Origin of the sequence: Arenibacter algicola, from assembly GCF_000733925.1 — a bacterium.
GTDB lineage: Bacteria > Bacteroidota > Bacteroidia > Flavobacteriales > Flavobacteriaceae > Arenibacter > Arenibacter algicola.
Genome location: NZ_JPOO01000003.1, coordinates 1,614,798 through 1,730,140 on the forward strand (window position 1 = coordinate 1,614,798; position 115,343 = coordinate 1,730,140).

Annotated in this window: 106 protein-coding genes, 2 pseudogenes and 2 riboswitches (2 of these 110 cut by a window edge); of the genes and pseudogenes, 17 read left to right on the forward strand and 91 right to left on the reverse strand. The window is 39.9% G+C overall.

Annotated features, from left to right (window positions below; translation table 11 throughout):
• The 3 genes from U735_RS0117455 to U735_RS0117470 all read right to left on the reverse strand — a co-directional run.
• Window positions 1–1,385 carry the 5' portion of a RagB/SusD family nutrient uptake outer membrane protein gene (locus U735_RS0117455; protein ID WP_232233282.1) on the reverse strand. 331 nt of this gene lie to the left of the window's left edge, so the window shows 1,385 of its 1,716 coding nt (coding positions 1–1,385); its start codon is at window positions 1,383–1,385; its stop codon lies off the left edge, out of view.
• A 14-nt stretch (window positions 1,386–1,399) separates the two neighbouring features.
• Window positions 1,400–4,615 (reverse strand): SusC/RagA family TonB-linked outer membrane protein, encoded by a 3,216-nt coding sequence (locus U735_RS0117460; RefSeq protein ID WP_031445060.1) that lies wholly within the window; start codon window positions 4,613–4,615, stop codon window positions 1,400–1,402.
• A 694-nt stretch (window positions 4,616–5,309) separates the two neighbouring features.
• The gene (locus tag U735_RS0117470; protein ID WP_051892229.1) at window positions 5,310–9,491 is read right to left on the reverse strand and encodes a hybrid sensor histidine kinase/response regulator transcription factor; all 4,182 of its coding nucleotides are present in this window, start codon (window positions 9,489–9,491) and stop codon (window positions 5,310–5,312) included.
• A gap of 241 nt (window positions 9,492–9,732) precedes the next feature.
• Between U735_RS0117470 and U735_RS0117475 the strand changes: the two genes are divergently transcribed.
• From U735_RS0117475 to U735_RS0117490, 4 genes are all read left to right on the forward strand, one after another.
• Window positions 9,733–11,250: a helicase HerA-like domain-containing protein gene (locus U735_RS0117475; RefSeq protein WP_031445062.1), complete on the forward strand. Its 1,518-nt coding sequence runs from the start codon at window positions 9,733–9,735 to the stop codon at window positions 11,248–11,250.
• Window positions 11,251–11,314: 64 nt separating this feature from the next.
• Window positions 11,315–11,863 (forward strand): hypothetical protein, encoded by a 549-nt coding sequence (locus U735_RS0117480; RefSeq protein WP_031445063.1) that lies wholly within the window; start codon window positions 11,315–11,317, stop codon window positions 11,861–11,863.
• A 13-nt stretch (window positions 11,864–11,876) separates the two neighbouring features.
• A complete protein-coding gene (locus U735_RS0117485) occupies window positions 11,877–12,716 on the forward strand; it encodes an alpha/beta fold hydrolase (protein ID WP_031445064.1) in 840 nt (279 codons plus the stop codon).
• A 101-nt stretch (window positions 12,717–12,817) separates the two neighbouring features.
• Entirely contained in the window at window positions 12,818–13,243 is a 426-nt protein-coding gene (locus tag U735_RS0117490) for a VOC family protein (RefSeq protein ID WP_031445065.1), read from the forward strand.
• A gap of 51 nt (window positions 13,244–13,294) precedes the next feature.
• Here the strand turns inward: U735_RS0117490 and U735_RS0117495 are convergent, their stop codons facing one another.
• The 5 genes from U735_RS0117495 to U735_RS0117515 all read right to left on the reverse strand — a co-directional run bounded on the left by U735_RS0117495 (window position 13,295) and on the right by U735_RS0117515 (window position 18,605).
• On the reverse strand, window positions 13,295–14,131 hold the full coding sequence (locus U735_RS0117495; RefSeq protein ID WP_031445066.1) for a sugar phosphate isomerase/epimerase family protein: 837 nt from the start codon (window positions 14,129–14,131) through the stop codon (window positions 13,295–13,297).
• Window positions 14,132–14,146: 15 nt separating this feature from the next.
• Window positions 14,147–15,118, reverse strand: a complete 972-nt coding sequence (locus tag U735_RS0117500; RefSeq protein ID WP_031445067.1) for an aldo/keto reductase — start codon at window positions 15,116–15,118, stop codon at window positions 14,147–14,149.
• Between the two features lie 52 nt (window positions 15,119–15,170).
• Complete coding sequence (locus tag U735_RS0117505; RefSeq protein WP_031445068.1) at window positions 15,171–16,031, reverse strand: alpha/beta hydrolase; 861 nt, start codon at window positions 16,029–16,031, stop codon at window positions 15,171–15,173.
• Window positions 16,032–16,091: 60 nt separating this feature from the next.
• Entirely contained in the window at window positions 16,092–17,279 is a 1,188-nt protein-coding gene (gene fabV, locus U735_RS0117510; protein ID WP_031445069.1) for an enoyl-ACP reductase FabV, read from the reverse strand.
• A gap of 162 nt (window positions 17,280–17,441) precedes the next feature.
• A complete protein-coding gene (locus U735_RS0117515) occupies window positions 17,442–18,605 on the reverse strand; it encodes a dipeptidase (RefSeq protein WP_031445070.1) in 1,164 nt (387 codons plus the stop codon).
• A 207-nt stretch (window positions 18,606–18,812) separates the two neighbouring features.
• Between U735_RS0117515 and U735_RS25605 the strand changes: the two genes are divergently transcribed.
• Window positions 18,813–18,962: a hypothetical protein gene (locus U735_RS25605; protein ID WP_157365030.1), complete on the forward strand. Its 150-nt coding sequence runs from the start codon at window positions 18,813–18,815 to the stop codon at window positions 18,960–18,962.
• 108 nt (window positions 18,963–19,070) lie between these two features.
• On the opposite strand, the gene U735_RS0117525 is transcribed toward U735_RS25605, so the two are convergent.
• From U735_RS0117525 to U735_RS0117545, 5 genes are all read right to left on the reverse strand, one after another.
• Window positions 19,071–20,141 (reverse strand): sensor histidine kinase, encoded by a 1,071-nt coding sequence (locus U735_RS0117525; protein ID WP_031445071.1) that lies wholly within the window; start codon window positions 20,139–20,141, stop codon window positions 19,071–19,073.
• Between the two features lie 187 nt (window positions 20,142–20,328).
• Window positions 20,329–21,213 carry a bifunctional 5,10-methylenetetrahydrofolate dehydrogenase/5,10-methenyltetrahydrofolate cyclohydrolase gene (locus U735_RS0117530; protein WP_031445072.1) on the reverse strand — a complete coding sequence of 295 codons (885 nt, stop codon included), beginning with the start codon at window positions 21,211–21,213 and terminating at the stop codon, window positions 20,329–20,331.
• Window positions 21,214–21,231: 18 nt separating this feature from the next.
• Complete coding sequence (locus U735_RS0117535; RefSeq protein ID WP_031445073.1) at window positions 21,232–21,633, reverse strand: four helix bundle protein; 402 nt, start codon at window positions 21,631–21,633, stop codon at window positions 21,232–21,234.
• A gap of 65 nt (window positions 21,634–21,698) precedes the next feature.
• Window positions 21,699–23,036 (reverse strand): signal recognition particle protein, encoded by a 1,338-nt coding sequence (gene ffh, locus U735_RS0117540; RefSeq protein ID WP_031445074.1) that lies wholly within the window; start codon window positions 23,034–23,036, stop codon window positions 21,699–21,701.
• Window positions 23,037–23,175: 139 nt separating this feature from the next.
• The gene (locus U735_RS0117545; RefSeq protein ID WP_031445075.1) at window positions 23,176–24,933 is read right to left on the reverse strand and encodes a hypothetical protein; all 1,758 of its coding nucleotides are present in this window, start codon (window positions 24,931–24,933) and stop codon (window positions 23,176–23,178) included.
• Window positions 24,934–25,048: 115 nt separating this feature from the next.
• Here U735_RS0117545 and U735_RS0117550 point away from each other — a divergent pair, with 115 nt between their 5' ends.
• The 3 genes from U735_RS0117550 (at window position 25,049) to U735_RS0117560 (ending at window position 29,269) form a co-directional block, all read left to right on the forward strand.
• Window positions 25,049–25,561, forward strand: coding sequence for an RNA polymerase sigma factor (locus tag U735_RS0117550; protein WP_031445076.1), 513 nt, complete (start codon window positions 25,049–25,051; stop codon window positions 25,559–25,561).
• Window positions 25,562–25,812: 251 nt separating this feature from the next.
• On the forward strand, window positions 25,813–26,721 hold the full coding sequence (locus U735_RS0117555; RefSeq protein ID WP_031445077.1) for a FecR family protein: 909 nt from the start codon (window positions 25,813–25,815) through the stop codon (window positions 26,719–26,721).
• Window positions 26,705–29,269, forward strand: coding sequence for a TonB-dependent receptor (locus U735_RS0117560; RefSeq protein ID WP_031445078.1), 2,565 nt, complete (start codon window positions 26,705–26,707; stop codon window positions 29,267–29,269). The genes U735_RS0117555 and U735_RS0117560 overlap by 17 nt, the downstream gene beginning before the upstream one ends.
• 140 nt (window positions 29,270–29,409) lie before the next feature.
• Here U735_RS0117560 and U735_RS0117570 read toward each other — a convergent pair whose 3' ends face one another.
• The 4 genes from U735_RS0117570 to argS form a co-directional block, all read right to left on the reverse strand.
• Window positions 29,410–32,811, reverse strand: a complete 3,402-nt coding sequence (locus U735_RS0117570) for a DUF1080 domain-containing protein (protein WP_031445079.1) — start codon at window positions 32,809–32,811, stop codon at window positions 29,410–29,412.
• 20 nt (window positions 32,812–32,831) lie between these two features.
• Entirely contained in the window at window positions 32,832–34,100 is a 1,269-nt protein-coding gene (locus tag U735_RS0117575; RefSeq protein WP_031445080.1) for a Gfo/Idh/MocA family oxidoreductase, read from the reverse strand.
• Between the two features lie 144 nt (window positions 34,101–34,244).
• Entirely contained in the window at window positions 34,245–36,530 is a 2,286-nt protein-coding gene (locus tag U735_RS0117580) for a LamG domain-containing protein (protein WP_069857886.1), read from the reverse strand.
• Window positions 36,531–36,725: 195 nt separating this feature from the next.
• Window positions 36,726–38,510 carry an arginine--tRNA ligase gene (gene argS / locus U735_RS0117585; protein WP_031445082.1) on the reverse strand — a complete coding sequence of 595 codons (1,785 nt, stop codon included), beginning with the start codon at window positions 38,508–38,510 and terminating at the stop codon, window positions 36,726–36,728.
• A gap of 163 nt (window positions 38,511–38,673) precedes the next feature.
• On the opposite strand from argS, the gene U735_RS0117590 reads away from it, so the two are divergent.
• Window positions 38,674–39,099 carry a hypothetical protein gene (locus U735_RS0117590; RefSeq protein WP_031445083.1) on the forward strand — a complete coding sequence of 142 codons (426 nt, stop codon included), beginning with the start codon at window positions 38,674–38,676 and terminating at the stop codon, window positions 39,097–39,099.
• Between the two features lie 340 nt (window positions 39,100–39,439).
• Window positions 39,440–40,888 carry a BCCT family transporter gene (locus tag U735_RS0117595; RefSeq protein WP_262482714.1) on the forward strand — a complete coding sequence of 483 codons (1,449 nt, stop codon included), beginning with the start codon at window positions 39,440–39,442 and terminating at the stop codon, window positions 40,886–40,888.
• Between the two features lie 231 nt (window positions 40,889–41,119).
• Here U735_RS0117595 and ctlX read toward each other — a convergent pair whose 3' ends face one another.
• The 38 genes from ctlX to rpsL all read right to left on the reverse strand — a co-directional run bounded on the left by ctlX (window position 41,120) and on the right by rpsL (window position 66,203).
• On the reverse strand, window positions 41,120–42,052 hold the full coding sequence (gene ctlX, locus U735_RS0117600) for a citrulline utilization hydrolase CtlX (protein ID WP_031445085.1): 933 nt from the start codon (window positions 42,050–42,052) through the stop codon (window positions 41,120–41,122).
• A 111-nt stretch (window positions 42,053–42,163) separates the two neighbouring features.
• On the reverse strand, window positions 42,164–43,078 hold the full coding sequence (locus U735_RS0117605; protein WP_031445086.1) for a dimethylarginine dimethylaminohydrolase family protein: 915 nt from the start codon (window positions 43,076–43,078) through the stop codon (window positions 42,164–42,166).
• A 103-nt stretch (window positions 43,079–43,181) separates the two neighbouring features.
• Window positions 43,182–44,465 (reverse strand): citrate synthase, encoded by a 1,284-nt coding sequence (locus U735_RS0117610; RefSeq protein ID WP_031445087.1) that lies wholly within the window; start codon window positions 44,463–44,465, stop codon window positions 43,182–43,184.
• Between the two features lie 126 nt (window positions 44,466–44,591).
• The gene (locus U735_RS0117615; protein ID WP_031445088.1) at window positions 44,592–46,133 is read right to left on the reverse strand and encodes a glycogen synthase; all 1,542 of its coding nucleotides are present in this window, start codon (window positions 46,131–46,133) and stop codon (window positions 44,592–44,594) included.
• Window positions 46,134–46,283: 150 nt separating this feature from the next.
• Window positions 46,284–47,576 (reverse strand): phosphopyruvate hydratase, encoded by a 1,293-nt coding sequence (gene eno / locus U735_RS0117620; RefSeq protein ID WP_031445089.1) that lies wholly within the window; start codon window positions 47,574–47,576, stop codon window positions 46,284–46,286.
• A gap of 120 nt (window positions 47,577–47,696) precedes the next feature.
• Window positions 47,697–48,809: a glutamine-hydrolyzing carbamoyl-phosphate synthase small subunit gene (gene carA / locus U735_RS0117625; protein WP_031445090.1), complete on the reverse strand. Its 1,113-nt coding sequence runs from the start codon at window positions 48,807–48,809 to the stop codon at window positions 47,697–47,699.
• A 97-nt stretch (window positions 48,810–48,906) separates the two neighbouring features.
• Window positions 48,907–49,464, reverse strand: a complete 558-nt coding sequence (gene rplQ / locus U735_RS0117630; RefSeq protein WP_031445091.1) for a 50S ribosomal protein L17 — start codon at window positions 49,462–49,464, stop codon at window positions 48,907–48,909.
• Between the two features lie 57 nt (window positions 49,465–49,521).
• Entirely contained in the window at window positions 49,522–50,514 is a 993-nt protein-coding gene (locus tag U735_RS0117635) for a DNA-directed RNA polymerase subunit alpha (RefSeq protein ID WP_031445092.1), read from the reverse strand.
• A gap of 19 nt (window positions 50,515–50,533) precedes the next feature.
• Entirely contained in the window at window positions 50,534–51,139 is a 606-nt protein-coding gene (rpsD, locus tag U735_RS0117640) for a 30S ribosomal protein S4 (protein WP_031445093.1), read from the reverse strand.
• Window positions 51,140–51,242: 103 nt separating this feature from the next.
• Entirely contained in the window at window positions 51,243–51,635 is a 393-nt protein-coding gene (gene rpsK, locus U735_RS0117645; RefSeq protein ID WP_031445094.1) for a 30S ribosomal protein S11, read from the reverse strand.
• A gap of 13 nt (window positions 51,636–51,648) precedes the next feature.
• Window positions 51,649–52,023, reverse strand: a complete 375-nt coding sequence (gene rpsM, locus U735_RS0117650; protein WP_031445095.1) for a 30S ribosomal protein S13 — start codon at window positions 52,021–52,023, stop codon at window positions 51,649–51,651.
• 2 nt (window positions 52,024–52,025) lie between these two features.
• Complete coding sequence (ykgO, locus tag U735_RS25360) at window positions 52,026–52,142, reverse strand: type B 50S ribosomal protein L36 (RefSeq protein ID WP_013621733.1); 117 nt, start codon at window positions 52,140–52,142, stop codon at window positions 52,026–52,028.
• Between the two features lie 9 nt (window positions 52,143–52,151).
• On the reverse strand, window positions 52,152–52,367 hold the full coding sequence (gene infA / locus U735_RS0117655; protein ID WP_013549436.1) for a translation initiation factor IF-1: 216 nt from the start codon (window positions 52,365–52,367) through the stop codon (window positions 52,152–52,154).
• A gap of 3 nt (window positions 52,368–52,370) precedes the next feature.
• The gene (secY, locus tag U735_RS0117660; RefSeq protein WP_031445096.1) at window positions 52,371–53,714 is read right to left on the reverse strand and encodes a preprotein translocase subunit SecY; all 1,344 of its coding nucleotides are present in this window, start codon (window positions 53,712–53,714) and stop codon (window positions 52,371–52,373) included.
• Between the two features lie 12 nt (window positions 53,715–53,726).
• Window positions 53,727–54,179, reverse strand: coding sequence for a 50S ribosomal protein L15 (rplO, locus tag U735_RS0117665; protein ID WP_031445097.1), 453 nt, complete (start codon window positions 54,177–54,179; stop codon window positions 53,727–53,729).
• A 15-nt stretch (window positions 54,180–54,194) separates the two neighbouring features.
• A complete protein-coding gene (rpmD, locus tag U735_RS0117670) occupies window positions 54,195–54,374 on the reverse strand; it encodes a 50S ribosomal protein L30 (protein WP_031445098.1) in 180 nt (59 codons plus the stop codon).
• 13 nt (window positions 54,375–54,387) lie between these two features.
• Entirely contained in the window at window positions 54,388–54,912 is a 525-nt protein-coding gene (rpsE, locus tag U735_RS0117675) for a 30S ribosomal protein S5 (RefSeq protein ID WP_031445099.1), read from the reverse strand.
• A 7-nt stretch (window positions 54,913–54,919) separates the two neighbouring features.
• Window positions 54,920–55,276 (reverse strand): 50S ribosomal protein L18, encoded by a 357-nt coding sequence (rplR, locus tag U735_RS0117680; RefSeq protein ID WP_031445100.1) that lies wholly within the window; start codon window positions 55,274–55,276, stop codon window positions 54,920–54,922.
• An 11-nt stretch (window positions 55,277–55,287) separates the two neighbouring features.
• Window positions 55,288–55,830 (reverse strand): 50S ribosomal protein L6, encoded by a 543-nt coding sequence (gene rplF, locus U735_RS0117685; protein ID WP_031445101.1) that lies wholly within the window; start codon window positions 55,828–55,830, stop codon window positions 55,288–55,290.
• 20 nt (window positions 55,831–55,850) lie between these two features.
• Window positions 55,851–56,249 carry a 30S ribosomal protein S8 gene (rpsH, locus tag U735_RS0117690; RefSeq protein ID WP_031445102.1) on the reverse strand — a complete coding sequence of 133 codons (399 nt, stop codon included), beginning with the start codon at window positions 56,247–56,249 and terminating at the stop codon, window positions 55,851–55,853.
• Between the two features lie 67 nt (window positions 56,250–56,316).
• Complete coding sequence (rpsN, locus tag U735_RS0117695) at window positions 56,317–56,586, reverse strand: 30S ribosomal protein S14 (protein ID WP_031445103.1); 270 nt, start codon at window positions 56,584–56,586, stop codon at window positions 56,317–56,319.
• Window position 56,587: 1 nt separating this feature from the next.
• Window positions 56,588–57,139 (reverse strand): 50S ribosomal protein L5, encoded by a 552-nt coding sequence (gene rplE, locus U735_RS0117700; protein ID WP_031445104.1) that lies wholly within the window; start codon window positions 57,137–57,139, stop codon window positions 56,588–56,590.
• 2 nt (window positions 57,140–57,141) lie between these two features.
• Window positions 57,142–57,456: a 50S ribosomal protein L24 gene (rplX, locus tag U735_RS0117705; protein WP_031445105.1), complete on the reverse strand. Its 315-nt coding sequence runs from the start codon at window positions 57,454–57,456 to the stop codon at window positions 57,142–57,144.
• 13 nt (window positions 57,457–57,469) lie between these two features.
• On the reverse strand, window positions 57,470–57,838 hold the full coding sequence (rplN, locus tag U735_RS0117710) for a 50S ribosomal protein L14 (RefSeq protein ID WP_031445106.1): 369 nt from the start codon (window positions 57,836–57,838) through the stop codon (window positions 57,470–57,472).
• Between the two features lie 2 nt (window positions 57,839–57,840).
• A complete protein-coding gene (rpsQ, locus tag U735_RS0117715; protein WP_031445107.1) occupies window positions 57,841–58,098 on the reverse strand; it encodes a 30S ribosomal protein S17 in 258 nt (85 codons plus the stop codon).
• 13 nt (window positions 58,099–58,111) lie between these two features.
• On the reverse strand, window positions 58,112–58,303 hold the full coding sequence (rpmC, locus tag U735_RS0117720) for a 50S ribosomal protein L29 (RefSeq protein ID WP_031445108.1): 192 nt from the start codon (window positions 58,301–58,303) through the stop codon (window positions 58,112–58,114).
• A gap of 17 nt (window positions 58,304–58,320) precedes the next feature.
• Window positions 58,321–58,740: a 50S ribosomal protein L16 gene (gene rplP, locus U735_RS0117725; RefSeq protein WP_031445109.1), complete on the reverse strand. Its 420-nt coding sequence runs from the start codon at window positions 58,738–58,740 to the stop codon at window positions 58,321–58,323.
• Window positions 58,741–58,760: 20 nt separating this feature from the next.
• A complete protein-coding gene (rpsC, locus tag U735_RS0117730; RefSeq protein ID WP_031445110.1) occupies window positions 58,761–59,483 on the reverse strand; it encodes a 30S ribosomal protein S3 in 723 nt (240 codons plus the stop codon).
• 10 nt (window positions 59,484–59,493) lie between these two features.
• Window positions 59,494–59,901, reverse strand: coding sequence for a 50S ribosomal protein L22 (rplV, locus tag U735_RS0117735; protein ID WP_031445111.1), 408 nt, complete (start codon window positions 59,899–59,901; stop codon window positions 59,494–59,496).
• 3 nt (window positions 59,902–59,904) lie between these two features.
• Window positions 59,905–60,183, reverse strand: coding sequence for a 30S ribosomal protein S19 (gene rpsS / locus U735_RS0117740; protein ID WP_026810026.1), 279 nt, complete (start codon window positions 60,181–60,183; stop codon window positions 59,905–59,907).
• Between the two features lie 13 nt (window positions 60,184–60,196).
• Window positions 60,197–61,021: a 50S ribosomal protein L2 gene (gene rplB / locus U735_RS0117745; RefSeq protein ID WP_031445112.1), complete on the reverse strand. Its 825-nt coding sequence runs from the start codon at window positions 61,019–61,021 to the stop codon at window positions 60,197–60,199.
• Between the two features lie 9 nt (window positions 61,022–61,030).
• The gene (rplW, locus tag U735_RS0117750) at window positions 61,031–61,321 is read right to left on the reverse strand and encodes a 50S ribosomal protein L23 (protein WP_031445113.1); all 291 of its coding nucleotides are present in this window, start codon (window positions 61,319–61,321) and stop codon (window positions 61,031–61,033) included.
• A 7-nt stretch (window positions 61,322–61,328) separates the two neighbouring features.
• On the reverse strand, window positions 61,329–61,958 hold the full coding sequence (rplD, locus tag U735_RS0117755; protein ID WP_031445114.1) for a 50S ribosomal protein L4: 630 nt from the start codon (window positions 61,956–61,958) through the stop codon (window positions 61,329–61,331).
• Window positions 61,958–62,578 (reverse strand): 50S ribosomal protein L3, encoded by a 621-nt coding sequence (gene rplC / locus U735_RS0117760; RefSeq protein WP_031445115.1) that lies wholly within the window; start codon window positions 62,576–62,578, stop codon window positions 61,958–61,960. Before rplC ends, rplD begins: the two co-directional genes overlap by 1 nt.
• 237 nt (window positions 62,579–62,815) lie before the next feature.
• Entirely contained in the window at window positions 62,816–63,121 is a 306-nt protein-coding gene (gene rpsJ, locus U735_RS0117765; protein ID WP_010230113.1) for a 30S ribosomal protein S10, read from the reverse strand.
• Window positions 63,122–63,132: 11 nt separating this feature from the next.
• Window positions 63,133–65,265, reverse strand: coding sequence for an elongation factor G (gene fusA, locus U735_RS0117770; RefSeq protein WP_031445116.1), 2,133 nt, complete (start codon window positions 65,263–65,265; stop codon window positions 63,133–63,135).
• 9 nt (window positions 65,266–65,274) lie between these two features.
• Window positions 65,275–65,751 carry a 30S ribosomal protein S7 gene (gene rpsG / locus U735_RS0117775; protein ID WP_031445117.1) on the reverse strand — a complete coding sequence of 159 codons (477 nt, stop codon included), beginning with the start codon at window positions 65,749–65,751 and terminating at the stop codon, window positions 65,275–65,277.
• A 77-nt stretch (window positions 65,752–65,828) separates the two neighbouring features.
• Window positions 65,829–66,203, reverse strand: a complete 375-nt coding sequence (gene rpsL, locus U735_RS0117780) for a 30S ribosomal protein S12 (protein ID WP_031445118.1) — start codon at window positions 66,201–66,203, stop codon at window positions 65,829–65,831.
• 613 nt (window positions 66,204–66,816) lie between these two features.
• On the opposite strand from rpsL, the gene U735_RS0117785 reads away from it, so the two are divergent.
• From U735_RS0117785 to rlmB, 6 genes and pseudogenes are all read left to right on the forward strand, one after another.
• Window positions 66,817–67,239 carry a carboxypeptidase-like regulatory domain-containing protein gene (locus tag U735_RS0117785; protein WP_198036663.1) on the forward strand — a complete coding sequence of 141 codons (423 nt, stop codon included), beginning with the start codon at window positions 66,817–66,819 and terminating at the stop codon, window positions 67,237–67,239.
• Window positions 67,240–67,251: 12 nt separating this feature from the next.
• A pseudogene (locus tag U735_RS0117790) lies at window positions 67,252–69,999 on the forward strand (SusC/RagA family TonB-linked outer membrane protein); the annotation flags it as partial.
• A gap of 15 nt (window positions 70,000–70,014) precedes the next feature.
• Window positions 70,015–71,475, forward strand: coding sequence for a SusD/RagB family nutrient-binding outer membrane lipoprotein (locus U735_RS0117795; protein ID WP_031445121.1), 1,461 nt, complete (start codon window positions 70,015–70,017; stop codon window positions 71,473–71,475).
• Window positions 71,476–71,535: 60 nt separating this feature from the next.
• The gene (locus U735_RS0117800) at window positions 71,536–72,246 is read left to right on the forward strand and encodes a hypothetical protein (protein WP_146032782.1); all 711 of its coding nucleotides are present in this window, start codon (window positions 71,536–71,538) and stop codon (window positions 72,244–72,246) included.
• Between the two features lie 13 nt (window positions 72,247–72,259).
• A complete protein-coding gene (locus U735_RS0117805) occupies window positions 72,260–72,760 on the forward strand; it encodes a lipid-binding protein (protein ID WP_031445123.1) in 501 nt (166 codons plus the stop codon).
• 67 nt (window positions 72,761–72,827) lie between these two features.
• The gene (rlmB, locus tag U735_RS0117810) at window positions 72,828–73,568 is read left to right on the forward strand and encodes a 23S rRNA (guanosine(2251)-2'-O)-methyltransferase RlmB (protein WP_031445124.1); all 741 of its coding nucleotides are present in this window, start codon (window positions 72,828–72,830) and stop codon (window positions 73,566–73,568) included.
• A gap of 104 nt (window positions 73,569–73,672) precedes the next feature.
• Here rlmB and U735_RS0117815 read toward each other — a convergent pair whose 3' ends face one another.
• The 4 genes and pseudogenes from U735_RS0117815 to U735_RS24695 form a co-directional block, all read right to left on the reverse strand.
• A complete protein-coding gene (locus U735_RS0117815; protein WP_031445125.1) occupies window positions 73,673–74,416 on the reverse strand; it encodes a rhomboid family intramembrane serine protease in 744 nt (247 codons plus the stop codon).
• Window positions 74,417–74,646: 230 nt separating this feature from the next.
• Window positions 74,647–75,054: an endonuclease domain-containing protein gene (locus U735_RS0117820; protein ID WP_031445126.1), complete on the reverse strand. Its 408-nt coding sequence runs from the start codon at window positions 75,052–75,054 to the stop codon at window positions 74,647–74,649.
• A gap of 356 nt (window positions 75,055–75,410) precedes the next feature.
• The gene (locus U735_RS0117825; protein WP_031445127.1) at window positions 75,411–75,818 is read right to left on the reverse strand and encodes an endonuclease domain-containing protein; all 408 of its coding nucleotides are present in this window, start codon (window positions 75,816–75,818) and stop codon (window positions 75,411–75,413) included.
• 356 nt (window positions 75,819–76,174) lie between these two features.
• Window positions 76,175–76,582: pseudogene (locus U735_RS24695) on the reverse strand (endonuclease domain-containing protein).
• Window positions 76,583–76,921: 339 nt separating this feature from the next.
• Between U735_RS24695 and U735_RS0117835 the strand changes: the two are divergent.
• A complete protein-coding gene (locus tag U735_RS0117835) occupies window positions 76,922–78,199 on the forward strand; it encodes a replication-associated recombination protein A (protein WP_031445128.1) in 1,278 nt (425 codons plus the stop codon).
• 365 nt (window positions 78,200–78,564) lie between these two features.
• Here U735_RS0117835 and U735_RS0117840 read toward each other — a convergent pair whose 3' ends face one another.
• The 32 genes from U735_RS0117840 to metK form a co-directional block, all read right to left on the reverse strand.
• Complete coding sequence (locus U735_RS0117840) at window positions 78,565–79,494, reverse strand: hypothetical protein (protein ID WP_146032783.1); 930 nt, start codon at window positions 79,492–79,494, stop codon at window positions 78,565–78,567.
• A 185-nt stretch (window positions 79,495–79,679) separates the two neighbouring features.
• On the reverse strand, window positions 79,680–81,116 hold the full coding sequence (locus U735_RS0117850) for a DUF5723 family protein (protein WP_031445130.1): 1,437 nt from the start codon (window positions 81,114–81,116) through the stop codon (window positions 79,680–79,682).
• Window positions 81,113–81,655: a hypothetical protein gene (locus tag U735_RS0117855; RefSeq protein ID WP_031445131.1), complete on the reverse strand. Its 543-nt coding sequence runs from the start codon at window positions 81,653–81,655 to the stop codon at window positions 81,113–81,115. Before U735_RS0117855 ends, U735_RS0117850 begins: the two co-directional genes overlap by 4 nt.
• 64 nt (window positions 81,656–81,719) lie before the next feature.
• Window positions 81,720–82,409, reverse strand: a complete 690-nt coding sequence (locus U735_RS0117860) for a YjjG family noncanonical pyrimidine nucleotidase (protein ID WP_031445132.1) — start codon at window positions 82,407–82,409, stop codon at window positions 81,720–81,722.
• Window positions 82,402–83,697 (reverse strand): polysaccharide deacetylase family protein, encoded by a 1,296-nt coding sequence (locus U735_RS0117865; protein ID WP_031445133.1) that lies wholly within the window; start codon window positions 83,695–83,697, stop codon window positions 82,402–82,404. Before U735_RS0117865 ends, U735_RS0117860 begins: the two co-directional genes overlap by 8 nt.
• 84 nt (window positions 83,698–83,781) lie before the next feature.
• Window positions 83,782–84,480, reverse strand: a complete 699-nt coding sequence (gene radC, locus U735_RS0117875; RefSeq protein WP_031445134.1) for a RadC family protein — start codon at window positions 84,478–84,480, stop codon at window positions 83,782–83,784.
• A 153-nt stretch (window positions 84,481–84,633) separates the two neighbouring features.
• On the reverse strand, window positions 84,634–85,971 hold the full coding sequence (locus U735_RS0117880) for a Gfo/Idh/MocA family protein (protein WP_031445135.1): 1,338 nt from the start codon (window positions 85,969–85,971) through the stop codon (window positions 84,634–84,636).
• Between the two features lie 56 nt (window positions 85,972–86,027).
• Window positions 86,028–86,828: a 3-keto-disaccharide hydrolase gene (locus U735_RS0117885; RefSeq protein WP_031445136.1), complete on the reverse strand. Its 801-nt coding sequence runs from the start codon at window positions 86,826–86,828 to the stop codon at window positions 86,028–86,030.
• A gap of 80 nt (window positions 86,829–86,908) precedes the next feature.
• A complete protein-coding gene (locus U735_RS0117890) occupies window positions 86,909–87,406 on the reverse strand; it encodes a VOC family protein (RefSeq protein ID WP_031445137.1) in 498 nt (165 codons plus the stop codon).
• Window positions 87,407–87,484: 78 nt separating this feature from the next.
• Window positions 87,485–87,835: a hypothetical protein gene (locus U735_RS0117895; RefSeq protein ID WP_146032784.1), complete on the reverse strand. Its 351-nt coding sequence runs from the start codon at window positions 87,833–87,835 to the stop codon at window positions 87,485–87,487.
• 39 nt (window positions 87,836–87,874) lie between these two features.
• Window positions 87,875–88,339, reverse strand: coding sequence for a hypothetical protein (locus U735_RS0117900; RefSeq protein WP_031445139.1), 465 nt, complete (start codon window positions 88,337–88,339; stop codon window positions 87,875–87,877).
• A gap of 121 nt (window positions 88,340–88,460) precedes the next feature.
• Window positions 88,461–89,549, reverse strand: a complete 1,089-nt coding sequence (locus tag U735_RS0117905) for a serine hydrolase domain-containing protein (protein ID WP_031445140.1) — start codon at window positions 89,547–89,549, stop codon at window positions 88,461–88,463.
• Window positions 89,550–89,678: 129 nt separating this feature from the next.
• Complete coding sequence (locus tag U735_RS0117910; protein WP_232233284.1) at window positions 89,679–90,491, reverse strand: head GIN domain-containing protein; 813 nt, start codon at window positions 90,489–90,491, stop codon at window positions 89,679–89,681.
• 41 nt (window positions 90,492–90,532) lie between these two features.
• Window positions 90,533–91,630, reverse strand: a complete 1,098-nt coding sequence (locus U735_RS0117915; RefSeq protein ID WP_031445142.1) for an acyloxyacyl hydrolase — start codon at window positions 91,628–91,630, stop codon at window positions 90,533–90,535.
• Window positions 91,631–91,744: 114 nt separating this feature from the next.
• Window positions 91,745–92,698, reverse strand: coding sequence for a methylenetetrahydrofolate reductase [NAD(P)H] (gene metF / locus U735_RS0117925; protein WP_031445143.1), 954 nt, complete (start codon window positions 92,696–92,698; stop codon window positions 91,745–91,747).
• 481 nt (window positions 92,699–93,179) lie between these two features.
• Window positions 93,180–95,894 (reverse strand): methionine synthase, encoded by a 2,715-nt coding sequence (metH, locus tag U735_RS0117935; RefSeq protein ID WP_083260516.1) that lies wholly within the window; start codon window positions 95,892–95,894, stop codon window positions 93,180–93,182.
• Window positions 95,895–95,938: 44 nt separating this feature from the next.
• On the reverse strand, window positions 95,939–96,880 hold the full coding sequence (locus tag U735_RS0117940; RefSeq protein WP_031445146.1) for a pyridoxal-phosphate dependent enzyme: 942 nt from the start codon (window positions 96,878–96,880) through the stop codon (window positions 95,939–95,941).
• Window positions 96,877–97,890, reverse strand: coding sequence for a homocysteine S-methyltransferase family protein (locus U735_RS0117945; RefSeq protein ID WP_031445147.1), 1,014 nt, complete (start codon window positions 97,888–97,890; stop codon window positions 96,877–96,879). Before U735_RS0117945 ends, U735_RS0117940 begins: the two co-directional genes overlap by 4 nt.
• A 187-nt stretch (window positions 97,891–98,077) precedes the next feature.
• Window positions 98,078–98,231, reverse strand: a riboswitch (SAM riboswitch).
• Window positions 98,232–98,399: 168 nt separating this feature from the next.
• Complete coding sequence (locus tag U735_RS0117950; protein WP_031445148.1) at window positions 98,400–99,464, reverse strand: NAD(P)/FAD-dependent oxidoreductase; 1,065 nt, start codon at window positions 99,462–99,464, stop codon at window positions 98,400–98,402.
• Between the two features lie 78 nt (window positions 99,465–99,542).
• Window positions 99,543–100,307 carry a uroporphyrinogen-III C-methyltransferase gene (gene cobA / locus U735_RS0117955; RefSeq protein ID WP_031445149.1) on the reverse strand — a complete coding sequence of 255 codons (765 nt, stop codon included), beginning with the start codon at window positions 100,305–100,307 and terminating at the stop codon, window positions 99,543–99,545.
• 71 nt (window positions 100,308–100,378) lie between these two features.
• Window positions 100,379–102,469 (reverse strand): HEPN domain-containing protein, encoded by a 2,091-nt coding sequence (locus U735_RS0117960; RefSeq protein WP_031445150.1) that lies wholly within the window; start codon window positions 102,467–102,469, stop codon window positions 100,379–100,381.
• Between the two features lie 113 nt (window positions 102,470–102,582).
• Window positions 102,583–103,830 carry a sulfate adenylyltransferase subunit 1 gene (locus U735_RS0117965; RefSeq protein WP_031445151.1) on the reverse strand — a complete coding sequence of 416 codons (1,248 nt, stop codon included), beginning with the start codon at window positions 103,828–103,830 and terminating at the stop codon, window positions 102,583–102,585.
• Window positions 103,831–103,905: 75 nt separating this feature from the next.
• Window positions 103,906–104,805, reverse strand: coding sequence for a sulfate adenylyltransferase subunit CysD (gene cysD / locus U735_RS0117970; RefSeq protein WP_031445152.1), 900 nt, complete (start codon window positions 104,803–104,805; stop codon window positions 103,906–103,908).
• A 121-nt stretch (window positions 104,806–104,926) separates the two neighbouring features.
• Entirely contained in the window at window positions 104,927–105,550 is a 624-nt protein-coding gene (locus U735_RS0117975) for a phosphoadenosine phosphosulfate reductase domain-containing protein (RefSeq protein WP_031445153.1), read from the reverse strand.
• A gap of 37 nt (window positions 105,551–105,587) precedes the next feature.
• Entirely contained in the window at window positions 105,588–105,857 is a 270-nt protein-coding gene (locus U735_RS0117980) for a DUF2061 domain-containing protein (RefSeq protein ID WP_031445154.1), read from the reverse strand.
• A 218-nt stretch (window positions 105,858–106,075) separates the two neighbouring features.
• Entirely contained in the window at window positions 106,076–106,486 is a 411-nt protein-coding gene (locus tag U735_RS0117985; RefSeq protein WP_031445155.1) for an RrF2 family transcriptional regulator, read from the reverse strand.
• 95 nt (window positions 106,487–106,581) lie between these two features.
• Window positions 106,582–107,751, reverse strand: coding sequence for a trans-sulfuration enzyme family protein (locus U735_RS0117990; RefSeq protein WP_031445156.1), 1,170 nt, complete (start codon window positions 107,749–107,751; stop codon window positions 106,582–106,584).
• A 238-nt stretch (window positions 107,752–107,989) separates the two neighbouring features.
• Window positions 107,990–108,313, reverse strand: coding sequence for a GIY-YIG nuclease family protein (locus U735_RS0117995; protein WP_031445157.1), 324 nt, complete (start codon window positions 108,311–108,313; stop codon window positions 107,990–107,992).
• Window positions 108,314–108,451: 138 nt separating this feature from the next.
• A complete protein-coding gene (locus U735_RS0118000; protein ID WP_031442240.1) occupies window positions 108,452–109,447 on the reverse strand; it encodes an IS110 family RNA-guided transposase in 996 nt (331 codons plus the stop codon).
• Between the two features lie 369 nt (window positions 109,448–109,816).
• Entirely contained in the window at window positions 109,817–113,203 is a 3,387-nt protein-coding gene (gene thrA / locus U735_RS0118005; RefSeq protein ID WP_031445158.1) for a bifunctional aspartate kinase/homoserine dehydrogenase I, read from the reverse strand.
• 142 nt (window positions 113,204–113,345) lie between these two features.
• Complete coding sequence (locus tag U735_RS0118010; RefSeq protein ID WP_031445159.1) at window positions 113,346–114,638, reverse strand: O-acetylhomoserine aminocarboxypropyltransferase/cysteine synthase family protein; 1,293 nt, start codon at window positions 114,636–114,638, stop codon at window positions 113,346–113,348.
• 156 nt (window positions 114,639–114,794) lie between these two features.
• A riboswitch (SAM riboswitch) is annotated at window positions 114,795–114,903 on the reverse strand.
• Window positions 114,904–114,978: 75 nt separating this feature from the next.
• Window positions 114,979–115,343, reverse strand: partial view of a methionine adenosyltransferase gene (gene metK, locus U735_RS0118015; RefSeq protein WP_031445160.1) — the final stretch only. It continues 892 nt past the right edge of the window; the window shows 365 of its 1,257 coding nt (coding positions 893–1,257); its start codon lies beyond the right edge, outside the window; the stop codon is at window positions 114,979–114,981.

Here is a 115,343-nt window from a genome sequence, read left to right on the forward strand (position 1 = left end):
TCTGCAAAGCGCATCAATATATAATCTTGTGCCGCCCATAACTGCATGGGGTCACCATTATTCATGTCGTACAAGAAGTAGAACATACCTTTCACTCCATCCACTCCGTCTGGATCGGGATGCTGTACCGTAGTGTATTTTTTGTTGAAGAAGCCGGTCTCATGATCACCTTTGTCCGCTTCGTAACCAGCGGTTCCCTGATCGGCATTGCCCAATTCAATAATGGACCCCACCTTTCTTTTATCGGAATCGTCCCACTGGTTCCAAAGTTTGGGGTTTACGGTTCCCCAGCCCCAGCCTTGTCCAAATGGGACCATGGAGTTATCACGGATCCCCATAAACAACGGCATTCTATTATTGTATTTCTGGCCTTCGCCCCAGCTTGTTGTAGAATATCTGAGGGCAAACATGGTTTCTTTGTTGCCCGTACCAAATGTTGGCGAATGTCCGTCCTGTCCTACCCAGGCCAAGCCCTCTGTTTCTGCCCATGGCAATACAGTGGTACCCGCACTTTGGTTTACATAGGAATAAGGCCATAAATTCCTAAAATCCGTGGCCAAATCATAACCACTGTTATTGATACAATCATCCAGATAGGCTAGAACATTGCTCTTGGATAAAGATCCTCCATCTGCCAATGGCAAATCTGAAGTAGACTGGCCTTCCATATTGGTCATGTACCCCGTATAGAACAGATATGCTTTGGCCAGATAAGCTTCGGCAACCCATTTATTGGCATGACCATAACTGGAAGTTGGGATATCATTGAAATTGATGGAAGGCATCGTTTCAATTGCCAATTTAAAGTCGGACGCAATTTGTGCAAAAGTCTCGCTAAAGGAGGCCCTTGGCGCATCTCGTGGATCATCTATTGCCAAGATCAAAGGCATGCCGCCAAAGAATTTTGCTGCTCTAAAGTAGTAATAGCCCCTCATAAAATAGGCTTCCCCTACCGTTTGGTTCTTAAATGCAACGGACTCCTCCGGAGTATCGAAGAAGGAAGAAAAATCTACTTCTTCCACCTTTTCCAAAATGGCATTTGCCCGGGTTACCCCATTGTAGGTTTCTACCCAAAGATCACGATAGGTATCCTCTTCGGGATCTTCAAATTTATCCACATTTTTAGCCGATTTATCATCTGGGCCACCACCCCCCAACATCATATCTGATAGTAAATTGGCTGCAATACCTTCATCACTATGAACACCTCCCGTGTACATGGCGTTATAAACACCGGACATGGCCTCTTCTATATCTTGTGGACTGCTGTAAAAATTATCCAAACTTTTCTCGTATAGATTTTCGGTGTCCAAAAATTTCTCGCTACAACTTGTGGCAAGCACCAAAGTTGCAATGCCTATGTTATATATTAGTTTTTTCATCATCTACTTTTTTAAAATTAAAAATCAACACTAAATCCAAACATTACAGTTCTAGGTAAGGGATATAGACCAAGGTCTATACCTGAGGCCCAACTGGCATCGTGGCCAAAGGACACTTCTGGATCCATACCCGTGTAATTGGTAAAAGTGTATAGGTTGTTGATAGCGGCGTATACCTTGATATCGGAGAATAACTTAATATCGGAAATATAGTCGCCCAATTTAACCCCAACAGTCAAATTATTGATTCTTAGGTAATCTGCATCTTGCATATAAATATCAGAAATCCAGTTGGTGTTCCTGTTGGATACCGAGCTTAAGCGAGGCCATGTATTGGACGTTCCCGCACCGTGCCAGCGTCCAAATATCTCGGTAGTATAGTTTTGGTCAAAACGGTCGGCAAAGGATCTATAGGATTGCATAACCTGCATTCCATATTTCCCGGACAGGGTAATGTTGGCATAGAAACCTTTGTATTCTGCATTGAGTTGAATACCCAGTTCAAAATCGGGATTAGGATTCCCTAACATTTTTTTATCGCTCTCATCTATAACCCCATCCTGATTTTGATCTACGAACCTAACATCGCCAGGACGTTGATCACTAAAGTATGGAGTACCATCCGTTGGCTTCACATATGCATCAACCTCATCCTGAGTTTGTAGAATGCCATCTGTTTCATACCCGTAAAAGAACCCGATAGGTTTACCCACTTCTGCTCTGGAAACCGAAGCTGTACCTTGTGACAATACAGAGCTTGGTCCCTGTATAATACCGTCCGAGTTTGCTATTTTAGTAATTTCATTCTTGTTGAAGGCTCCACTTATGGTGGCCCCATATTTAAAATCGCCAATGTTATCGTTCCATGACAACATAAGTTCATAACCCGTATTCTCTATGTCACCACCATTAATGTACGGTGCTCCCGCACCCGATGTTCCTTGAATAGGGGCAACCACCAACCAGTCTTTTGTTGTTTTCTTGTACCAATCAAAGGTAAAATCCAGTCTGGAATTAAAGAACCTTGCATCCAATCCAAAATTTAATTGCTCTGAGGTTTCCCAGGTAACATCCGGATTGGTTACCCTGGCAGGGACAGCAGTTGCTCCGGATATAGGTTTGGTATCTCCAAAATAATATCCTGGATTTAGATATGCGATATTAGAACTATAGATAAAATTATCTATCGATTGATTTCCATTCTGCCCCCAGCTTCCCCTAAATTTAGCAAAGTCCAAAACACCACTGTTATTGGATAGAAAATCCTCATTGGTAAGAATCCATCCTGCGGATACTGAAGGGAAATAACCCCATCTGTTGCCTTTGGCAAAGTTGGAGGAGCCGTCTGCCCTCATGGTTGCCGATAACAAATATTTTTCTTTATAATCGTATTGTGCCCTTGCTATGTAAGATAACAATCCTCCACCTCCTGCCGCGTAGTCTGCGCCAAAAGTATTAATGGAATTTACATCGGTCTTGTCTACATTGTTCAAATAAGCGTATTCCGGCAATCCAAATCTTGTGTTGGCCATACTGCCACCAACGGAATTATTGATCTGATTTTTATATACCTCATTACCTATCAATGCATTTATATTGTGATCCCCAAAAGTACGTTCATAGGTTAGCGTGTTGGTCCATGTTAAATTGGCCCCTAAATATTGGTATTGTGACGCCCCATCGTTGGCATTGCTGAAAAGCACTCCCAAGGCATAGGTTGGTGTCCATGAGCGACCGTGGCCAAACCATGAATCCAAACCGTAGGACGATCTAAATTTCAAATCTTCTATAGGCTCCAATTCCATATAAACGTTACCGACCAAAGTATTGTCCTTGTTCCCCAAGTTACTGTAGTTACTTCTGTAAAACATGACCGCCAGTGGATTCGCCTGGTCATTGGCAAGTCCATCCAAAGTTGGGGTAAACCCATTTGCATCAGGAGATTTGTCCCAGTACGCAGGCATTAAAGGGTTTTGAACCAAGGCATTGTGAAGATCGTTCCAGTAAATGTTTCCTGTGGCCACTCCCCTATATTCTGAATTGGTATACGTAAGGTTCTCCCCTATGGTAAGTATACTATGATCATCATTTTTGAAAAGCACAAATTCAGTATTCATACGGGCAGTTAGCCTTTTGTAGCCCGCATCAATAATATTGCCTCCAATAATCCCGGTTTGGTCCAAATACGAAACACCGAACGCATAGGTACTGTCTTCACCTCCACCTGTAATATTTACGGAGTGACTGGTGACAGGGGCACTTTTGGTAGACATTTCATCTATCCAATTGGTTCCTTCCCAACCATTTTGGAGCATGCCCCATATTTCAGAACCTAATTCGGTCCCCAAATTATTGGGATAATTATTATTTAGCCAGTTATTATTCTGTAAAATAGCTTCCCAATCATTCGGCTCCAAACCATCATTTACCCTTCCTTCGTCCATGATGTACATGTATTCCTGGGCATTTAATGGCGATAGATTCTTGTATATTTTCTGAATTCCGTAATAGGAATCGTACTGTATCTGCGCCTTGCTACCTTGCCTTCCTTTGTGGGTCGTTACCAATACTACTCCGTTGGCTGCCCTAGATCCATAGATGGCGGCAGATGCAGCATCCTTTAAAACGTCTATGGACTGAATATCCGAAGAGTTTAAATAATCAATATTGCCTACTGCTACCCCATCCACAATATAGAGTGGACTGGAATTACCAATTGTCCCCAGACCACGAATGGTAACCTTGGTACCTGCCCCCGGCTCCCCATTGTTCCTTGTAACACTTACACCAGGTGCAACACCTTGAAGGGCCTCCATAGCGGTTGATGTATTCAACTCGGCAATATCTTCACCTTTTACGTTAAGATTGGCCCCTGTGGTCAAAGCCTTTTTTTGAACCCCATACCCTACTACAACAACCTCTTCCAAAGACTCATAAGATTCCAGTAAAGTTACATTGATGGTAGTTTGTTGTCCTACGTTTAAAGTTTGGCTAACCATACCTATATAGGTATAAACCAAGCGGTCCTCGGGTCCTACATTCCCAATGGAATAATTTCCATCGAAATCCGTAGTGGTTCCATTAACGGTTCCTTGTACAACTACCGTTACTCCTGGCAATGGCAAGCCCGCTTCATCGGACACCAGCCCTGTAATGGTCTTGGTCTGCCCAAGAACGTTTTGGGCGCAAACCATTACCAAAGTGATAATCAAAAATTTGAACTTTAGCATCATATAAAATAGTTTAGGTTAATTAATCGAGTTTTTGTTAGAGTAAAATTTTATGTTTTTTGTTAGAACCAAAAGACCCATAAGCGTATTATTAAAGAATAAAAAGGATTACAAAAACCAGCAATGCCACGATGGCCATTATTAGCAGTATCTCCATCAACTGCTTCCATTTGAATTTTGAATCCTTGTTTTTCATTCCTTCAAATGTTAAATAAATATTAAATCTTGTGTAGCATTTATTCTGCATCAAGTAGAAATTTTGCTGCAACTTTCTTTTATATTTTGGATATGCAACATCATTTGCATACCGTGCATCATTTGTTATAGGGTTTATTCAATACTGGGAAGAAAAATGACCCAAATAGGAATTCCTTAGATTGGAAACTTAACCTTATGTTAAAATTAACTAGGCCTTTAGAAGTTAGATAGAAAACCTCTTACGTAAAATAATAGGTTGTGCGACAGGAACTGCAGATAAAAAAGTTCCTGTTTTGGAATGAAGAATTATTATATTGAAAATATATGGCAAACGCATATACTTATCGCGTATAATTAATAAGCCTACTTTACCATTTTGTGGAAGCAGTAATACACGCCATACCGTCCCGTTTGAAACATTATACCAAAGGACAGACCAATGTTCTACCTCAACATAATAACAGCATTAATTCATAAGCTTATATTCAAGGGTATGGAATTAAGGTTTTAGTGGAGAAACCTCAGTGGGCAGAATCCCGAAATGTTCCTTAAAGCACTTTGTAAAATACGAAGGCGTGGAGAAACCTACCTTGTAACAGACCTCACTAATATTGGTGTTGCCATTTTCAATAATCTGTTTGGCCCTTTCTATTCTAATATTTCTTAAGAACTCATTGGCCGTCTGATTGGTAAGTGCTTTTATTTTTCTATAAAACTGACTTCTGCTCAAATTTAATTTCGAAGCCAGTACCTCCACACTTAGGTCAGGGTCATCTATATTATTGTTGATGTAATTCAGGACCTTTTCAATAAAATCCTTGTCCAGGGAAGTGGTATTCTTGTTCACCGGTACATCGCTGATAACACTGAAGTACTTATTAAAAATTAGTTGCCTACTAGTTATAAGTTGTGACAACCTCAATCTGAGTAGCCGTAAATCAAAAGGTTTTACCATATAGGCATCTGCGCCCGTTTCAATCCCTTCCATTCTATCATCTATACGTGCTTTGGCCGTAAGCATCAATAAAGGGATATGGCTGGTCCTCATATCGCCCTTAATTCTTTTACAAAATTCGAACCCATCCATTTCGGGCATAATAACATCTGTGATTATGATATCGGGAAGTGCCGACTTGGCCAATTCCAAACCTTCCTTTCCATTTTTGGCCAAAAGTATCCTGTATTGATTTTTGAGTTCATTCTTTAGGTAGCTCCTAAGTTCTCCGTTATCCTCCACAATCAATAAGGTGTAGGAGGTGGTTGCCTCCTCCGGGCTTGTATCAGATATGGCATCAATATGGGATTTTACCAAGTTAACCCGTTCTTTTTGGGAGTCAGGTTCTTTAACATCGGTAAAGATCTCGTTCTCCGCAAAATGCTTTGGTCCCTTTGGCAAAATTATTCTGAAGGATGTTCCGCTTCCTACCTCGCTCTTAACTTCAATTTTACCTTTGTGCAGTTCCACAAAACTTTGTACCACTTCCAAACCAATGCCAGTACCACCATAATAGGTCTTGTTGAGATTTTCCACTTGATAAAAACGTTCAAAGATCCGTTCCGTTTCCTCTGGTTTAAGACCTGGTCCAGTATCCGAAATTATTAATTCCACTCCCGCTGTAGGCTTTGATTTATCTGCCAGCGGAAGGTTGTACGATTCATCCTTTGAGAGTAGTTCAATATTTATTGCCCCACCTTCCGGAGTGACTTTGAAAGCATTGGAAAGCAAATTGAAAATTATTTTCTCCATCATACTCTCGTCCGCCCATATGTTCATATCCTCGGAATCGGAATCCAAACTAAGATGTATATTTTTATCAAGAGCTTCTTCCTTAAAATGGTCTACAACTTCCTGGGTTAAATTAACCAAGTTAATTTCCTTGGCCCTTACACCTATTTTATTTAATTCCAATTTTCTAAAGTCCAACAGCTCGTTCACCATTCTATAGAGTCGGTCCGTATTCTTATAAATTATGTTGTGCTTTTCCTTTATTCTAGGGGGCAGACTTAGGTTATCGTCATTAAGAATGTCCTTAAGTGGATTAATAATCAGGGTGAGGGGTGTCCTAAATTCATGGGAGATATTGGTAAAAAATTGAAACTTTTTTTCATCCAAATCTTTTTCCTGCAATCTTTTTTCACGTTCAGAATGTATTATTTGCTTTTCCCTTATCCTGGACTGTGTCATTTTATTTAATATATATATCCCCAAAACAAACAAAGCTATATAAGAAAACAAAGCCCAATTGGTTTTCCACCAAGGGGATGAAACAGTGATGTATAGGGTTAAGGGAGATTGGTTCCAAACACCATCATTGTTGGCTGCCTTTAATTTAAAGGTATAACTCCCCGGATCCAAGTTGGTATAAGTAGCACTTCTTTTTTTACCTACATAATTCCAAGTTTCTTCATAACCCTCCAAATAATACGCATACTCATTTTTTTCAGGGCGGGTAAAGTTTATGCCCGAGTATTCTATTGTAAAGACAGATTGATCATGTTTCAATACAATACTATCTGTTTCGGAAATTACTTTCCTTAACGGTGAATCCTCCTGGGTAGGCAAAACTTTTTCATTGAACAGCCTAAATTCGGACAGATACAATGAAGATTCATTGGTATTCGTAATTATCTCCGAAGGATTGAAATAATTAACCCCTTGATAACTTCCAAAATAAATATTCCCTAGCTTATCCTTAAATGCCGAATTGATATTAAAATCGTTGGAAAGCAATCCATCATCCGTGGTGTAATTATGAAACTCCTTGGTCTCCATATCCAATTTCGAAATTCCCGCATTGCCTCCCATCCAAATATTGCCATCCAAGCTTTCAATAATTCCACATACATTCTCCTCTTCAAGGCCATTAAATTTATCATACCAAATAAATCTATCGGTATTGGGCAGGTAGCGACATAGACCAGCACCTTTGGTCCCAATCCAAAGTGTTTGGTCCGTAGCTTCATACAGGGACAAAATGTAATTGGAAGCGGAATTGTTTGTAGACTCCTGTGACATTCTGTCTATCATAGAAATCACGGAGTACTCTTGGCCCGATTGTTTCTTTACCTTAAAAAGCCCCTGAGTGGTCCCCAGCCATATGTTGTCCTCAAAATCTACCAGTACCTTATAGGCGCTGCTTCCGCTGATTCCATTATCGTTGAATGGCTGGGAATTATAATGTTTAAAAAGCCCAGTATTAGGATTGAAGGAATGCAACCCACTATGATAGGTCCCAATCCAAATAGTACCATCCTTATCCTCATCAAAACTCATTACTGTATTGGACGATAGGTTACCTTGGGTGTTACTGGTATTATAGTTAATAAATTTATTGGATCCTTTTTTTAAAAAATAGATACCCCCATCCCAACTTCCTGCCCAAATATTGTCCTTACTATCCAAAAAAATAGTCTGTATATAATCACTGGTCAATCCTGAATATTGGCTACTGCTAGCCTTGTTTATATGGGTGTAATCATTATTTTTTAAATCAAGAATGTCTATACCCCCACCATCCATTCCTATCCATAGCTTGCCCGAGGGATCTTTGGCGATTGAGGTAACCGAACTTATTTGCAAGGAATTTGGGTTATTGTAGAGACTTTCTATGTCCTTGAACTTGTCATATAACCTGTCATAAACAGCTACGCCTTTGTTGTAATATCCGAGCCATATTTTTTCATCATTGTCCAAATACAAAGTCCAAATAGAATTGGACAAAAGACTTTTTTCGTCTTTTTTGTTGGTCAAATAATGATTCAGTACAGTCCCATTTCCATTTATATGGAAAAGGCCGTCGTTTTCAGTTCCACACATTAAATTTCCGTCCGGGAGTGCTATTAAGGTAAAAAAGGGATGGGTTGAAAAGGCATACTTTTCCATAGTGGACGGTTTGCCCAAATCCGAGTCTGCAATTTTAACCTTATACAGCCCGTCGTTGAAAGTCCCTACCCAAATGTTATCGGCATCATCTATTAACAGTGACCTTATAGAGACCCCAATTGACACCAATTTTCCCTGATTCCAAAGCTCAAAACGTTTAAGAACACCCGTTTTAACATCAACGGTATAGAGGCCCATATTGGTCCCTGCAAAAATTTTCCCGCTCGAGTCCGTCTGTATTGCCCTCACTACCAAGGGGTCTGTTGCATCCAATTCATTGACAGGAACTTTTTCTACCTCAAAATTGTCCAGGTTCATTTTAAACATTCCCCATCGGAAGGAACCTATGAGCAAATTTCCTTCATTATCTTCTTTTAAGGCACTTATCGGCATAGTAGGACCGTTCTGCACACTGGAGGACAGAACCGGAATTCGCCTAAACTGATCATTATCGCGATCATAGAGGTTTAGTCCAACCTCAGTACCTACCCACAATCTATTCCTACTGTCCAAATACGAACAATTAATTTGGCTACTGCTGATAGATGTGGAATCATTAATAATATGTTTATACGATTTATAATCAATTCCATCATAGCGGTACAATCCTGAACCGTTGGTACCGATCCAAATAAAACCATAGTCATCCTGCAAAATGGAATATACCCCTACCTTGGATATTCCTTCCTTTATATTTACAAAATTCAATTTCGGAACATCCGTCTGAGCCCGCAAATCAGAAATAAAAAGACTTAGTACTATAAAAAAAACACAGATTCTTCTAAAATCTACTGTCATTCAATTGCAGTTTAGGTTGAGCTTTTAAAATAACGGTAAAATAGGAATAAAAACATAAATTCCATATTACAATAAGCTTTTAGAAATTACAGTATTAAAAATTACATGGATTTTATTCAATGGAGCTGTGTAATATTTTTACTTTAGAGCAGGCACTAGGCAAGAGGGCACAGGAATAACTAAAAAACCAACAACTTTTCTTTTGACTAAAATTAGCCTATTTTTATCAAAAATTAGCTCAATGGACATCAAAGACAAATTCTTTGCACATATAGAGGAAGGATATACCACAAAAGGCGACTTTATTACCATGGGAGCCGCAATGCTCAACGGGGAAACAATAACAGACGCGCATGTTAAGATCCCATTAAAAACACTAAACAGACATGGTCTCATCGCCGGGGCAACCGGTACCGGTAAGACAAAAACCCTTCAGGTAATTGCAGAAAACCTTTCGGACAAAGGTATTCCCGTATTGCTTATGGACCTTAAAGGAGATCTTAGTGGTCTGGCCCAACCCAGTCCTGGGCATGCAAAAGTTGATGAACGTCATGCCAAAATAGGCAGCCTACCATTTACGCCTAAAGCTTTTCCCGTGGAAATACTTTCACTCTCCGAACAGGATGGTGTAAAATTGAGGGCCACGGTTTCAGAATTTGGACCGGTTCTCCTAAGTCGAATTTTGGATCTTTCGGTTACACAGGAAGGTATTGTAGCTGTTGTTTTTAAATATTGTGATGATAATAAGCTTCCCCTTTTAGACCTTAAGGATTTTAAAAAAGTATTGCAGTACGCCACAGAGGAGGGTAAAAAAGAATTTTCCGACTCTTATGGGCGAATCTCTACCAGTTCTACCGGGACCATTCTAAGAAAAATAATAGAACTGGAACAACAAGGTGCCGAACTGTTTTTCGGGGAAAAATCCTTTGATGTGGAAGACCTTACCCGCATTGATGAAAATGGCCGGGGCTATATCAATATTATACGATTAACCGATATTCAGGACCGTCCTAAATTGTTTTCGACCTTTATGCTGAGCCTCTTGGCAGAAATCTATGATACCTTTCCGGAACAGGGGGATACGGGCAGACCGGAATTGATCCTTTTTATAGACGAGGCTCACCTTATTTTCAACGAGGCTTCAAAAGCACTATTAAATCAAATTGAGAGCATAGTTAAATTAATACGTTCCAAAGGAATAGGGGTGTATTTTGTAACCCAGAACCCTACCGATGTGCCAGATGCCGTCCTTTCCCAATTGGGATTAAAGGTGCAGCATGCCCTACGCGCGTTTACCGCAAAGGATAGGAAAGCCATAAAACTTACTGCGGAAAACTATCCCATTTCAGAATTTTATGATACCAAGGAAGTTTTAACTTCCCTAGGAATAGGGGAAGCATTGATCAGCGCCCTTGATGAAAAGGGAAGGCCAACCCCCCTGGCGGCCACTATGCTTAGGGCACCCATGAGCCGTATGGATATACTTACCGACAGTGAACTTAAAGAGGTAATAGACAAATCCAAATTGGTTAGAAAATACAACGAAACCATAGACAGGGAAAGTGCCTATGAACTCCTTAACATTAAGATTGAAAGGGCGGAAAAACTGGCCGAAGAGGAAAAAGCCTCTTCCAGCAGCAGATCTACCCGATCTAGTTCCAGAAGGACCAGCACACGCCAAAACCCTGTCATAAAAGTATTGACCAGTGCAACCTTTATAAGGGGAGTCCTGGGCGTACTAAAGAAGGTAATGAAATAGTCCTATGGATTATAGACCAACAAGACATAAAAAAATAATATTCAAAATACCTTTTACCTTTAAAATGATAAGAAAATCGATTTTTGCCGTAGCACTAAGTTCGCTACTCTTTATTCAATGTAACACCAATACAGATTTTGTCATTGCCAAAGACCAAGTAGGCAAATTGCTGAAATCCAACACCATTGATGAAATTGATACCGTATTTGCCAGCGATTCCATAGTTCGGGATACCACAATAACCAGAATTGGTGCAGCAGTAAAAAAGATTAACATTTATGAAAAGGGAGGCAAGCAATTGCTTTCCCTCACCCCCAATACGGATAGTATTCCAAAAATAGAGATTATCCGTATTTACGATCCAAGATATGTAACTGAAAAAGGCGTTGGACTCAATAGTACCTTTAAGGACATCGAGGACAAACATAGTATTAAAAAAATTATAACCGCCCTCAACAATGTGGTGATTTTCCTGAAGGACTCCGACGCCTATTTCACCATTGCCAAGACCGAACTTCCCAGCAACCTTCAATATGGCAACAACACCGATATTGAAGCTGTTCAAATACCGGACAATGCAAAGATTAAGTACATGATGGTGGGCTGGGAATAACAGCAACGATTCTATGCGAAAACTATTATACCGCACTCTAGCATTATCCTACGGTGCCTACTTTAATTCCACCGCACTTTTCTCTGAAAAGGAGGCGGGAAAAAGGGCATTCAAAACATTTACAACCCCTAGAAAGGGCAGGATATTGCCGGTTCATCAAGAATATCTACAAGAGTATTTGGGCAAAAAGATTCTAGTGAACAACACTGGGCTGCAGACCTATGAATGGCCTGGAACTGGGGAAACCGTTCTTTTGATGCACGGTTGGGAAAGCAATGCTTTTAGGTGGCGATATCTCATTGAAAAATTACAGGAAAGGGAATTCAATATCATTGCCTTTGATGCACCGGGCCATGGGTATTCTGAAGGAAATAGGTTAAATGTGGTTACCTATGCGAACAGTGCTCGGCAGCTCATAGACCTATACCGACCCAAACATATTATTGGGCATTCCATGGGGGGACTTGCCACCCTTCACAATCAATATCAAAATCCGAACACCTCCATTGAAAAAATAGTGACTTTGGGAGCTCCCGCCGAGCTGTCCGAATTAATGGCTCATTACCAAAAACTGGTCAGGTTCAACAACAAAGTATTAGAGGCTTTGGACAAGCATGTGTATGAGCATTTCAATTATCGCGTTCACGATATTTCCACCCCTAAGTTTGCCAAATCCATTGCCCAGAAAGGACTGATCATACATGATGAATGGGATACGATAACCCCCTTCAACGCTTCCGAACGTCTTCACCAAAACTGGAAAAACAGCAGCTTGATAAAAACCACTGGGCTTGGCCACTCCTTACACCAAGAAGAGATCAACTTACAGATAGTAGACTTTTTATTATCTTAAATTTTTAGTGCATTTTATGTCCAAACTTATTTCCTTTTTAAAATATGCTTATTTTTAGAACGTTTTCCAACTCCTATTACTACAATTAAAATATTACAACTATGCCTGAAATCACTCCCTTCCATATTGCCATTCCCGTCCATAATTTGGCCGAATGCCGTACCTTTTACGGAGAGATATTAAATTGCGAAGAAGGAAGAAGCAGTGATCATTGGGTAGACTTCAACCTGTTCGGCCACCAATTGGTAATCCATTACAAACCCAAGGCCAAGGACGAAGCATTGCACGTTAACCCAGTAGATGGCAAAGATGTTCCAGTGCCACATTACGGTGTTGTGCTCCCTTGGGACACCTTTAAATCCTTTTCGGAAGAGCTTATTGCAAAAAGGGTACGGTTTATTATTGAGCCCTATATCCGTTTTAAGGGTGAGGTTGGCGAACAGGCCACTATGTTCTTTCTTGACCCAGCTGGAAATGCCCTGGAATTCAAGGCCTTTAAGGATATGGGACAATTATTTGCCAAATAACTATTCCTAAAATTTCGTATTACACTTAACTTTGGAGTTCATGAAAAACCTTTATAGATTTTTCATGAACTTCATATTGTGCGTCATACTTTCAAAAGGGGTACTGGCATATTCCTCCTGCTCTATAAATATGTACTTTAAGCCAGATTCCTTCTTGAACTGCAGCATTTTGGCAATATTTAGACCGCCTTTTCCAAACTCCGTACTTTCCTTTTTCACCATGTCCATATCCTTCAAATGCCATAAAGGAAACCTACCTTCATATTTTCTAAAATAATCCAAAGGATCTTTCCCGGCAACTACCACCCAACCTAGATCAAGTTCCATATGCACAAGGTCTGCCTGTGTATTGTTCAATAAAATATCGTAGAACACCTCTCCGTTTTCAGATTCAAATTCATATTCGTGATTGTGGTATCCGAATTTAATATTTCTACTGCTACATTCTTCCCCTGCCTTATTAAAGGCTTCAGCTACGGCCTTATAGTTGTCCACCGTTTGTCCTTCCGTAGGCATGGAGGAACAGATTAGATATTCCTGACCGGCCTCGGCCGCCTGATCCATTGTTTCCTTCCAATGTTCGTCCAAGGCCACATGGCCACTCCTGAGGGTCATACCGAGATCTTCACAAACGCTTTTCATTTCCTTTGGTGCCAACCCGTAATAAAGTCCCTTGGTACTTCGCGCCGATTCAATCTGTTTAATTCCCAATGCCGCTATTCTCTTCAAGGTACCCACGGCATCTTCCAACATCTCCTTGCGAAAGGTGTACAATTGAACCCCTAAATTCTTTTTTGGATTCTTATACGGCAAAGTAAAGGATGGCAATAAAACCACTCCCGCTGCCAACATACCTGACTGCATTAAAAATTCTTTTCTCGTTGTCATTTTCTTTTCTTTAGATTACTGTGACCATGAGGTTGGTTTTCTATCCCACCTATGGCCTTTCAATTCTTGATATAAGTTGTTTGGCAGGCCCTTGCCATCACTTAAGACCGTGTTCATTAAAACGTTCCTTTCCTTGCGCATTCCAGGAATTATGGTACTTACCGTTTTGTTCATTGTTATAAAGCGCAAAGCCATTTCAGCCATGGTCATCCCATCCGGAACCAATGGCCTCAACAGGTCTGCCCTTTCCGCACTTGCAATTAAATTCTCGGGAACAAAATACGTCCCCCTCCAGTCCCCTTCCGGAAACTTGGTCTCTTTAGTTATATTGCCGGTCAAGGTACCTTCATCAAAAGGAACTCTGGCTATGACTGCTATATCCATTTCTTTACATAATGGAAAAAGAACATCCTCCGGAGCTTGGTCAAAAATATTGTAAATTACCTGTACGGCATCGAACACTCCTGTCTTAAGGGCCTTGATACCGTTTTCGGGTTCCCAACGGTTTACACTGATACCCATGGCAGCTACCTTCCCTGATTTTTTTAAATCTTCAACAGCTCTTTGCCACTCCTCCCGATCGGACCAACTGTCGTCCCAGGTATGGAACTGCATTAAATCCAATTGCTCCGTTTGTAAATTCTTTAGGGTCTTTTCCGTATATTCCACAATATGGGACGTAGGATAGGATTCCTCTAAACTATATTCCGGTTTTGCCGGCCACTTGAAATTTTTCGCCGGGATCTTACTGGCGGTATAAAGCTTTTTATTGGGAAACCTTCGCAACAGATCACCCAGTAATTTTTCACTGTGCCCATGACCATAGGCCCAAGCGGTATCGAAAAAATTAACTCCGTTTTCCACGGCCAGATCCAATGACTTGGCAGACAATAGGTCATCGGACTCGGTCCATCCGCCCATACCCCACATTCCGTATCCTATTTCACTAACATCCCACTGTGTTCTACCAAATTTTCTTATAACCATAACTCTAACCTAATACTTTTCACTCTTAAAAATCCCGGACCCTATTTATTGATCAATACTGATGGAAGGCATCGGAAATAAACTCCAATACCACTGGCAGGGATTCCCGCCAGTAGGTCCAACTATGGCTTCCTTCCCTTACCCTATATTCATGGGGCACCTCTTTCTTTTTCATTGCTATATGCACTAAACTATTGCCTTCATAAAGAAAGTCATCGTCCCCACAGTCTATGTACCATCTAACCGATTTCATATCTTCTAGGGATGAAGCCTGGATAAGGGACAGGGCATTGTGCTTTTCATAATAGGTACTTACAAGGCCAGCTTCATAGCTTTCGTTATTGTTCTTAAGTCTTTGTTTAAAATCGTCCAAACTTAGTGCTCCTATATAAGCACTCAACGGACAGGCCGATGAAAACAGCTCAGGGTGGCGCAAGGCGTACATGAACGTTCCTCCACCACCCATGGAAAGGCCAGCTATTGCCCTAAATCGCTTCTCTCCCTTAATCCGATATTTCTTCTCTACATGGGGCATTAATTCCTCAAAAAAGAAATCCTCATACCTCCAGTCCCCTTTTATGGAATTAAAATAACCCCTAGTTCCCGTATTCGCATCTGGCATAACAATAATCATTGGAGTAGCCTTACCTTCTTTAATAGCATTATCCGTAATACGCAATACCTCACCAAATTGCACCCAACCCGTTTGATCGTCACCAGCGCCATGAAGCAAATACAACACCGGGTAACTCCTATTGGAAGTTTCATAATCCGGCGGAAGGTAAACTGCAAATTTCCTTTCACTCTTTAGGATTTCACTCTTCATGGTAAGTGCGTCAAATACCTTTCCGGTCTGCGCATTAGCAGTTGCCAGGCAAACTAGCGCGCATAGCAATATTAGATTGTTTCGCATATTTATCAGGTTTCTTACAAGCAAGGTATAAATTTTTGATTCGGAATGGGCTGACTTTATTTACTGTAGCCCAGGAATTTCGACTATTTCATTAACGTCCTCATCATAATCCACCCCTTCTACCATAAAGCCGAACAGATTGAAGAAATCTTTCTCATAGCCCTTAAGATCACCAATCTTTGGCAAGGTTTCCGTTGTGGCTTCCTTCCAAAGTTCCGCTACCCTGGCCTGCACATCGGCGCGCATTTCCCAATCATCTATCCTTATTCTTCCTTTATCGTCTGTTGGTATTTTGTCCGCATATAATCGATCCTGGAACAGGCGTTGAATTTGCTCTATACACCCTTCATGTATTCCTTCTTCCTTCATTACCTTGTACAATAGGGATATATATAGTGGAATTACGGGTATGGCAGAGCTTGCCTGGGTTACCAATGCCTTATTTACCGAAACATAAGCTTTTCCGTTTAACGGTTTTAAACTGTCCGATATGGTAAAAGCAGTAGCTTCCAAATCATCCTTGGCACGACCAATGGTTCCTTTTCTATAGACCGCTTCTGTAAGTGAAGGGCCAATATAAGAATAGGCTATAGTAGTAAATCCTTCTGAAAGCAATCCTTCACTTTTCAAATCATCGATCCACATTTTCCAGTCCTCACCTCCCATAACGGCCACCGTATTCTCTATATCATCACCTTGGGCAGGTTCTATGGATACTTCGGATATTACCCCGGTATGAAAGTCCACTGTTTTATTTTGAAATTTGGCCCCTATTGGCTTTAAGACCGATTTATATTTTACCCCAGTGTCCGGATGAGTCCTTACCGGTGAAGCCAAACTGTAAATAACCATATCTATTTGACCCAAATCCGCTTTGATCAAATCTAGGGTTTGCTTTTTTATTTCATTGGAAAAGGCGTCCCCGTTAATACTTTTAGCGTACAACCCCGCCTTATGTGCTTCTTTTTCGAAAGCTGCACTGTTGTACCAGCCCGGTGAGGCCGGACGGCCCTCGGAAGGCGGTTTTTCAAAAAACACCCCTATAGTAGAAGCTCCGGAACCGAAGGCACTGGTAATTCTGGAAGCCAAGCCAAATCCAGTGGAAGCTCCTATTACGAGTACTTTTTTGGCCCCATCAATGGCTCCCTTAGATTTTATATATTCAATTTGATCAATAACATTTTGTTCACATCCTTTTGGATGGGAGGTAAGGCAAATAAATCCGCGTGTTCTAGGCTCTATTATCATTTCTTAATTTATTTTCTGCACTTTCCCAATAGGGGCTGTCTAATAGTGCATATTATTTATAATTTTCCCAATTATCGAAGATATAGAAAAGATTCAAAAGATAAAGTTGAAGTAGGCAAAATTGCATCCTATAATCCGGATTTAAATAAAACTATCCGAATATTAAGGCAAATGTTCCATTAAAAACCGCTTGACATTCTCACCCATAATGGCTCTGATCTCCATTTCCGAAAAACCTTGGTCCATTAATTCTTGAACAATAAAAGGAAGGCCTGTTACATCTATAGGTGTTGTGGCCGCCCCGTCAAAATCGGAACCTAGGGCCACATGCTCAATGCCGACCATATCACGGACATACTTCATAGCCTCCACTATATGCTTGATCTCCCCTTTTATGGCACCCCTAAAAAACCCAATACCTATTAGTCCGCCCGATGCCGCAATTCTATTTATATGGTGGTCAGATATGTTCCGGGGACTATCCTTGGTCCCTTTAACCCCAGTGTGCGACACCAGGACAGGGCGGGTAGTTTGGTCAAGAATTTCATCTATCATTTTTGGGGAGACATGCGCCAAATCGATTATGATACCCAAACGGTTCATTTCATGGATTACCTCCCTGCCGAAATCGGTAAGCCCTTCCCCAGTAATACCATGAGCAGATCCTCCCAGTTCATTATCGAAAAAATGCGTGGGAGCCATCATCCTTACCCCTTCATAATAAAGATTCTGTACATTATCCAAATTCCCCTCCAGGCAATGGGCACCTTCAATACCCAAGAATCCCCCAATTACCTCAGGGTCTGTTTTCTTTAATGCAATCAGTTTTTTTAAATCTTGTCGGGATTTCACCAATAAGAATTTACCGGCAAACTTCTTTTGGTAGTCCTGCAATGCCCTTGCCTGATACTCGGCCCGCTTGTACAAACTAAACCACTTATCCGGCAGTCGGCCCTGTACAAAATTCAACATCGTAATTTCATCGAAAGCGTCGGCACTATTCTGCTTAAAATTCTGTCCTTTTGGAGATTTGGTAACAATGGTAAAAGCCTGCAAACTCATATTGGCCTGTTGCATTCGCGGAAAATCCAAATGGGCATAATCCAATTGTTTGGTCAGGTCACGATCCCATAGCAAGGCATCGCAATGCAAATCCGCAATAAACTCAAGTGAATTGTACAATTCTTTTGCTTCGGTCCCGAGCTGCCTTGGATCGCTATATTCAACAAGGTTCATACGCTTGTCCAAAATTGGGGATACAATAAACGTTGCCAGAAAATACAGAAGGAGTACAATGGCCAAAGTGTACCTAAGAATTTTTTTCATGCAGTCCCACCAATTTTGTGAGCTAAAAATTAATCAAAATAAATTAAAATCAGCTATAAAGTGTCCCGATTTATAAATTACAAACACCAAAATGTGCAGGTATTTTCTTCGTGCTTGCTGTGTACATAAATAGTTATAAAACAAAAACGCGAATTGAACGTTATAATATTAAATTGAATTTGGACACACCTACTAAAATCTGAACTCATGAAAAAAATAATCTACTTTGCCACATTCCTATTTTGCTTCCTAACCATCAGCAGTTGTACCAACGACGAAGATGAGGAAAAAATTGATGTCCTTACGCCCACGGACAGTGCTCAAACCGAGCAAATGATATTGGAGCCGACTGTTTAGAAAATTAAAAAAGACCTATTTAAAGTTAGAGATGCTTTAAATAGGTCTTTTTTGTTCAACAACTTATACTTATACGGTACTTCATAGACCAACCTATAGGTTTCCGGCTTATGATTTAAAGGTAATTGTAAAAGTAGTACCCTTATCAACTTCACTATCCACAGAAATTTTACCCCCTAGGCTGGCAATGTGATTATACACTAAATATAGGCCAACGCCTTTACTGTCCCCATTGTGGTGAAATTTTTGATTTAATCCAAAGATTTTATCCCCAACTTGGTCCATATCAAAACCAAGTCCGTTATCCGTATAGACCAACTGTTTCCTATCCTCCAATATCCGTGATGTTATGGTAATAACGGGGGGCACATCTGGCTTTGCATATTTTATGGAATTGGTCATCAGGTTCAAAAAAACACTTTCCAAATAATTCACGTTATGTCTTACTCCCTTTAAGGCTGAAAAATCGACCTTAAACGTTACATTGGCATTGACCAACAGGGAACTGATGGATGACTTGACCTGTTTGAGTATTGATTCAAAATCTACTTCTTCCAACTCAATGTTAGAGTTGTCTTTCTTACTTAAAAGGTCTACATACTTGTTTAGGGAATTATTGAGGCCCTCAGTGGCCAACTTCATATAATCCAAGGTTTCCAACATTTCATCATCATCAATTTTACTCACATCCAAAAACCCAAATATGGACAGTAAATTGTTTACAGGAGACCTTAAATCATGCGATGCGGTATAATTGAGCCGTTTTAACTCTTGGTTTTTATCTACCAAGTTTATTAGGTGCTCTATGCGCTCCTTTTCCAATTTCTTTTTGTGGGTAATATTTTTGGCGATAGCATATACCAATTTCTCATCATCCAAGGGTATGGAAGTCCAATGCAACCAAATAATCTCACCTGATTTACAGACGTATCTGTTCTCATAATTCACTAAGGGCACATTATTTTTCAAATTCTCCCTGTACCTAGCGGTAAGATCCCTATCTTCTTCATGGATAAATTCTCTAATGGGCCTAGAGAACAATTCCTCTTCCGAATAACCCAAAAGTTTTACCACAGCGGGATTTACTTTTTTAAAATAGCCATCATAACCGGCTATACATAATAAATCCATGGAAAGATTAAAAAAGGGTTCCAGGCTAAGGCTTTTAGTTTCTTGCATGCTGCTGATAAGATAAGGGTAATATACGGTTTTTAGCCAATAAACAAAACTTCTGCCTCTCCATCCCAAGACCAGGCCCCCACATGTTCATAAAACATACACTAAAGGCTTTGATTTCAAAACACCTAGCGAGGATCGAGGTAAAAACAAAAAAACCGCAGATGAAATAAATTGCGGTTTTCTAGCTTTATTTTTGGCTTCTATGCCTTTCCCGCGCCAACAAGGTATTTTTCAACAACATGGCAATGGTCATTGGCCCCACACCTCCAGGAACCGGAGTAATATAAGAGGCCTTCTTGCTCACATTTTCAAAATCTACATCCCCGGTGATATAATATCCCTTTTCCTTGGTATCGTCCGGCACTCTTGTAATGCCCACATCGATGATTACCGCATCATCCTTCACCATTTCGGCTTTTAAAAAGTTGGGAACTCCCAAAGCGGAAATAACAATATCGGCCTGTGAAATTATCTGGGTAATATTTTTAGTATGGCTATGGGTCAAGGTAACCGTGGAGTTTCCAGGCCAGCCTTTTCTACCCATAAGTATGCTCATTGGCCTACCCACTATATGGCTACGACCAATAACCACAGTGTGTTTCCCCTTAGTTTCTACCTTATATCTTTCCAATAGTTCCAATATACCAAAAGGCGTGGCAGGAATAAAAGTACTCATATCCAGGGCCATTTTTCCAAAATTGGTAGGATGGAATCCGTCCACATCCTTATCGGGATCAACCGCCAACAAAACGCGCTGTGTATTGATCTGCTCCGGTAACGGCAATTGAACAATAAATCCGTCTATATCATCATCTTCGTTAAGTTCTTCTATCTTGTTCAACAACTCCTGTTCCGAGGTGGTGCTTGGCAACTGAACCAAGGTAGACTCGAATCCTACTTTCTCACAAGATCTTACCTTGCTACCAACATAGGTTAGACTGGCACCGTCGTTCCCAACGATTACCGCTGCCAAATGTGGCACCTTTTCTCCACGCTCCCTCATTTTAGCCACCTCAGCGGCTATTTCCTCCTTAATTTGATTCGATACTTTTTTACCGTCTAAAATTTCCATTCATTTAAAGTTTAATGTTCAAGGTTGTTGTTTGTTGAATTTTGACCCCTTGTATTCTGACCGGGACAAGTAATTTATAAAGGAACTTATTTTTTTACTTTCTAAAAGAACCATTTCGTATAGGGCCTCGAAAGAAGCCTTATCTATATGATTTCTATCCAATACTCTATAAAGCTGGGAACGTAGTTCCCCACACGAAGCTTGTGCTATACTTAAAAATTGAATGAATTCTCGATTGCCGTTACGTTCGAACCCTTCTGAAATATTATCCATAATTGAACCAGAACTTTTATCCATCTGATTCCGAAGAGCATAATTGTCGCCTAAAGAGGTGGTTTCAAAAATTTGATGCACTTTATTACATATCTCCCGAGCCAACTGCCATATTTCCAAATCTTCAAATCTTTCAACCTTTGCCATTAGGACATCTTATTTACATCAGGAACCTTGAACTTGGAACCTTCAACCTTGAACCTTGAATAATATTACTTCATCCCCTTCATGGCCCCCATCATTTGCATCATCTTTTTGCCTCCGCCACCTTGCATCATTTTCATCATCTTGCTCATTTGATCAAACTGCTTCAACAATTGGTTTATTTCCTGAATGCTGGTACCACTACCTTTGGCTATACGTTTTTTGCGGCTGGCATTTAATTTGGCCGGGGTAGAACGCTCATCAGGGGTCATGGAATGTATAATGGCCTCTATATGTTTAAAGGCATCATCATCTATATCCAATCCCTTTAAAGCCTTTCCTGCTCCCGGAATCATCCCCATAAGGTCTTTAAGACTACCCATCTTTTTTATCTGCTGGATCTGGCTTAAAAAATCATCGAAGCCAAATTTGTTCTTGGCTATTTTCTTCTGGATTTTTCTGGCCTCTTCCTCATCAAACTGTTCCTGGGCCCTTTCTACTAAAGAAACTACATCTCCCATCCCTAGAATCCGCTCGGCCATACGGGAAGGATAGAAGACATCTATGGCATCCATCTTTTCCCCGGTTCCTATAAATTTAATAGGTTTGTTTACGACCGACTTAATGGAAATAGCGGCACCACCACGGGTATCACCATCCAATTTTGTCAATATTACCCCGTCAAAATTAAGAACGTCGTTAAAAGATTTAGCAGTATTAACAGCATCCTGACCAGTCATTGAATCGACCACAAACAGAGTTTCCTGAGGCTGAATGGCTTTATGGATATTGGCAATTTCAGTCATCATTTGCTCATCCACAGCCAAACGACCTGCCGTATCTATAATAACTACATTAAAACCATTGGCCTTGGCATGGGCAATACCTGCTTTTGAGATGGCAACGGGATCATTATTTCCCCGGTCCGAAAAAACCTCAACACCAATCTGCTCTCCAACAACATGAAGCTGGTCTATCGCCGCTGGCCTATACACATCACAGGCCACCAACAATGGTTTTTTTGTCTTTTTGGTTTTGAGATAATTGGCCAATTTTCCCGAAAAGGTAGTTTTACCCGAACCCTGTAAACCGGACATTAGGATTACGGAAGGCGTACCGGACAAATTGATGCCCTCTGCGTCTCCGCCCATAAGCTCCGTAAGCTCGTCCTTCACCAATTTCACCATTAACTGCCCTGGCTGAAGGGAGGTCAAAACATCCTGTCCCAATGCCTTTTCCTTAACCTTGTTGGTAAACTCCTTGGCAATTTTAAAGTTGACATCCGCATCCAAAAGTGCCCTACGCACCTCCTTTAAGGTTTCCGCAACATTGATCTCTGTAATTTGTCCATGTCCTTTTAGAACATGTAACGCCTTATCCAACTTTTCACTTAAATTATCAAACATAGTCTTACTGTATTATCAGGAAAGCGCAAATTTAAGAATAACTGCCGTAAGTGTGAAGCTTGGGATGAAAAATATAAATGTAAAAAAAAGGGCAGCTTCCGTAAGAAGCCACCCTTTTCCAAAAATTGGGGCAAAATTTTTATTTCTTTTCGAAGACCAGGATCTCCGTAGTGTTATCCCCGCTAATGTCCTTAAGCTCAATTCGGCTATTGGTCACGGAAACAATTTTCCAATCGTCCATTAAGTCCTGTATCGCTGTTGCCAAGCCAAAATTAAGATAGCATTTCAATTCCCCCTCACTATCCCTGATTATTCTCCAAAGTCCTGGGTAAGTAGGTCCGGTTTCCCCTGTTGTAACATTAACGGCAAGTTCTGCCTGGAAAGAAAAGGTAAATGCAGCGTAATCCTGGGTTTCATCATTATCACCCTCTGTATATTTTGCTATCATCCATTCGCCGCCCATCATAATATTCCTTATTTCTGCAACATCGTCATCATCGGAATTATTATCACAAACCCTTTCCAAAATAAGCTCATAGTTGGAATCCTCAATATTAAACTTCAGGCGTTTGTCCCTAAGATCGGACAACAACCACTCAAAGCTTACCCCAGGCTCGTCTCCCATGGTTATTGCCATTACCAAACGTCCTTGGGCATTGGTAGTAATAGCCCATGTTCCTTCGGAAATATTGGACTCGTTACTTAAAGTTACCACACCTTCAGCATGAAAATTAAACTCATATCCCAAAAGCCTATCAACATCCTCATTGTTCAGCTTTACTTTTTTAATGACCCAACTGCATTCCTTCAGTATTTCTCTTAAGTTGTCTGGTGTATTGTCTACGATATCACATGCCTTTTTCATTATTATCCTTTCTCCTTCACCGGCATACAATTTAATTTTACCATTTTCGAGGTCATACACAAACCACTCCAGATCAAAATCGGCCAAGGCTTCAAACTCCAACTTCAACAATACCCTGCTCTCACCAATTCTGGTGCTCCAAGTCCCCATTATACTGTTACCTACCCTATCTTTCATTACTACATTTCCGTCTTCAGTAAAGTTCATTACGTAGTCAAAATACTGACCTGTGTTGTCTATATTGGCCCTTATTACTTCATTTACCAACCATGGACAGGCAACAAGATATTCTTCCAAACGCTCTTGGGTAAAGTCATCATCATAATCGTCATCATCATCCTCATCACATTCACTTTTAGCAGTCTCAATAGCATTGGCCAATTCGGCATTATTACTTACACTAACCTTGGTATCATCATATAACTCCAATGTAATTGGGAAATCAAAACTCAGAAGATCATCATCTCCACGTTCCGAAAAATAGCGTCTTAGTTGCATATCATTTTCTACGGTAACATTACCGGTTTGCTGTAGATTAATATCAAAGGAATACACTACGATAGGATACACAAAATCTATACATTCTATGTCATCGTCATCCCCACCTTCAATACACTCCTCGACCTTCTCACGAAGTTGTTCCTTGCTATTTATAGTTATTTCGGTATAATCCGATAAAGTTATCTGTATAGGAAAGATAATTTCCAAGATATCATCATCTACCTCTACCTCATTAAAAATCTGCTTTATCAACTTTAAATCTTCAACAGCATTGATATTGATGTCCAATCCATTTACATTTACCACATAGGGAAAGTTGATGGCGATACAACTCGCTCCATCCACAATATTATCATAGGAACCATCTTTGGAGGAGGTTCTTTTTATTAATTGTGCCGTACTGGAACTTGCCAATATGGCTTCTTGGCTATCCTCTCCAGGTAATTCTTCAAATTCCTCCTGACAGGAAGTAAAACTTAATGCTACAAGAAGTAGGCTCGAGAACATTAAATATGACATAAACTTTTTCATAACGATTTGGTTTTTATTTGTTCGTATATCTCTAAAACAACTCACTTTTAAAATACCCTACCCAATTTTTCATTTTTTTTAAAATATCTTTGAAAAAAATTAAAAACAAGCAGGCTTGAAAGCTATCAAAGAAGAACATGTTTGCAAGGAAGATGTCTACGCCTCAATCTTCAGCACTTATTCCAAAACGGTCTTTAACTATATATATTATAAGTTTGGCAATGAAGAAAAAGCGTATGATGTTGTACAGGAAGCATTTATAAAATTATGGGAAAACTGTTCCAAGGTTGCTCCGGATAAGGCAAAGTCCTATGTATATACCATTGCCAACAATTTATACCTGAATGTGCTAAAGGCAGAAAAGGTAAGATTAAAATACGCCCCGGATACCAATGCAGTGGTGAATGAGTCCCCAGACTTTATAATGGAAGAACAGGAATATAAAGAGAAATTGGAACGGGCGTTGGCGGCTTTGCCCGAAAATCAACGTACTACCTTTTTATTAAATAGGATCGACGGAAAGAAATATGGAGAAATAGCGGACATGGAAGGCGTAAGTGTGAAGGCTATTGAAAAAAGAATGCACCTGGCCCTAAAAACCCTTAGGGAACAGATTGAAGGGATATAGGACATAGAATTGAGTATTAAGTATTGAGTTATGAGCCAAATGGGCTATTGGATTGTAGTGTGATTAAGATTAAACCCAGTTAGCGGTTTGGAAACTATATTTTATGTTATTTAAGGATATAAAGTTTTCATTTTATTCTATGGTTCCAATCCCAATACTCAATACTAACATCCCAATACTTATAATAATTATTAATTTAAAAGTAGGGTATTTTCGTTTTTGATTGTTATACCTATATAAAGCTAGAAACCATGCAAGAAAATTATTTGGCAAAATGGCTCAACAACGAACTCACGGAAGAGGAGTTGGCTAAATTTAAGGAGACCAAAGAGTATGCCTCGTATTTAAAATTACGGGAAGCCACCAATAATTTGGCAGGCCCTGATTTTGACATGGCCAAGGCTTGGGAAAACCTTAACAAACACAAGGCTACCACTAATAACAAGGTAATTAAACTTAACCCTTATAAGAAATACTTGGGCATTGCTGCAGCAATAGCCATAATTTTTGTTGCTTCATTTTTGTACCATAACAGTTTAAATGAAGAAATAAGTACGCAATATGCAGAAAGGGCTGAAATAGTACTTCCGGATGCATCCGAGGTAAAGCTAAATGCGGAATCCCAAATTTCATACAGCAAAAAGAATTGGGATAAAAAAAGAGATATAGTGCTAGATGGGGAAGCGTTTTTTAAAGTAGCAAAAGGGAAGCGTTTTACCGTAACTACAGATAATGGAACCGTAACTGTCTTGGGTACTCAATTTAATGTAGAAAACAGAAAGGGCTATTTTGAAGTAGCCTGTTATGAAGGTTTGGTAAGTGTTCTCTACAACAAGGAAGAAATTAAACTTCCCGCCGGTAATTCTTTGGTAGTTATCAATGGAGAATTACAGGCTTTGGCAATACCAAACACAAAGGAACCATCCTGGATTAGGAACGAAAGTAGCTTTAAGAGTATTCCTTTGAAATATGTTTTGGATGAATTTCAAAGACAATTTAATATTGAGGTCACTATCGAAAATATTGATACCAATCAATTATTTACAGGATCCTTTAGCAATACCGACAAGGAATTAGCGTTGCAAAGTATAAGTACTCCTTCTCAGATCAAATTTAAATTAGAGGGGAATAAAGTGCTATTCTATGCTGAAACACCATAAATACATTGTATTTCTTATTGCCCTATATTTACTTCTACTAGTTCCCTATTCCAATTGGGCACAAGAAAATGGTGCTCAAAAAGTAAATTTAATTAGCTATTTGGAAAAACTGGAACAGGAGTACAACATTAAGTTCTCCTATGTGGACCAGGACCTGGGGCAGTTACAGTTTTCTATTCCGGACACCGTTTCGCTACCCCAAATACTGGAAGAGCTGCGCAAACAGACCCTGCTGGACATTACTAAACTAAATGACCGCTATTTTGCCATTTCCAAAAGTAAGTTCGTGGATATCTGCGCCAATGTGGTCGACAATTTTGAGAACAGTACCATCATGAATGCCACCGTGGAGGTTTTGGGCAGTAATATATCCCAAATTACCGACCTGGAAGGACAGTTCAATATAAAGGAGGTACCCAGAAATGCCAATATCGCGATAAAACACCTTGGGTTTAAGACCAAATATTTGAGTGCGGAAGAACTGGCTGGCAGCAACCCCTGTAAGACTATTTTATTGTCTCCTAATTACCAAGAATTGGAAGAGGTTGTTGTTTATCAATTTCTTACCACTGGTATCACCAAAGAACCCGATGCCAGCATTGAACTCAATACGGATAAATTCGGAATTTTGCCCGGCCTTATAGAACCCGATGTACTACAGACCATACAGGCATTGCCCGGCATTAAGAGCGTAGACGAGACCGTGTCAGATATTAATGTAAGGGGAGGCACCAACGACCAAAATCTAGTGCTGTGGGATGGTATTAAAATGTACCACTCAGGACATTTTTTTGGATTGATTTCCGCTTTTAATCCATATTTGATCGAAAATGTGAACATCATAAAAAATGGGACCAGTGTACAATATGGAGATGGAGTGAGCAGCGTAATAAATATAAAGACCAGAAACAAGATCAGCGATTCGTTCGTGGGAGGGGCCGGATTTAATTTATTAAGTGGCGATGTTTTTGGACAGTTACCACTATCCGAGAAAGTTTCCGTTCAATTTTCGGGAAGGCGATCTACCACAGATTTTATAAATACCCCAACCTACAATCGGTTTTTTGATAAAGTGTTTCAGGACAGCGAGGTCAAGGAAAATAACAACTCCTCCAATCCCGAAAACATAGTAAGGGACGAGGATTTTTATTTCTATGATTTTACGGGCAAACTGCTTTACGACATCAATGAAAATCAAAAGGCCAGATTAAGTTTTATCAATACCAACAATCACCTTAAATACACTGAAAAAACTGAGGATGGCACTGCCAGAAGTTTATTGGACCAGACCAATCTTTCCTTTGGGGGAAGCCTGGAAAGTAAATGGACGCCTAGATGGAGCACCCATTTAAATCTTTACTATACACGTTATAACCTAGACTCGGAAAACATTCCATCGGAATCCCAGCAGCTTTTCCAGAATAACCAAGTTTTGGAAAAAGCACTAAAACTGAATACAAATTACAAATTGGACAATAACCTTAATTGGCTAAATGGATACCAATTGAACGAAGTTGGTATAACCAACTTTACACAAGTTACCCAGCCCGCATACAAAAGCAATATAAAAGGGGTTATAATGACCCATTCCCTATTTTCCGAACTGGATTATAGATCGAAAAATGAAAAATTCAATGCCAGAGGCGGACTTAGGTTGAATTACATTAAAAACCTTAAGACCTTTAAAACTTTTGATGAAATTATTCTAGAACCTAGATTAAACATAAATTACGCCTTAACCGAAGGACTTAAGACCGAATTGCTGGGAGAATTTAAAAGTCAGACCACCAACCAAATCATCGATCTGGAACAAAATTTTCTGGGTATAGAGAAAAGGCGATGGATCCTTTCGGACAACGAAATATTGCCTATTACAAAAAGTAAACAAATTTCGCTTGGGCTAAACTATGATAAAAATACACTTTATGTAGGTGTGGAAGGATTCTATAAAAAGGTGGACGGTATAAGTACAGCTACACAGGGATTTCAAAACCAAAATCAATTTAGTGGTGAAATTGGCAAATATGATGTATCTGGAATCGAATTCTTGATCAACAAAAAAACAGCAACCTATAGCACATGGCTAAGTTACGCCTATAACACCAATAATTACACTTTTGAGAATATAACGCCCAACCAGTTCCCCAATAATTTGGACATTAGGCACACCATAACCTTTGCAGGTACCTATACATATAAGAGCTTTAGAATGGGGCTTGGCGCCAATTATCATACCGGAAGACCGTATACCAAGCCACAAGAGGGCAACAATTCTATAATCCTGAATGTTTTCCCCAACCAAATCAACTACGAGGAACCCAACAGCAGTAGACTACCTGCTTACCTAAGGGCTGACGCCTCCTTTATCTACAACTTCAAAATAAGCCAAGGAATAAAATCCTCGGTCGGAGCTTCGGTATTGAATATATTGAACAAAAAGAATATTTTGAATACCTATTACAGGATAAACGACCAAAACGAAATTGAAACAGTGGAGCGGCTCTCACTTGGCATTACCCCCAACTTTAGTTTCCGAATGAGCTTTTAGTGGATCTCAAGCTATTTTCGCTATAAACGTCAACTAGCTCACATAAAAATAATGGCTTTGGTTATATGCAAAAAAAAGCCGGGAGCTTTGTGATAGAACCTATCCAAAACTCCCGGCATATAAATAAATAATCAATCAAATTACTTGCTCAAGTCTTTAATTCTAATATTCCTGAAGGCCAGTTCGGCACCATGTCCCAAGAAACCAATATGACCTGTATTCCTTTCCAGGCCTGGGTGTTCCTTATGGTCGGCTGTCCCGTTCTTGGACGCTTCCTTCCAGTCTCCATCCACAATTACAGTTCCATTTAAGGTAATTTTAATGTGATTCCCCTTGACGATTACCTCTTGTGAATTCCACTCCCCTACCGGGTTCAGAGCACCTCTTTTGGCTGCAATAATTCCGTATACGGACCCATGGTACTGGTAAGGTTGTAGATTGGCATATATTTCTGCCGTATCGTCCAAAATCTGCAATTCTTTACCCTCATAGGCGGCATCTCCGTCCAATGGAGCATGGATGCCCAAACCATTATTGGCGCCAGGTGTCAATTTAAAATCGAATCTAAAAATGAAATCCGAATATTCCTCAGCTGTAAACAAGTTACCATGTCCACCTCTTTTAGGTCTTACCAGTAGCTCATTGTTTTCCATGACATAGTCGGTCTTATTTCCTACCCAATGATCAAGATCCTTTCCATTCAACAGGGATTTAAAACCCTCCTTCTTTTCCTCTTCCGTCAACTGTTCATCGCCAGAACCAATTTCCCTTACATAGATATTTCTAAAACCTAGATCTTCTCCATGGGCCTGCAGCTCAATGGCCTCTTTGGCAAAAATGGCCTGTTTGCGATCCCAGTAGTTTTCCAAAACTACATTGTCCGTTACCAAAACTCCATTTAAGTGTACAGTAACGCGTTCACCCACCATTTTAATTCTAAAGGTATTCCATTCATCAATAGGGTTATCCGCCACTTGTAGCGGCTTGCTCTCATGCTTCTGATTGTTGTACAATCCGCCTGAACCCACTTGGGCACCAGCATCTACTCTGGCAATGTCCCATATTTGAACCTGGGGTGTACCCCTCAAATAAATACCGCTGTCACCACCATTGGTAATCTTCCAATCAACCAGCATTTCAAAATCGCCATAGTCCTTTACTGTACAGATATTATTATACCCTTCCCCTTTAAAACCGATAACACCGTTTTCTATATACCAATCCTTCATCATTTGCTCATTGGCCTTGGCCTGTTCGGCCGCCAATTTTCTTGCTGACATTTTGGAACGCGCTATTGGGTTTTGAACCAAGCCTTCCCATCCTGTAAAGTCCTTTCCATTAAAGATGGACACAAAACCCTTATCCGAAGGCATTTTATCCAAAAACTCCTTCACATCAATTTTTATATACTGACTATCCGGGCCGGTAAGGTTGTCCACGCTTCTAGATACAATATCCCTAACCACTTCACCGCTTAAGCCATCTTGCACTCCTGGTGTTGGGAGAGCTATGGCAATAGCTGCGTTGGAAGCGGTGGTCAACAATTCTTCGTCATTTAAATATTCAGAAACAAAAATTAAGGAAAGAAAGGTTTTTACATTCCTTGCCGCAGATAACACTTGCTTCTTTTCAGCAAGGGTTTTGGCCTCTGGCATTAATTTCCTTACCAACAACAACTTCTGATCATCTGGATAATCCGATTTTCTTACTTTGGAAAGATAGTTGTCAAAAGCATTTTTTCTAATAGCATCATCAGTGCTAGTTGTGGCCGTCTTAAATAAATATGGCAAAGCATCATTGTTCTTCCAATTGGACAGTGCATCCAAAGCAATCATTTTCTCGCTATCATTACCTATAGAAAGCCTTTGGGAAACCAACTCCAACGCCTCTTGGGTACTTAATGAAGCCAATACCGGCAATAATTTGGACTTATCCGAAGCCGAATTATACTCCTTGAAAACTGTATCCGCATATTTACCATTACTTCCATCTAGGATGTTTAATATGGCCAGCTGTGCATTTTTTATGTTCTCCGATTTATCTGTCTTGTTCAAAAGGCTTATTAAGGTTGAAAAATCCTTGTCCGATGAAATAGACGGCAACGCCTTGTAGACCGCGGCAGTAACATTTTCAATTCCTGAACCTACATTTCCCACTAGTGTATCAAATTGGTCCGTGGCATTCCTGGCGGCCAAGACATTTACCAATACTTCCTTTCCCGCCTCATTTACATTGGGAAGCTGGCCGGCCAATAAACCACTATCCTTGGCATTGCACAATCTCAACAAAGTTTCCTCAACTGCACTATATTCCTCAGGGGTAGTCGCCAATTTTAAACTTTTGAACAGTACCGGCAAGGCCTTGTTCTTATCTTGATAGGATAAAGATTTTATTCCGGCCTCGCGTACAGAAACATCCTTGTCCTCTACCGCGTTTAAAATAACCTTATCAAAAACAACCTTTTCATTACTTTTACTAAGCATTCTAATTATAAGCGGCTTAATTACCGCAGAAGACTTCTTATATTGTTTAACCCATAATGCAACCTCAGTAGAAGAAAGTTCGGAACCGGCGGCATCCAATACGGCACCAACGTAATTCTTATTGCTGTTCTTGGATTCCTTTAACAATGTCTTGGTAAAGGCAGTGCCTTCATTGGCACTCAATATATGTATTCCTGCAGATCGATAATGCAACTGGTTGTCCAACTTGCAATTTTTAAGCAGAGCGTAGGCCACGGTGTTACTCAAGCCTTTATCACCTTGCTCTTGCAGTTTATTACCATAGTGGATAAAAGCAATAATACTTTTGGTCCCATCCAATTGGTAATTGGAGCTCGCAACAGCCTTTTCCAATACCTCATAGGAAGTTGGACTTCCTATTTCGGCCAATGCCATCAAGGCTCTCTGCTGAACGATTTTTGAGGATGAATTGACCTTGGCCTTTAAAACTTCTTCTGCCGGAGCAAATTGCAAGGCTCCCAAAGCCTCGATAAAAGCAGCTTGTTTATTTACATCCCCAACCTCGGTAGCCTCTAGAATAGCCAAGGAAGCATCTGTTGTACCAATAGCCGTTAAAGCCGCCAAGGCAGGCTTAAACAGGTCGTCAATGGAAAGATACTTGCTTAATGCCGGAACGCTTACATCTGTTCCAACATAAATGAGTCGATCCATTAAAAAGGTCTTTACCTCATTGTTGGAGGCCGACCCCAGTGCATTCAGCAAGGCATTTTCAACTACACCGTTCTGAATTTTGGCTTCTTCCCCGCCATTATATATAGCCACACTTTGTATGGCATATCTGGCTTTTGTATCATCCCCAGTTCCCAACGGAACAAGCTTATCCGTAATTTTTAGGATCCCATCCTCACCCAAGTCGATTATTTCCTGCATTAAACGATCAGAATGATCCAGGTCCTCTGTTGGCAATTGCATCAAAATATCGGCCACCTTGGTATCCAAGGTTCTATTGTCCTGTCCACTAATGGCAAGTGTACCCATAAACAGCATTAGCACACCTATGTTTTTATATAATGTATTCATTTTATATTTCTAGTATTTGGTTAATAAGCCCAGGAGGACCTCATTGGTTGATCTATTAATCTATTGGCTTCCTCATCATTGATAAACTCCTGTTTTACCGGATCAAACTCCAATGTACGCCCCAATCTCAAGGCAATAATACCCATGTTCACAACGGTGGCCGAACGGTGGCCGTTCTCCTCGTTAAGGGCAAATTTCTGTCTGGTTTTTACCGATTCCGAGAATACGGTAATCTGCTCCTCAGGATCCGGTATACTATTGATCAAGCCCTCAATATTGGGGATGGTAGATTTAAATCCGTTATATATTTTTCCATTTGGCCCTTCAATATAGGCGGCATCCTTATCCCTGTTTTCACCATCCAAGATTATTTGACAACCATCGGCATAAGTATAGGTAATCCTTCTCCAGGTACCAATGGCATCATAGTGCTGCTCTGGCGCGTCCACTTCAACCTTAATAGGACTGGTGTTGTCTTTACCTAAAAAGTATTGTACAGGATCAATATAATGCTGTCCCATATCGCCCAATCCACCACCATCGTAGTCCCAATATCCCCTAAAGGTACCGTGTACCCTATGTGGATGATAAGGCTTTTCCGGGGCGGGCCCTAACCACATATTATAATCCAACTCTGCTGGCACGGGCTGAGGTGCTAAATTTTCCTTACCAACCCAATAGAATTTCCAATTAAATCCAGTAACCCCGCTAATGGTCACTTTTAGCGGCCATCCCAAGGCACCACTATCCACTACCTTTTTCAATTTCTTTACCGGAGTACCCATCCCGTAAAAATTATCCTTAAAACGGAACCAAGTATTTAAGCGGAACATTTTCCCATGCTGCTGCATGGCCTCCACTACTCTCTTACCTTCACCTATAGTCCTTGTCATTGGCTTTTCGCACCAAACATCCTTTCCCGCTTCCGCCGCCATAATAGACATAAGACCATGCCAATGTGGTGGGGTGGCTATATGTACGATATCCACATCAGGTCGCTGCAAAACTTCCCTAAAGTCGCGATATCCCTGTACACCGCTTCCCACTTTTTGAAGGGTACTGGATAAATGATTGGCATCAGCATCACAAATAGCTAGAAGTCTAGTTCCTTCATAATCCAAATGTCCTTGACCCATGCCCCCAACACCTATTACGGCCTTGGTCAATTGATCGCTAGGCGGAATAAAATTCGTCCCTCCCATGACATGTCTTGGAATAATACTGATTCCTGCAGCTGCCACTAGCGACTTTCTTACAAAATCCCTACGGCTGGTTGATTTTTTCTCCATCTATACTTATTCTATTAATTATTTGAAGTTTCAATATTTAAACCCACAAAGTAAAACTGTAATGCGTAAAAAAAGGGGTAATGTTTGGGGTAATAAAATTGAAAAAAAGTGAATTATATAAATATTTTCAAATTGTGTTGGATTCTACAGGGGATTACTTACCACCATATCCTCAAATTTAACGGTATAAATCTCACCATAAATTTTTTTATAGAGCTTGGCAAAATTGTCGTAGGCCTTATGTGCCAAACTTAATTTTCCCTGCCTAATCAGAATTTGTAATTTAATCTGCAGCGCATGCTCATTTAAATCATCATAGATATACATTACAGATGCCAAGTCGTACATTAAAACGCTATGCCTATCCAAGTCCAGTATTTTTGATATATCATAACAGAATTCTATGATTCTATTGCTCATATTTTCAACAATGGGATCCAACCATGAATCGCTCATATTCATGAAAAATCTTTCTGCCTTTAATATAGAGAACAATTGGGGCAATTGTTCTTCCAAATAAACAACCGTTACACCACCACTACCCAAGTCTTTCAAATAATTCAGAACTTCCAGATAATCACAAAAACAATTTTCTCCGATTTCAAGATACCAACTTTTGTCCCGAAAGGTCAAATTCATTTCCTTGGTCTCGGACAAAATAGCCCTAAGGTTCTGTATATTGGTCCCTCTCGTATTTTTTGCATTCTTTGGGCTCATGCCTGGCCAAAGTGCCTCGGTAAGTTTTTTGGTGCTAATTCCATCCTTTTCACCAATGCTGTGCAACAAGACAATAACAAATAGCTGTTTTAACTTGGGGGACAATTTTTTGGCAATATCAACACCTTCAGAATTAATGATACGCAATGACCCAAAGCAAAGTATTTTTTCAGCTGCCTTAATTAAACTCCTATGATCCCTGTTAGGAAACTTTTTTACCGGTTCTTCCGGTACTGGTAAAAACTTTGCCCTGATTACTCCTTTTTTCCAAAACTTAAGCACCAGAAAAATAAGTAAAAATACAGCAATGGCTAGTCCTATTTTTATATAAAGTGATGATACAACCGTATCGTTCACTTCTATTTTTTGGTATTCCTTGGCAATTTCAAGAGCATTAAGTTCACGTTTCCATATTTTAATATTTGTAAGATATCCGATAAAAAATTCTTGCCATAGATTACTTCCTATAACAATATTATAGTCGGACGTATCATAATCCTCGATTAGCTTGATCTTATCTGTCTGTTTCCCATTCACAAAAAACAAAAGTTCGTCGTTCACTTTGGAATGCACCAAAGCCACATGGGTCCATTCATTTAATGGCACCGGGGATGTTTGGGATATATAGTCCTTAATATCGGCCATGGTAAAAGTCAACAATCCTTCGTGCAACTTTAAAACAAAATTATCCCCTTTTCCCAGTATACTGTTGTTACTTGTTAGGACGGTGGGCCTAACCCATGCCGAGATGGTAAAACTTCCCTCCAAGGCCGTTCTACTATCCAATCCGGCATCTACATAAGCCCCCTTATCAAAATAGCCCACCTTTCCATGCACCTCATCTTCTTGAATCTTCACATTATTAACGATAAGTTCCTTATCATTTTTTCTAACCGCATTTTTAATGGTAGTACCAAAAGAAAAGTGATCTGTTAGACCGTATTCAAAATCTAAGGGAAAGCCAATAAACTCTTTAAGATTACCTCTATTTTCCGGGGTAGTATAAATAATATCGGGAGAGAAATAATAACCGGCCCTGTGCGGAATAAATACTGGCAGGCTTTCCGTTGGATCTATGGGAAGGCTAAAATACCCATTGACGATAAGGTTTCTATGGTTTTTGAAGCTTACCCCGTTCAACAAACCAGATTTGGACCTCACAGCACCAAACACCCTGCTTTTCTTATTTAGGTTTAAGACAAGGCTATCTGCCTTAGGGAACAACTCGGGATCAATTTGAATGAAATTGGGAATTTTTCCGGAAAGCCTCCAAATATTTACAAAAACACTGTCATTTAATAATTCCTTATCCAACACCCTCACAGCCCCCAGTTCCTTGTTGGTCCCAAATTTGGGGGCAAGCAGGCCGTTTGGCAAGGAATCCAAAGGAATTGTCTCTATCTTTTGTACAGGAATCTGTGGGACCCAGGATTGCGATAAAAAGTCTCTGCCAAAAATATTATCGGTCACCAAGATGAGCGAATCATTTTTTGCCACTAACTGCTCCAATAGCGAATCGTATTTTTCCTGATAATCCGAGATATAGAGGGCTATGGGAGTTTTAGCATTAAGAAGACTAGCTAAATTATTATTTGTAATTTGATCAATATCGATCAAAATATGGGAACGCAGACGTATATCCCATTTATCCTCTTCAGAAAGCAGTCGATATTCCTGCGCGGTTCCCACTTTCAACAATAGAAGCAAAAACAACAAACAAAATTTAGAAAATGGAATTCTTCTTAGCAATATATACCTAATAATCCCGCAGAGGGCATTTCTATCAACTACGCAATTTACTAAGAATAAATAAAATTTCGCCCGCAGAAATTATCCGAAGTATATCTGCACCGAACAATTAACTTTTAACACCTAGAAATGCTATCCCTAAGAAAGGCCAAGATTTGCCTACATCCTGTCTGGCACCTGTATTCCCAAAAGTCCAAAGGCCAATTTTATAACTTCGCCAACCTTTTTTGCCAATTGAACCCTGAATATTTTTTTGTTCTGATCCTGCTCCCCCAATATGGAAACATTTTGATAAAAGGAATTGAATTCCTTAACCAAATCATATGTGTAATTGGCAATTAACGCCGGACTATAATTATCGGCCGCCAATTGGATAGTTTCTGGAAACAGCTGCAATTGTTTTAGCAACTCTTTCTCCTTTTCATGTAAATCTGTCAAATTTTGAGAACTGTTCAGGTCCTGCTCCAATTCTTCGGCCTTTCTTAATATAGATTGGATCCTAGCATAAGTATACTGAATAAAAGGCCCAGTATTTCCTTGAAAATCCACGGATTCCTCCGGATTGAACAAAATTCTCTTTTTTGGATCCACCTTAAGAATGTAATACTTTAAGGCTCCAAGTCCTATAATTTTATACAGCTCTTGTTTCTCTTCTTTGGAGTAATCTTCCAGCTTGCCCAATTCCTCAGAAATATCAGCTGCAGTTTGGGTCATCTCAGCCATTAATTCATCGGCATCCACTACGGTACCTTCCCTACTCTTCATTTTCCCACTGGGCAGATCCACCATTCCATAACTTAAGTGATATAGCTTTTCAGCCCAACCAAAGCCCAACTTCTGTAATATAAGGAACAACACCTTAAAGTGGTAATCCTGTTCATTGCCAACGGTGTAGACCATGCCCTTAACATCAGGATTATCCTTTACCCTTTGTATTGCCGTGCCAATATCCTGGGTCATATACACTGCAGTACCATCTGAACGGAGTACAATCTTTTCATCAAGACCTTCATCCGTTAGGTCTATCCACACGCTTCCATCTTCCTTTTTATAAAAGACCCCCCTTTGCAATCCGTCCTCCACAAAGTCCTTTCCCAACAAATAGGTATTGCTTTCGTAATAGAGTTGATCAAAGTCGACCCCCATGTTTTTGTAGGTAATTTCAAAACCGTCATAAACCCATTGGTTCATAGTCTTCCATAGTTCTACCACCTCCTCATCGCCGGCCTCCCATTTTCTAAGCATTTCCTGAGCTTCCAACAAGATGGGCGCCTCTTTTTCTGCTACTTTTTCATCTATTCCATTGGAAATCATAGTAGCAATTTCGGCCTTATAGGCCTTATCAAAAGCCACGTAATAGTTTCCCACTAATTTATCACCCTTAAGCCCCGTACTCTCCGGGGTTTCCCCATTGCCAAAACGCTGCCAGGCAAGCATACTTTTACAAATGTGTATCCCCCTGTCGTTAATAATCTGGGTCTTATAGACCTTCTTCCCCGAAGCCTTTAGTATTTCTGCTACGGAATAGCCCAATAAATTATTTCGGACATGGCCCAAATGCAGTGGTTTATTCGTATTGGGTGACGAATATTCCACCATTATGGCTTCCTTGGAACTTTGGGAAACAAAACCAAAATCTTGCAGATTCCTTATTCCTTCAAAAAAATCAAGGTAATATTCATTGCTAATGGTAATATTCAAAAATCCTTTGACCACATTGAAATCGGTCACCTCTTCCACTTCATCCTTAAGGAACTGCCCTATTTGCTCACCAATCTGTACCGGATTTCCCTTTACAAATCGCAACATGGGAAAAATAACCGCAGTAATATCGCCAGCAAAATCTTTTCGAGTAGGTTGAAATTCTACCGTTGGCAATTCAACTTTAAAAATAGAGGTAACGGCTTCTTTTACCTTTTGGGTAAGGACTTCTTGAATGTTCATTAATTTCGGCGTTTACGGCTGCAAAATTAAGCAATTTTTATTCTTTCCCCTTATTGTTACGGATAACTAGACCACAAAGAAGGCAGATTTTTTTTAACTTTATATTCCTTTGCGCTTTAAAGTGCCTTAAGATGATGATATAATCCGGATATCCATAAATTTTATGTTACTGAACGTTTCCTATAACAATAAAGAAATTACAAGAAAAATAGATGAAGAGGTAGGCAAGCCCTTTACCTTAAAGGAACGCTTTGCCTTGGACGGAATTGGATCTCCCAAATTATACATTGTTGACAGTAGTATAGAAATTAAAAATTTATTGATCTTGGACAATAATACCAACACCTGCAATATTGAATTGCGGCCAAAAGGGATCATTATCCGCTTTAGATCCCTATTGGAAACCTTTGGACTTATTATTCCATATTACAAGTTTACCCTATACAAGACCGATCTAGGCCTAAATACCATATACAGGGACCAATATTTTATCAAAATAAAATCGGACACCAAGGCCATACAGAAGTTTTTTACAAAATTATTGGGATACAGGGCGGACAATGCCCCAACCAATATAGAGGACCTGTAATACGTTATGTTATAAATACCTAAAGCCACCCCATAAAACTATAGAGCTTTTTGTTACCCTATATTAATTTTATTTAGATTACTTTTTTACGGCCAATGAATTGATTAGAAAAAATTGTCCGGTAGCGGAGTCGAGACCTCAATTTAAAAATATAATTGCCAAAAACCTCTCGACTGCAGCTGTCTGCCCACAAGGCAGACTCGAAGAGACAGAAACATTTACCTATATTAACGGATAATCAATTATACGAATTTCATTCTAGACGAACTCACATTATTATAAAACCGCTATTATCAAAATATTTAATTCTTATCGTAAAAATCCATTACTTTCCGTTTCCATCGGAATCCTTTTGATATCAACATTGATTGTTTTTATCGCCACCGAGGAAACCTATGAAGCCATTGAAATGGCCTCCATTTGGGTCAGGAACTATTTTGGGCATTTCTATTTGTACCTTGGACTGGGATGTGTGCTTTTTTTGTTGGCCATAGCATTATCCCCTTTGGGAAAAATAAAGCTGGGCGCAAAAAATGAAAAGCCCGAGTTTACCATTTGGGCATGGACAGCAATGCTTTATAGTGCAGGAATGGGAGCTGGGATTTTGCTTCGGGCAGTACAGGAACCTGTTTTCATGCAGCAGAATCCTCCCTACCTTTCAGATTTACCGTTAGATATCCTTGCCTTGGAATTCACCTTTTACCAATGGGGGTTTACGGCCTGGGCATTTTATGGACTCTTTGCCATGACCATAGGTTATTATCTATTTGTTAGAAAGAAAAAAGTACTGATCAGCTCAACTATTGAGGACATATTGCACAATAAGACGGCTAGAACAGGTATTGATGTCCTAACTATTATGACCACGGTTTTTGGCTTGATTGCAGCTATAGGCCTGGGGACAACCCAAATTAATGGCGGCCTGATCCACATTACTTCCTCCAATTTAGGCCTGATCACTACCTTATTCCTAACCACGCTTATTTCGGCATTGGCTTTTTATTCTGCATGGAAAGGAGTTGACAAAGGTATTCAGGTACTCTCAAAAATCAATATCCTTATTACCTTGGCCGTACTGTTTTTTACATTTTTCCAAAGTGATATTCTTAAGATATTGGGCAATTTTTTAGCCGCCACACTACATTATATCCTAGACTTCATTCCTTTAAGCCTGGCTTATGGGAGTTATGACCCGGGGATAACTTTTCTAACCGATTGGACTTTCTACTATTGGGCCTTTTGGTTGGCATGGGCTCCCTTTACAGGGATTTTTATTGCAAGGATTTCCAAAGGGCGTAGCCTAAGGCAGTTGTTATTGGGAGTACTGATCATCCCCAGTTTGGGCACTTTTTTTTGGTTTTCAGTTTTTGGCACCTCGGCCTTCCAACTTATTGAGGGATGGGGAAGCTATAACAACGAGTTTAATGGAGTGTTTTCTTCAATTTTTGTATTCTTTGAAAACTACCCCTTCTCTACATTCCTAAATATAACTACCATACTACTACTGATCGGTTTTTTGGTAACCTCTGTGGACTCGGCTGTTTTTGTGCTGAGTATGTTTTCGGACAGGGGTAAAAAAGACCCTAGCAAAAAGCACCGCTTAATTTGGTCATTGTTTATCTTTTTGGCCACGATTGCCCTAATTCTATTGGGCAATGCCAAACCAGAGGTAGATATATTGGTTGCCGCCCAAAAGCTACTGATTATCACATCATTGCCATTTGCCTTTTTTATGGTATTTATGGCCATGGTATTTCTTAAAGAACTATTGAACGTGAGTTCGACATAAAAATATTATCAATACATTGATTTAATGTAAGTTATAATAAATGCTACGGTCCCCTCGAGCGGAGTCGAGAGGTTATTTTACTGTAATGTATTTACAATGAGGTCTCGACTCCGCTCGACCGGACAGATGTCATATAAACAACTGATTTTAAATAAAATACATATCGAACTCACGTTATTGAGGTACCGTAAGGATCATCCTTTGATCAACAAAAAATAAAAACTTTTAAATTTATTGATTTTTAGGTAGAAACACCTCCGCCATCATGCAACGTGCACTTCCACCTCCACAGGTTTCAATGGTATCCAAAGTACTATGGATAATGGCACAATGCTTTTCTATAGATTGAATCTGTTGCGGTTTTAGACTATTGTATGCCGCCGTGCTCATTACCAAATATCGTTTTTCTCCCATTCCCAAGACTTGTAACATATTCCCTGCAAAATGGTGCATTTGCTTTTCAGTAATAGCTATAATCTCTTTACCATCCTGTTTTATATGGTTCACGACATTCTTTTTTTCCTTTTTATCGTCGATGGAATCCAGACAGATAACGGCAAAAGTTTCGGCCAAGCACATCATCACATTGGTATGATAAATAGGTTTTCGGGTGCCTGCCACAGATTGATTGGCCGTGAATACGATAGGGGTATATTCAAAATCCTCACAAAACTCTATAAATAAATCCTCGTCCGCCCTGTCCGAAAGTGCACAATAGGCCTTGTCATTTACCCTATCCAACACAACGCTACCGGTGCCTTCCAAAAAATAACCCTCTTCCTCTGCCGAGGTATAATCCATTACATTTTCTATAATAAAGCCCCTCTGCTCCAGTAAGGCAAGAATATCTTCCCGTCGTTCATTTCTTCTATTCTCTGCAAACATAGGATAAAGTCCCACTGTTCCATCGGCATGGAAGGAAACCCAATTATTGGGAAATATGGAATCTGGGGTATCCAAATCCTTCTTATCATCTACAACTATAACATTTACCCCTTTTTCCCTTAATGCAAGAACAAAAACATCAAACTCCTGCTGTGCCTTTACATTTATTTCCTGATTTTTTAAATCGAGGTCCTCCTGAAAGTAGTTGTTTACTGCGGTTTGCTCGTTCATTCGAAAATTCACAGGGCGCACCATCAAAATGGTATTGGTAATTTGCATTTTATTAGTCACTTTTCAAATTGGGTATTAATAAGCGTTCCCGCTTTAAATTTGTGCAAAATTAGTTTATTTATTCCCAGGTACAGGTCTTATGAAAAAATTAGAAAAATATTAGTCCCTTACCAAGGGCAAGGTGCTACACCTTAAAAGACCTTCCTGTTTAGCTATCTCGGCATAAGCTATTTCCTCGACCGTAAAACCGTGTTCCCGAAACCAGTTGTTCAATCTGGTAAAATTACGTTCGGAGACCACAACATCCGGGGATATGGAAAATACGTTGCTCACCATATTATACATCTCCTCCTTGCTTATCTCAAAAACATTGTCGCTCCCAAAATAATCCAACAGCCATTGATACTCCTCTTCCCTTAGGAATCCATTCTTATGCAAAATGGCTTTATTTGTCCCCACTGGCTGAAAACAACAATCCAAATGCAGGGCATTTTCCCGGGCATTGGTATTCGACTTTCTAAGCTCAAAAGCCTTAACCTTCTTATTGGGGAATTGGCTGGCAATAAAATCTACTGCCTCTTTATTGGTTCGGGCCGTAATATAATCCGCGTAGTCCGCACCCGTATAAGTACCCATAAAAATATATTCTCCCCATGGCATAACATCGCCTCCTTCCACATGAACCTCTTTTGGGGGGTAGATTATCTGATCTTCATCTATTTTATTGAGTACATATTTAATAGCTTGAAATTCCTTTTCCCTATCGGGAAGAATATTCGCTTTCACCAGCTTATTATCTATGACAAAAGCAATATCCCTAGAAAATATTTGATTACAATCCTTTAAGACCCTAGGCCTAAAAACTTGAACATCGTATTTGGCAAATACTTGTGCAAAACCGTCCATTTCCTTTACCATATCCGCCTCTATTGGATAGGTACCGGCCAATATATGTTCCAATGATTTGGGATCATAGGCCTCTTCAGGTTTTGGAATGGGGCCACAGCTCTTGGCAGTTCCAAGAACCACCGATCTTAACCGTGAAGTTTCATCCTGTACATTCAACTTTAGCATGGCTGCTTTTTGGGTAAAGATAGAAATACTTATTATGATAAATAAAAACTGCCCTTCGTATATTTAACACAAAGGGCAGTCACAAATAATTTGTTGCTATCTATTATCTCTTGTCCAAAGGAACAAAGGATCTGCTAGTTTCTCCTATATATACCTGTCTTGGCCTACCGATAGGCTCATTTTTCAATCTCATTTCCCTCCATTGGGCAATCCAGCCCGGTAGGCGCCCCAAAGCAAACATAACGGTAAACATTTCGGTAGGAATACCCAATGCCCTATATATTATTCCTGAGTAAAAATCTACGTTGGGATATAATTTTCTGTCCACAAAATATTTATCCTCCAAGGCCTCCTTGGCCAAGCCCTTGGCTATATCCAAAATTGGATCGTCTATACCAAGATCTCCCAATACTTCCTCAGCAGCTTGCTTAATAATCTTTGCCCTGGGATCAAAATTCTTGTATACCCTATGCCCAAAGCCCATTAAACGAAAAGGATCGCTCTTGTCCTTGGCCTTGGCCATATATTTTTTAGTATCCCCACCATCGGCCTCAATAGCCTCCAGCATTTCCAAAACCGCCTGATTGGCGCCTCCGTGAAGTGGTCCCCAAAGTGCACAGATACCCGCAGAAATAGAAGCAAATAAGCCCGCATGCGAAGATCCTACAATACGAACGGTAGAAGTAGAACAGTTTTGTTCGTGATCTGCATGCAAGATCAATAATTTATCCAAAGCCTCTATGACGATCTTATTCTTTTTGTATTCCTGGTTGGGCTTTTTGAACATCATTTTATGAATATTCTCTACATAACCCAAAGAGTCGTCCCCATAATCCAAGGGTAAACCTTTTTTCTTTCTTAAAGTCCATGCCACCAAAACAGGGAATTTAGCCAATATCCTAACAATGGCCCAATACATTTCCTTTTCTGAGGACACGTTTACTGAAGTTGGATTAAAGGCAATCAGGGCACTGGTTAAACTGGAAAGTACGCCCATTGGATGTGCCGATTTTGGAAAACCGTCCAAGATCTTCTTCATCTCCTCATCTACATGTGACTCAGCTTTTATATCCTGATGGAATTTATCCAATTGCTCTTGATTTGGCAAGGATCCAAAAATCAACAAATAGGCTACTTCCAAGAAATCGGCCTTTTCCGCCAATTCCTCAATAGAATATCCCCGATACCTTAAAACTCCCTTTTCACCATCCAGAAAAGTAATAGCACTCTCGCAGGAGCCCGTATTCTTAAACCCTGGGTCTATTGTTATCATTCCTGAATCGGCCCTCATAGTTTTAATATCTATAGCCAACTCATTTTCGGTACCTTCTATAACTGGGAATTCATATTTCTTTCCCTTGTATTCTAATGTTGCGTTATTCGCCATTTCTTAAATTCCTGATTTATTCGATTGTCCGTAAAAATACTAAAAACACCTAAGGTTAACAATTGAAGATTTTGTTATTTACAGAATAATAATGAAATATTTTAAAAACCTGATATAAATGTAATTCTATTGATTAATGGAATATAGATATTTGTAGTAATCATCTACCGATTTTTCCCAAGTGAACCTCATCTTTTTGGCATTATCCTGAATCTCCTTCCACTTTGGCTGGTCATTTACAAAAACATCCAAAGCCTGGTCTAGTACCAGGATCATATTTTTAATTTTATCATCATAGGTCTTGCCATCAAAACTAAATCCGGTTTTCATATGCTCCACAGTATCCCGTAAGCCTCCCGTATTGTGCACTAGACAGGGGTTGCCGTTACGCATGGACAACATTTGGCTAATGCCACAGGGTTCAAACAAACTGGGCATAAAATACAGGTCGGTCTCCAAATATATGGAATCGATCAAATCCTCCGATTGACCATTGGTGAAAATAAAGTTTTTATGTTCATAGCTCAATTGACGAAATAGTTCCTCATACTCAGGGGCACCAGTACCCAAGAGCATAAAAATTCCATCCACTTTCTTAAGTCGGTTCAATATTTCAACAAATGCTTCAGGGGAACGTTTAAAGAAATAAAACTTTTGTTCCGTTAAACGGGCCACACTTGAAACTATGAACTTGGGCTTCTCGGTAACATACTCCATGACCTTTTCACCGGTATGTGCCAGAAAATCTGCCTTGTATTTCTTGGATTCCTCCTGTAGCCACCTAAATAGCGCCTTAACAATATTCCTGTACAACAATCCCTTTTCGGCCGCGCGAATGTTTTTATAATTTGAACCATTAAGAATCCCGAACAACCTTCCTTGATTGTTCGCCTCCTGTAAATCTTTTTCCAAACCTTCACCTCCAATAAATTCGGGCGGATTGCTCGGCCTAAGCACATCTTCCTTATAGGAAGGGGAAACGGTATGTACGGCATCTGCCAACCGGATGCCAACGGCCATAAGGTTAATACAATCCTGGTACCTGTAGTCCATCAACTTCCTTTCATCTATCGGAACATTCGGAAACCAATTTCCCAGTGAAGAGTAATTATTATAAAACGGACGTATACCTTGAATGGCTAAATTATGAATGGTATATACATAGCGCATTTTCTTTAAAGCCTGATATTCCGGATGATAGGTTTTTAAAAACAAAACCAGGCTGGAATGCCAATCGTGCATATGAACAATATCCAACTCCCCAAAAGCCCCGACCTTGATTGCTTCGGCCACGGCCGTACAAAAAATGGTGAACTTAATATTATCCGTATAAAAAGCTTCTTCCGGATCGTCGTGGTATATATGTCCTATTTCCCCTGCGGTAATTTCAGGATGATGTATTACATAATGATGTAAATTTGCAAACTCCTTTTTAGGAGCTACTTCGTAAAGCTCTGCAACATAGACCATTCCCCGTAGGTTCAGGTTTAGATTGGTAATAAAGGTTCCATTTTGATGTAATCTTGAATAGGAGGGTACAACTACATGTGCCATGTCCCCCCTTTCAGAAATCTGCCGAGGAACATCCCTAACCACATCACCCATACCTCCGGCCTTACATTTTGGAAGACCGTCATTCTCAGCAGCAACAAATAGAAAGTTATTCATTTAATCTAGAATTTGGTTAATTATATTGGTATATTGATAAAAGTAGGATAATATAATTATTTATTTCTGATAAGTAAACAAACCTCCGTGATATTTAAAAAAAAAAGCCATCCTACATAGAATGGCTTTTTTTAAGTACTTAATTTTGTATTATTTAATCTTGAAGGCTTGTACTCCTGGGTAATATGCAGTACTCCCCAATTCTTCCTCTATTCTTAACAATTGGTTATATTTCGCCATCCTATCGGACCTGGAAGCAGAACCGGTTTTAATCTGGCCCGTATTTAAGGCAACTGCCAAATCGGCAATGGTGTTATCCTCAGTTTCTCCGGAACGGTGGGACATAACAGATGTATATCCAGCATTTTTGGCCATATTAACAGCTGCAATGGTTTCCGTTAGAGTTCCTATCTGGTTAACCTTTATCAAGATGGAATTGGCAATACCTTCTTTGATTCCTCTAGACAAACGCTCTACATTGGTAACAAACAAATCATCACCTACCAATTGTACCTTATCCCCAATTTTATCGGTCAAAGCCTTCCAGCCTTTCCAATCGTTCTCGTCCATACCATCCTCAATGGATATAATAGGATACTTGGCACTTAAGTCGGCCAAATATTGAGCCTGTTCCTCAGAAGTTCTAACTACACCCTTATCTCCTTCAAATTTGGTATAATCATATTTTCCATTAACATAAAACTCTGCAGCCGCACAATCCAAGGCTATCATTACATCGTCACCCAATTTGTAACCTGCCTTTTCAACCGCTTTTGCAATGGTATCCAAGGCATCCTCTGTACCGCCTGCAAGATTTGGAGCAAATCCACCTTCATCCCCAACAGCTGTACTTAGACCCCTATCGTGTAAAACTTTCTTAAGGTTATGGAAAATTTCGGTCCCCATTTGCATGGCATGGGAAAAATTATTTGCCTTTACAGGCATCACCATAAATTCCTGAAAAGCAATGGGAGCATCAGAATGCGAACCTCCATTGATAATATTCATCATTGGCACAGGCAGGGTATTGGCACTAACACCACCCACATACCTGAACAAGGACAATCCCAATTCATTGGCAGCTGCCTTGGCAACTGCTAGGGAAACACCTAAAATGGCATTGGCTCCCAATTTTGATTTATTGGGCGTACCATCCAAATCTATCATGGTTTGATCAACCAAATTTTGTTCAAAAACGGACATGCCCAGAATCTCCTCTGCAATAACGGTATTTACGTTGTTGACAGCCTTTCCTACTCCTTTACCCATGAAGGTTTTTCCACCATCACGAAGCTCAACCGCTTCATGCTCACCTGTAGAAGCTCCTGAAGGAACTGCTGCCCTTCCCATTACTCCATTTTCGGTAATTACGTCTACCTCTACTGTTGGATTACCTCTTGAATCCAAAATTTGTCGTGCATGAACACTTAGGATGATACTCATATGTCTATCTTTTATTTTTTAGTTAAATTATTATGCAAATATAGCAAAGGAAGCGCTTTTAACCCCACTATAATTGGCTTTAATGACCCTTTGATAACAATAAAATAAAACTATAACGTTTTAGTTTACCGTGGATTGGATCATTTCGAAAAATTGGTCGAACAGATAATCTGCATCATGCGGCCCTGGACTTGCTTCTGGATGGTACTGAACAGAAAATACGTTCTTATCTTTCATTTTAATTCCCGCAACCGTGTTGTCATTTAGGTGAAGATGGGTAATCTCCAAATTGGGATTGGCCTCGGTCTCTTCCCTATTGATGGCAAATCCGTGATTTTGGGAAGTGATTTCCCCTTTACCAGTAACCAAATTCATTACCGGGTGGTTTATACCCCTATGGCCATTGTGCATTTTATAGGTAGAAACCCCATTGGCCAATGCCAACACCTGATGCCCTAAACATATACCGAACAATGGTTTATCGGATTTTATCATTTCCTTGGCAGATGCAATTGCCTCGTGCAATGGATCCGGATCCCCTGGGCCATTGGAAATAAAATATCCATCAGGGTTCCAAGAGCTCATTTCTTCAAAAGTTGCGTTGTACGGAAATACCTTTATATAGGCACCCCTTTTGGCCAAGTTTCGAAGAATATTTTTCTTGATTCCTATATCCAGGGCAGATACCTTATATTTTGCATCCTTATCTCCGTAATAATAAGCTTCTTTGGTAGAAACTTTGGAAGAAAGCTCCAAACCTTCCATACTGGGCACTTCTGCCAATTTCTTTTTTAATTCCTCAATATTATCCACATCCGTAGATATTACCGCATTCATGGCGCCATTATCCCGAATGTACCCCACCAAAGCCCTGGTATCCACGTCGGAAATAGCCAACAGATTATTTTTATCCAAAAATTCCTGTAAACTTAGGTCGGCATCGGGCCTGGAATAATGGTAACTAAAATTTTTACAAACCAAACCTGATATCTTCACAGAATCAGACTCAACTTCTTCATCATTTGCCCCATAATTCCCTATATGGGCATTTGTGGTTACCATGATCTGTCCAAAGTAGGATGGATCTGTAAATATCTCCTGATAACCGGTCATTCCAGTGTTAAAACAAGCCTCTCCAAAGGCAGTTCCTTCCTTGTTCCCTACAGCCTTACCGTGAAAAATGGTCCCATCGGCAAGCAACAATATTGCTTTTTTTCTTGTTTGATACTTCATTTTTTGGCGTTACAATTTTTCGTTTTGCAAAATAACATAAAAAAAGGATAAGCTTTTAGGCTTATCCTTTTACAATTATTAATATTTAATAACAATTTTACTCTTGAGCATCATCTGCTTTTTTTTCTGCCTTTGGCTCTTCTACTTTTGGTCCTTCAGCCTTTGCACTTTCAGCCTTTGCCGTTTCTTCAACAACAGCTGTAGCATCGTCTGCTTTTTTGCTTCTACCCCTTCTTGTAGTCTTTTGCTTTTTAGGCTTGCCGGCATTGTAGATTTCATTAAAATCTACTAGCTCTATCATTGCCATGTCAGCATTATCCCCAAGACGATTACCCAATTTGATAATTCTTGTATATCCTCCTGGTCTGTCGGCTACCTTTTCGGCAACACTACTGAAAAGCTCGGTAACCGCATACTTGTCGCGAAGGCTTTTAAATACAATACGTCTGTTGTGAGTACCCTTCTCAACTGTTTGATTATTCTCAGTTTTTGATTTGGTAATCAATGGCTCTACAAACTGCTTTAAAGCTTTTGCCTTTGCAACAGTTGTATTAATTCTCTTGTGCTCTATTAATGAACAGGCCATGTTTGCCAACATAGATTTTCTATGGGCTGCCTTTCTTCCTAAATGATTAACTTTCTTACCGTGTCTCATTGTTCTTTTCTATAGTCTTTCTAAGTCTTGGTATTCCCAATTCCCTTGAAAGTTCAATTAATCTTTATCCAATTTATATTTTGACAAATCCATTCCAAAGCTCAAACCTTTGTTGATAACCAATTCTTCCAATTCGGTCAAGGATTTTTTACCAAAGTTTCTAAACTTCATCAAATCGTTCTTGTTAAAAGAAACCAGATCTCCAAGTGTATCAACTTCCGCAGCTTTCAAACAGTTCAATGCTCTTACAGAAAGATCCATATCAACCAATTTGGTTTTCAATAGTTGACGCATATGCAATGATTCCTCATCATAGGTCTCCGTCTGTGCAATCTCGTCTGCCTCTAAGGTAATACGCTCATCGGAGAACAACATAAAGTGGTGTATTAGAACCTTTGCTCCTTCGGTCAATGCCTCTTTTGGGTGAATTGAACCATCGGTTGCGATTTCAAAAACCAATTTTTCATAATCGGTCTTTTGCTCTACACGAAAGTTTTCTATACTGTACTTTACATTTTTAATAGGAGTAAAGATTGAATCTACGGCTATGGTACCTAATGGTGCATTGGATTTTTTATTTTCCTCAGCAGGCACATACCCCCTACCCTTATCTATGGTAATCTCCATATTAATGCTAACCTTGGGATCCATGTTACAAATAACTAAATCTGGGTTCAATACTTGGTAACCAGAAATAAATTTTTGAAAATCACCTGCAGTCAATTGTTCCTTTCCGCTAACAGAGATAGATACTGTCTCACTATCAACATCGTCTATCTGTCTTTTGAAACGAACTTGTTTAAGATTTAGAATGATTTCGGTAACATCTTCCACAACACCGGAAATTACAGAGAACTCATGTTCCACCTTATCAATTCTAACAGAAGTGATAGCAAAACCTTCCAAGGACGAAAGCAAAACTCTTCTTAATGCGTTCCCAACAGTTAAGCCATAACCTGGTTCCAATGGACGAAATTCGAATTTACCTTCGAAATCGGAGGAATCAATCATTATAACTTTATCGGGCTTCTGAAAATTTAATAATGCCATAATTGGATCAGTGTTGTTTTTATTTAGAGTATAACTCGACTATTAATTGTTCTTTGATATTCTCTGGAATTTGCATTCTTTCTGGAACGGAAACAAAATTACCTTCCATTTTTTCTGAATTCCAAGTGATCCACTCGTACACACTGCTATTTGCAGAAAGAGCGTCATCGATCGCTTTTAAAGACTTTGATTTTTCCCTAACACCAACAACATCACCAGCTTTCAAGGTATAGGATGGAATGTTAACCAACTCTCCGTTTACCGTAATATGTCTATGTGAAACCAATTGTCTTGCTCCACTTCTAGAAGGGGAAATACCCATTCTGTAAACAACGTTATCTAGACGTGATTCACACAATTGAAGTAATACCTCACCGGTTACTCCTTTGCTTCTATTTGCTTTTGCAAATATGTTTCGGAATTGTTTTTCCAAAATACCGTAAGTGTATTTTGCTTTTTGCTTTTCCATTAACTGGATAGCATATTCAGACTTTTTACCACGACGTCTGTTATTACCGTGTTGTCCTGGAGGATAATTTCTTTTCTCAAAAGATTTATCATCTCCGAAAATCGCTTCACCGAATTTACGGGCGATCTTTGTTTTTGGTCCTGTATATCTTGCCATTTTCTTTTAGTTTGGAAACGTGATCATGAATTAAGGCTTATCCTTCGATAATCGTAACTACATCTCCTTGAAACACCCCATTGGGGCAATTGATTACTATTAATTATACTCTTCTTCTTTTTGGTGGTCTACAACCATTGTGCGGCATTGGAGTTACATCGATAATCTCTGTAACCTCAATTCCTGAGTTATGTATGGAACGGATAGCAGATTCCCTACCATTTCCCGGTCCTTTTACATAAACCTTTACTTTTCTTAAACCAGCTTCATGAGCAACTTTAGCACAATCCTCAGAAGCTATTTGAGCTGCATAAGGAGTGTTCTTTTTAGAACCCCTGAAACCCATTTTACCTGCTGAAGACCAAGAAATTACATCACCCTTCTTGTTGGTTAAAGAAATAATAATATTATTAAAAGAAGCAGTAACATGGGCTTCGCCCACAGACTCTACTATAACTTTACGCTTCTTTGCCGCTTTTGCATTTGCCTTTGCCATAATATCCTAATTATTATTTAGTTGCCTTCTTCTTGTTAGCAACTGTTTTCCTCTTACCTTTTCTTGTCCTAGAGTTGTTTTTGGTACGCTGACCTCTTAAAGGCAGACCAGATCTGTGGCGAATACCTCTATAACAACCTATATCCATTAAACGCTTAATGTTCAATTGGTTTTCAGAACGCAATTCCCCTTCAATAGTCAAAGAAGAAACTGCCTCACGAATACGACCAATCTCATCATCGTTCCAGTCAGATACTTTGGTATCCTCACTTACTTGGGCAGTAGATAAAATCTCCTTAGCCCTACTTTTTCCTATACCAAAGATATAGGTTAGGGCTATTACCCCTCTTTTCTGTTTTGGTATGTCTACACCTGCAATTCTTGCCATAATTACCCTTGTCTTTGTTTAAATCTAGGATTCTTTTTATTAATTACGTACAATCTGCCTTTTCTACGCACAATCTTGCACTCGGCACTTCTTTTCTTTATTGATGCTCTAACTTTCATCCTATTTACTTAATATCTATATGTAATTCTTGCTTTACTTAAATCGTAAGGGCTCATTTCGAGCTTAACCTTATCCCCTGGAAGTAACTTAATATAATGCATACGCATTTTTCCAGAGATATGTGCTGTTACCACGTGACCGTTTTCCAACTCCACGCGAAACATGGCATTTGACAATGCCTCAATTATGCTTCCATCTTGCTCTATTGCTGATTGTTTAGCCATAATCTATGCTACCTTTCTATTTTTTCCTGATTTCATCAAACCGTCGTAATGTCTGTTCAACAAATAAGAATTTACTTGTTGCACTGTATCGATCGCCACACCAACCATGATCAACAATGATGTTCCTCCGTAAAACAATGCCCAACCAGCCTGTACATCCATAATCTTAACAATCACTGCCGGTAATACCGCCAATAAAGCGAGAAAAACAGATCCAGGTAATGTAATCAATGACATTATCTTATCCAAGAAATCCCCAGTTTCCTTTCCTGGTCTAATTCCAGGAATAAAACCACCACTTCTTTTCAGATCATCCGCCATTTTATTGGTAGGTACTGTAATCGCCGTATAAAAATAGGTGAACACAATAATCAAGAACCCGAACAAAAGATTGTAGGCCAATCCAAATATATCTTGGAACTGAACTTCCATCCACTGTCCTACCGCGGTATTGTTAAAGGTTTTACCCAACAACCCAGGTGCAAACATAATGGCTTGCGCAAATATAATAGGCATTACTCCAGAAGCATTCAACTTTAAAGGAATGTACTGTCTAGATCCCATAATATTCTTTTCATATCCACCGGAAGCCGTTCTTCTTGCATATTGAACAGGAATCTGACGTGTAGCCATTACCAACAATACACAAAGCAAAATCACGATAAACCAAATAATGACTTCAATAAGCATGAACATAAGTCCACCGTTGTTATTTGCAGTCCTGGATATAAATTCTTGCACAAAATTCTGAGGCATGGTAGCTATAATTCCGATCATGATCAGAAGGGATATTCCATTTCCGATTCCTTTATCGGTAATTTTTTCTCCCAACCACATTGCAAAAATGGTTCCAGCAACTAAAATAATAACTGAGGGTATCACAAAATCAAGTCCCTTACCAAATACGAAGGCACTGTCAGGAACACCTAAAGCTCCCAAACTGTACAAATAAGCAGGAGCCTGAACAATACAAATACCGATAGTAAGCCATCTGGTAATTTGATTGATCGTTTTTCTTCCGCTTTCGCCTTCCTTTTGCAACTTTTGTAGATAAGGAATGGCTATACCCATTAATTGTACTACAATAGAAGCAGAAATATAGGGCATAATTCCCAACGCAAAAACCGAGGCATTGGATAATGCTCCTCCGGTAAAGGCATTTAAAATACCCAAAATACCACTATCAGTACTGGAGGCCAACCCAGCTAACTGGGTAGAATCAATACCTGGAAGTACCACCTGCGCACCAAAACGATACACCAAAAGCAAACCAAGGGTAACGATTATTCTACCCTTTAGTTCTTCAATCTTCCAAATATTTGATAATGTCTCGAAAAATTTCTTCATAGTATTCTTTGCTTATAAACTTATAGCTTCACCACCTGCAGCCTCAATTGCGGCCTTTGCGGTAGCTGTAAATTTATGTACAGAAACTTTAAGGGAAGCTTTTAGCTCTCCATTACCAAGAATCTTAACCAAATCGTTTTTGCCTACCAATCCGTTTTCTACAAGGATATCCAAAGTAACCGTATCCTTAATGGCTCCTTTATCTACCAATTCCTGTAATTTTTCCAGATTGATCCCAGCGTAATCCTTTCTATTGATATTTGTAAAACCAAATTTTGGCACACGTCTCTGCAATGGCATTTGACCACCTTCGAAACCAATTTTCTTAGAATAACCAGACCTGGATTTAGCACCTTTATGTCCTCTGGTAGCAGTACCTCCCTTTCCGGAGCCCTGACCTCTACCTACGACTTTACCGGCTTTTTGGACAGCACCTTCCGCTGGTTTTAAATTACTTAAATTCATAACACTAAAATTATATTAAGCCTCCTCTGTGGAAACTAAGTGTTTAACTTTATTTATCATTCCAAGAATACTTGAGGTAGCATCATGTTCTACAACCTGTCCTATTCTTCGTAAACCAAGAGCCTCTAATGTTCTCTTTTGATTTTGAGCTCTTTTAATACTGCTCTTTACCTGTTTAACTTTAATCTTTCCCATTATATTCTTGGTTTTATCCTTTAAAAACTTTTTCTAAAGAAATACCTCTTTGGTTTGCAACTGTCTTAGCACCTCTAAGCTGTAAAAGCGCATCAAAAGTAGCCTTTACTACGTTATGAGGGTTGGAAGAACCTTGTGATTTAGATAATACATCATGAACACCTACTGCTTCCAATACCGCTCTAACCGCACCACCTGCAATTACTCCGGTACCGTGCGATGCAGGCTGGATATAAACTCTAGCTCCACCGAATTTCCCTTTTTGTTCATGAGGCAAAGTACCTTTGTTCAAAGGAATTCTAATAAGATTCTTTTTAGCATCTTCTATAGCCTTGGCAATTGCCGTAGCAACTTCCTTAGACTTACCTAGACCATGACCTACAACACCATTTTCATCACCTACCACAACGATAGCAGAGAAACCGAACGCTCTACCACCTTTCGTTACTTTGGTAACACGTTGTACCCCAACCAATCTATCTTTTAATTCTAAACCTCCCGGCTTAACAGTCTCTACGTTTTTGTATTTCTGATACATAATATTCTTAGAATTTTAATCCTGCTTCCCTAGCGCCATCGGCTAATGATTTAACTCTTCCATGGTATAAATTACCACCTCTATCAAAAGCAACAGCTTCTATTCCAGCTTCCTTTGCCTTTTCGGCAATAGCCTTCCCAACTAGGTTAGCCACTTCTGTTTTCGTCCCTTTAGCCTTAGCCAACTCCTTATCCCTTGAGGAAGCGGACACTAAAGTTGTTCCGGCCACATCATCAATAATTTGAGCGTATATCCCAGTATTGCTTCTAAAAACAGCAAGCCTTGGCCTTTCTGCAGTACCTGAGGATATTTTTCTAATCCTTCTTCTGATACGTAGTCTTCTTTCAGTCTTCGTTAATCCCATAATGCTAATTATTAAGCCGATTTACCAGCTTTTCTTCTTAATTGTTCACCAACGAACTTAATTCCTTTTCCTTTGTAAGGCTCTGGCTTACGGAAAGATCTAATCTTAGCGGCAATCTGCCCCACTAATTGCTTATCATGCGAACTTAGCTTTATAATTGGATTCTTTCCTTTTTCGGATACGGTCTCCACTTTTACCTCAGGAGCCAGATCCAAAACAATATTGTGCGAAAACCCTAAAGCTAGATCCAATGTTTGTCCTTGGTTACTGGCACGGTATCCTACCCCTACCAATTCCAATTCCTTTGTCCATCCTTTAGAAACTCCTTGGACCATATTAAAGATCAAAGATCTGTAAAGACCATGTTTTGCTTTATGCTCCTTGGAATCTGAAGGTCTTGTAACAAATACTTGACCATCTTCAACCTTAACAGCAGCACCAGAAAATTCTTGGGAAAGTTCTCCCAGCTTACCTTTTACAGTAATAACATCTTCCTTAACCTCTACGGTTACTCCTTCTGGAATTGCTATTGGATTATTACCTGTTCTAGACATCTTTCTAAATCTTTATAGTATTAATAAACATAACATAATACTTCCCCACCTGCATTCTCAAGCTTTGCCTGCTTGCTGGTCATTACACCATGGGAAGTAGAAATAATAGCAATACCAAGACCGTTTAAAACTCTTGGCAACTCCTCGGAGCTAGCATATTTTCTAAGTCCTGGTGTACTAACTCGCTTTATTTTCTTTATAACCGGCTCTTTTGTGAACTTGTCATATTTCAAGGCTATTTTAATAGTCCCCTGAACCGCGTTATCTTCAAATTTGTAGCTTAAAATATATCCTTGATCGAATAATATTTTAGTAATTTCTTTCTTTAAATTAGAGGCAGGAATCTCAACCACCCTGTGGCCGGCGCTACTTGCATTTCTAATTCTCGTTAAATAATCCGCAATTGGATCTGTAAACATAATTATTGATTTACGGTAACGGTTTTTAACATTATTGTTAAACCTGAAACCAGTTTATACTTTTTTATTACCAGCTAGCTTTTCTTACTCCAGGTATAAGACCATTATTGGCCATTTCTCTAAAAGTAACCCTGGATATACCAAAAGTCCTCATGTAACCTCTTGGTCTTCCAGTTAGCTTGCAACGATTGTGCAAACGAACAGGAGAAGCATTTTTAGGTAACTTCTGTAACGCCTCATAATCACCAGCCTCCTTTAAGGCTTTTCTCTTCTCGGCATATTTAGCTACCATCTTTTCTCTCTTGACCTCACGGGCCTTCATGGATTCTTTAGCCATACTAATTCTTTTTAAAAGGTAGTCCTAATTCGGTTAATAATGATTTAGCTTCTTTATCTGTCTCCGCAGAGGTTACAAATGTAATATCCATACCATTGATTCTGTTAATTTTATCAATGTTTATTTCTGGAAATATAATTTGCTCCGTAATACCAAGATTATAATTTCCCCTTCCATCAAAACCAGTGGCCTTAATTCCTTGGAAATCCCTTACCCTAGGCAATGCAGTTGTAACCAATCTATCCAAGAATTCGTACATTCTCTCTCCACGTAAGGTTACTTTTGCCCCAATAGGCATTCCTTTACGTAATTTAAATGCAGCAACATCCTTTTTAGACATCGTTGAAATTGCTTTTTGGCCAGTGATATTGGTCAACTCATCTACCGCATGGTCTATAAGTTTCTTATCCGCTACAGCGGCACCAACACCTCTACTAACAACAATTTTTTCTAATTTAGGAACCTGCATTACATTCTTGTAACCAAACTCCTCCCTAAGAGCCTTAATAACTCTTTCTTTATATTCCTGTTTTAATCTTGGAACGTAAGCCATAACTAAATTACTTCTTTAGATTTCTTCGCAAATCTCACTTTCTTACCATCTCTTACTTCAAAACCAACTCTAGTGGTCTCTCCAGATTTTGGATCGATCAACGACAGATTGGATATCTGTAAGGAAGCCTCTTTCTTAACAATCCCACCTTGAGGATTGCTGGCACTTGGCTTTTCGTGTTTGGAAACCATATTGGCTCCTTCAACGATTGCCTTGTTTTTTTCACGGTCTACACTTACAACCTTGCCCTCTACCCCTTTGTGGTCTCCGGCAATAATTCTAACAGTATCCCCTGTTTTGATTTTTAATTTTCCCATTTTGCTATATTTATTAAAGCACCTCTGGAGCCAATGATACAATTTTCATGAACTGCTTGTCACGAAGTTCCCTGGCTACCGGTCCAAAAACACGTGTTCCTCTCATTTCCCCTGTTGGGTTCAAAAGCACACAGGCATTATCATCGAAACGAATATAAGAACCATCAGGTCTTCTAACTTCTTTCTTTGTTCTTACAACAACTGCTGTGGAAACTGCACCTTTTTTAACAGCTCCGTTAGGTGTAGCTTCCTTAACGGCAACTACAATTTTATCCCCAACAGAAGCATATCTTCTCTTTGTACCTCCCAACACACGAATGGTCAAAACTTCTTTTGCACCCGTATTGTCCGCTACTTTTAGTCTAGATTCTTGCTGTAACATAATTATTTAGCTCTTTCAATGATTTCCACTAACCTCCAACATTTGGTCTTACTCAATGGACGTGTCTCCATGATCTTAACAGTATCGCCAATGTTGCAATCGTTCTTTTCATCGTGCGCAACATATTTCTTAGTTTTCAACACGAACTTACCGTACATAGGGTGTTTAACACGTTTAACTTCTGAAACCACTACTGATTTCTCCATTTTGTTGCTAGTTACAACTCCTATTCTCTCTTTTCTTAAATTCCTTTTTTCCATAAAGCAGAACCAATTATTGTAATTCCCTTTTAGTTAATTCAGTTGCCAATCTTGCTACAGTTCTTCTTACTTTTCTGATAAGTAAAGGGTTTTCCAATGGTGTAACAGAATGGGCCAATTTTAAATCAGAATACTGCTTTTTAAATTCAGCACTCTTTTCCTTTAACCCCTCAACTGATAATTCTTTTATTTCTGATTGTTTCATGATTCCTTGCAATTATATTAAGCAGAATAGTCCCTAGCAATAATAAATTTAGTTTTTACTGGTAGTTTCTGTGCCGCAAGACGTAAAGCCTCCTTTGCAATATCAAGAGACACACCGGCAACCTCGAACATAACCCTTCCTGGCAACACTACAGCTACAAAATATTCTGGAGCACCCTTACCTTTACCCATACGAACCTCTAACGGTTTCTTGGTGATAGGCTTGTCCGGGAATATTTTTATCCATAATTGGCCTTCTCTTTTCATGTACCTAGTTGCCGCAATACGAGCTGCTTCTATTTGGCGCGATGTTATAAAAGAGGTATCCATTGATTTAATACCAAACATACCGTTTGAAAGTTGATGTCCCCTTCCAGAGATCCCTTTCATACGACCTTTCTGCATTTTGCGGAACTTAGTTCTTTTTGGCTGTAACATTTCTTTACTTCTTTAAAAAATTACTTTCTACGACGTTGTTTCTTCGGGCCTTCTTGTTTTCCACCTTTTCCGGGAGCTTGGCTTTTTGCCATACCTACCAATGGAGAAAGTTCTCTTTTTCCGTAAACCTCACCTTTCATGATCCATACTTTTATACCCAATCTTCCATAGGTTGTATGCGCTTCATGCAAAGCATAATCTATATCGGCTCTAAAAGTGGACAATGGAATCCTACCATCCTTATAGGATTCGGATCTTGCCATTTCAGCTCCGTTCAAACGTCCAGATATCTGAATTTTAATTCCTTCAGCGTTCATTCTCATGGCCGCTGCGATTGCCATTTTTATAGCTCTTCTAAAAGAAATTCTACTTTCAATTTGACGTGCTACACTGGCAGCAACAAGATTAGCGTCCAATTCAGGTCTTTTAATCTCAAAAATATTGATCTGAACTTCCTTGTCCGTAATCTTTTTAAGCTCCTCCTTTAATTTGTCAACTTCCTGACCACCTTTTCCAATAATAATACCTGGTCTTGCAGTGGTAATTGTAACGGTAATCAACTTAAGGGTACGCTCAATAATAATTCTAGACACACTTGCTTTTGCCAAACGTGCATGAACATATTTTCTGATCTTATCGTCTTCGGCAAGTTTATCACCATAATCGTTTCCACCGTACCAGTTAGATTCCCATCCTCTGATAATTCCTAGACGATTTCCGATTGGATTTGTTTTCTGTCCCATACTAAATGCTCTAGCTTTGTGTGTTATTGTTAGATCCCAAAACCAAGGTAACGTGGTTGGAACGTTTTCTAATTCTATGTGCTCTTCCCTGTGGAGCAGGACGTAGTCTTTTCAACATACTTCCACCATCCACTCTGATTTCCTTAACAAAAAGTTCAGCATCCTCAACACTTGCATCCTCATTCTTAGATTGCCAGTTGGCTATTGCAGATAGCAATAACTTCTCCAATCTACGAGATGATTCCTTTTGGTTGAATTTTAAAATAGCAAGCGCTTTCTCCACTTTTACACCTCTAACCAAATCCGCTACCAAGCGCATTTTTCTAGGGGAAGTAGGGCAATTATTCAACTTTGCAAACGCTATTTGCTGCTTTTCTGCCTTAATTCTTTCGGCCATTTGTTTTTTACGAACTCCCATAGCTTACTTTTTTCCTTTATTTTTTGCCCCAGCGTGACCTCTAAAAGATCTTGTTGGAGAAAATTCACCTAATTTGTGACCCACCATGTTCTCTGTTACAAAAACAGGTACAAATTGCTTTCCATTGTGAACCGCTATTGTCTGACCTACAAAATCAGGAGTAATCATAGAAGCTCTAGACCATGTCTTAATGACTGCCTTTTTACCAGATTCAACATTTTGTTGGACTTTTTTATCCAAACTATAGTGAACGTAAGGTCCTTTCTTTAATGAACGTGCCATTTCTTTCTACTTTTTATTTCTTTCTACGTTCTAAAATATACTTGTTGGTACTCTTGGTCTTGGAACGGGTTCTGTATCCTTTAGCAGGAATTCCGTTTCTAGATCTAGGATGACCTCCAGAAGCCCTACCTTCTCCACCACCCATGGGGTGATCGACAGGGTTCATCGCTACCGGTCTTGTTCTTGGTCTTCTTCCCAACCATCTACTTCTACCAGCCTTACCTGATACCAATAATTGATGATCCGAGTTGGATACTGCACCTATAGTAGCCAAACAATCCGCTAAAACCAATCTGGTTTCACCTGATGGCAATTTAATGGTAACAAACTTACCTTCCTTTGCCATTAACTGGGCAAATGTACCGGCACTTCTTGCCATTACAGCTCCTTGTCCTGGACGCAATTCTATTCCTGAAATGATGGTACCCAAAGGTATCTCACTCAAAGGAAGTGCATTCCCGATTTCTGGAGCAACCCCGGCACCAGAAGATACTTCCTGCCCAACTTGTAAACCGTTTGGAGCAATAACATATCTCTTTTCGCCATCGGTATATACCAATAATGCTATAAAAGCTGTTCTGTTTGGATCGTACTGAATTGAATCAACAGTTGCAGCAACACCTTGCTTATCCCTTTTGAAATCAATAACACGATACCTTCTCTTATGACCTCCACCTTTTTGGCGTATGGTCATTTTTCCTTGACTGTTTCTACCTCCCGACTTTTTTAACGGAGCAAGCAAGCTTTTTTCCGGCTTATCAGTAGTAATGGCGTCAAATCCGTTTACTACTCTAAAACGCTGCCCAGGAGTGATTGGTTTTAATTTTCTAACTGACATTTTTTGTCTTTATAGATTACTGTAAAAATCAATAATATCTCCTTCTGCTACATCAACAATGGCTTTTTTGAAACCACTTGTCTTTCCGTGCTGTACACCAGTTTTAGTGTAACGCGACTTGCGCGAAGGACCATAATTCATTGTTCGAACTTTATCGACAGAAACACCATAAGTTGCTTCCACTGCTTCCTTAATCTGGATCTTGTTGGCTTTTGGATCAACAAAAAAACCATAACGATTGTGCAACTCGCTATCAGCAGTCATTTTTTCCGTAATAATTGGCTTTATCAACACACTCATGGTTCGCTTATTTAATTAAGTTCGATTCGATTCCTTCCAAAGAACCTTCCAACAACACTAGGTTGTTAGCGTTTAATATTTTGTAAGTGCTTAATTCTGAGTTAGTTATAACCTCAGAACGCTCTAAATTGCGTGAGGACAAATATACGTTATTATTTGAATCACCCAACACAATTAGGGATTTTTTATTCTCCAAGCCCAAAGACTTCAAAAATTGCTTAAAATCCTTAGTTTTTGGGGCTTCAAAATTAAAGTCCTCAACCACCATTATAGCATTGTCTTTTGACTTCAATGTCAAGGCAGACCTTCTGGCCAAACGCTTAACATTTTTGTTCAATTTTTGCTTATAATCCTTTGGTCTTGGCCCAAATATACGTCCACCACCTCTAAACACCGGAGACTTAATACTACCCGCACGAGCAGTACCTGTACCCTTTTGTTTTTTGATCTTTCTTGTACTACCTGCTATCTCAGCACGCTCTTTGGATTTGTGCGTACCCTGTCTTTGGTGTGCCAAATATTGTTTAACATCCAAATAAACAGCATGATTGTTTGGTTCTATTGCGAATACAGCGTCCGAAAGCTCAACCTTTCTACCTGTTTCTTTTCCCTTTATATCTAAAACTGCTACCTTCATTACTTCTCAATAGTTACGTAAGCGTTCTTATGACCAGGAACACAACCCTTTACCACTAAAAGGTTCTTTTCTGGAACAATCTTTAATACTCTTAGGTTCTGAACGGTAACCCTATCGCTACCCATTCTACCGGCCATTTTCATTCCCTTAAAAACTCTTGCAGGATATGAAGCAGCACCAATGGAACCTGGAGCCCTTAACCTATTGTGCTGACCGTGGGTTGATTGACCAACACCGCCGAAGCCGTGTCTTTTAACAACACCTTGAAAACCTTTACCCTTAGAGGTACCGATTACATCAACAAATTCTCCTTCCACAAAAAGGTCTACTCCAAGAGTATCCCCTAATTTGTGCGCACCTTCTTCAAAATACCTGAATTCCATGACTTTTTTCTTAGGAGAAGCTCCTGCTTTTTTAAAGTGACCTGTAGCCGCTTTATTAGCACGTTTTTCTGCCTTGTCATCGAAACCAAGCTGAAGGGCATTGTACCCGTCCACCTCTTCGGTTCTGACTTGGGTAACTACGCATGGTCCAGCTTCGATTACTGTACATGGAATGTTCTTTCCATTTTCATCGAAAATGCTGGTCATACCTATTTTTCTACCTATTAACCCAGACATATTTATAATTGATTATTAATTAATTACTATTTAAATTATCGACAAAAAAACAGGGTCAAAAAATAATTCAACCCTGAATATATTTTTTTCCGTTTTTCCTTCGCGAAACGCTCGGGACATGTCTACCCTAAACTCCTTTCAGGGTCTATCTCTTCTTTCTACAGATTCCGAATCACTTTCGGAATGCAATTCATCTAAGATTTTCAGTTCGCTATTGCTCCAGAAAACCAAGATTCACTACACCTTGATCTCCACCTCAACACCACTAGGAAGTTCCAACTTCATTAGGGCATCGATGGTTTTGGATGAAGAGCTGTATATATCCAAAAGTCTTTTGTAAGAACTTAATTGGAACTGCTCTCTTGCTTTCTTATTTACGTGCGGTGAACGCAAAACCGTAAATATTTTTTTATGTGTTGGCAAAGGAATTGGTCCAGTTACCACCGCACCTGTAGTCTTTACCGTTTTTACGATCTTCTCAGCAGATTTATCTACCAAGTTATGGTCGTACGACTTTAATTTTATTCTAATTTTTTGACTCATCTTAGTACGATTTAAGCTGTTAATCCTTTTGCTTTCTTGATAACCTCTTCTGAAATATTGGATGGTGTTTCAGCGTAATGTGAAAATTCCATTGTTGAAGTTGCCCTACCAGAAGACAATGTTCTCAAAGAAGTTACATACCCAAACATTTCGGACAATGGCACTGTACCTTTAATTACCTTGGCACCTGCCCTGTCATCCATATTGGTAACGGTTCCCCTTCTACGGTTCAAGTCACCTACTATATCACCCATGTTTTCCTCTGGAGTCAAAACTTCCAATTTCATGATAGGCTCCATAATTACAGCTCCTGCAGCTTTACCCGCAGCCTTGTAACCCATTTTTGCAGCCAATTCAAAAGATAGTGCATCAGAATCCACAGGGTGGAAAGATCCATCCTTAAGAACCACTTTCATTCTATCCATCTCATAACCGGCCAATGGTCCATTTTTCATGGCAGCAGCAAATCCTTTTTCAACAGGACCTATGAATTCTTTTGGTATACGACCACCTTTGATCTCATCAACAAACTGTAAACCAGTTCCAACAAAATCATCATCAGCAGGTCCCATCTCGAAGACGATATCACCAAATTTACCACGACCACCAGATTGCTTTTTGTAAACCTCCCTGTGGGCGGCATTCTTAGTCAATGCTTCCTTGTATTCTACCTGAGGCTCACCTTGACTTACCTCAACCTTAAACTCACGTCTTAAACGGTCAACAATAATATCCAAGTGAAGCTCACCCATACCGGAAATAATAGTTTGACCAGAAGCTTCATCAGTTTTTACCTGGAAAGTTGGATCCTCTTCGGCCAATTTAGCCAAAGCCATTCCCAATTTATCAACATCAGCTTTTGTTTTGGGCTCCACAGCGATACCGATAACCGGATCAGGAAAGTTCATACTTTCCAAAACAATTGGATGTTTTTCATCAGACAAGGTATCCCCGGTCTTAATATCCTTAAACCCTACAGCTGCACCTATATCCCCAGCTTCAATATACTCCACTGCATTTTGCTTATTGGCATGCATTTGGTAAATTCTGGAAATACGCTCTTTGTTTCCTGAACGATTGTTCAATACATAAGATCCCGCATCCAATCTACCTGAATATGCTCTAAAGAATGCCAAACGACCTACAAATGGATCGGTAGCAATCTTAAATGCCAAGGCAGCAAACGGCTCCTTAACACTTGGCTTCCTGGACTCAGGCTTTTCAGTATCAGGATTGGTACCTATAATAGCATCCTTATCCAATGGCGATGGCAAGTAACGACATACGGCATCCAATAAAAACTGAACCCCTTTGTTCTTAAATGAAGAACCACAGATCATAGGTATGATACTCATATCCATAACAGCAGCCCTTAAAGCAGCGTGTACTTCATCTTCGGTAATGGAATCTTCGTCTTCAAAGAATTTTTCCATTAAGGTTTCGTCATACTCGGCAACAGCTTCAATCAAAGCAGCCCTATATTCCCTAACCTCATCTTTCATGTCGGCCGGAATATCAACTACATCAAAAGTACCACCAAAGTTCTCCTCATGCCATATAATTGCACGGTTCTTAACCAAATCAACTACACCTCTAAAATCAGCTTCATCACCAATTGGCAATACAATAGGCACTGCGTTGGATTTCAACATCTCCCTAACCTGCTTGCACACGTTTAAGAAGTTAGACCCTTGACGGTCCATTTTGTTTACGAAGCCCATTCTTGGCACCTTATAGTTATCGGCCAATCTCCAGTTAGTTTCTGATTGTGGCTCAACACCATCAACCGCACTAAATAAGAATACCAAACCATCCAATACCCTTAGGGAACGGTTTACCTCAACGGTAAAATCAACGTGTCCCGGAGTATCTATAATGTTAAAGTGATAAGGCTTGGTCTCGTCTATAACGGCCCCATTTTTCATAGGGAAATTCCATTCACAGGTAGTAGCTGCAGAGGTAATGGTAATACCTCTTTCCTGCTCCTGTTCCATCCAGTCCATTGTAGCCGCACCATCGTGCACCTCACCTATTTTATGACTAACGCCCGTGTAGAACAAAATCCTCTCGGTCGTAGTTGTTTTTCCAGCATCAATATGTGCTGCAATTCCAATATTCCTTGTATATTTTAAATCTCTTGCCATTTCTGCTTATTAAAATCTAAAGTGTGAGAATGCCTTATTGGCCTCAGCCATTTTATGAGTATCCACTCTTTTCTTAACAGCAGCACCTTCTTCTTTTGATGCAGCCAAAATTTCCCCTGCCAATTTTTGCGACATTGCCTTTTCATTTCTCTTACGAGAATAACTGATAAGCCATTTCATTGCGGTTGAAATTTTTCGATCTGGTCTGATCTGCATAGGTATCTGAAAAGTAGCACCACCTACTCTTCTACTTCTTACCTCAACATGAGGCATAACATTGGACAATGCATCTTTCCAAAGTTCCAATGCGCTTTTCTCTTCGTCTGTCTTTTTCTCTTCTACGATATCTATAGCATCGTAAAAAACTTTAAAGGCTACCGACTTCTTTCCATCCCACATCATCATATTAACAAAACGGGTCACCAATTGGTCATTAAACCTTGGATCTGGTAAAAGTGGTCTCTTTTTTGCCTGCTTTTTTCTCATTTCTTCTTTTTGAGTTAATGGTCAATAGTCCTATATTAAAAGTACTTACACCTTAATATATTACTCTTAACAAATTTTTACTTCTTAGGGCGTTTTGCTCCGTATTTTGATCTACGTTGTGTCCTTCCAGCAACACCTGCTGTATCCAAGGCACCTCTAACGATATGATACCTAACTCCTGGCAAATCCTTTACCCTTCCGCCTCTTACTAATACTATCGAGTGCTCTTGTAAATTGTGACCCTCACCTGGTATGTAAGCGTTGACTTCCTTCCCGTTGGTCAACCTTACCCTTGCAACTTTACGCATTGCAGAGTTTGGTTTCTTAGGAGTGGTAGTATAAACACGTGTACATACACCTCTTCTTTGAGGACACGAATCCAAAGCAGCCGATTTACTCTTCTTAGTAATTGTGACTCTTCCTTTTCGTACTAATTGTGAAATTGTTGGCATACTATTTTTGTATAATAAAAACTTAACCCCTCTTTTAAGGGCTGGCAAATGTAGTAATTATTCACAATAATTCAAACCCTACGCTATTTATTTTTTATATTTTTTATACGCAACATATTCAGCAACTCGGAATTAGACCTCACTACCTAATAATATAGCTTCAAAAAACAAACAAAATCCCATAATTTGGAATTTAGGATCACCATAAAAAACCCCAGTGGCTAAGAGGTCCTAAAATCGCCTATATATTACCAGATTCTCAGCTTAATCGTTTAATCGCAAAAAATAATTCAATATACCACCCAGCAATCACCCTAAAATTGCGATTATTATGAAATTGTCAATTTATTAACAATTTTGATGCAAAAAATTCCTACGACCTCCTAAATAAATTGTGTTAAATGTAAAAAAATATCACACAAGTGTGTTAAAAATCTATAATCACCGTCAAATTTTGACTTTCTTAACATAATTTTCTTATGCGTGCATAAGAATTGTGCTCAAAAAGTTGTTTTATTAACAAGAATTTAGGAATTTTGCTGCTGCTAATTCAAATAATCATAAAATGACAACAAAGTTAAATGGAATCTTAACGCTGTTTCTAGCGTTGATTGTGCAATTATCTTTTGCACAGGAAAAAACGATTTCAGGTACGGTTACGGACCAAGATGGTCTGCCACTCCCTGGAGTTAACATCCTTGTACAAGGGACCACGACTGGCACCCAGTCCGATTTTGATGGAGAATACACCATCATGGCAGAGGTAGGGCAAGTTTTGGTGTTCTCTTATATAGGACAAAAGAATGCTAGCATGACAGTCGGTGCCAGTAACACTATCAACGTACAAATGCAGGAAGATGCCCAAGCACTAGAAGAAGTGGTAGTTACTGCTTTTGGTACTGGCGACAGAAATGCAAAGGCAACGGTTTATGCCAACCAGACTGTAAAATCAGAAGACTTACTCTCTGTCCCTAACAAAAACGCTTTAGAAGCTTTAAGGGGTAAAGCTGCTGGTGTAAACTTATCTACCGCTTAAGGTTCTGTAGGCTCATCTACCAGAATTGTATTAAGAGGTTCAGGTTCGCTTACCGGTAACAACAATGCTTTAATTGTTATTGATGGTGTGGCAATTGATAATACCGCTACTTCAGGAGGTGCTGGTCAATCCACGACTGGGTATTCCGATTTCGGTAACAGGTTCAATGACGTCAATCCTGACGATATAGCATCTGTAACCATTTTAAAAGGTCCTTCCGCAACTTCGCTTTATGGATCTCGTGGTGCTTCAGGAGTTGTTCTTATTACCACCAAAACCGGCCAAGGTAAAAAGATGCAAGTCAATTACAATGGTTCAACCTCAATGGAAACGGCAATTATTGTTTTACAACGCCAAAGTAAGTTTGGGCAAGGATATGACAATCTTCACCTGGATTCTGGAGAAAACTGGTCTTGGGGACCAGCAATGGATGGTGTTGTAAGACCATGGACTTCACCAATTGATTCCGATGGAGATGGGTCATTAGAAGCCTTGACTAGACCTTACAGTCCTGTAAGAAATCAATTGCAAGACTTTTTTAACACTGGGTACACTGTTACACAAAATATAAACCTATCAGGATCTAACGATGGTTTTACTTATTATGCCTCTTATGGTAATACAAAGCAAACGGGTATACTTGATAACACCTCTTACAACAGAAATAACATCACCTTTAACGCTTCTGCGAAGTTAAGCGAGAAATTAAAATCCGATTTCAAAGTTAGTTACGCCAGAGTTGATCAAAATACTGCTCAGGAAGGATCACGTGCTTTTGAAGGTAATAATGCCTACGCAATGGCGATTCAATCTCCGGTTAATATCCCATTTACGGAACTAAGAGACTATAAAAGTCCATTTCATGGTATTGACGGATATTGGGGGTCTTATTCATCTGTAAACCCGTATTATATTTTAAATGAATATGGTAACGAGGCAGAGATAGACAACTTTTTAGCCAACGCCTCATTAACCTATAACTTTTTGGACAACTTGTCCATTACAGGACGCTTTGGTGGCAATATTGTAAACACCCAAACCGATGTATGGACGCCAACGTATACACCTGCCCAACAATTGGTTTGGACAGACGATTTGCAAATTGCAACCCGTAATTCTAAGCACAGTTCATTAGGTGAATATATTAACACCAATATTAAAGTTGAAAATCTTGATGCCACGGTATTGCTCAATTACGACGCCGAATTTAGTGAGGACCTAAAACTAACAGCAGCTGGAGGATATAATTTCTTTCAAAGAACTGCTGATCGCTTAATAGGAAGTTCTGTAGGCGGCTTGGTAGTTCCAGACACATACAACTTGGCCAATAGTAGTCAACAACCTACTTCAAGTATGTTTAGAAGCAAGTATAGAATTTTTGGGGTTTTAGGGAATGCAACGCTTGGTTATAAAGATGCAGCCTTTCTAGAACTATCAGCCAGGAATGACTGGTCTTCTACGCTTCCTTCAGCAAACAACTCCTTTTTATATGGAGCCGTTGGTGCTTCCGTGGTTGTAACAGATTTATTTAATTTGGAAAATGACATTCTAAATTATGCCAAACTAAGAGGTAGTTACGGTACATCTGGTAAGGACGCCGATTTATATTTACTAAACTCTTATTTTGTGGGTAATCCTGAAATTGTAAGTTTAGGGGATTACTCCCTTACCTTACCAAAAAACGGTATACCTGGTTTTACAATTGGAAACACTATCGGAAATCCAGGCCTAAAACCTGAATTAACGACTACTTACGAAGTTGGTCTTGATTTCGGATTCTTTAAAAACAGACTTAGCGGAGCCTATACCTATTATCATTCAAATCATGATGATCAGCTTGTTACCATAAGCCTTCCAAGATCTACAGGTTATACCCAAACGGTGAGCAACATTGGTAGAATGGAGAACAAAGGGCATGAACTTTCCCTAACCTTAAAACCAATTCTTGGTTTGGTTGACGGTCTAAATTTTGAGTTGTTTGGAGCCTATTCTACTAACGACAATAAAGTTGTTACCATAACAGATGATATAGACGAGTTAACAATTGGAACTTTTGGTTTTGCCGCAGGTACAACAGTTACTATGATTGCAAAAGAAGGTTTGCCATTTGGTACTTTTAAAGGAAATGACTTTAAGTACAATGATCAAGGGGAAGTTATTGTTGATGGCAATACTGGTTTTCCTGTATATCCGGATGATGATGTAATTTTAGGTAACAACCAGCCTGATTATTTAGTGAATTTTGGCGCCAATCTTAATTACAAAGGATTTGGATTTAGGGTTCTATTCGACAGGAAAAAAGGAGGGCTATTTGCCTCCCAAACTAAATACAATACCAATTTTAACGGTACTAACGTTAACACTACTGTTTATAATAGAGAGCCGTATATTTTTCCAAATTCGGTAGTAGATAATGGAGATGGTACTTTCTCAGAAAATATCGTTCAAATTACCGAACAAGATTATTTTACTAATTATGATGCTCCGGTTTCTACACAATTAATTGATGCAAGTTTTCTAAAATTAAGAGAGGTAGAATTGAGCTATACCTTTTCGAAGGCATTGCTAAAAGATACTTTCTTTACTAATGCTAGATTATCATTATTTGGTAAAAACCTTAAGTATTGGTTACCTGATAGTAACAAATATGCTGACCCAGAAGTTAATGGTCCTGGTTTAACAGACAATGCCCAAGGTATTGAAACAACCCAAACACCTTCTTCAAGAAGTGTTGGACTTAACTTACAATTGTCATTTTAATAAAAAAATAATACGATGAAGAAAAAAATTAATATATGTCTTATTCTATTATTAACACTGAGCTTTTCATGTTCTGATAGTTTGGAAGAAGTTAATATAGACCCGAACACTTTCCCATCTGCTGGAGACCCACAAGTTTTAAGCGCCGCAATTGCCTATATGGGATATATTGTTGATCATGATTTGAATTACGAAGAATCCATGCTTTGGAGCCAATACTATACATGGGGAATTGGAGTTTCAATTGGAAATGAAGAACGTTATGTATCTGCAGGTGGTGATTTTAATGGCTACTGGCAACGTGCCTATGCCAATTGCCTTACCGATTTAAACTATATTACCAAAAATAGTAGTTCCGCAGCATATAGAGGCATTGCTAATGTATTGAAGGCCTATCTATTTCAAGGTTTGGTGGATCATTTTGGAGATATTCCATTTACTGAAGCCATTTCTGGTGCCATTGAGGACGGCTCAATATTAACACCAAATTCAGATTCTGCTGAGGCAATTATATACCCTGGACTGGTTACTATGTTAGATGAGGCTCTAGGTGATTTAGCACTAGCAGAAGATGGTACAGTTGATGAAGACGACTTTATCTATCAAGGTGATACGGACAAATGGATAAAATTTGCCAATTCATTAAAATTAAGAATTTTAATGAGAACTTCCGAAGTTAGTGCACAGGGTTCTGCCGTACAATCCCTTATTAGCAACGGTACTTTTATAGAGTCCGTTGATGATATGCCTTTCATTCCCTTTTCTGGAAATACTGGTGATCAAAACCCAATGTTTGCTAGAGCAGAATTTGGTGTAGGAATGTTTTACTTTGCTAGTAATGCTTCGTTAAACCTACTTGAATCACTTAACGATCCTAGAGCTGAGGTATTATATACCAAGGCCACTACTGGGACATTTGCAGGAAACTTGCGCGGGATAGATCAGGGAACCATAGATGACGAGCCTTTCACGGCACCAGCGTCTGATTATAGTATGGCTTCTGAATATGCTTATTCCTCAACAAATCCTGCTATCTTAATGAGCCCATGGGAAGTTTGGTTTTTAAGAGCGGAGGCCGATGTACGATATAATACAAGCGATGATGCCGAAACAGCATTCTCCACCGCTATTGAATTGAACTTTGACTACATGGAAGTTGCTGACGCTGCTACATATATAAGCTCATTAAATTTTGCCGGAGCAACTACTTTAGACGACAAACTTGATCTGATTGGTATACAAAAATGGATATCTTTAAATGGAACCCAAGAGGATGAGGGATGGATTGAAACTAGAAGATTTGATAGGCCTGCCAGTAGGATTTTTACGGATGGAATTTTCCAAACTCCTCCATTATCTGTTTTACCAAGTGGAACATTTCCTTCCGCATGGTTATACCCTGAATCTGAAAGAAGTTTAAATCCAAATGCATTGCCACAAAGACAACTTACAGATGCCATATTTTGGGATAATTAAAAAAATAAAAAGATGAAAAAATATAAATTAATATTATGTACGTTTTCAATCCTAGGATTGATGTTAACAAGTTGTGACCCTAGTGTAGATGCACCAGGTTCATCCGACGTTTCAGCAGTTACCTACCTACCTACGATTACCTTGGAAGGGGGTGATGTTACTTTGGATTGTGACGCAAGCTCCTACTCAGATCCAGGAGCCGTAGCTTCCGCCGGAGGAGTAGAAATTGATTTAGAAACCAAAGTAAGCGGGAAATATTTTGGAGCTTCTTCAGTAGTTGATGGTCCTGATGTTTATCAGGTCTCCTATAGCGCCTTTAATACCGACGAGATCCCTGCCACTGAATTTAGGACAGTTTTATACCCTGAATGCAATGGTGATCTTATAACCAGTATAGCTGGGATGTATACAGCTTCTGTTTCACGAAATGGAAGTTCTCCCGCCGGTTACCAAGATAATGGTCCGTTCATTATTAGGGACTTGGGAGATGATAGATATGCTATTTCTGATGCACAAGGTGGTTGGTACGAATATGGAAGAGCCATTGGTGTAGCTTATGCCACACCAGGCATGGTTCTAAAAGCCAATAATATTGCAACAAATGATTTCACTAGTGAAGGGCCGGTTGCTACTAATACATTTGGTGGATCAAATACTTTCACTAGTTTAACGGTAGATCCGGTTACTAAAACCCTTGTACTTACAGTAGAGTGGGATTTTGGCTATACATTTAAAACAGTCTTTACCCAAACTGATATTTATTTTAATTAAAAACTTGAAGAAAATGAAATATAATATAATATTAAACAAACTAAGCTACTTGTTTCTAAGTTTTGCTTTGATAGCTTCATTTGTATCTTGTGATCAAGTTGAATCAGTGCCTGATGAGAACGATATCCTTATTAGTGAAATAACTGGAACATGGGTTGTAGATATGCTATATGACGGTGATCCAGCTGGTACAAATACTATCAGTATTTATAACACCTCGGCTAATGGTACTGAGTTTATGTGGTTGGATGATCAAGAGCACAGTTGGGGTTTAAAAGCAAAAGTGCCTTTAAATCTTGGTGCATTGACATTTGGCGGTACTGATTTAGAGGAACTTTATTACGATGTAACAGTAACCATTACTGACGGTGTAATTGTAAAAGGAGGTGCTACAACACCAAGTGGTGATGTTGTAGACAGCATTTCTTTTAAGGCTGAATTTTCGGATATTCCAGGTGAAATTTGGGAATATTCCGGTTATAAGAGCACGGCTAAAATTAACGATTTGCCTTAACTCTTTAAGTCCAAATAATTACTATAAACCACCCGTAATCGGGTGGTTTTTTATTTACCTTTACCCCATGAAGAATACAGAACAGATTTATGGCATCAGAGCCGTAATTGAAGCCATAAAATCCAATGAACCCATAGACAAGGTTTTTATACAAAAAGGCCTTAAAGGCGACCTGTCCAAAGATATGGAGACGCTGATCCGCAAAAACGGCATTAGCTCTTCCTATGTACCCATTGAAAAATTAAACAGACTTACAAAAAGTAACCATCAGGGCGTAGTGGCCAACATATCGCCTATTACCTTTCTGACCGTTGAAGAATTGGTTGAAAAAACATTGGAGACCAGGACAACTCCCCTTTTCCTACTATTGGACCAACTTTCGGATGTGCGCAACTTTGGAGCCATCATAAGAACGGCCGAATGTACCGGAGTAGACGGAATCATAATTCAGAAAAAAGGAGCTGCCCCGGTTACTGCAGATACTATTAAAACCTCTGCAGGAGCCGCCTTTCGTGTACCTATTGCCAAGATAGACCACATAAAGGATGCCGTATTCTATTTGCAGGCTTCTGGAATAAAGGTTATTGCCGCAACCGAAAAAACGGAAAACACCATATATGAGGTTTCCTTTAAGGAACCTTGCGCTATTATCATGGGATCTGAAGATGTAGGTATCTCCCCATCCATTCTAAAGGCGGCGGACCATATGGCGAAGCTTCCCCTATTGGGTGAAATTGGTTCGCTAAATGTTTCGGTGGCTTGTGGAGTTTTCCTTTATGAAGCAGTAAGGCAGCGACAGGAATTGTAGAAATAACCAACCGTGTCAAAAGCTTTCTAGTTATTCCAGATTTGAAAAAATCTGAACTTTAAAAATGTTCAATTTCTTTCTTGGACGGAAATTCTCTGCTTTGTCTAATGATCTTCTTTCCCTTCTCCCGAATCTTTTTTGAAATGATATTTAATGATAATGTCATCCTCTTCTTGGACAGGAGGCTTGCTCTCAATAAAATTCCCGTGTTCATCAAAATGTTTTAGGAATTCATCGTCTTCCTCATTATAATCCTCCTTTTCCCAGTCATATTTTTTCAATATGGGCAGAGGGACCTTCATGGCAAATGCCAGAAACAGTCCAGTAACAAATCCGCCTAAATGGCCCTCCCAAGAAATACCGTCCTCAACCGGAAAAATATACCACAACAAACTCCCGTAGATAAAAACCACCATCAAGGACAGGGCAACCAAACGGTAATGTTTGGATATTATTCCTTTAAAAAAAATAAAACTCACCAATACATAAATCAAACCACTGGCGCCTATATGATAGGATGGCCTTCCAATTAGCCAGGTTATAATCCCCGACAACAGAATTCCCCAAAGCAATACTTTAATGGCTATATTCCTGTAGAAATAAGCGAGGGATGCCGTGAGAATGGCAATTGGAATGGTATTGTTATAGAGATGATCTACGGACGAATGTATGAACGGACTAAGGAAGATGCCTCTAAGTCCTTTTAAGGTCCTTGGATAAACTCCATAATCGTTAAAATTCACCTGAAACCTAATTTCAAACCAATATACGGTCCAGATAGAGAGCACCGCCAACATTGGAAATACGATTACTGAATTGGAAAATTTGAAATAATTACTCTCTGTCATATCCGAAATATAAAACTTAATTCAATAGACCTACTAATCCTCCTTAAAAACATAAAGTTACTTTTAGCTCCCCTCTCAAGAGGGGAACTTATTTGAGGCAGTATTTCAACCTTTATAAAATCAATGGACATTGGCATTTAACTAGAACATTGTAAAAACAAAAAATAACCAGTACCAAGACCTTACAACATCAACCCCATTTATCCATCACAAAATACATAAAGCCACATTCAGCTCCCCTCTTGAGAGGGGTCGGGGGTGTGTTCCTCGAAATTGGCAATATACCATTCTATAGTCCTTATCACATTGTCGGTATCTTTTAATACTTGTCCGTCGGAAAATCTAAATATATGGAGACCTAACATATTCATAACCCCTTCTTTCTTTACATCTTTATTGAAGACTTCTATAATTTGATGGGAATAGCCATCCACCTCAATGCCCAGCATCAATTCATGACAAAAAAAGTCTATTATATAATTATCTACTGGTTTTTGGCGATGAAAATCATACCCATACATCTGTTTCCCCTTAAGTTTTTGCCAAAGGATAATTTCGGCCTTGGTGGAATTGTTCCTAAGCTGCCTTGCCAACTCTTTAAGGTTTGGAGTATAAGATATAATCTTTCTCTTGTGCATTTGTCTTTGTTTTTTTACACACCCCTAGCCCCTCTCAAGAGGGGAACTTATTTGATGCAATATTTCAACCTTTTTAAAATCAATGGACAATGGCATTTAACTAGAACTTTGTAAAAACACCAAATAACCAATACCAAGACCTTACAAAATCAGCCCCATTTATCCATCACAAAATACATAAAGCCACATTCAGCTCCCCTCTCAAAAGGGAAACTTATTTGATGCCACTTTTCAACTTAATTAAAATCAATGGACATTGGCACTTAGTTAGAAGGTTGTGAAAACAAAAAATAACCAGTACCAAGACCTTACAACATCAACCCCATTTATCCATCACAAAATACATAAAGCCACATTCAGCTCCCCTCTTGAGAGGGGTCGGGGGTGTGTTCCTCGAAATTGGCAATATACCATTCTATAGTCCTTATCACATTGTCGGTATCTTTTAATACTTGTCCGTCGGAAAATCTAAATATATGGAGACCTAACATATTCATAACCCCTTCTTTCTTTACATCTTTATTGAAGACTTCTATAATTTGATGGGAATAGCCATCCACCTCAATGCCCAGCATCAATTCATGACAAAAAAAGTCTATTATATAATTATCTACTGGTTTTTGGCGATGAAAATCATACCCATACATCTGTTTCCCCTTAAGTTTTTGCCAAAGGATAATTTCGGCCTTGGTGGAATTGTTCCTAAGCTGCCTTGCCAACTCTTTAAGGTTTGGATTATAAGGTATAACCTTTCTCTTTTGCATTTGTCTTTGTTTTTTTACACACCCCTAGCCCCTCTCAAGAGGGGAACTTATTTGAGGCAATATATCAACCTTTTTAAAACCAATGGACAATGGCATTTAACTAGAACCTTGTAAAAACACCAAATAACCAATACCAAGACCTTACAAAACCAGCCCCATTTATCCATCACAAAATACATAAAGCCACATTCAGCTCCCCTCTCAAAAGGGAAACTTATTTGATGCCACTTTTCAACTTAATTAAAATCAATGGACAATGGCATTTAACTAGAACTTTGTAAAAACACCAAATAACCAATACCAAGACCTTACAAAATCAGCCCCATTTATCCATCACAAAATACATAAAGCTACTTTTAGCTCCCCTCTTGAGAGGGGTCGGGGGTGTGTTCCTCGAAATTGGCAATATACCATTCTATAGTCCTTATCACATTGTCGGTATCTTTTAACACTTGCTCGTCGGAAAATCTAAGTATATGGATACCTAACATATTAATAACCGCTTCTTTCTTTACATCTTTATTGAAGACTTCTATAATTTGATGGGAATAGCCATCCACCTAAATGCCGAGCATCAATTCATGACAAAAAAAGTCTATTATATAATTATCTATTGGTTTTTGGCGATGAAAATCATACCCATACATCTGTTTCCCCTTGAGTTTTTGCCAAAGGATAATTTCGGCCTTGGTGGAATTGTTCCTAAGCTGCCTTGCCAACTCTTTAAGGTTTGGATTATAAGGTATAATCTTTCTCTTTTGCATTTGTCTGTGTTTTTTTACACACCCCTAGCCCCTCTCAAATGGGGAACTTATTTGAGGCAGTATTTCAACCTTTTTAAAACCAATGGACATTGGCACTTAGTTAGAACGTTGTGAAAACAAAAAATAACCAGTACCAAGACCTTACAAAATCAACCCCATTTATCAATCACAAAATACATAAAGCCATATTCAGCTCCCCTCTCAAGAGGGGGGACTTATTCGATGCCATTTTTCTGCCCTTTTCGAATTCAATAGAAATACAAAATTTAATTCAATAGTCTGGCCAAGAATCCATTTTCGGATAAATTGTCATCCCCATAAATGTCTTATTTTTGTTCTATGAACGAGCCGTTAGCAGAAAGGGTACGCCCCAAAACCTTGGAGGATTATATAAGCCAAAATCATTTGGTGGGAGAAAATGGATCATTGACCCATCAAATAAAAAAAGGAATCCTGCCATCACTGATACTTTGGGGGCCTCCAGGTACTGGGAAAACCACTTTGGCCAATATTATTGCCCAAGAAAGTGGCCGCCCTTTTTATACCCTTAGTGCCATTAGCAGTGGTGTAAAAGATGTACGGGAAGTTATAGAAAAGGCGAAGCAAAGCGGAGGCCTGTTCACTACCAAGAATCCGATACTTTTTATTGATGAAATCCATCGATTTAGCAAATCGCAGCAGGATTCGTTATTAGGGGCCGTGGAAAAAGGATGGGTTACCCTAATAGGTGCCACCACGGAAAACCCCAGCTTCGAGGTAATTCCCGCGCTACTTTCCCGCTGTCAGGTTTATATTCTAAATCCCTTTGGAAAAGAAGATCTTGAAGCCATGCTCCACAGGGCAATGACAGAGGATAAGTACTTAAAAACCAAAAAAATAAAACTCAAGGAAACCGAAGCACTACTACGTCTGTCAGGGGGAGATGGAAGAAAATTGTTAAACATCTTCGAGCTTATCATCAATTCGGAAGAAACGGATACCGTTATTATTACAGATGAACTGGTTTTGAGTAAAATTCAGAAGAACACCGTTCTTTATGATAAAACCGGCGAGCAACATTACGACATAATCTCTGCCTTTATAAAATCGATAAGGGGAAGTGACCCCAATGCAGCGGTATATTGGTTGGCCAGGATGATAGAGGGAGGAGAGGATGTGAAATTTATCGCAAGGCGCCTACTTATTTTGGCTTCCGAAGACATTGGCAATGCCAACCCTACGGCCCTAGTAATGGCGAATACTACTTTTCAGGCCGTTACTACCATAGGATACCCCGAAGCTAGGATAATATTGAGTCAGTGCGTCATCTATTTGGCCACCTCACCAAAGAGCAATGCAAGTTATATGGCTATCAACAAGGCCCAGCAAACCGTAAAACAAACAGGGGACCTATCCGTACCCTTGGCATTGCGCAACGCCCCCACCAAACTAATGAAAGACCTGGGTTACGGGGAAGATTACAAATATGCCCACGACTATGAAAATAATTTTATAGCTGAAGAATTTATGCCCAAGGAAGTAGCCAGAACAAACTTTTACCGCCCTGGCAATAATCAACGGGAAAATGCCATAAAGGATTTCCTAAAAAAACGGTGGAAAGATAAATATAACCTCTAAAATTGGTTCAACCCCTGTTATGCCCTGGTTTATCCATAAAAGGTATTAAACCTCAGGGCAAGCCTGTCTGTCGACAAAGGCAGGCCCTGAACCCAATAATAGGAATCGACCCAAGGGTCGAGGTATTGAACCAAGATCCCGCCGAAAAAGGCGGGATTAGTTCAACTTGCAATTTTAAGTGCGTCTTTTTGACTTCTCAAAATTGAGTTTCACTAATAAATTATAAATTGTAATCCTTTGATATCCAATCCCTAAGGTCTCGACTGCGCTCGACCGGACAATACTATTTAATTATAAAATGACCCCCTCAAACTCACTCTAGAGGTTATTCGTTTCGCTGACTCCATTAACTATAGGGAAGAATCTTAGAATTTAATATTCAACTCTTGTCCCATTAATTTATCACCATCGTAGTATTCAAAGTACCATTTGTCTCCCTTTTTCAAAACCACACCACTATTTACATCCCCTTCGGCAATAAAGAAATTGGCCTGGGTGGTAGCGTACATCCTTAATGCTATTTTAGGGGTGCTATCTACCAATTGAAATCCGTTTGGAATAGCCTGCGCATATAATACCCCAGCCTGTTCTGTTTTGTAATCCACATTAGGCAATGCCATAGCAGGCTTATTTTCTGCTTTAGTAATATTGGACTGAACCGGTTCCATGCTTTTGTAGGACTGTTCCTCTAAGGTGGCTTTTTGTTCAACCACCGGGTTAGGCATATTTTGTTTTGGTGCTACACTGGCCTTCTCTTCAATTCTTTTAACATCATTCTTAAAGCTCACGGTAGCGGGTAAAGTATCGCCAGTAGGCTCAAATTTATATCCTAGGCCGGACAAGGACACAAAGCATTCCTTTATTGCCTCCGAAAAGGCCGATTTATAATCTTTTTCCTTGCTACTACCTTCTACCGTGGTGTAAACCACATTAGACTGACAATCCTTGAGCGTAAGGGTTACCTTAGTAGTAAACATGGATGAATCGTCCTTAAGGTTCAAAAGCAGACCAAGACATCTGTTCGCCAACAGATCCGCGGGCATATCATTGTCATAAACTGCCGTAAAGCCATTTTCGACAAGATTATATTTGATCATAGTACTTGTCTGATACTGATTTTCATTTTTAAAAGCTTCAAATTTGGTCGGAACTATAATGTACTTGTATTTGTTTAATTCGGCTTGTGACATGCCATAAAAGCCACACATTAAAATAAGCGGCAAAATAAAGTTTTTCATCATTTCAAATTTCATTGTTAGTGTTGATAATGTCGCCCGCTGCTCCTTGAATTTCATATTGTACAAAATAAAAAGGCAACTCCATCCTTTTGAGATCCATCCACGGGCGAAAATTAATAGACTTAAATAATAATTAGAGCAAAAACTAAACCAATACGGCTTTTTTACATTAAATACTTTGAAAAATATTCCCTAGAAAGGAGCATTTAAATATATTAAGGTTGGTTGCAATAGTTACAATATTATTTCTTCCCCCAAGATATAATATTTAATCCTAATTGAAAAGAGGAGTAATGACTATCCGCTAGGTTATTATAGGCCAATAGGTTATCTGCCATAACATAGATGTTTACGGGGCCCGCCTGTAGATTAAGTCCCAAACCAATATTGCTCCAGGAAAACTTATCTACGGTGTAGGTTGTTTTTAGTGCCAAAGCCCTTCCAAATCTTCGTAAATAAAAGGCGGTAAGCGCAGCTTGTGGCCCTCTCGGCCTGTTGATCACATACAATTGTCCGCCAACACCATTGGCGTATTTGGTATAATCCTTTCTTTTTGACACCATATAATTACAGTCGCAATCCATACTTTGATTAGTGGGCTCTCCCCAATTATAACGTAGGGAACCATACAGTTTGGTAGGTCTAAAATAAATATAGCTCTTATTATTGGTTCCGTGGGGAACCAAAGCATCTACCTCATCCACTAAATCTTGCCAAAAATCGTCATTGGAGTTCGAAAATGCATCCGGTAAAATAACTTCTATCCCCTCAACTGTGGCATTGCCCTTTATGGTATAATTTTTAACGTCGGTGGAACTATAAATAAACCCAAGGTCCAACAAACTTCCGGTTATTACGGTTTGCTTGTTAAGTTTATAAGTAAATCCCAGATCGATACCAAATCCCAAATCTCCACCAAAAAATAGTCTTCTGGTCAAAATTCCAGGTAATAGAGAACTATCATTGTCAATAGCATCCTCTATTTCATTTAGACCTGAGGACCTTAGTTCCAGGTCGGCATCAATGGTATTGGCCAAGAGGTTATTCTGCCCTTCATTGGTTACAAAATAGCCCTTGTTTTTGGTGGACGAAAAATTGAAGGCACTAGAATATATTTTTGCCCTTCCACCAAGGGTCAGGGCCCCATCAACTCTTTTGTTTATTCCGAAATGAAACACATTGAGCATCTCCCCACGTGTTTTTAAATGCCCGAGATCAAATTTTCTTCCCAATTGATCGGCGTTGCCTTCAAAGGCCAGGATAGCATAATCCTTAAACCAATAGCCTATAGCATCACCTTCGTTGTAAATCCCAAAAGAATAGAAATTATCCCTATTACGGCCGCGAAAACCTCCATTCAGCAACTCCACCTGATAAGTACCGCTAAGTTCGTCACGGGTGCTCATACCATATATGGCCCGCTCCCTGACCTTCACGTTAAAATCCACTCCGTCGTCCGCAAACAGATCGTTTACCGTAAGCCCACTACTACCGGCCTGAAATGAAATTCCCGATAATACGGGGATTCCGGCATACCATTGAAAGTCCGTTGACATTCCAGGATTGATCATTAACGCTTGGGGGATCTCAGTAAAATCGTACAGTATTTGCTTGTTCTGGGCAGTAACAAAAATACAGCCCAGTAACCAGGATAATAAGACGAGTTTAACTTGTCTCATTTTAAACGAAGTCTGAATTTTCCACTGGACCTAAAAATAATTTTTGGATCCGGGAGGTTGGAAACGCTACTATTATCTCCTAAATTAAGGACACTTACCTTTATACTTGAGGTATTTTTTATAATTTCTATGCTTCGTCCGGTACCAGTACCATAGGCCACCTGCAATTGCACAAGGGGCGTTGGCGCCGGATCTACATGAAAATATTGGGTATCCAGTGTATTCCCACCTTCATCCAAAAATTCAACCGTGGCCTCCATTTCCTTACTGGTGGTATTCTCTATTTCATAAAATATAAAGCCATCCAAAACTCGGTCCGAGAAGGCATCTTCACTAAAACCGTCAAAATTAAAATCTTGGGAATAAAAATCCTGTCCCTGAATTTCATTCAACAACCTTTCTGGCGATTCTATATACAATATACTCGCCTCTACCGTAGGAATAATTTCCAAATCATCATATTGATCGAAGTTTTGCCTTTCTATACAGGAATAGAGCGCAAGCATAATAATGGCGGGAAGTAAAATTCTATTTTTCATACCAAAACCTTCCAAGAACAACTACTGGTACCGTGTTGTTATAGTGTTACTCTAAATTATAACTCTATAAATAAGATTTTATTTCACTTAAATCGTGAATCATGTCGCAATATTCGTGCTTTGGTTCATTATTGGCGTTGAAATGAAGGGTATGAAGCCCTACCGACTTTGCTCCCAAAATATCTGCCTCCAAACTGTCACCGATCATCAAGGATTTCTGGGGCAGCACCTTGGCCTTTTCAAGTGCCAATCTAAAGATAATTGGGTTGGGCTTTTTAACACCGGCCATTTCTGAATTAATTATATGCTCAAAATAATTGTGAATATTGGAGCTGTGTAATTTTTTGTACTGTATTTCCTGAAAACCGTTAGTGATAATATGTAATTTATAATTCGGCTTCAAATAGTCCAAAACTTCTGTTGTATTGGGGAAAAGATGGTTGTATGATGACAAATACTCAATATATTGATCGGATAAAACATCAATTAATTCATTGGATATGGTATACCCTAGCCTATCAAAGGTAATTTTCAATCTTTGGAACCTCAATTCATTTTTGGTTATTTTCCCTTCCCGATAAAGCTTCCAAAATTCAAAATTTAAAGGGATATATACCTTTAAAAAATCGTTGAGCTCCACATTGACAGAGTTCTCCGAAAGAATTTTTTGAAAAGTCAGGGCGGAGTTTCTCTCAAAATCCCATAGGGTATGGTCCAAATCAAAAAAAACATCTGTAACAAGATTCTTAAACATTTACTCGTTTTAGGATACTACTATATAATTTCTTCCAATTCAATTTGCTTTCACCCCCAATCAATTCATTTGAAAAAACTGTTATGAACTTGCCGTTCACCTTTTTTGTTTCCAAATAAAGTCTCTCCACAGCGGAAAAGGCCTCCGTTCTATTTCTATATTTCAACAAGCCATAATCGTGCACCGCAAAAGGATGTATCTTAATGGGCTGCTGAACTTCCAAAGGGATATCATAAAAATAAAAAGGCGTACAGGTACCTGCCCTAAATCCAATTTCATGGGTGTATCCCATGGTATAGTCGTCCGTAAAACCAGCTTCGATCAAATTCCTATATGTTTCTGGAATGTCTACCCTGTTATAGCGCATACGGGAACTACCAACAGGCCTATTGATTACATTGGCCAGATTTTTTTTCTCCTCCTTGAGCAGGGCTATATCATTAAAGGAACTATAGGAACAGGACAAAGAAACCTTATCGTAGTCTGCTACAGATTTAATTAGGTGCTTAAATTTATTATTGTTGGGGGACACATTTTTGTCGTAAGTGGAATACTCCGCAAACTGGAAAAAAAACATGCCCTTTACCTTGTTGTTCTTGTGCAATTCTATTAGTTCGAAAAAATTGTCATAAGGATCCTTTTTCAAATTTACCCATACCGAAACCCTATCAAAAACCCTGCGGATCTTTAGGGAAGCCAAATCGAAAAGAAATCCAGACATACCACGGACAAATCCTCTATGGGCAAAACAATGGGAACTGGATACATCTATGATGGAGGTATAAGTATAATTTCTTGGTCTGTGTTTAAGATCCTTGAATTTTACCTTTAATGCAAACAATAGTTTTTGGGCCCAAATGTCTACCAACGGCTTTTCCAGAAAATCGTGCTGAAAGGCCAAACTGTCCTTGGGTGAAAATCTACCATGCATATCCTTTACGTGGGGCAAATACTCTTCGTACCTACTCAACATGTAAAAACTTGCAGAAAAAATATCGAAGGGCAGATTACTTCTGTCCCCGGTAGCAAAAAAACAAGGCGTACCATCCCAATCCGCCAAATATATCTGTATGTCGTTAATTCCCTGCTCAAACAACAGGTCGTTGCTCCGCACAAAGAATTCGTTCTGTAAAGGCTGTTTGGTGTATGTTATCTTTGGCCCGGTATGTTTAATAAAATCCTCAACTTTGGTAGTGTAGCTAACCTCTATTCCCAAAATAGTTGTAAATATATGCCGCATAATATAACTGAAGCGATGTGTAATTTTATGGGTATAGATGAGCAACATAATTATTTACTTAGTCCTTTAAAAAAGCCCTGCATTTTTGATTTTGGAAGTCTCTGACCAAAACCATAGATCGCAAGCTCCATTTTAAAGGATATTTTCATCTGCAAAACTAAAGTATTCTTTCTGTGTGATGATGATATGGTCCAAAACTTTTATATCCAAGGCCTCTGCAGCTACTTTTAGTTTTCTTGTAATCTGCTTATCGGCCTCACTAGGCCTTAAGGTACCTGAAGGATGGTTATGGGCCAAAATCAGTCCTACTGCACCCAACTCCAATGCCTGTTTTAAAACTAAGCGAACATCTACCAATGTCCCGGTAATCCCCCCCTTACTAAGTTGCCCAGCCTGAAGCACTGCGTTGGAATTATTCAGAAAAACTATCCAAAATTCCTCATGTGGCAGCTCGCCCATCTTAGGCTGTAAAAGTTCAAAGACATTTTTACTACTGCTGATTTTTGTTATTTTTTGAGCCTCTTCTCCCCTGCGTCTCCTCCCTATTTCCAGGGCAGCAGCGATAGAAACCGCCTTGGCCTCCCCAATTCCCTTAAATTGCATAAGCTGTTTAATGGACAATTTCCCCAGTTCGTTCAGATTGTTGTTTACCGAGGCCAATATGCGTTTCGAAAGCTCCACGGCACTTTCATTGCGACTACCCGAGCCTATTAGTATGGCTATCAATTCCGCATCGGAGAGGACGGATTTTCCTTTTTGCAACAATTTCTCACGAGGCTTATCATCATCGGACCAATGTTTAATAGAGAAAGAAGATGGTTGTTGTTGCATAACCTAAAGATAAGAATCTTATGGTTTTATCATAATCAGAAAATTAAATTTTAAAATGGCCGGCAACATAAACTCCTACATAAAAAAAGCCCATCCGCCATTCCGATAAAAAATGGCCTATGGGCTCCTATGATTTAGGTCTAATATTAAATTTTAGAATTCCCTATAAGGTGCATCCAAGAACTTATTGGCCTCTGGTTCCGAAAATCTAGCGGTGGCGTTATCCCAATGCAAGGTCTTATTTGGAAAGCGGCCTGCAATAACCCCCAACAATATAGTTTCTGTTAGTCGTGCCGAATATTCAAAGGGAGCTGTAGTTTCGGCTTTGCCCAAACAGGCGTCCACAAACTGATGATAGTGCTTGTCCCCTTCGGAATCATAGTCCCTAACCGGCTCGCCTATGGCATCCTGATCCTTGATTATTGACAAATCCAGCTCCTGATATTCGCCATCTATAATAAGTCTGGGCAACTCCATAAAATGCGGCAATAAAAGTCTCCCTTTTTCACCTACAAACATAGCCCCTTGCCCAGGTAGTTTCTCATTGTTGGGCAATTTCAAGTCTTTATGCTTCTCAGGAGCCCCTTTGCCGTCGTACCAGATCCACTTCAAGGTATCGGCCGTATATTCGGTTCCGGGAAAGGTATAGGTAACGGTGTTCTTTTCAGGGAATCCGAATCCTGTTGGTTTTCTACATTGGTTCTTTATAGTCATGGGGACGTCCAATTTAAGGGCGTTGTAAGGGGTGTCAAAAATATGTACGCCCATATCTCCCAATGTACCACAGCCGTAGTCCAATAATTTTCTCCAATTGGCCGGATGGTAATATCCCTCCTTATAAGGTCTTTCGGCAGAAGTCCCCAACCACAGGTTCCAATCCAAATTCTCAGGTACCGGATCTGATCCTTCCGGCTCCGGACCATCAAAGCCCCAGTTCTTGGGAGACCAAGCCCTAACCGTGCTAACCTTCCCTATAATTCCTGATTGGATCAATAAAGTAGCCAATTTGTAATCGTAGAAAGAATGTACCTGAATTCCCATTTGGGTGACCAAGTTTTTTTCCTTTGCCATCTTGCGCATCGCTCTGGCTTCCACTACGTGATGGGTAAGGGGTTTTTGACAATATACCGGTTTTCCGATCTCCATGGCCATCATGGAAGCAGGAGCATGGGTATGATCCGGGGTCGAGACTATTACCGCATCTATATCGTTCTTCATTTCTTTGAGCATCACCCTATAATCCTTGTAGACTACAGCGTTGGGGTGCAATTTTTTGGCCCCTTCCAATGCCTTGGAATCTACATCGCAAAGTGCAACTACATCCACCAATTCATGTGAGGATATGGACTTAAGGTCGGCCCCTCCCATATTACTAACACCTATATGGGCCGTTCTTAAGCGTCCATTTTTGGACAAGGCCCAAACAGAGGTTGGCAGTAGTGCCGTTAAACCCAAGGCAGCGGTACTTTTTAGAAAGTCTCTTTTTTTCATAAGTAAGTTTTTTATTGTTTTTATTATCGGTCAAACCAAACCAACAGAATTAATTTCTAAAGTTTTCTAATTTTTATATTTCTGAACCAAATGGGACTTGAATGATCCTGAAATCCGATATATCCAGACTTGAACTTGCCATAATATTCCTCATCCTTCCATTTTCCGGAATTCTTTCTTTCATACCAATCCTCGGACCATGGAACAAAAGATAGTACTCTTTTCCCGTTGAGCCAGTGCTCCACCTGCTCTGGCGTAAATACTATTTTAGAAGAATTCCACTCTCCAACAGGATTCAATATTTTTTGTTCCGGATCGGCCACATGCATGGCATAATCCGAGGCTGTTTGCTGTAAGGGTTGGAGTGCTGCTGGATTTTCGGTATGCCCAAGGCTCAGGTTATAGGCCGTTAGATCATGGATTTTTGCATAGTTTTCATCATCGATCAACTGGTATTCAGGAGAAATATTTGGTGGCCCGGCATTAGGTATACCTTCCTTTAGGTGATAAAAAATGCCACTATTGCCTCCTTCCGGCAATTTCCATTCCACATAGAACTCAAAATTATCAAACTCTTCCAAACCATAGATAATATCCTTTCCCCCGGTATAATCCTGTTCTAGTCCCAATTCGGTATCAAACGTCAATACGCTGTCCTTCACGACCCAGCCTGGAGGCAATGATTCCCCGTTGTAAGCTCTCCATCCGTTGGTTGTTACTCCATCGAACAAGTATATCCAATTTTCGCTTTCTGCCGCAGTTTCAGCTTTAGCTTCAGCTTCGGGTTTGTTATCAGTTTTGGTTTTGCAGGAAGATAGTACCAATGCAAAGGAAAAAAAGGCAATTAGCAGTTTCATGTATTTACTTTTTTTGTAGTATTTATAAAAACATGAAGATAAAAAAAAATCGCAAGAGACCTAAGGTAGTGAAGTGTAATTTAAACGGATTTCAACTCCCGTAACAAATTCTCCATATTCAATGGCTTTGTAAACATTATCAAGGATCCGTCCGGCCCATAGGTCCATAGGCTTTTTGGGCGGTCCCAGTATAGTTCCACTCCGTTTTTGTCAGGGTCGTCCAGATAAATGGCTTCCGAAACACCATGGTCACTTGCCCCCGTTAACGGATATTCTGCCTTAAGTAAACGCAGATATATGTTGGCAAGATCTTTTCTAGTGGGATATACTATTGCCGTATGGAAAAGACCTACACTATTGGTAGGCGCGGGAGACAGGCCTTTACTATGCCATGTATTTAAACCAATATGATGGTGGTATCCCCCAGCGGAAATAAAGGCGGCCTGATTTCCGTACATTGTGGTCACTTCAAAGCCCAATAGATTACAATAAAAATCCAAAGATCGTTCCAGGTCTGCAACCTTTAAATGTACGTGTCCAATTCGGGCCTGTGCAGGAATAGTATAGTCATTTTCCATTTTCGGAGTGATTTTTACGCAATCATCAATCTCTAATTACCAACTTAAAAATTTGTGCATCAACTACCCTTGACATCATCAATACTTATAAATTCTTGCCGCATAAGTGTTGGAACTGTCAATGCGATAAATATTCATGGGATAATCGCCGGAAGGCTTAAGAATGGGCATTTCTACAGTCTTTTTCTTTGAAGAAATGTTATTGGACTTCTGATTGTCCATCACACTACCAAGCCGATCTTTATAATTGAAGTCAAAAACAATAGAATCCTTTGACCCATTCCCCTTTCTTTTAAATGCATTGGCCTCATGCAGGCTCCAATCCTTTACCAATGCATCGTTATCTACAGAAGGCATAGGGTTTTGCTGGGCATTTAAACTATTGCCCATTAAAAACAATACTGCACAAAAAAAAGTGAAATGTTTCATTTTATATTTTTTTTGTGGGCACAACATCAATGCAATTTTTTAAAACTCCTCGCAATGAATACCCTTTTCAATTTGTTTCCTTAAGGCGGTTACAATAGTTTCCAATTCCTCTGGTGCCTTGCCATACTCAAAGGTAACCTTGTATTTCTTGCCGGAAAAATTTTCAACCTCCAACCACTCGGCTCCTCCATCTGCGCAATCCGGACATCCCACGACTTCTGGCAACGAAAAAAATTCTTTTAAATCTACTGCTTTTTTAATAGAGTCCCAACTCAATCGGGTCAAGTTTTCTTTACAATCAATAGCTTCTACCTGATTATTCCAACCTGAACGGGAATAAATTACCGTGTCCGACTTTAGCAACATATCAATCTTACAATAGCCAACACACATTCCAAAGGAAGTGCCATAACCTATCTGCTTTATATCTGAAGGATTCACCTCATTTTTTTCACAAGAAAGCATTAGGCCGGTCATCAACAAAAGAATTATACCCTTTTTCATTGGTTAGTTGTTTAAAAATGAAGCTTCACCCAAAGTATCCCCTTTAGAGACTTTTAGCTAATTAAAATACTGATGTTAAGATGTTTATAATGCTATTTGGTTGCGTAGTCTATTTTTATATTTAAGCAAGGGCAGTACCATCTACACCCCCAATAAGAATTGATATAACCTCTTCCAAGGTGTCCAATACCCCAGGATTGGTGCAGTTGATCATAATGGAAAAAACCATATCCTGCTCCGGATATACATAAAATACAGCATAGCCCCCTACCCCATTGCCCACATGGCCATAATATCTCCTGCCCATCTTATCCTGGGTAACCTGCCATCCAAGCCCGTAGTAGGTTGGAGTGCCATTAATGACCCCAGAGGTTAGAAATTGGGATTGAGTTTTATTATCCCTAAACTTGGAATCCAAATAAACCTGCCCAAAACGGGCAATATCAGAGGCCGTGGATAAATAGCCCCCTCCTGCCAATTTGTACGCATTGTTAACCGGAATAGCCTTCCTGAAACCCAATCTGCCCTTAGAATAAAATGTGGTGCAGTTTGGAGGAAGATCCCCCGGGACTTCCGGGAAGGTATTTTTTAAACCATAAGGTTTTAATATTTTTTCCTGAACATATTCCGCAAAGGGCATACCACTTACCTCCTGCATTGCCAAAGAAATTAGTACCCAGTCAAAACTGGTATACTGAAATCCGTTTCCAGGTTCAAAAAGAAGGTCGTCATTCTGGAATAGGGCAAGCGACTCCTTTATCCCCAAAGGCTTGTTTAGGCCATATTCCCCACCGCGGTAGCCTCTGATTCCCGCAGTATGTCCTGCCAATTGTCTAAGTGTAAAATCGAACTCCTTTTTGGGAAAGTACGGAACATACCTATAAATGGAAGCGTCCAAATCCAATTGTCCTTCCTCCACCATAGTGGCCAATGCGGCCGCTGCAATGGGCTTGGACACACTGGCAATCCTAAAGATGGTATTTTGGGGATCTATGGTAGTTTGCTGTTCCAAATCTGTAAACCCATAGCCTTTCTCAAAGAACACCTCATTGTTTTTGAGCACGGTAATGGCAAGGCCTGGAACCCGCTGGTCATCTATAAGCTTTTGCAAAATTTGATCCGCCCGGATCTTGCCCAATAATTCCTTGTCTCCACCAATTACCCTTTGGGAAGCGAAAAAATTCTTTAAATATTTTAGAATGGGATTCATGGGGTTGCTATGGATTAATATTAAGGCTTTCCTGTTCGGAGCCTTACTTGGAGATCTCTTCTGCCAACTCTTGGGAATTAACTACGGTAACAGCAAAACCTGCAATTTCATATCAAAAACACTACCTTCTCACTCGCTAAAAATAAGTTCTCCTTTATACAATTGCTCAACCTCCACAACGGCCGGTCTATTAAAACTGACCACATCTCCAGTACCCCGCAAAGTGCCTTTAAGGGATTCCTGCGGACTTAAGCGCATATCATTAGAACCCCTATGGTTAAAGCTAATGTTATCCGCCATTAGGGCCTCGGCCTCCAAACGGGAGTCCCCTGAGGCAAAAACAATACTGAAATTAAGGGTTTGGCCCCTTAAATTATAGTACGAAATTCCATTGGAAACAATAGCCAAACTTTGGGTGTCCAACTCTAAATTGAATTCCCCACTGGTGTACCCGGCATCCGGGTCATTAAAACTCTCGGAAATTAGGGTTAAACTACGATAGGCCAATACACCATCACTCAGGACATCGAGCCCCGTACTGCTCCTAATCTCGGTAATATTGGGAGCGGTAACATAAACCTTGGTAAGTCCGTATTTTCTTGTAAAATTACAATCATTGGTATCGCGCAGCAATAGGCGGTTATCCAAAACCTCCACCTCAACTTCGTTCCTTAAATATTCCCCTGTTTCCACTTCTACCTTTAAGGGACTTCCCTGCCGTAGCGTCAATTGCACATTCTCATAGACCGTAATTGCAGTAAAATTAGGTACTTCCACGACTTCCCTGCTAATATCCCCAGCATTTTGAAAGCAATCTGGCGCATTCTCGCTATTGCAATTCACAAGCACCAACAGTATTGCCAAGAGCAGGCCAATTCTAGCACCGTTTGTCGCAGCGCTCCTCCACCCCAATCTTACCTTCAAAATAAAATAGTTCATCATATTATATCATTTGAGCAGCATATCTGTTCAATTAATAAACTCTAAAGCCTAACTCCAACCCCGAATTCCACAGCTTCCGCTTTTGCACCATGCGATTTTAAACTTATCGCCCCATAGACCTTATCCGAAAAATATCGCTTCAAGCCAATTCTATTATAAACCTTTCCTTCAAAATCGAAAGGATAGTACACATAGTAACCCAACTGGGCAATAACCGACATTTTATTAATAAACAATTCATGGCCCAAAAACACGCCAACACGTTTATAATCATCATCCGGTTGTACCCCATATTCAGGAAAGGCTACCGACTGATAGCGTATAAGTTCCTTTAAAAAGTTGGAAAAATACACATCCGTACCCAGCTGCAGGGCACTTCTTCTAGTAAAGCGCTTGTCTACATAGGCAGAAAAAATATAAAAAGCATATTGGCCAGAATCCACTACATCACTCTCATTTATACCGGACCTAAAGGCCAGATTAAGTTTAATAGGCTCTGAAACCTTCAATTTTTCGGTTCTAATATATTCCTCTTCCCGGCCACCATCCAGATCATAGGTCAAGCCAACATTGAGGGCCATGGTATTGGTAGAGGTGTTGGGTGCGGTAACATTGGCATTGGAGTAATGTATTAGGGATATCCCGGCCTTGAGCCCCAAGCCTTTGAACAAATTTTCCTTGTGATAGTTCAACATCAAATAGGTTGAACTCAAAAAATGGGAACCATAAGCGTTGTTCCTAAAATTTTCGTTCTTATCAAAAGGGTTGGTGTTATAGGCAATGCCCTGCCCCAACCTAAACTGGAGGTTTCTTCTAAAAAAATAGAAATTGTAATGGGCATATAGGCCATAATTCTCCCCCAAAGTACTGTTATTCATATTCTGATAAACGAACGAAAAGCCCGTATCCGGATAATTGTAGAGTTGCTGCCATTCCTCATCCCCATAAGTCTTCCTATTGTATCCCAGGATAATACCACCGGGATGATTGGTGATCAAATGTGAAATATCAGTATTGTGCAAGAGCACCGAACCATAGTATTGACTAACATCCAAAGTGTACCTCTTGGTTTCTTTCGGATTTTGTGAAAAGCAAAAAGCTGTCGACAGACAGCCTATAAGAAATAGCCTTAGGTTCATGGGGAGCAAATGTAATGAAAAATTAAAAATAGGTTTTCTAAAAATTGACAATGCTGGCTACACTTCCCAAGTACCCAGGAAAATTAATTCTGCAATAATGGGCCAGAGGCCTTTTTAGAAAAGCTCTTTGGCAATAGCCTCAATATTATCGGATTTGCCCATGGAATAATAATGCAATACGGGCACCCCTGCCGCCTTCAGCTCCTTGGATTGCTGAATGGCCCACTCTATACCTACCTGACGTACGTCCGCATTAGTGGAACAATCGTCCACCGCATCTATCAAGTCCTGTGGCAGGTCTATTTTAAAGACCTGTGGCAATAATTGCAAATGCCGCTTAACCGCAATGGGCTTAATCCCGGGAATAATTGGCACATTTATTCCCATTTTCTTCGCAGCCTCTACAAACTCGAAAAACTTCTGATTATCAAAAAACATTTGTGTCACCACATAATCGGCCCCAGCTTCTACCTTTTCCTGTAACCTTTTCAAATCCGTAATCAAGGATGGTGCCTCTAAGTGCTTTTCCGGATACCCAGCAACGCCGATACAAAAATCGGCACTATGGATCGTCTCTACCTTGTCATGTAAATAATTACCGTGATTTAAGGCGTGGATCTGTTTCACCAGTTCAGAAGCATAGGCATGTCCGCCCTTGGTAGGATTAAAATACTGTTCTTCTTTACGTGCATCCCCACGTAGGGCCATCACATTTTGGATACCCAAATATTGACAATCCACCAACACATATTCGGTCTCTTCTTTGGTAAATCCCCCACAAAGCACGTGTGGTACGGTATCAACTCCGTATTTGTGCTGTATAGAGGCACAAATACCCACAGTTCCGGGTCTCATACGGGTCAATCTTTTATCCAACAAACCATCCCTATCTATGTAAACGTACTCCTCCCGAGAAGTGGTTACGTCAATGAAAGGTGGTTTAAACTCCATTAAGGGGTCAATATTATCGTATAATTCCTGAATACTTCTTCCTTTGACCGGTGGTATAATCTCGAAGGAGAACAATGTCTTCCCCTCTGCTTTTTTTATGTGTTCCGTTACTTTCATAATTTCTCCCTCTATCCTCTTATTTATTCTTTAGAAAAGGCACATTAGCTATTATTTTATTTAGCTTCCTACAAATGGGCTATTCCTAATTCTTATTTTCGATTCTATTTTATTATGGCAGCCCACAAACACTCCTTTCTGTCGGTTTGTGGCCGGGCTATCCACTTAATTTTTTTATTCCAAAGTCATAAAAAAGATATCGTTCCTATCCCTGCTGCAAGGAATATCCAACTTCAACCCAACTTTACCTATTCTTTCTTCTTCTTTCGAGGCCAAGACCTACAAGGTTTTGGAAACCTTGCAGGTCTAACTTTGCCAGCATTGAGCATTGGACACCAATCTCCTTCTCTTCGAGACCTACAAGGTTAAAAAAAACCTTGCAGGACAAAACAACAACCTTGCAGGTCTAACTTTGCCGGCATTGGGCACCTATCTCCTTCTCTTCGATACCTACAAGGTTAAAAAAAAACCTTGCAGGCCCCTAATCATCGGCTATATTGGGTGCCAACCATCGGGTTGCCTCTTCCAAGGACATCCCTTTCCTTGCTGCAAAGTCGGCCACTTGGTCTTCCTTTATTTTACCTACCCCAAAATACCGAGCCTCTGGGTTGCCAAAATAATAACCACTTACACTGGCTGCAGGCCACATGGCCAAACTATCTGTCAATTCCACCCCAATCTTTTCCTTCACTTCCATCAATTCCCACAACGTTAACTTTTCCAAGTGGTCCGGACAGGCAGGATAACCTGGCGCAGGCCTAATACCAACGTAGGATTCCTTGATCAGCTCCTCATTGCTAAGTCCTTCATCAGCGGCGTAACCCCAATGGTCGATCCTTACCTCCTTGTGCAAATACTCTGCAAACGCCTCGGCAAATCGGTCTGCGAGTGCCTTGACCATTATACTGTTATAATCATCCAAATTTTTGCGGTAACCATCTGCCAGTTCATCTGTTCCAAAGCCTGTGGACACACAAAAACAACCAATATAATCCTGCAGACCACTTTCTTTGGGGGCAATAAAATCAGACAGTGCAAAATTAGGTTTCCCCACATATTTTTTAGCCTGTTGACGCAAAGTCCTGAAAATATATTCTTCCCCGTTATGGGTAAGGGCTATATCATCATCATTAATCGTATTGGCGGGAAACAGTCCAAAAATAGCCTTTGCCTTAAATAGCTTACCGTCCAAAATCTTCTTCATCATTGCCTTGGCATCTGCAAAAAGCTCGGTTGCCTGTTTACCAACTATCTCATCTTCCAAAATATCCGGATACTTGCCATGCAGTTCCCAACTTCTAAAGAAAGGGGACCAATCTATATAAGGCACCAATTCCCTTAAATCAAAATCCTCGATCATTTGGATGCCCAAAGTCTTGGGCTCCACGATTTCGGCCTTTGTCCAATCCAACTGATATTTATTTTTCCTAGCCTCCTCCAAGGTTAAATACTCCTTGTGCTTGCCCCTATTCAGGAATTTTTGCCTAAAATCGGCATAGTCCAATTTAATATTTTCCTTATACTTATTGGACGATTCCTTTTGCAGAAGGTCGCCCACCACTGTAACCGCCCTTGAAGCATCATTTACGTGCACCACTGCACTCTTATACTGAGGGTCAATTTTAACCGCCGTATGTGCCTTACTGGTGGTAGCACCCCCGATTAGCAAGGGAACGGTAAAATTTTGTCGCTGCATTTCCTTGGCCAAAAAGACCATCTCATCCAGGGATGGGGTTATAAGACCGCTCAACCCTATAATATCCACTTTCTCTTCTTTGGCAGCATTAATAATCTTCTCTGGGGGAACCATTACCCCCAAATCTACTATCTCGTAGTTATTACAGGCAAGGACCACACTTACAATATTTTTTCCTATATCGTGCACATCCCCTTTTACGGTAGCCATGAGTATTTTTCCCGCAGACGAGCTGCTTCCTTCAGGAAGTGGATTCTTAAGTTTTTCCTCTTCAATGAAAGGCAATAGATAGGCAACGGCCTTTTTCATGACCCGGGCCGATTTTACCACCTGGGGTAAGAACATCTTACCACTTTGAAAAAGATCCCCTACCACGTTCATTCCGGTCATCAAATGCCCTTCGATCACTTCTATAGGTGCTTTAACACTTAAACGGGCCGCTTCTACATCCTCTACAATATATTGATCTATTCCCTTGACCAAGGCACGGGTAATCCTATTTTGTAAGGGTTCTTCCCTCCAGGAAAGATCTATCTTATTTTCCTTCTCCTTACCAATTACGGTTTCTGCAAAATCCAATAATCGCTCCGTGGCGTCTTCCCTTCGGTTGAGGATTACATCCTCTACATGCTCCAAAAGGTCCTTGGGAATATCATCATAGACCTCCAACATACTTGGGTTTACAATTCCCATATTCATACCCGCCTTTATAGCATGATACAAAAATACGGAGTGCATTGCCTCCCTTACGGGATTATTCCCCCTAAAGCTAAAGGACACATTACTTACCCCTCCACTAACACTACAAAAAGGCAAATTTTCCTTTACCCATGCGGTGGCCTTTATAAAGTCGAGCGCGTTTAACTTATGCTCGTCCATTCCAGTGGCCACGGGGAAAATATTTAGATCAAAGATTATATCCTCTGGCGGGAACCCAACCTTATTCACCAAAATATCATAAGAGCGTTTGGATATTTCCAAGCGCCTTTCATAATTATCGGCCTGCCCTACCTCATCAAAGGCCATTACAATAACCGCAGCCCCGTAACGCCTAATTAATTTGGCGTGCTTAATAAACTCTTCCTCCCCTTCCTTGAGACTTATGGAATTCACCACACATTTTCCTTGCACTACCTGTAGACCTGCTTCTATGATCTCCCATTTAGAGCTATCTATCATGATAGGGACCCGGGCAATATCCGGTTCGGCCACAATAAGGTTCAAGAACTTTACCATAACCTCTTTGCCATCAATAAGACCATCGTCCATATTAACGTCAATGATCTGAGCCCCACCTTCTACCTGTTCGCGAGCTATATCCAATGCCTCTTCAAACTTCTCCTCCTTGATGAGTCGAAGAAATTTTTTGGAACCAGCCACATTGGTACGCTCCCCTACATTTACAAAATTGCTTTCTGGGGTAATCACCAAAGGTTCCAAACCGGAGAGTTTTAAAAACCGTTTTGTACTATGTTGTTCCTTATCCGTTGTATTGCTCATTATTTTTATATTGACCTCGACATTAAAAACACCAAACTATGTCTTTAAAATGGCAAATTTGATAGTTCTACATTGCCTCCTGAGAGTATGATCCCCACCTTTTTATTTTTAAACTTTTCCCTTTCCTTTAACAAGGCAGCAAAAGGCACCGCACTTGACGGTTCTATTACCAACTTCATCCGCTCCCAAATCAACTTCATGGCATTGACAATTTCACCCTCCTCCACTCTAATTATATCAGAGACCAATTCCATGATAATGGGAAAATTTATATCCCCTAAGTTAGTTTTAAGTCCGTCCGCAATGGTGTCTGTTGATGTATTGTACTCTATTTTCCCACTCTTAAAAGCTCTATAAGCGTCATCCACTTCCATTGGCTCACCACCTATAACCCTGCAATTGCTCCCTAAATAATGGGCTGCCAATGCCGTACCGGCAATAAGCCCACCGCCACCTACCGGGCTCATAATATACTCCAAACCTGGTTGATCCTGCAATAGTTCCAATGCCGCTGTACCTTGCCCCACAATTACATTCATGTCATTGGATGGATGTAAAAATACAGCTCCCTTTTCCGCAACTATGTTTGCTGCCGATTTTTCCCTGGCCTCCAAGGTAGGCTCCGTAATGGTAACCAACCCTCCATAAGATTTCACTGCCTCAATTTTTACGGCCGGGGCACTGGATGGCATTACTATATAGGCATTCACCCCTAAATTCTTGGCCGCCAAAGCCAAGGCCTGACCAAAATTTCCGGATGAATGGGTTACCACACCTGCCTTTTTTTGGGCCTCACTTAATTGTTGAATGGCATTGATAGCGCCCCGCATTTTAAAAGCACCCATTTTTTGAAGGTTCTCGCATTTAAAGAAAACTTCCGACCCTGCCATTTCATTGAGTAAGCGGGAAGTGAGCACCGGTGTTCTATGAACAAAGGGTGCAACCCTATTCCCAGCTTCTATAACAATCTGCTTGCTAGGTATCATTGGTTATGCGCTTCTAAGGTATTTAGAATTCTAGGGGAATAATCCTTAACCACATCGGCCATTGCCTTTATATGTTCGGGAGTGGTGCCACAACATCCGCCAACTATATTTACCAAGCCTTTTTCGGCATATTCCTTTATCTGTGCCGCCATTTCCTCCGGTGTTTCATCATATTCCCCAAAAGCATTTGGCAATCCCGCATTGGGATGTGCAGAAACGGCATGCTCCGTTTTACTGGAGAGCACCTCTAAATGGGGCACTAACTGACTAGCCCCCAAGGCACAGTTGAATCCTACGGACAAAATGGGTATATGGCTTATGGATATCAAAAAGGCTTCAGCGGTTTGGCCGGATAAGGTTCTACCGGAAGCATCGGTTATAGTACCGCTCACCATTATGGGGACATCTATATTTCTTTCTTCCTTTACCTCTTCAATGGCAAATAAAGCAGCCTTGGCATTTAAGGTATCAAAAATAGTCTCTACCAATAAAATATCCACACCTCCGTCCAAGAGGGCCTCCACCTGCTGTTTATAAGCCACCCTTAATTCATCAAAAGAAACTCCTCTGAAACCGGGATCATTTACATCCGGAGACATACTGGCCGTTTTATTGGTAGGCCCAATACTCCCCGCTACAAAACGCGGTTTATTAGGTTCTTTGGCCGTAAATTCATCAGCGACAGCCTTTGCTATTCTAGCCGACTCATAATTTAATTCGTAGACCAGATCTTCCATATGATAGTCTGCCATAGCAATGGTAGTGCCGGAAAAAGTATTGGTTTCAACTATGTCGGCCCCAGCTGCAAAATACAGACGGTGTACCTCAGCGATAGCTTCCGGCTGGGTAAGGGACAATAGGTCATTATTTCCCTGTAAGGGATGTTCCCAATCCTTAAATCGTTCTCCCCTAAAATCTTCCTCCGTAAACTTATGCCGTTGAAGCATGGTCCCCATGGCACCATCCAACACCAAAATCCTTTCCTTGAGTACGTCCTGAATATTCTTCATATTAGTTTTCAAAAATGTTTGCCCGCTTTAGAACAAACAAAGATACCATCACATATGGCCCAAACTTTTTGGGACCACAAAATTAGAAAATTGACACCCGAAAAACAAAGTATAACAACCCTGTTATAGGTATCAAATAAATTAATAAAATCAAGTAAGGAAAAGTTTTGGACCTGCGTCTTTCTTTATGTTATCTATTCCTAAATTAAATTCCAGACAAATAGAATAAAACATAGGATTAGAACGTAGCACCTTCTTTATTCTTCGCGATAGATACCGACTACGAAAAAGGGTTGCTAAGGCTTCACCGGGTCTAGTCCCTCCGCCTTTCTTGATAACGTTTCAAATTGATAATGAACTAAGTGCAAAGTAACGCATCAGTGCCCTTAAAAGCAAGGAAACACTACTTTATTTTAATACTTCTAAAATATAAATTCACGGGAATAGTGTAAAAATGAAACCTGCCAGATTTTAAGACCTGGCAGGTTAAAATATTGGTAAAATGGTTATTAAGCCAAAATACTTTGAACTACTTCTTTTTTAGCTTCCTTCTTGCTACCGTCAAATCCTTCTACCCCTCCAACAGTGGTATATTTCATTACATAACGCTTTCCAGGATTAATCAACTGGTATGCACTCTGACACATCACAGCAGCTTCATGGAACCCGGACAAAATTAATTTAAGCTTGCCAGGATAGGTGTTTACATCCCCAATAGCATAAACCCCAGGAATATTGGTCTGATAATCGTAGGCGTTGTTAACTTTAATAGCATTTTTCTCTATTTCAAGCCCCCAGTCGCCTATTGGACCCAATTTTGGGGAAAGTCCGAACAAAGGAATAAAATTATCCGCTTCCACATAGGTTTCGCCTTTGGCCTCATCATTGTGCTTTACTACAACGGCTTCCAAATTATCGTCTCCGTACAATTTAACCACTTCTGCTTCCGTAAATAGTTTAATTTTACCCAGCTTGGCCAAATCGGCAGCCTTTTCCACGGAATCCAAGGCTCCCCTGAACTCATTTCTTCTGTGCACCAAAGATACTTCAGCAGCCACATCGGACAGGAATATAGCCCAATCCAAGGCAGAATCACCACCTCCGGAAATAACCACTTTCTTATCCCTGTACACTTCAGGATCCTTAATAATATATGCTACACCCTTATCCTCAAAATCTACCAAATTCGGAATTAAAGGTTTTCTAGGCTCAAAAGAACCCAATCCCCCAGCAATTACTACTACGGGAGCATGATGTTTTGTTCCTTTATTAGTAGTTACCACAAAGGATCCATCATCCAATTTATCCAAAGTTTCGGCTCTCTCGCCCAAAGTAAACCCAGGTTCGAAAGGTTGAATCTGTTGCATTAGATTCTTAACCAAATCTCCGGCAAGAATTTCAGGGAATGCTGGAATATCATAAATAGGCTTCTTAGGATAAATTTCCGAACATTGGCCCCCAGGTTGGGGCAAGGCATCTATAAGATGCGTCTTCAATTTCAACAATCCCGCTTCAAAAACCGTGAACAACCCTGTTGGACCCGCTCCAATAATAAGTATATCTGTCTTTATCATACTACTTTGATTAATTCCTAATTTATAATTGTACCCTTAAATCCTAAACTATTTTAGATAGGTACTTTTCTTTATTATTTATAACACCTGTGGGTGTACTTCTAATGTTTGGGCATAATTCAATACCGCCGATCTGTGTTTTACAACTTCTCCCACCACTATAATCGCCGGGTTGCTCAATTGGCGCTCGACCACGATTTGTTCAATGGTATCTATGGTGCCAATACCCAACTTTTCATCCTCACGAGTACCGTTTTGAATTATTGCAATTGGCATATCTGCCTTACCCTCCAATTTAAAAAGCTCTACGATCTCCGCTAGTTTTCCCATCCCCATCAAAATGACTATTGTGGCATTGGATTTAGCTGCCAAGGCAACATCTGTGGACAACTTATGCTCTTTGGTCGTACCGGTAATTACCCAAAAACTTTCCGCTGCACCTCTTTTGGTAACGGGAATGTTTTGGGATGCCGGTACGGCAACCGAAGAAGAAATTCCGGGCACCATGGCCACTTTCACACCCTTACTGGCCGCATATTCCATTTCTTCTGCTCCTCTACCAAAAACAAAGGGATCCCCGCCTTTTAATCGGACTACATGCCCATGGGTTTTGGCCCTGCTAACAATAAGATCGTTTATCTGCTCCTGCTGATAAGCGTAGCATCCTTTCCTCTTCCCAACAAAAATATGTTCGGCATTAGGCGCATACTCCAATAAGGCTACGTCCACAAGGGCGTCGTACAGTACCACGTCTGCCGCCTGCAAGGCCTTTATGGCCTTTAGCGTTATCAGCTCCACATCGCCTGGTCCAGCACCTACTACGGTTAACTGTCCATGGCTCATGGATTCCTGATTGGAATCAGGAATTACCACTGTGGCATCAACGTGAATATCATTTACCTTATTAATCATTGTTATACGTTTGTCAATTCTAATTTTCTATAAGCCTCTACATTGGCCAAAAACTCTTCGGCATCCTTTAAATAAGCTTTTGCAAAGGCTTCGGTAGGCGCATTCTGATTTAATTGAAGTACCATTTTTTCAAAGCTTTGATCCAATTTAAATTTACCGGACGCCACAAACAACTCATCAAAATCCTTTATAATACTGATGTGCGTATTTACCTTGGTATTTTCGGCAGTCAATAAAGCCTTGGCCGTATTTACCATTGATGAATAGGAATGATAGATACTGGCTGCCCATTTCTCCTCTTCCAAATTCAGTTTTGCTGTTTCAATCTTTTCCTCACTGTCAAACAACAAAGTGGCTATTAAATCTATTACTACCCCGGCACATTCCCCAATACCAATGGCTTGTTCATATTTTTCCGAGGTTCCCCAATCAATAAAATCGGATGCCGTTAGGTTGTCAACATCTGACAAGGGCTTTAGAAAATCATAGAAATACATTTGACCCTTTTCCTCGTAATATTCTACAAAAGGCTTTCCATTCCCGTTTGCATCGTAATCATTTAAAATAAGTCTCAAAGATTCAGGTCCCCTCTTACTAGGTATCTTAATAACCTTATCCGCAAAGCGACCATTTCCATCTCCTAAATTACCACCTCCCAAAAGTACTTGAAGTGCAGGGGCCACCAACTTATCCTTTGTTCTCACGGACATTCCCTGAAAACCAATATTGGCCATATTGTGCTGGCCACAGGCATTCATACATCCACTTATTTTAATAACCACATCCGGGCTATCTATATAGTGTGGGTATTCTGCTTTAATTACCCTTTCCAATTCATCAGCAATCCCTGTACTACTGGCAATACCCAAATTACAGGTATCCGTTCCTGGACAGGCGGTAATGTCCAATGCCGTGTTATAACCAATTTCGGCAAATCCTAATTTTTCCAGTTCTTGGTAAAAGAAGGATACCAAGGATTCCTTAACGTAAGGAATCAATATATTTTGGCGCAGGCTCAACCTAATTTCACTTGCAGCATATTTTTCCACCAAATCAGCCAATTGTCTGGCCTTTTCAATATAAAAATCCCCCAATAGTACTTTTATTCCAATAGCAACATATCCCTGTTGTTTTTGGGGAACCAAGTTTGTGGCCTTCCATTTTTCAAATGCCTTTTGATCCTTAATAGTTACTTCAGGAGCATCATTCTCCGCAATATTTACTTCTGGATAGGCATCTGCATCTATTGCATATGTTTGGACAGGGATTGCCAATTTCTCCTCTTCCAACAATTGCTTAAATCCGTCCAGGCCAATATCCTTAATTAAGAATTTCATTCTTGCCTTTGCCCTACTCTTTCTTTCTCCAAAACGGTCAAAAACACGTACCACACCTTCCATCAAAGGAATAATCTGGTCTGTAGGAAGAAAAGAGTAGATTACATCAGCATGGCGGGGCTGCGATCCCAATCCACCACCCAAAAGCACCTTAAAGCCTCTTACTCCATTTTCAATCTTGGCAATAAAGCCAAGGTCGTGCATGTAGGAAAGACCGGTATCCTCATCGGAGGCAGAAAAGGAAACCTTAAACTTCCTTCCCATCTCCTGACTTATAGGGTTTCTTAAAAAGTATTGAAAAAGTGCATGTGCATATGGGGAAACATCAAAAGGTTCCTTTACATCTATACCGGCAGTTTCACTGGCCGTTACGTTACGAACCGTATTTCCACAGGCCTCCCTTATCGTAATATCATCCTGTTCCAACTGTGCCCATAATTCCGGTGTACGGTTGATATCCACGTAATGGATCTGAATATCCTGACGGGTGGTAATATGAAGTCGACCGGTAGAATATTCCTCCGAAACATCACAAATCCTCCTAAGCTGTTGGGAGCTAACCTTCCCATAGGGCAGCTTTATACGAATCATTTGGACCCCAGGTTGTCTTTGCCCGTAAATTCCCCTGGCCAACCTAAGGCTACGGAATTTCTCCTCGTCCAAATTACCGCCTTGAAATTCACGGATCTTAGCTTCCAATGCTATGATGTCCTGTTCTACAACCGGGTTTTCCACTTCTGTTCTGAAAGTCCGCATGCTACTTATATTTTTTATTCAAAATGATTATTAAATTCTTTTAAAACCTTTATCCCATAGGATTAATAGGTTAAATTGACAACAACTCCATCCCCTTGAGGCTGGAAGGAGGATTAATTTATAAACCCAACCCCGGCCGTTGTATTGGTTTGATTATCTATTAGGATAAAAGAGCCATTGGTTCTGTGATTCTTGAAGGAATCATAAAAAATAGGCTTGTTCAATCTAAAAGTAACCTGTGCAATATCGTTCATTCCCAAAGCAGTGATTGATGTATCTATGCCAGAGTAATCCGGATGAATCTTATGGTGAATGTTCTCGACCTTGGCCAAAACCTTATTTACACCATGTTGCACTACATATTTACCTCCCACGGTCAATTTTTGGGAATCCATCCATGAAACAGTAGCGGTAAATTGCTTGTCGATAGTAGGCAAGTCACCTGCCTTCACCAACATATCTCCCCTACTCACATTGATCTCATCCTCTAAGGTAATGGTTACCGAAGAACGTCTGGTTGCCGTTTTATACTTCTTATCGTAAAAATAAATATCCTTGATCTTGGATCTGGTCATAGATGGCAATACCACTACTTCGTCCCCAACACTTAGTTCACCGCCATACACTTTTCCAGCAAATCCTCTAAAATCGTGGAATTCATCGGTTTTGGGACGTATCACATACTGAACCGGGAATCTAGGGGTACCAACGTTGTAGATATCCTTTCTATCCAATTCCTCAAAATGCTCCAATAGGGTCTGACCTTTGTACCAAGCCATTTTTTCTGATCTGTTTACCACATTGTCCCCTTTAAGCGCACTAACCGGGATAAAGGTAATTTTCTGATCCTGGTAATCGCGCTTGCTCATCAATTGCTCAAAATCGGCCTTGATCTCATTATATCTTTCTTCCGAAAAATCAACCAAGTCCATTTTATTTATGGCTACAATAACATCTTTTATCCTTAATAAATTATTGATAAAAAAGTGTCTGTTGGTCTGCTCAATAACTCCTTTTCTGGCATCGATCAATATAATGGCCGCTTGGGAGGTAGAGGCACCGGTAACCATGTTACGGGTATACTCCACGTGACCAGGAGTGTCCGCTATAATATAACTCTTGTTAGGCGTGGAGAAATAGATATGCGCCACATCTATAGTTATTCCCTGTTCCCTTTCCGCTACCAAGCCATCTGTGGCCAACGAGAAATCCAGATAGTCATATCCTTTCTGCTTAGATGTTTTTTCAATGGCTTCCAACTTATCATCGGTAAGCGATTTGGTATCGTAAAGCAATCTTCCGATCAAGGTACTTTTACCGTCATCTACACTTCCTGCTGTTGCTATTTTTAGTACTTCCATTTCTTTTGTGTTTTGTATTTGGCGTTAGATTTTGTTGACATTATTTTAATTGTCAATCTGCTTCAAATGCCGACTTTAAAAGTATCCTTGTTGTTTTCTTTTCTCCATTGCGGCTTCGGAACGCTTGTCGTCTATCCTTGCTCCCCTTTCGGATATCTTGGATTCCCTAATTTCCCCTACTACCTTTTCAATGGTATCTGCATGGGAAAGCACCGCGGAAGTACAACTCATATCCCCTACAGTTCTAAAACGAACCATACGTTCCTCCACTTTTTCATCTTCAGCACGGAAAACCACATCATCTTCTGCCGACCATATAAATCCGTCCCTTAGGAATATCTTTCTCTTATGGGCAAAATAGATGGAAGGTATTTCTATTTCCTCTTTTTGGATATAGCTCCAAACATCCAATTCCGTCCAGTTACTAATTGGAAAAACCCTTACGTTCTGTCCCAACTCAATCTGACCGTTCAACATGTCGAACAATTCTGGACGCTGATTTTTCTCATCCCACTGACCAAAATCGTCACGAACGGAGAAGATACGTTCTTTGGCACGTGCCTTTTCCTCATCCCTTCTTGCTCCACCAATACAGGCATCAAATTTAAATTCCTCAATGGCATCCAACAAAGTGGTGGTCTGCAACATATTCCTACTGGAGTATTTACCCGTTTCCTCGACCACTTTTCCTTGATCTATGGAATCTTGAACATTACGTACAATTAACTCCACTCCCAATTCCTTGACCAATTTATCCCTAAAGGCAATGGTCTCAGGAAAATTATGTCCGGTATCTATATGCATTAAAGGGAAAGGTATCTTAGCCGGATAAAAGGCCTTCTGGGCCAATCTCACCAAAGTAATGGAATCCTTACCCCCCGAAAACAGCAACACAGGCTTTTCAAACTGGGCCGCAACTTCCCTTAAAATATAAATAGCTTCGTTCTCCAAAGCATTATTGTTCAATACTTCCAATTCAGTCGATTCGTTCACGCCTACTAATGTTTCCAATTCTGATTCTACAATGCTCACAATAATTCTGTATTTAATTGGCTTCCCCTAAAGGAATAGTTCACCAATTGTTAATATTATTTTCTTAGGTATGTAATCCACATTCCCGGTTTTCCAAAACCTTGGTGGGGTCAAAATATTTATGTTCATTGGGCAAATTCCTATCCTTGAGGTAGGCATCCAACTGACTATCGCTATAATGGTAAAAAGGACTCACCTTCAAAACCCCGTCCCTACTTAAACTTAGAATATCCAAAGAATCCCTCAAAGCTGTTTGACCTTGTCTTAGGTTCGTAAACCAAACATCTGGCTTATGCTCCTCCATAGCCCTTCTAAACGGCTCCAATTTCACCTGCTCCGTAAAAAGCTGATGCCTTGGATCATCAATCCCAGGAATTCCCATTATGGCATCCCTATGAGAGGAAGTTTGTTTGGGTACATATAATTTTACATTCAAATGTAATCTTGCAATCAGCTCTTCGGCATGCTTGTAGGTATTGGGCGTATTATAACCAGTATCGCACCAAACAACAGGGATATGAGGGGATACATCCGTCACCGCATGCAAAATAGCCACTTCATATGGACGGAAATTTGTGGTTACCAATGGATTCTTGGCAGACTGTATTGCCCAGGAAATTATTTCTTCTGGTGGTATACCTTTAAATTGTTGATTTAATTTGTGTATTTGCTCCTCTGTATATGCCATTGTCCTCAAATCTTTAATTACTTTGAATTTTGCCTTTTTATTTTCCCCAATTAATCTTGTTCCAGATTCTTTCATGAAAGAAATACAACAACATCTTGGTAAACAACTCTACAACACCTATTGAAAATGCAACTGACAATGTCCCGGTAACGATCCAAGAAATAAGAATGGTATCCAAGGTTCCAATAATTCTCCAACTAATAGATTTGGCAATACTCCTTTTAGGATTTTCGGAAGTCTTATCCGCCTTATAGCTTTTAGTGACAGTACTTGAGTTATTATTTGCAATTAATTGTTCAGCAATCATATGACAAAAAACTTAAATTTATTACCCTATCGATTTAATAGAGTAAGCAAAAATAGAAATATTTTGCAAACCACCATAAAAAAATAATGTTAAAATTCAACTTACCCTATAAATTTAGTAGATTAATAAAATTTCGCTTGAATTTTGAAGATTATTAATGCTTCTAACCAAATTGAAGCATAAACCAAAACACCAACCTAAAAATTATTGCTTATCCCCTAGGGTACCAGATCGGCAAGCGTATTGTTCTTAAAGACCTCAAGGGTACTGTCCCTGACCTGTAGCATCAATTTATGTACGGAACAGCTGGCCTCATCGGGACAGTCCTCACATTTCTCGTAGAAGTTTAAACTTACACAGGGAACCATAGCGATAGGACCTTCCAGCACCCTCATGACCGTAGTAATTGGAATATCCTTGGGTTCCTTAATAAGGTAATAGCCTCCACCTTTTCCTTTTTTGGAACCGAGAAGTCCTGTTTTTCTCAAAGTGAGAAGAATACTCTCCAGAAACTTTTGGGAAATGTTCTCATGTTTGGCTATTTCAGAAATCTGAACAGGGGAACGTCCTTTTTGTGCCGCCAAGAAGGTCAGCGCCTTTAATCCGTATTTTGTCTTTTTGGAAAGCATGAAGCGAAGATAAGGAAAATTAACATTCGCAATAAGACATGCCTCATTTTTACAAAAACAGCTTGGGCACCACTTCAAGCTCACTAAAAAATAGCCTATCCCAGTGCTTGTTCAATATCCGCAATGATATCATCTATATGCTCCAAGCCTACCGAAACCCGTACCATACCATCCGTTATTCCGGATGCCATTCTTTCCTCCACGGACAATTTACTATGCGTTGTAGACGCAGGGTGTGTGACTATACTTCTTGAGTCCCCTAAATTAGCGGACAATGACAACATTTTTATAGCATTGAAGAATTTTTGTCCGGCTTCAACCCCTCCCTTTACTTCAAAAGCTACAACACAGCCCCCTGCCTTCATCTGTTTCTTGGCCACTTCGTATTTGGGATGTGATTTTAAAAAGGGATATTTCACCCAATTAACCTTGGGGTTACCTTCCAGGAATTCGGCCAGCCTCAGTGCATTGTCACAATGTTTATCTACGCGCAATGCCAAAGTCTCCAAACTTTTGGATAGCACCCAGGCATTAAACGGAGATAAAGAAGGACCTGTGATCCTGGAAAAACGATACACTTTATCTATTAAAGCTTTGTTACCAACTGTAATACCGGCCAAAACCCTTCCTTGACCATCCATTAATTTTGTTCCAGAATGGATGACTAAATCGGCCCCATACTTAATAGGTTGCTGTAAATAGGGCGAAGCAAAACAATTATCTATTATATAGATCAAATTGTGTTTTTTGGCAAACTTGCCCAATTCCTCCAGGTCCAAAACATCCACTCCAGGATTGGTTGGAGTTTCCGCATAGATAATTTTAGTTTTAGGAGTGACCAATTCCTCCAATTTATCCAACTCATCTATCTTGAAGTAGCTGGTTGAAACATTCCATTTTGGAAAAAATTGAGTAAACAGACTATGGGTAGACCCAAATATACTTCTAGAAGAAATGATATGGTCCCCACTGTCCAACAGAGCAGCAAAAGTGGAAAACACCGCCGCCATACCCGATGCAAAGGCAAAACCATCCTCGGCCCCTTCCATCTTGCAAACCTTTTCTATAAACTCGGAAGAATTGGGATTGCTATATCTTGAATAAATATTGCGTTCCTTTTCCTCCGCGAAGGAAGCCCTCATATCTTCCGCATCCTCGAAGATAAAACTAGAGGTTAAATACATAGGTGTGGAATGCTCCAAAAATTGGGTGCGCTCTGTTTGGGTGCGTATAGCTTCCGTTTCAAATTTAAAATTCTTCTTCATTATTTCTGATCTATCTAATTCTTTTATCTGCCGTTGTCAATCATAGCAATTGGCCTCGGCACACTTCTTATCGCTCAACTTTATCTCCGAACCACAAAGTTGGCTGAGCCTGGCTGTCGGCAGACAGGCGGAGCCGAAGCCACGTTCAAATTCTTTCCCTTTCAACTCTCACCGATTTCGACTACGCTCAATCTCCAGCATTCCTTGGTGGCTGAGCGGAGCCGAAGCCACAATTCACTTACGACTTGTTCTTCTCTTCAATATAATACTTAAAGTGGGTTTCATTTTTACATTCGGCAAGGCCATTTAATTTAGCCAAATCCCCGCTTATCAACACCTCTTTTTTGTCACGACTCCAACCTTGGATTTGCTTTTCACGATAAAATGCTTTATCAATCCTATCATATTCCTCTACGTAAACCAACCTAACAGGAAGTCTCTTCTTAGTATGGTTAGCACCTTTCCCTGTATTGTGTTCCTTCAACCTTTTGTCCAAATCTACCGTACTACCACAATAATAACTCCCATCTGAGCATTCCAATATGTAGAGGAAACCTCTCACACTTTATATATAATTAAAACTGTTTTATCTCCAAAACGCATAATCTCTACCTCTCAATCTAGGACATTTCCCCGGTGGCTGAGCCTGCCTGTATCCTATGGTTAAAACAAATTTTTTCTCATAAATTTTTTCTATAGTTCAGGATATATACCCCATGGTGTTGACATACGGTGTCCCTCTTACCACTACTGCAAATGCCCTGGCCAATAATTTGTTTCTTATTATATTCAGGGTACTCATTTTATTTTTTCCCGCATCTATTCTTCGGGTATAATAGGCCTTCATCTCTGGATTACATTGAATGGCGGAACCGGCGCAAAGATTCAGCAATGTCTTGCCTTCCTTATTGGCCAGTTGGCTTACCTTGGTCCTTCCCCTTATACTGGTCCCCGATCTGTTGGGAAAAGGGGCAATGCCACAATAGGAGGCGAATTTCCTCCACGATTTAAAAGCTGTGAAGCCAACGGTATGAACGATCATGAACCGGGCCGTTACCGCTCCGATGCCCTTGATGCTGACCAATAACCGATATATAATCTGCAGTTCTGGATCCTGCTCGATAAGCCTATCGAGTTCTTTTTCTATTTTGGTTATCTGCACATCCAGTACCCCGATAATATCGCGCTGTACCTGTAGCAATATGGGCCCCAGATCATTGTTCAGCACTCTTATTTGTTCCCCTAGAGTGGCAATATGCCCTGCGCGCTGTGAAACCAGTTTTCTGCGCATGGACATCAACCGTTTCAGGCTTATCAAAGATTCCTTTGGCATTTGATAGGGCCTTGCCTCTTCCCGGATGCGATATCCGTAAAGGGCGATACGTTTTGCATCCGCTCTATCATCCTTCCCCCTGGCAATGCCCAGGGACCGTTTGATCTCCAGCCCAGGGACCAAGAGAAAGTAATAGCCCTGTTCGCTCAGATAACGGACAAGTTGATGGGTGTAAAGGCCCGTGTGCTCAAAAACGAACAAAAGCTCATTTTTGGCCAGGCCACTAATTTTTATAGACCAATCCACCAAAAACACGATAGCTTCGGGAGTATTTTCAAAAACCTCTTGGGCCCCACTTTTGTGAAGGCAACAATCCAGTGTCAATTTACTGGCATCGATACCGATTACATCTTTTATTTTCATAATTTTATAATGTTTTAATATGGTTGCCTAAACTAAGACCTTTAAAAGATCTGGCTGAAATCCTATATGGTTCTTGGCAACCGGTTAGAAGAACGGGGACTGATACAGGCAATAGGTCACAAACCTTTGCGGCAGGAAAGTTCACCCCGTTCTTTTTTGTTTTACATTAAATTTATGAACATTTTAAAAGTTATGAGTCTCCCCCGGACCCCCTCTTTTCAACATTATTATAGATTATATTTATAATACAAATCTAAAGGTCGGCAGACAGGCGGAGCCGAAGCCACATTCAAATTCTTTCCCTTTCAACTCTAACCGATTTCGACTACGCTCAATCCACAGCATTCCTTGGTGGCTGAGCCACAAAACTTATCCTTTTTCCGCAATACGCAATATATCCCCAAAAACACCTCTGGCAGTTACCGCAGCTCCAGCACCTGCGCCTTGTATAACCAATGGATGCTGCCCATAAGACTCCGTATATATTTCAATGATGGAATCGGACCCCTTTATCTGTCCGAGCGCGCTTTCTTTGGGAACCGAAATCAACTTTACCTCCAATTTCCCTTTTTCCTTCTGTAGGTCACCGGATAGATCCCCTACATAACGCAGAACATGATCTGGTTTTTGTGAATTCTTTATCTTGCTAAACTTTTCATCCAAGATATCCAATCGCTCCAAAAAGCCCTTTACATCACCATCCTGCAAAGATTCCGGGATTAAATTTTCAATGAGAATGTCCGAAAACTCATTGCTAAGATCCAGCTCCCTGGCCAAAATCAATAATTTCCTGCCCACATCATTGCCGGAAAGGTCTTCGCGTGGATCCGGTTCTGTATACCCCAAATCCATGGCTTCTTTCAAAATTTCCGAGAACAAGGCATCCTTTTCCGAAAAAGTGTTGAAGATATAGCTTAAGGATCCAGAGAACACCCCTTTTATCCTTGTAATATTCTCTCCTGAAAGATGTAACAATTTAATAGTGTCTATCAACGGCAATCCCGCACCTACATTAGTTTCATATAAATATTGCTTTTGATGCTTGGCCAGTTCCTCCCTCAGCAGCTGATAATAATCAAAGCGCAAGGTATTGGCAATCTTATTGGACGACACCAAGTCGAAACCATTGTCCACAAAATCAAAATAAGAGGCCACAAATTCTTCATTGGCAGTATTGTCTACCGCAATAAGGTTCTCCAAATGATTGTCCTTGGCATATTTAAATATATCGTCTAACTCGTAAGGTACTGCCTTTTTTTCCATGGAGCTTTTCCAATTTTTGGAAATGCCGTTTTTATTCAAAAGCACCTTTTTAGAATTGGCCACTGCAAAAACATTGATATGGATGCCCTTTCTTTTTTCGATGGTTTTGTTCGATTTAAGAATTTGATCAATGAGGGTCCCCCCCACATTTCCATGACCAAAAATGGCCAAATTTACTTTTTTGCTTATACCAAATATCTGCCCGTGTACTACATTTAGTGCCTTGTGCAAATCTGATTTCTTTACCACCAGACTCACATTTTTTCCCGAAACGGTATTGTTGAACAACAAGGGAACCACTTGGTTTTTAATAAGCGCATTGAAAGGCTTGTGAAAAGTACTCAAGTCCTGTCCTACGATAGAAATAACGGATACTTGATCTATAACGGTAATATTGTTTATATCCTGTAGCTTGAAATCGGTCTGAAATTCCTCTTCCAAAGAAGATTTGGCCAAAGCGGCATTTTTAGCGTCGACCACCAAACCAATACCTCTTTCCGATGACCCCTGGGAAATAATACTAACACTTATGTTATTATTGCCCATTGTCCTAAAGATACGGGCATCTACCCCTACCTTGCCCAATAAACCGCGCCCTTCCAAATTGATCAAGGCCATATTTTCAATAACGGACAAGGATTTTATACCTTCCTTACTGGTCTTGGCACTGATCAAGGTGCCCTCGTTATCGTTATTGAAGGTATTTAGGATCCGCAGTGGAATATTCTTTTCTATTAATGGAATAATAGTCTTCGCATGCAGAATGTTGGTTCCAAAATTTGCCAACTCATTGGCCTCACTATAGGAAAGTTCAGAAATTCTTTTGGCCTCTGTAACCAAATCAGGGTTGGCCGTAAATATACCATCTACATGGGTATAGTTCTGCAACTCTTCGGCATTGAGGTAATTGGCCAATAAGGCGGCGGAATAATTACTTCCGTTTCTACCCAAGGTGGTTGTTTCGTTAAGTTCATTGGATGCAATAAAACCAGTAGTGACAACTACGGCATCCAGATCCAATTTCCCAAACTCACTTTTTACATTTTCCTTGGACAGGGTCTCCAAGACTTTGGCGTCCCCAAAGTTGGAATCTGTTTTAATGAGCTGTCTGGAATCAATAAACTTGGCATTGACACCTCTACCAATTAGTAATTTGGTCACCAATTTTGCCGAAAGCAACTCTCCAAAAGCTAAAACCTGATCTTTTATTTTAGGGCTATAATCTCCCAACAATGCCACACCTTCAAATAACTTTACCAATCCCTTAAATTCCTCTGAGAGATTTACATTACCGTAAGCGTGTTGTTGATATTTTTCAAATTCTTCAAAATCCTTTACATAATCCAACCCCTTGGCCGCTTTGTCCAGCATCGCTTCCAATTCGTCCGTAGCCTTGTTCCTGGCAGAAACCACTACGGCAATATTCTCACCATCAGTAACCTTGTCGGTTATTATCTGAAGTACAGTATCCAAGCCCTCTCCATTGGCCAATGACTTGCCACCAAATTTAAGGACCTTGACTTTTTTAGATCTTCCATTACGCTCAAAAACTCCCTTTAGCAACTCCTCCATTTGATTGAATTCGATCAAGAAGGCATCGTGCCCGTGCAGGGAATGTATTTCCCCATAAGTGACATTGCTGTTGGCCTGGGCCAATTTCTTAAAGGTATCCTTGTTTTCCTGGGCAGTAAAAAAAAGGTCGGAATCTACTCCAATGATATGGATATTGGTATCACTATTCTGAAGATTAATGAATGCCTCTTCCCCATTTCTATTGATATCAATAGTCTTCAACAGTTGATTCATTAGTTTATAGGCCGACAATTGAAAACGTTCCTGTAATTTTTTACCATGGTGCGTTAGCCAACTCTCTACATTAAAGACTTTAAGTTCCTCGTTGGTGCTTCTTTTAAAACGCTCCTTAAAGGATTCCGGTGTCCTATAACATAGCATTGCATGCATACGCGCATCATGTACGGGCTGCTTGGAGTTCACCAAAAACTGCTCCTGAATCTGGCAATTGGCAATAAGCCAGTCCGTAGACTTCCAATCAGATGCTACCGGAATTAGATGCTCAGTTAAGTGAGGATCAATAGCCGCCATTTCCCACGCGATACCCCCACCTAAAGAACCACCTATAAGTGCATATAACTTACTTATTTTTAAGGCCTCCAGTCCCAGAAGGAAAATCTTGGCTATGTCCTTGGCAACAAAATCCTTATAATTATCTATTACAAAACCGTCGTACCCATTTCCTGGTATATTAAAGCAAAGAATGGTGTATTTCTTGGTATCTATACATTTGCCCTCTCCTATCAAGGTTGTCCACCAGCCATTTTCGCCTGCCACATTGGAATTACCTGTAAGGGCATGGTTCACCATTATAATTGGTGCGGAATGCAAGGGTTGGCCAAAGAGCTCGTAGGACAAATTAATATCCAAGGTTTTGCCGCTATAGGTAACGTATTTATTTATTGAAAGATGATGTAACATAGGTTGTTTGAACTAGTAATTTTCTTGAAAGAACATGGTCCTTTATTATGAAAAGACAAGGGAGTGTATTGATATTTCACATATTAATTACAGCACTCCCATATCAATTTGATAATGACTTTATAAGGAAATAAAATAATTTTTATGCTAAAACAGATTTATCAATGACCGAAAATGCCTGCACCAAATCCGCTTTTATATCTTCAATATCCTCCAACCCCACACATAATCGTATTAGATCTTTGGTTACTCCTGTAGCTTGTTGGGCTTCATCATCCAACTGTTGGTGCGTTGTACTGGCAGGGTGAATAATTAAGGACTTGGTATCCCCAATATTTGCCAATAGGGAAAATAGCTTGGTTTCATCTACCACCTTTTTGGCCGAATCGTATCCACCCTTAACTCCGAAGGTCACTATTCCACTTTGTCCTTTTGGAAGGTATTTTTTGGCCAAGGAATAATACGGACTGGTTGAAAGGCCTGGATAGTTTACCCATGCCACTTCTTTTCTATCCTGTAACCATTTAGCCAATTCCAAAGCATTTTCACTGTGTTTCTTGATACGAAGTTCCAAGGTTTCCAAACCTTGAATAATTTGAAAGGCATTAAATGGGCTCAAGGCAGCACCAAGATCCCTTAAACCTTCAATTCTCACTTTTGCAATAAAGGCTGCAGCACCCAAGACATCGTGATAAACCAAACCGTGGTATCCTGGAGATGGCTCCGTAAACTCAGGGAATTTACCACTGCTCCAATCGAAAGTACCTGCATCTACAATGACACCCCCCATAGAAGTTCCATTACCATTGATATATTTTGTAAGTGAATGTATTACAATATTTGCCCCGTGTTCAATTGGTTTTATCAAAGCACTTGTAGCTACCGTGTTATCCACAATAAATGGTATTTTGGCTTTTTTGGCCACTTCTGATATTGTCTTCAAATCCAGCACGTCCAATTTTGGATTCCCAAGGGATTCCACAAAAATAGCTCTTGTATTTTCCTGAATGGCATTGGCAAAGTTCTCCTCGTCCCCTGGCTCAACAAAGGTGGTTGTGATACCCAATCTAGGTAAAGTCACCGCCAAAAGATTATAGGTACCTCCATAAAGACTGCTGGAAGCCACAATATGATCCCCGGTTTTAAGCAAAACCAATAGAGCGGTAGAAATAGCTGCCGTACCAGATGCCGTTACCACACTGGCCAGTCCACCTTCCAAAGCCGCCAAACGCTGCTCTAAAATGTCATTGGTAGGGTTGTTCAGCCTGGTGTAAATAAAGCCAGGCTCCGATAAATTAAAAAGATTGGCCGCATGGTCCGTATTATTAAACACATAGGCGGTATTCTGATAAATAGGCACTGCCCTGGTGCCAGCTGTTAATTTTGTGTCATGTCCTGCATGCAAAGCGTTTGTTGAAAATTTTTGAGTACTCATGATTTCTTGTTTTTTATATTATTAAAATAGATAAAATAAAAAGCCAAAACAAATAATGCGGACAATGCAATATTATAAAATCAAAAAGTTAAAAAGAAAATCCGTTACAGAAGTAACCGTTAGTGTTATCTGCCATGGATACTGTAAAACAAGCCATAATAATTTGGCCCAGTATTTAGGTAGAATTTAGCACCTTCTTTAATAAATGATCAAAGGGTTGCTAAGGCTTCAAAGGGTCTATTCCCTCCACCTTTCTTGATAACAATTCAATAAGTGTTTGAACTTTAGGTTTGCAAATATAGGTATGGAAAATTCTTTTTTCCTAATCTTTTCAATAAAATTATAAATCGAAAGCTTCTTTCACCAAATCCACAGCATCCAATTTCTCCCAGGTAAATAGTTCCACTTCCTTTTCTACACGTCCGTTGTAAGGCGATTCAAACACCTTGATTATTTTTTTAGGGTCTTTGCCCATATGACCGTAGGCGGCTGTTTCCAAATAAATGGGATTTCTTAATTTTAGCCTTTCTTCTATGGAAAAAGGACGCATATCGAACAATTCGGCAACTTTCTTGGCAATCTCGCCATCACTCAAAGCTACTTTAGCGGAACCATAGGTATCCACAAAAATAGAAGTGGGCTCCACAACCCCAATAGCGTAACTAACCTGAACCAAAATTTCATCGGCAACCCCTGCAGCAACAA

Coding starts and splice junctions, on each gene's coding strand:
- U735_RS0117575 (WP_031445080.1), bottom strand. CDS start 34,100: ATGGAGAAAAAATCAACCAGCCGTAGGGATTTTGTAAGAAAGTCGCTA.
- rpsL (WP_031445118.1), bottom strand. CDS start 66,203: ATGCCAACAATTTCACAATTAGTACGAAAAGGAAGAGTCACAATTACT.
- U735_RS0117470 (WP_051892229.1), bottom strand. CDS start 9,491: ATGACAGTAGATTTTAGAAGAATCTGTGTTTTTTTTATAGTACTAAGT.
- U735_RS0117555 (WP_031445077.1), top strand. CDS start 25,813: ATGCAAGAAAATTATTTGGCAAAATGGCTCAACAACGAACTCACGGAA.
- U735_RS0117535 (WP_031445073.1), bottom strand. CDS start 21,633: ATGGCAAAGGTTGAAAGATTTGAAGATTTGGAAATATGGCAGTTGGCT.
- U735_RS0117605 (WP_031445086.1), bottom strand. CDS start 43,078: ATGCTAAAGTTGAATGTACAGGATGAAACTTCACGGTTAAGATCGGTG.
- rplN (WP_031445106.1), bottom strand. CDS start 57,838: ATGTTACAGCAAGAATCTAGACTAAAAGTAGCGGACAATACGGGTGCA.
- U735_RS0117515 (WP_031445070.1), bottom strand. CDS start 18,605: ATGAAAAAAATTCTTAGGTACACTTTGGCCATTGTACTCCTTCTGTAT.
- U735_RS0117885 (WP_031445136.1), bottom strand. CDS start 86,828: ATGAAACTGCTAATTGCCTTTTTTTCCTTTGCATTGGTACTATCTTCC.
- rplW (WP_031445113.1), bottom strand. CDS start 61,321: ATGAGTGTGTTGATAAAGCCAATTATTACGGAAAAAATGACTGCTGAT.
- U735_RS0117570 (WP_031445079.1), bottom strand. CDS start 32,811: ATGAATACATTATATAAAAACATAGGTGTGCTAATGCTGTTTATGGGT.
- U735_RS0117855 (WP_031445131.1), bottom strand. CDS start 81,655: ATGAAAAATAGAATTTTACTTCCCGCCATTATTATGCTTGCGCTCTAT.
- fusA (WP_031445116.1), bottom strand. CDS start 65,265: ATGGCAAGAGATTTAAAATATACAAGGAATATTGGAATTGCAGCACAT.
- U735_RS0118000 (WP_031442240.1), bottom strand. CDS start 109,447: ATGAAAATAAAAGATGTAATCGGTATCGATGCCAGTAAATTGACACTG.
- U735_RS0117945 (WP_031445147.1), bottom strand. CDS start 97,890: ATGAAGAATATTCAGGACGTACTCAAGGAAAGGATTTTGGTGTTGGAT.
- U735_RS0117460 (WP_031445060.1), bottom strand. CDS start 4,615: ATGATGCTAAAGTTCAAATTTTTGATTATCACTTTGGTAATGGTTTGC.
- U735_RS0117900 (WP_031445139.1), bottom strand. CDS start 88,339: ATGAAAAAGGGTATAATTCTTTTGTTGATGACCGGCCTAATGCTTTCT.
- rplD (WP_031445114.1), bottom strand. CDS start 61,958: ATGAAGGTAGCAGTTTTAGATATAAAGGGAAAAGAAACAGGTAGAAAG.
- U735_RS0117865 (WP_031445133.1), bottom strand. CDS start 83,697: ATGTTGCTCATCTATACCCATAAAATTACACATCGCTTCAGTTATATT.
- U735_RS0118010 (WP_031445159.1), bottom strand. CDS start 114,638: ATGAGTACTCAAAAATTTTCAACAAACGCTTTGCATGCAGGACATGAC.
- U735_RS0117815 (WP_031445125.1), bottom strand. CDS start 74,416: ATGACAGAGAGTAATTATTTCAAATTTTCCAATTCAGTAATCGTATTT.
- fabV (WP_031445069.1), bottom strand. CDS start 17,279: ATGATAATAGAGCCTAGAACACGCGGATTTATTTGCCTTACCTCCCAT.
- U735_RS0117960 (WP_031445150.1), bottom strand. CDS start 102,469: ATGCGGACTTTCAGAACAGAAGTGGAAAACCCGGTTGTAGAACAGGAC.
- U735_RS0117820 (WP_031445126.1), bottom strand. CDS start 75,054: ATGCACAAGAGAAAGATTATATCTTATACTCCAAACCTTAAAGAGTTG.
- U735_RS0117880 (WP_031445135.1), bottom strand. CDS start 85,971: ATGAAAAAAAGAGACTTTCTAAAAAGTACCGCTGCCTTGGGTTTAACG.
- U735_RS0117485 (WP_031445064.1), top strand. CDS start 11,877: ATGCGAAAACTATTATACCGCACTCTAGCATTATCCTACGGTGCCTAC.
- U735_RS0117525 (WP_031445071.1), bottom strand. CDS start 20,141: ATGCAAGAAACTAAAAGCCTTAGCCTGGAACCCTTTTTTAATCTTTCC.
- cobA (WP_031445149.1), bottom strand. CDS start 100,307: ATGAGCCATGGACAGTTAACCGTAGTAGGTGCTGGACCAGGCGATGTG.
- U735_RS0117480 (WP_031445063.1), top strand. CDS start 11,315: ATGATAAGAAAATCGATTTTTGCCGTAGCACTAAGTTCGCTACTCTTT.
- secY (WP_031445096.1), bottom strand. CDS start 53,714: ATGAAGAAATTTTTCGAGACATTATCAAATATTTGGAAGATTGAAGAA.
- rpsJ (WP_010230113.1), bottom strand. CDS start 63,121: ATGAGTCAAAAAATTAGAATAAAATTAAAGTCGTACGACCATAACTTG.
- rpsG (WP_031445117.1), bottom strand. CDS start 65,751: ATGAGAAAAAAGCAGGCAAAAAAGAGACCACTTTTACCAGATCCAAGG.
- rlmB (WP_031445124.1), top strand. CDS start 72,828: ATGAAGAATACAGAACAGATTTATGGCATCAGAGCCGTAATTGAAGCC.
- rplP (WP_031445109.1), bottom strand. CDS start 58,740: ATGTTACAGCCAAAAAGAACTAAGTTCCGCAAAATGCAGAAAGGTCGT.
- rpsM (WP_031445095.1), bottom strand. CDS start 52,023: ATGGCAAGAATTGCAGGTGTAGACATACCAAAACAGAAAAGAGGGGTA.
- U735_RS0117590 (WP_031445083.1), top strand. CDS start 38,674: ATGTTACTGAACGTTTCCTATAACAATAAAGAAATTACAAGAAAAATA.
- U735_RS0117495 (WP_031445066.1), bottom strand. CDS start 14,131: ATGACAACGAGAAAAGAATTTTTAATGCAGTCAGGTATGTTGGCAGCG.
- rplF (WP_031445101.1), bottom strand. CDS start 55,830: ATGTCTAGAACAGGTAATAATCCAATAGCAATTCCAGAAGGAGTAACC.
- rpsN (WP_031445103.1), bottom strand. CDS start 56,586: ATGGCTAAAGAATCCATGAAGGCCCGTGAGGTCAAGAGAGAAAAGATG.
- rpsK (WP_031445094.1), bottom strand. CDS start 51,635: ATGGCAAAGGCAAATGCAAAAGCGGCAAAGAAGCGTAAAGTTATAGTA.
- U735_RS0117545 (WP_031445075.1), bottom strand. CDS start 24,933: ATGAAAAAGTTTATGTCATATTTAATGTTCTCGAGCCTACTTCTTGTA.
- rpsC (WP_031445110.1), bottom strand. CDS start 59,483: ATGGGACAGAAAACAAATCCAATCGGAAATCGTCTAGGAATTATCAGA.
- rplQ (WP_031445091.1), bottom strand. CDS start 49,464: ATGAGACACGGTAAGAAAGTTAATCATTTAGGAAGAAAGGCAGCCCAT.
- metH (WP_083260516.1), bottom strand. CDS start 95,894: ATGAGCAATACAACGGATAAGGAACAACATAGTACAAAACGGTTTTTA.
- U735_RS0117615 (WP_031445088.1), bottom strand. CDS start 46,133: ATGAATAACTTTCTATTTGTTGCTGCTGAGAATGACGGTCTTCCAAAA.
- U735_RS0117530 (WP_031445072.1), bottom strand. CDS start 21,213: ATGGAAATTTTAGACGGTAAAAAAGTATCGAATCAAATTAAGGAGGAA.
- rpmC (WP_031445108.1), bottom strand. CDS start 58,303: ATGAAACAATCAGAAATAAAAGAATTATCAGTTGAGGGGTTAAAGGAA.
- rpsH (WP_031445102.1), bottom strand. CDS start 56,249: ATGTTTACAGATCCAATTGCGGATTATTTAACGAGAATTAGAAATGCA.
- U735_RS0117895 (WP_146032784.1), bottom strand. CDS start 87,835: ATGAAACATTTCACTTTTTTTTGTGCAGTATTGTTTTTAATGGGCAAT.
- U735_RS0117475 (WP_031445062.1), top strand. CDS start 9,733: ATGGACATCAAAGACAAATTCTTTGCACATATAGAGGAAGGATATACC.
- rpsE (WP_031445099.1), bottom strand. CDS start 54,912: ATGTATCAGAAATACAAAAACGTAGAGACTGTTAAGCCGGGAGGTTTA.
- U735_RS0117825 (WP_031445127.1), bottom strand. CDS start 75,818: ATGCAAAAGAGAAAGGTTATACCTTATAATCCAAACCTTAAAGAGTTG.
- rplV (WP_031445111.1), bottom strand. CDS start 59,901: ATGGGAGTTCGTAAAAAACAAATGGCCGAAAGAATTAAGGCAGAAAAG.
- eno (WP_031445089.1), bottom strand. CDS start 47,576: ATGAGTATCATCCTAAGTGTTCATGCACGACAAATTTTGGATTCAAGA.
- U735_RS0117835 (WP_031445128.1), top strand. CDS start 76,922: ATGAACGAGCCGTTAGCAGAAAGGGTACGCCCCAAAACCTTGGAGGAT.
- rplO (WP_031445097.1), bottom strand. CDS start 54,179: ATGAATTTAAGTAATTTAAAACCAGCGGAAGGTGCTGTCCAAAAAGCC.
- U735_RS0117795 (WP_031445121.1), top strand. CDS start 70,015: ATGAAGAAAAAAATTAATATATGTCTTATTCTATTATTAACACTGAGC.
- ctlX (WP_031445085.1), bottom strand. CDS start 42,052: ATGCAAATTACCAATACCATTTTGATGGTGCGCCCTGTGAATTTTCGA.
- U735_RS0117980 (WP_031445154.1), bottom strand. CDS start 105,857: ATGATTGCTGAACAATTAATTGCAAATAATAACTCAAGTACTGTCACT.
- U735_RS0117905 (WP_031445140.1), bottom strand. CDS start 89,549: ATGAATCCCATTCTAAAATATTTAAAGAATTTTTTCGCTTCCCAAAGG.
- U735_RS0117940 (WP_031445146.1), bottom strand. CDS start 96,880: ATGATACCTAGCAAGCAGATTGTTATAGAAGCTGGGAATAGGGTTGCA.
- U735_RS0117805 (WP_031445123.1), top strand. CDS start 72,260: ATGAAATATAATATAATATTAAACAAACTAAGCTACTTGTTTCTAAGT.
- U735_RS0117985 (WP_031445155.1), bottom strand. CDS start 106,486: ATGCTTTCCAAAAAGACAAAATACGGATTAAAGGCGCTGACCTTCTTG.
- carA (WP_031445090.1), bottom strand. CDS start 48,809: ATGAAGTATCAAACAAGAAAAAAAGCAATATTGTTGCTTGCCGATGGG.
- radC (WP_031445134.1), bottom strand. CDS start 84,480: ATGCAACAACAACCATCTTCTTTCTCTATTAAACATTGGTCCGATGAT.
- U735_RS0117910 (WP_232233284.1), bottom strand. CDS start 90,491: ATGATGAACTATTTTATTTTGAAGGTAAGATTGGGGTGGAGGAGCGCT.
- rpmD (WP_031445098.1), bottom strand. CDS start 54,374: ATGGGAAAGATTAAAGTTAAACAGGTAAAGAGCAGTATTAAAAGAGCT.
- U735_RS0117950 (WP_031445148.1), bottom strand. CDS start 99,464: ATGATAAAGACAGATATACTTATTATTGGAGCGGGTCCAACAGGGTTG.
- U735_RS0117800 (WP_146032782.1), top strand. CDS start 71,536: ATGTTAACAAGTTGTGACCCTAGTGTAGATGCACCAGGTTCATCCGAC.
- rplB (WP_031445112.1), bottom strand. CDS start 61,021: ATGTCAGTTAGAAAATTAAAACCAATCACTCCTGGGCAGCGTTTTAGA.
- infA (WP_013549436.1), bottom strand. CDS start 52,367: ATGGCTAAACAATCAGCAATAGAGCAAGATGGAAGCATAATTGAGGCA.
- U735_RS25605 (WP_157365030.1), top strand. CDS start 18,813: ATGAAAAAAATAATCTACTTTGCCACATTCCTATTTTGCTTCCTAACC.
- U735_RS0117635 (WP_031445092.1), bottom strand. CDS start 50,514: ATGGCATTATTAAATTTTCAGAAGCCCGATAAAGTTATAATGATTGAT.
- U735_RS0117505 (WP_031445068.1), bottom strand. CDS start 16,031: ATGCGAAACAATCTAATATTGCTATGCGCGCTAGTTTGCCTGGCAACT.
- ffh (WP_031445074.1), bottom strand. CDS start 23,036: ATGTTTGATAATTTAAGTGAAAAGTTGGATAAGGCGTTACATGTTCTA.
- U735_RS0117915 (WP_031445142.1), bottom strand. CDS start 91,630: ATGAACCTAAGGCTATTTCTTATAGGCTGTCTGTCGACAGCTTTTTGC.
- U735_RS0117500 (WP_031445067.1), bottom strand. CDS start 15,118: ATGGTTATAAGAAAATTTGGTAGAACACAGTGGGATGTTAGTGAAATA.
- thrA (WP_031445158.1), bottom strand. CDS start 113,203: ATGTTACATCATCTTTCAATAAATAAATACGTTACCTATAGCGGCAAA.
- rplX (WP_031445105.1), bottom strand. CDS start 57,456: ATGGGAAAATTAAAAATCAAAACAGGGGATACTGTTAGAATTATTGCC.
- rpsS (WP_026810026.1), bottom strand. CDS start 60,183: ATGGCACGTTCATTAAAGAAAGGACCTTACGTTCACTATAGTTTGGAT.
- U735_RS0117560 (WP_031445078.1), top strand. CDS start 26,705: ATGCTGAAACACCATAAATACATTGTATTTCTTATTGCCCTATATTTA.
- rplC (WP_031445115.1), bottom strand. CDS start 62,578: ATGTCTGGGTTAATAGGTAGAAAAATAGGTATGACCAGCATTTTCGAT.
- U735_RS0117850 (WP_031445130.1), bottom strand. CDS start 81,116: ATGAGACAAGTTAAACTCGTCTTATTATCCTGGTTACTGGGCTGTATT.
- U735_RS0117490 (WP_031445065.1), top strand. CDS start 12,818: ATGCCTGAAATCACTCCCTTCCATATTGCCATTCCCGTCCATAATTTG.
- rpsQ (WP_031445107.1), bottom strand. CDS start 58,098: ATGGAAAAAAGGAATTTAAGAAAAGAGAGAATAGGAGTTGTAACTAGC.
- U735_RS0117610 (WP_031445087.1), bottom strand. CDS start 44,465: ATGGCGAATAACGCAACATTAGAATACAAGGGAAAGAAATATGAATTC.
- U735_RS0117965 (WP_031445151.1), bottom strand. CDS start 103,830: ATGGAAGTACTAAAAATAGCAACAGCAGGAAGTGTAGATGACGGTAAA.
- U735_RS0117975 (WP_031445153.1), bottom strand. CDS start 105,550: ATGGCATATACAGAGGAGCAAATACACAAATTAAATCAACAATTTAAA.
- U735_RS0117890 (WP_031445137.1), bottom strand. CDS start 87,406: ATGGAAAATGACTATACTATTCCTGCACAGGCCCGAATTGGACACGTA.
- metF (WP_031445143.1), bottom strand. CDS start 92,698: ATGAAAGTAACGGAACACATAAAAAAAGCAGAGGGGAAGACATTGTTC.
- rplE (WP_031445104.1), bottom strand. CDS start 57,139: ATGGCTTACGTTCCAAGATTAAAACAGGAATATAAAGAAAGAGTTATT.
- rpsD (WP_031445093.1), bottom strand. CDS start 51,139: ATGGCAAGATATACAGGACCAAAAACAAAGATCGCCCGTAAATTCGGT.
- U735_RS0117990 (WP_031445156.1), bottom strand. CDS start 107,751: ATGAAGAAGAATTTTAAATTTGAAACGGAAGCTATACGCACCCAAACA.
- argS (WP_031445082.1), bottom strand. CDS start 38,510: ATGAACATTCAAGAAGTCCTTACCCAAAAGGTAAAAGAAGCCGTTACC.
- U735_RS0117860 (WP_031445132.1), bottom strand. CDS start 82,409: ATGTTTAAGAATCTTGTTACAGATGTTTTTTTTGATTTGGACCATACC.
- U735_RS0117840 (WP_146032783.1), bottom strand. CDS start 79,494: ATGAAATTCAAGGAGCAGCGGGCGACATTATCAACACTAACAATGAAA.
- ykgO (WP_013621733.1), bottom strand. CDS start 52,142: ATGAAAGTTAGAGCATCAATAAAGAAAAGAAGTGCCGAGTGCAAGATT.
- rplR (WP_031445100.1), bottom strand. CDS start 55,276: ATGGGATTAACGAAGACTGAAAGAAGACTACGTATCAGAAGAAGGATT.